The 115,343-nt window shown below is 53.8% G+C and carries 102 protein-coding genes, 2 tRNA genes and 1 riboswitch (2 of these 105 only partly in view); of the genes, 27 read left to right on the top strand and 77 right to left on the bottom strand.

Features of this window, described 5'->3' with window-relative positions; genetic code table 11:
- On the bottom strand, window positions 1–925 hold the beginning of the coding sequence (locus NYE69_RS12240) for an OmpL47-type beta-barrel domain-containing protein (RefSeq protein WP_328270516.1). Its footprint begins 1,709 nt before the window's first position; the window shows 925 of its 2,634 coding nt (coding positions 1–925); the start codon lies at window positions 923–925; its stop codon lies beyond the left edge, outside the window.
- A 522-nt stretch (window positions 926–1,447) separates the two neighbouring features.
- Complete coding sequence (locus NYE69_RS12235) at window positions 1,448–3,343, bottom strand: PrkA family serine protein kinase (protein ID WP_328270515.1); 1,896 nt, start codon at window positions 3,341–3,343, stop codon at window positions 1,448–1,450.
- A gap of 284 nt (window positions 3,344–3,627) precedes the next feature.
- Here NYE69_RS12235 and NYE69_RS12230 point away from each other — a divergent pair, with 284 nt between their 5' ends.
- On the top strand, window positions 3,628–4,383 hold the full coding sequence (locus tag NYE69_RS12230) for a DUF2161 family putative PD-(D/E)XK-type phosphodiesterase (RefSeq protein WP_155621575.1): 756 nt from the start codon (window positions 3,628–3,630) through the stop codon (window positions 4,381–4,383).
- A 202-nt stretch (window positions 4,384–4,585) separates the two neighbouring features.
- Here the strand turns inward: NYE69_RS12230 and NYE69_RS12225 are convergent, their stop codons facing one another.
- Window positions 4,586–6,232: a hypothetical protein gene (locus tag NYE69_RS12225; protein ID WP_340926397.1), complete on the bottom strand. Its 1,647-nt coding sequence runs from the start codon at window positions 6,230–6,232 to the stop codon at window positions 4,586–4,588.
- 165 nt (window positions 6,233–6,397) lie between these two features.
- Here NYE69_RS12225 and NYE69_RS12220 point away from each other — a divergent pair, with 165 nt between their 5' ends.
- On the top strand, window positions 6,398–6,808 hold the full coding sequence (locus tag NYE69_RS12220) for a hypothetical protein (RefSeq protein WP_240752512.1): 411 nt from the start codon (window positions 6,398–6,400) through the stop codon (window positions 6,806–6,808).
- Window positions 6,805–7,872 carry a phosphodiester glycosidase family protein gene (locus NYE69_RS12215; protein ID WP_240752510.1) on the top strand — a complete coding sequence of 356 codons (1,068 nt, stop codon included), beginning with the start codon at window positions 6,805–6,807 and terminating at the stop codon, window positions 7,870–7,872. Before NYE69_RS12220 ends, NYE69_RS12215 begins: the two co-directional genes overlap by 4 nt.
- A gap of 448 nt (window positions 7,873–8,320) precedes the next feature.
- On the opposite strand, the gene NYE69_RS12210 is transcribed toward NYE69_RS12215, so the two are convergent.
- The 10 genes from NYE69_RS12210 to NYE69_RS12165 all read right to left on the bottom strand — a co-directional run bounded on the left by NYE69_RS12210 (window position 8,321) and on the right by NYE69_RS12165 (window position 18,645).
- A complete protein-coding gene (locus NYE69_RS12210; RefSeq protein WP_340926396.1) occupies window positions 8,321–8,566 on the bottom strand; it encodes an AbrB/MazE/SpoVT family DNA-binding domain-containing protein in 246 nt (81 codons plus the stop codon).
- 88 nt (window positions 8,567–8,654) lie between these two features.
- Window positions 8,655–9,215: a maltose acetyltransferase domain-containing protein gene (locus tag NYE69_RS12205; protein WP_240752509.1), complete on the bottom strand. Its 561-nt coding sequence runs from the start codon at window positions 9,213–9,215 to the stop codon at window positions 8,655–8,657.
- Between the two features lie 5 nt (window positions 9,216–9,220).
- Window positions 9,221–9,685 (bottom strand): tRNA (uridine(34)/cytosine(34)/5-carboxymethylaminomethyluridine(34)-2'-O)-methyltransferase TrmL, encoded by a 465-nt coding sequence (gene trmL, locus NYE69_RS12200; protein ID WP_124331685.1) that lies wholly within the window; start codon window positions 9,683–9,685, stop codon window positions 9,221–9,223.
- 196 nt (window positions 9,686–9,881) lie between these two features.
- On the bottom strand, window positions 9,882–10,970 hold the full coding sequence (serC, locus tag NYE69_RS12195; RefSeq protein WP_340926394.1) for a 3-phosphoserine/phosphohydroxythreonine transaminase: 1,089 nt from the start codon (window positions 10,968–10,970) through the stop codon (window positions 9,882–9,884).
- A gap of 448 nt (window positions 10,971–11,418) precedes the next feature.
- Complete coding sequence (locus NYE69_RS12190) at window positions 11,419–11,580, bottom strand: hypothetical protein (protein WP_340926392.1); 162 nt, start codon at window positions 11,578–11,580, stop codon at window positions 11,419–11,421.
- Window positions 11,581–11,653: 73 nt separating this feature from the next.
- Window positions 11,654–12,535: a hypothetical protein gene (locus NYE69_RS12185; RefSeq protein ID WP_340926390.1), complete on the bottom strand. Its 882-nt coding sequence runs from the start codon at window positions 12,533–12,535 to the stop codon at window positions 11,654–11,656.
- Window positions 12,536–12,664: 129 nt separating this feature from the next.
- The gene (locus NYE69_RS12180; RefSeq protein ID WP_340926389.1) at window positions 12,665–15,400 is read right to left on the bottom strand and encodes a GH36-type glycosyl hydrolase domain-containing protein; all 2,736 of its coding nucleotides are present in this window, start codon (window positions 15,398–15,400) and stop codon (window positions 12,665–12,667) included.
- Window positions 15,401–15,433: 33 nt separating this feature from the next.
- Window positions 15,434–16,270, bottom strand: a complete 837-nt coding sequence (locus NYE69_RS12175) for a carbohydrate ABC transporter permease (protein WP_213509813.1) — start codon at window positions 16,268–16,270, stop codon at window positions 15,434–15,436.
- A 1-nt stretch (window position 16,271) separates the two neighbouring features.
- Window positions 16,272–17,165, bottom strand: coding sequence for a carbohydrate ABC transporter permease (locus NYE69_RS12170; RefSeq protein ID WP_036624860.1), 894 nt, complete (start codon window positions 17,163–17,165; stop codon window positions 16,272–16,274).
- A 115-nt stretch (window positions 17,166–17,280) separates the two neighbouring features.
- Entirely contained in the window at window positions 17,281–18,645 is a 1,365-nt protein-coding gene (locus NYE69_RS12165; RefSeq protein WP_036624861.1) for an ABC transporter substrate-binding protein, read from the bottom strand.
- A 418-nt stretch (window positions 18,646–19,063) separates the two neighbouring features.
- On the opposite strand from NYE69_RS12165, the gene NYE69_RS12160 reads away from it, so the two are divergent.
- Entirely contained in the window at window positions 19,064–20,122 is a 1,059-nt protein-coding gene (locus tag NYE69_RS12160) for a LacI family DNA-binding transcriptional regulator (RefSeq protein WP_445744768.1), read from the top strand.
- Between the two features lie 445 nt (window positions 20,123–20,567).
- Here NYE69_RS12160 and NYE69_RS12155 read toward each other — a convergent pair whose 3' ends face one another.
- The 20 genes from NYE69_RS12155 to metA form a co-directional block, all read right to left on the bottom strand.
- A complete protein-coding gene (locus tag NYE69_RS12155) occupies window positions 20,568–21,482 on the bottom strand; it encodes an IS1595 family transposase (RefSeq protein WP_340926387.1) in 915 nt (304 codons plus the stop codon).
- Between the two features lie 601 nt (window positions 21,483–22,083).
- Window positions 22,084–23,508, bottom strand: coding sequence for a type I glutamate--ammonia ligase (gene glnA / locus NYE69_RS12150; protein WP_036624862.1), 1,425 nt, complete (start codon window positions 23,506–23,508; stop codon window positions 22,084–22,086).
- Window positions 23,509–23,759: 251 nt separating this feature from the next.
- Entirely contained in the window at window positions 23,760–24,803 is a 1,044-nt protein-coding gene (gene aroF, locus NYE69_RS12145; protein ID WP_036624863.1) for a 3-deoxy-7-phosphoheptulonate synthase, read from the bottom strand.
- Between the two features lie 415 nt (window positions 24,804–25,218).
- Complete coding sequence (locus NYE69_RS12140) at window positions 25,219–25,995, bottom strand: CAP domain-containing protein (RefSeq protein WP_340926385.1); 777 nt, start codon at window positions 25,993–25,995, stop codon at window positions 25,219–25,221.
- A gap of 109 nt (window positions 25,996–26,104) precedes the next feature.
- Complete coding sequence (locus NYE69_RS12135; protein ID WP_155621216.1) at window positions 26,105–27,061, bottom strand: 4-hydroxy-3-methylbut-2-enyl diphosphate reductase; 957 nt, start codon at window positions 27,059–27,061, stop codon at window positions 26,105–26,107.
- Between the two features lie 168 nt (window positions 27,062–27,229).
- Window positions 27,230–28,687, bottom strand: a complete 1,458-nt coding sequence (locus NYE69_RS12130; protein ID WP_340926384.1) for a sensor histidine kinase — start codon at window positions 28,685–28,687, stop codon at window positions 27,230–27,232.
- Window position 28,688: 1 nt separating this feature from the next.
- Entirely contained in the window at window positions 28,689–29,378 is a 690-nt protein-coding gene (locus NYE69_RS12125) for a response regulator transcription factor (RefSeq protein WP_213509803.1), read from the bottom strand.
- Between the two features lie 110 nt (window positions 29,379–29,488).
- The gene (locus NYE69_RS12120; protein ID WP_340926382.1) at window positions 29,489–31,102 is read right to left on the bottom strand and encodes a S1C family serine protease; all 1,614 of its coding nucleotides are present in this window, start codon (window positions 31,100–31,102) and stop codon (window positions 29,489–29,491) included.
- 190 nt (window positions 31,103–31,292) lie between these two features.
- Window positions 31,293–31,565: a hypothetical protein gene (locus NYE69_RS12115; RefSeq protein ID WP_340926380.1), complete on the bottom strand. Its 273-nt coding sequence runs from the start codon at window positions 31,563–31,565 to the stop codon at window positions 31,293–31,295.
- 34 nt (window positions 31,566–31,599) lie between these two features.
- Window positions 31,600–32,259 (bottom strand): response regulator, encoded by a 660-nt coding sequence (locus NYE69_RS12110; protein ID WP_213510452.1) that lies wholly within the window; start codon window positions 32,257–32,259, stop codon window positions 31,600–31,602.
- On the bottom strand, window positions 32,256–33,299 hold the full coding sequence (locus tag NYE69_RS12105) for a sensor histidine kinase (RefSeq protein WP_340926377.1): 1,044 nt from the start codon (window positions 33,297–33,299) through the stop codon (window positions 32,256–32,258). Before NYE69_RS12105 ends, NYE69_RS12110 begins: the two co-directional genes overlap by 4 nt.
- Before the next feature lie 4 nt (window positions 33,300–33,303).
- Window positions 33,304–34,284, bottom strand: a complete 981-nt coding sequence (gene liaF, locus NYE69_RS12100; RefSeq protein WP_340930383.1) for a cell wall-active antibiotics response protein LiaF — start codon at window positions 34,282–34,284, stop codon at window positions 33,304–33,306.
- Window positions 34,285–34,460: 176 nt separating this feature from the next.
- The gene (locus NYE69_RS12095; protein WP_164815208.1) at window positions 34,461–34,628 is read right to left on the bottom strand and encodes a hypothetical protein; all 168 of its coding nucleotides are present in this window, start codon (window positions 34,626–34,628) and stop codon (window positions 34,461–34,463) included.
- 138 nt (window positions 34,629–34,766) lie between these two features.
- A complete protein-coding gene (locus NYE69_RS12090) occupies window positions 34,767–35,453 on the bottom strand; it encodes a 3D domain-containing protein (protein WP_340926374.1) in 687 nt (228 codons plus the stop codon).
- Window positions 35,454–35,700: 247 nt separating this feature from the next.
- Entirely contained in the window at window positions 35,701–37,641 is a 1,941-nt protein-coding gene (gene thrS, locus NYE69_RS12085; protein WP_213510454.1) for a threonine--tRNA ligase, read from the bottom strand.
- A 510-nt stretch (window positions 37,642–38,151) separates the two neighbouring features.
- Window positions 38,152–39,060: a putative sporulation protein YtxC gene (locus NYE69_RS12080; RefSeq protein ID WP_155621211.1), complete on the bottom strand. Its 909-nt coding sequence runs from the start codon at window positions 39,058–39,060 to the stop codon at window positions 38,152–38,154.
- Window positions 39,061–39,176: 116 nt separating this feature from the next.
- The gene (gene mqnC, locus NYE69_RS12075; protein ID WP_340926371.1) at window positions 39,177–40,313 is read right to left on the bottom strand and encodes a cyclic dehypoxanthinyl futalosine synthase; all 1,137 of its coding nucleotides are present in this window, start codon (window positions 40,311–40,313) and stop codon (window positions 39,177–39,179) included.
- A gap of 520 nt (window positions 40,314–40,833) precedes the next feature.
- Window positions 40,834–42,024: a trans-sulfuration enzyme family protein gene (locus NYE69_RS12070; protein ID WP_340926369.1), complete on the bottom strand. Its 1,191-nt coding sequence runs from the start codon at window positions 42,022–42,024 to the stop codon at window positions 40,834–40,836.
- On the bottom strand, window positions 42,017–43,213 hold the full coding sequence (locus NYE69_RS12065) for an aminotransferase class I/II-fold pyridoxal phosphate-dependent enzyme (RefSeq protein WP_240752498.1): 1,197 nt from the start codon (window positions 43,211–43,213) through the stop codon (window positions 42,017–42,019). Before NYE69_RS12065 ends, NYE69_RS12070 begins: the two co-directional genes overlap by 8 nt.
- Before the next feature lie 16 nt (window positions 43,214–43,229).
- Window positions 43,230–44,165: a homoserine O-acetyltransferase MetA gene (gene metA, locus NYE69_RS12060; protein ID WP_240752496.1), complete on the bottom strand. Its 936-nt coding sequence runs from the start codon at window positions 44,163–44,165 to the stop codon at window positions 43,230–43,232.
- Between the two features lie 113 nt (window positions 44,166–44,278).
- Window positions 44,279–44,406: riboswitch (SAM riboswitch) on the bottom strand.
- Window positions 44,407–44,888: 482 nt separating this feature from the next.
- On the opposite strand from metA, the gene corA reads away from it, so the two are divergent.
- A complete protein-coding gene (gene corA / locus NYE69_RS12055; protein ID WP_036624882.1) occupies window positions 44,889–45,824 on the top strand; it encodes a magnesium/cobalt transporter CorA in 936 nt (311 codons plus the stop codon).
- A gap of 485 nt (window positions 45,825–46,309) precedes the next feature.
- Here corA and NYE69_RS12050 read toward each other — a convergent pair whose 3' ends face one another.
- On the bottom strand, window positions 46,310–47,314 hold the full coding sequence (locus NYE69_RS12050; RefSeq protein ID WP_340926364.1) for an HRDC domain-containing protein: 1,005 nt from the start codon (window positions 47,312–47,314) through the stop codon (window positions 46,310–46,312).
- A gap of 261 nt (window positions 47,315–47,575) precedes the next feature.
- Between NYE69_RS12050 and NYE69_RS12045 the strand changes: the two genes are divergently transcribed.
- Complete coding sequence (locus tag NYE69_RS12045) at window positions 47,576–47,884, top strand: DUF3055 domain-containing protein (RefSeq protein ID WP_155621206.1); 309 nt, start codon at window positions 47,576–47,578, stop codon at window positions 47,882–47,884.
- A 166-nt stretch (window positions 47,885–48,050) separates the two neighbouring features.
- Here NYE69_RS12045 and NYE69_RS12040 read toward each other — a convergent pair whose 3' ends face one another.
- Entirely contained in the window at window positions 48,051–48,344 is a 294-nt protein-coding gene (locus NYE69_RS12040; protein ID WP_155621205.1) for a DUF6809 family protein, read from the bottom strand.
- A gap of 410 nt (window positions 48,345–48,754) precedes the next feature.
- On the opposite strand from NYE69_RS12040, the gene NYE69_RS12035 reads away from it, so the two are divergent.
- Complete coding sequence (locus NYE69_RS12035; protein ID WP_082208085.1) at window positions 48,755–48,961, top strand: helix-turn-helix domain-containing protein; 207 nt, start codon at window positions 48,755–48,757, stop codon at window positions 48,959–48,961.
- A 720-nt stretch (window positions 48,962–49,681) separates the two neighbouring features.
- Here the strand turns inward: NYE69_RS12035 and NYE69_RS12030 are convergent.
- From NYE69_RS12030 to NYE69_RS11995, 8 genes are all read right to left on the bottom strand, one after another.
- Window positions 49,682–50,542, bottom strand: coding sequence for a 5'-3' exonuclease (locus NYE69_RS12030; protein ID WP_155621204.1), 861 nt, complete (start codon window positions 50,540–50,542; stop codon window positions 49,682–49,684).
- A 35-nt stretch (window positions 50,543–50,577) separates the two neighbouring features.
- Entirely contained in the window at window positions 50,578–50,940 is a 363-nt protein-coding gene (locus NYE69_RS12025; protein WP_155621203.1) for an arsenate reductase family protein, read from the bottom strand.
- Window positions 50,937–51,908, bottom strand: a complete 972-nt coding sequence (locus NYE69_RS12020) for an RluA family pseudouridine synthase (RefSeq protein WP_155621202.1) — start codon at window positions 51,906–51,908, stop codon at window positions 50,937–50,939. Before NYE69_RS12020 ends, NYE69_RS12025 begins: the two co-directional genes overlap by 4 nt.
- Window positions 51,905–52,474 carry a cob(I)yrinic acid a,c-diamide adenosyltransferase gene (locus tag NYE69_RS12015; RefSeq protein ID WP_155621201.1) on the bottom strand — a complete coding sequence of 190 codons (570 nt, stop codon included), beginning with the start codon at window positions 52,472–52,474 and terminating at the stop codon, window positions 51,905–51,907. The genes NYE69_RS12020 and NYE69_RS12015 overlap by 4 nt, the downstream gene beginning before the upstream one ends.
- A gap of 594 nt (window positions 52,475–53,068) precedes the next feature.
- Window positions 53,069–53,266 carry an aspartyl-phosphate phosphatase Spo0E family protein gene (locus NYE69_RS12010; RefSeq protein WP_196427588.1) on the bottom strand — a complete coding sequence of 66 codons (198 nt, stop codon included), beginning with the start codon at window positions 53,264–53,266 and terminating at the stop codon, window positions 53,069–53,071.
- Between the two features lie 197 nt (window positions 53,267–53,463).
- Window positions 53,464–54,672: an aminotransferase class I/II-fold pyridoxal phosphate-dependent enzyme gene (locus NYE69_RS12005; protein ID WP_155621200.1), complete on the bottom strand. Its 1,209-nt coding sequence runs from the start codon at window positions 54,670–54,672 to the stop codon at window positions 53,464–53,466.
- A gap of 13 nt (window positions 54,673–54,685) precedes the next feature.
- A complete protein-coding gene (locus NYE69_RS12000) occupies window positions 54,686–55,186 on the bottom strand; it encodes an Lrp/AsnC family transcriptional regulator (RefSeq protein WP_340926358.1) in 501 nt (166 codons plus the stop codon).
- A 179-nt stretch (window positions 55,187–55,365) separates the two neighbouring features.
- On the bottom strand, window positions 55,366–56,622 hold the full coding sequence (locus tag NYE69_RS11995) for an MFS transporter (protein WP_278739389.1): 1,257 nt from the start codon (window positions 56,620–56,622) through the stop codon (window positions 55,366–55,368).
- Between the two features lie 617 nt (window positions 56,623–57,239).
- Between NYE69_RS11995 and NYE69_RS11990 the strand changes: the two genes are divergently transcribed.
- Window positions 57,240–57,590, top strand: a complete 351-nt coding sequence (locus tag NYE69_RS11990; protein ID WP_340926356.1) for a hypothetical protein — start codon at window positions 57,240–57,242, stop codon at window positions 57,588–57,590.
- A 374-nt stretch (window positions 57,591–57,964) separates the two neighbouring features.
- Here the strand turns inward: NYE69_RS11990 and NYE69_RS11985 are convergent, their stop codons facing one another.
- From NYE69_RS11985 to NYE69_RS11975, 3 genes are all read right to left on the bottom strand, one after another.
- Window positions 57,965–58,654: a hypothetical protein gene (locus NYE69_RS11985; RefSeq protein ID WP_340926355.1), complete on the bottom strand. Its 690-nt coding sequence runs from the start codon at window positions 58,652–58,654 to the stop codon at window positions 57,965–57,967.
- A 126-nt stretch (window positions 58,655–58,780) separates the two neighbouring features.
- A complete protein-coding gene (locus tag NYE69_RS11980; protein WP_036624898.1) occupies window positions 58,781–59,197 on the bottom strand; it encodes a DUF350 domain-containing protein in 417 nt (138 codons plus the stop codon).
- A gap of 20 nt (window positions 59,198–59,217) precedes the next feature.
- The gene (locus NYE69_RS11975; RefSeq protein WP_340930379.1) at window positions 59,218–61,584 is read right to left on the bottom strand and encodes an endonuclease MutS2; all 2,367 of its coding nucleotides are present in this window, start codon (window positions 61,582–61,584) and stop codon (window positions 59,218–59,220) included.
- 158 nt (window positions 61,585–61,742) lie between these two features.
- Here NYE69_RS11975 and NYE69_RS11970 point away from each other — a divergent pair, with 158 nt between their 5' ends.
- Window positions 61,743–62,111 (top strand): phage holin family protein, encoded by a 369-nt coding sequence (locus NYE69_RS11970; RefSeq protein ID WP_155621196.1) that lies wholly within the window; start codon window positions 61,743–61,745, stop codon window positions 62,109–62,111.
- A 179-nt stretch (window positions 62,112–62,290) separates the two neighbouring features.
- Window positions 62,291–62,674: a cytochrome C oxidase subunit II gene (locus NYE69_RS11965; protein ID WP_155621195.1), complete on the top strand. Its 384-nt coding sequence runs from the start codon at window positions 62,291–62,293 to the stop codon at window positions 62,672–62,674.
- Between the two features lie 67 nt (window positions 62,675–62,741).
- Here NYE69_RS11965 and NYE69_RS11960 read toward each other — a convergent pair whose 3' ends face one another.
- From NYE69_RS11960 to pheS, 3 genes are all read right to left on the bottom strand, one after another.
- Window positions 62,742–64,607, bottom strand: coding sequence for a hypothetical protein (locus NYE69_RS11960; protein ID WP_340926352.1), 1,866 nt, complete (start codon window positions 64,605–64,607; stop codon window positions 62,742–62,744).
- A gap of 118 nt (window positions 64,608–64,725) precedes the next feature.
- Window positions 64,726–67,176 (bottom strand): phenylalanine--tRNA ligase subunit beta, encoded by a 2,451-nt coding sequence (gene pheT / locus NYE69_RS11955; RefSeq protein WP_340926351.1) that lies wholly within the window; start codon window positions 67,174–67,176, stop codon window positions 64,726–64,728.
- Between the two features lie 26 nt (window positions 67,177–67,202).
- The gene (gene pheS, locus NYE69_RS11950) at window positions 67,203–68,237 is read right to left on the bottom strand and encodes a phenylalanine--tRNA ligase subunit alpha (RefSeq protein ID WP_328270914.1); all 1,035 of its coding nucleotides are present in this window, start codon (window positions 68,235–68,237) and stop codon (window positions 67,203–67,205) included.
- 530 nt (window positions 68,238–68,767) lie between these two features.
- Here pheS and NYE69_RS11945 point away from each other — a divergent pair.
- On the top strand, window positions 68,768–68,974 hold the full coding sequence (locus NYE69_RS11945) for a YwbE family protein (protein WP_036624906.1): 207 nt from the start codon (window positions 68,768–68,770) through the stop codon (window positions 68,972–68,974).
- A gap of 46 nt (window positions 68,975–69,020) precedes the next feature.
- On the opposite strand, the gene NYE69_RS11940 is transcribed toward NYE69_RS11945, so the two are convergent.
- The 8 genes from NYE69_RS11940 to NYE69_RS11905 all read right to left on the bottom strand — a co-directional run bounded on the left by NYE69_RS11940 (window position 69,021) and on the right by NYE69_RS11905 (window position 76,200).
- Complete coding sequence (locus tag NYE69_RS11940) at window positions 69,021–69,647, bottom strand: GyrI-like domain-containing protein (RefSeq protein ID WP_445744767.1); 627 nt, start codon at window positions 69,645–69,647, stop codon at window positions 69,021–69,023.
- A 27-nt stretch (window positions 69,648–69,674) separates the two neighbouring features.
- Window positions 69,675–70,418: a zinc ribbon domain-containing protein gene (locus tag NYE69_RS11935; protein ID WP_155621190.1), complete on the bottom strand. Its 744-nt coding sequence runs from the start codon at window positions 70,416–70,418 to the stop codon at window positions 69,675–69,677.
- A 36-nt stretch (window positions 70,419–70,454) separates the two neighbouring features.
- Window positions 70,455–71,399, bottom strand: coding sequence for a helix-turn-helix transcriptional regulator (locus NYE69_RS11930; protein ID WP_155621189.1), 945 nt, complete (start codon window positions 71,397–71,399; stop codon window positions 70,455–70,457).
- Window positions 71,400–71,822: 423 nt separating this feature from the next.
- Entirely contained in the window at window positions 71,823–72,362 is a 540-nt protein-coding gene (locus NYE69_RS11925) for a DoxX family protein (protein WP_328270918.1), read from the bottom strand.
- Window positions 72,363–72,688: 326 nt separating this feature from the next.
- Window positions 72,689–72,759: transfer RNA gene (locus tag NYE69_RS11920), tRNA-Gly, on the bottom strand.
- Between the two features lie 23 nt (window positions 72,760–72,782).
- Window positions 72,783–72,859, bottom strand: a tRNA-Pro gene (locus NYE69_RS11915).
- Between the two features lie 114 nt (window positions 72,860–72,973).
- A complete protein-coding gene (locus tag NYE69_RS11910; RefSeq protein WP_340926349.1) occupies window positions 72,974–75,091 on the bottom strand; it encodes a putative bifunctional diguanylate cyclase/phosphodiesterase in 2,118 nt (705 codons plus the stop codon).
- A gap of 143 nt (window positions 75,092–75,234) precedes the next feature.
- The gene (locus NYE69_RS11905; RefSeq protein WP_328270921.1) at window positions 75,235–76,200 is read right to left on the bottom strand and encodes an aldolase catalytic domain-containing protein; all 966 of its coding nucleotides are present in this window, start codon (window positions 76,198–76,200) and stop codon (window positions 75,235–75,237) included.
- A 242-nt stretch (window positions 76,201–76,442) separates the two neighbouring features.
- Between NYE69_RS11905 and NYE69_RS11900 the strand changes: the two genes are divergently transcribed.
- The 3 genes from NYE69_RS11900 to NYE69_RS11890 are packed head-to-tail and all read left to right on the top strand — an operon-like array spanning window position 76,443 to window position 78,941.
- Complete coding sequence (locus tag NYE69_RS11900) at window positions 76,443–76,685, top strand: FeoA family protein (RefSeq protein WP_328270922.1); 243 nt, start codon at window positions 76,443–76,445, stop codon at window positions 76,683–76,685.
- Entirely contained in the window at window positions 76,682–78,706 is a 2,025-nt protein-coding gene (gene feoB, locus NYE69_RS11895; RefSeq protein WP_328270923.1) for a ferrous iron transport protein B, read from the top strand. Before NYE69_RS11900 ends, feoB begins: the two co-directional genes overlap by 4 nt.
- 43 nt (window positions 78,707–78,749) lie before the next feature.
- Window positions 78,750–78,941, top strand: coding sequence for a FeoB-associated Cys-rich membrane protein (locus NYE69_RS11890; RefSeq protein ID WP_326043668.1), 192 nt, complete (start codon window positions 78,750–78,752; stop codon window positions 78,939–78,941).
- A 14-nt stretch (window positions 78,942–78,955) separates the two neighbouring features.
- Here the strand turns inward: NYE69_RS11890 and NYE69_RS11885 are convergent, their stop codons facing one another.
- The 4 genes from NYE69_RS11885 to leuB all read right to left on the bottom strand — a co-directional run bounded on the left by NYE69_RS11885 (window position 78,956) and on the right by leuB (window position 83,258).
- Complete coding sequence (locus NYE69_RS11885; RefSeq protein WP_036624917.1) at window positions 78,956–80,062, bottom strand: ATP-binding protein; 1,107 nt, start codon at window positions 80,060–80,062, stop codon at window positions 78,956–78,958.
- A gap of 336 nt (window positions 80,063–80,398) precedes the next feature.
- On the bottom strand, window positions 80,399–80,803 hold the full coding sequence (locus NYE69_RS11880; RefSeq protein ID WP_036624918.1) for a hypothetical protein: 405 nt from the start codon (window positions 80,801–80,803) through the stop codon (window positions 80,399–80,401).
- Between the two features lie 270 nt (window positions 80,804–81,073).
- Window positions 81,074–81,619, bottom strand: a complete 546-nt coding sequence (locus NYE69_RS11875; protein WP_036624920.1) for a peroxiredoxin — start codon at window positions 81,617–81,619, stop codon at window positions 81,074–81,076.
- A 559-nt stretch (window positions 81,620–82,178) separates the two neighbouring features.
- Window positions 82,179–83,258, bottom strand: coding sequence for a 3-isopropylmalate dehydrogenase (leuB, locus tag NYE69_RS11870; protein WP_036624921.1), 1,080 nt, complete (start codon window positions 83,256–83,258; stop codon window positions 82,179–82,181).
- 291 nt (window positions 83,259–83,549) lie between these two features.
- On the opposite strand from leuB, the gene NYE69_RS11865 reads away from it, so the two are divergent.
- Window positions 83,550–84,491, top strand: coding sequence for a hypothetical protein (locus NYE69_RS11865; RefSeq protein ID WP_340926348.1), 942 nt, complete (start codon window positions 83,550–83,552; stop codon window positions 84,489–84,491).
- A 376-nt stretch (window positions 84,492–84,867) separates the two neighbouring features.
- Here the strand turns inward: NYE69_RS11865 and ilvC are convergent, their stop codons facing one another.
- The 3 genes from ilvC to ilvB all read right to left on the bottom strand — a co-directional run bounded on the left by ilvC (window position 84,868) and on the right by ilvB (window position 88,303).
- Window positions 84,868–85,860 (bottom strand): ketol-acid reductoisomerase, encoded by a 993-nt coding sequence (ilvC, locus tag NYE69_RS11860; RefSeq protein WP_036624922.1) that lies wholly within the window; start codon window positions 85,858–85,860, stop codon window positions 84,868–84,870.
- 212 nt (window positions 85,861–86,072) lie between these two features.
- The gene (ilvN, locus tag NYE69_RS11855; protein WP_328272476.1) at window positions 86,073–86,555 is read right to left on the bottom strand and encodes an acetolactate synthase small subunit; all 483 of its coding nucleotides are present in this window, start codon (window positions 86,553–86,555) and stop codon (window positions 86,073–86,075) included.
- Window positions 86,552–88,303, bottom strand: coding sequence for a biosynthetic-type acetolactate synthase large subunit (gene ilvB / locus NYE69_RS11850; RefSeq protein WP_328272478.1), 1,752 nt, complete (start codon window positions 88,301–88,303; stop codon window positions 86,552–86,554). The genes ilvN and ilvB overlap by 4 nt, the downstream gene beginning before the upstream one ends.
- A gap of 568 nt (window positions 88,304–88,871) precedes the next feature.
- Here ilvB and NYE69_RS11845 point away from each other — a divergent pair.
- The gene (locus NYE69_RS11845) at window positions 88,872–89,327 is read left to right on the top strand and encodes a GNAT family N-acetyltransferase (protein ID WP_328272480.1); all 456 of its coding nucleotides are present in this window, start codon (window positions 88,872–88,874) and stop codon (window positions 89,325–89,327) included.
- Between the two features lie 6 nt (window positions 89,328–89,333).
- Here NYE69_RS11845 and NYE69_RS11840 read toward each other — a convergent pair whose 3' ends face one another.
- The 9 genes from NYE69_RS11840 to NYE69_RS11800 all read right to left on the bottom strand — a co-directional run bounded on the left by NYE69_RS11840 (window position 89,334) and on the right by NYE69_RS11800 (window position 98,328).
- On the bottom strand, window positions 89,334–89,621 hold the full coding sequence (locus tag NYE69_RS11840) for a hypothetical protein (protein WP_036624927.1): 288 nt from the start codon (window positions 89,619–89,621) through the stop codon (window positions 89,334–89,336).
- Window positions 89,622–89,857: 236 nt separating this feature from the next.
- Window positions 89,858–90,817, bottom strand: coding sequence for an ABC transporter permease (locus NYE69_RS11835; RefSeq protein WP_328272481.1), 960 nt, complete (start codon window positions 90,815–90,817; stop codon window positions 89,858–89,860).
- Window position 90,818: 1 nt separating this feature from the next.
- Window positions 90,819–91,892, bottom strand: coding sequence for an ABC transporter permease (locus NYE69_RS11830; protein ID WP_036624930.1), 1,074 nt, complete (start codon window positions 91,890–91,892; stop codon window positions 90,819–90,821).
- Window positions 91,885–93,423 (bottom strand): ABC transporter ATP-binding protein, encoded by a 1,539-nt coding sequence (locus NYE69_RS11825; RefSeq protein WP_328272483.1) that lies wholly within the window; start codon window positions 93,421–93,423, stop codon window positions 91,885–91,887. The genes NYE69_RS11830 and NYE69_RS11825 overlap by 8 nt, the downstream gene beginning before the upstream one ends.
- 137 nt (window positions 93,424–93,560) lie before the next feature.
- On the bottom strand, window positions 93,561–94,637 hold the full coding sequence (locus NYE69_RS11820) for a BMP family lipoprotein (RefSeq protein ID WP_213510466.1): 1,077 nt from the start codon (window positions 94,635–94,637) through the stop codon (window positions 93,561–93,563).
- A 387-nt stretch (window positions 94,638–95,024) separates the two neighbouring features.
- Complete coding sequence (gene rplT, locus NYE69_RS11815; RefSeq protein ID WP_036624933.1) at window positions 95,025–95,384, bottom strand: 50S ribosomal protein L20; 360 nt, start codon at window positions 95,382–95,384, stop codon at window positions 95,025–95,027.
- A gap of 212 nt (window positions 95,385–95,596) precedes the next feature.
- Window positions 95,597–95,797, bottom strand: a complete 201-nt coding sequence (gene rpmI / locus NYE69_RS11810) for a 50S ribosomal protein L35 (protein ID WP_036624934.1) — start codon at window positions 95,795–95,797, stop codon at window positions 95,597–95,599.
- An 87-nt stretch (window positions 95,798–95,884) separates the two neighbouring features.
- Complete coding sequence (gene infC / locus NYE69_RS11805; protein ID WP_213510467.1) at window positions 95,885–96,379, bottom strand: translation initiation factor IF-3; 495 nt, start codon at window positions 96,377–96,379, stop codon at window positions 95,885–95,887.
- A 710-nt stretch (window positions 96,380–97,089) separates the two neighbouring features.
- Window positions 97,090–98,328: a glycosyltransferase family 2 protein gene (locus NYE69_RS11800; protein WP_124331709.1), complete on the bottom strand. Its 1,239-nt coding sequence runs from the start codon at window positions 98,326–98,328 to the stop codon at window positions 97,090–97,092.
- Window positions 98,329–98,952: 624 nt separating this feature from the next.
- Here NYE69_RS11800 and NYE69_RS11795 point away from each other — a divergent pair.
- Both NYE69_RS11795 and NYE69_RS11790 read left to right on the top strand, forming a co-directional pair.
- Window positions 98,953–99,480 (top strand): phosphatase PAP2 family protein, encoded by a 528-nt coding sequence (locus tag NYE69_RS11795; RefSeq protein ID WP_340926343.1) that lies wholly within the window; start codon window positions 98,953–98,955, stop codon window positions 99,478–99,480.
- Between the two features lie 52 nt (window positions 99,481–99,532).
- Complete coding sequence (locus NYE69_RS11790) at window positions 99,533–100,672, top strand: MGDG synthase family glycosyltransferase (protein WP_328272485.1); 1,140 nt, start codon at window positions 99,533–99,535, stop codon at window positions 100,670–100,672.
- 54 nt (window positions 100,673–100,726) lie between these two features.
- Here the strand turns inward: NYE69_RS11790 and trmB are convergent, their stop codons facing one another.
- Complete coding sequence (trmB, locus tag NYE69_RS11785; protein ID WP_340926342.1) at window positions 100,727–101,434, bottom strand: tRNA (guanosine(46)-N7)-methyltransferase TrmB; 708 nt, start codon at window positions 101,432–101,434, stop codon at window positions 100,727–100,729.
- A gap of 334 nt (window positions 101,435–101,768) precedes the next feature.
- On the opposite strand from trmB, the gene NYE69_RS11780 reads away from it, so the two are divergent.
- The 4 genes from NYE69_RS11780 (at window position 101,769) to NYE69_RS11765 (ending at window position 105,311) form a co-directional block, all read left to right on the top strand.
- Window positions 101,769–102,746 (top strand): TIGR01212 family radical SAM protein, encoded by a 978-nt coding sequence (locus tag NYE69_RS11780; protein ID WP_328272487.1) that lies wholly within the window; start codon window positions 101,769–101,771, stop codon window positions 102,744–102,746.
- Entirely contained in the window at window positions 102,725–103,306 is a 582-nt protein-coding gene (locus NYE69_RS11775) for a tRNA (mnm(5)s(2)U34)-methyltransferase (protein ID WP_340926341.1), read from the top strand. Before NYE69_RS11780 ends, NYE69_RS11775 begins: the two co-directional genes overlap by 22 nt.
- A 170-nt stretch (window positions 103,307–103,476) precedes the next feature.
- Window positions 103,477–103,875 (top strand): VOC family protein, encoded by a 399-nt coding sequence (locus NYE69_RS11770; protein WP_328273706.1) that lies wholly within the window; start codon window positions 103,477–103,479, stop codon window positions 103,873–103,875.
- Between the two features lie 476 nt (window positions 103,876–104,351).
- Window positions 104,352–105,311, top strand: coding sequence for an alpha/beta hydrolase (locus tag NYE69_RS11765; protein WP_340926340.1), 960 nt, complete (start codon window positions 104,352–104,354; stop codon window positions 105,309–105,311).
- A 25-nt stretch (window positions 105,312–105,336) separates the two neighbouring features.
- Here NYE69_RS11765 and NYE69_RS11760 read toward each other — a convergent pair whose 3' ends face one another.
- From NYE69_RS11760 to recQ, 3 genes are all read right to left on the bottom strand, one after another.
- Window positions 105,337–105,570, bottom strand: a complete 234-nt coding sequence (locus tag NYE69_RS11760; protein ID WP_340926339.1) for a hypothetical protein — start codon at window positions 105,568–105,570, stop codon at window positions 105,337–105,339.
- A 446-nt stretch (window positions 105,571–106,016) separates the two neighbouring features.
- Window positions 106,017–108,101 carry a B12-binding domain-containing radical SAM protein gene (locus NYE69_RS11755; RefSeq protein ID WP_340926338.1) on the bottom strand — a complete coding sequence of 695 codons (2,085 nt, stop codon included), beginning with the start codon at window positions 108,099–108,101 and terminating at the stop codon, window positions 106,017–106,019.
- A gap of 11 nt (window positions 108,102–108,112) precedes the next feature.
- The gene (gene recQ, locus NYE69_RS11750) at window positions 108,113–109,951 is read right to left on the bottom strand and encodes a DNA helicase RecQ (RefSeq protein ID WP_340926337.1); all 1,839 of its coding nucleotides are present in this window, start codon (window positions 109,949–109,951) and stop codon (window positions 108,113–108,115) included.
- Between the two features lie 464 nt (window positions 109,952–110,415).
- Here recQ and NYE69_RS11745 point away from each other — a divergent pair, with 464 nt between their 5' ends.
- From NYE69_RS11745 to rlmD, 5 genes are all read left to right on the top strand, one after another.
- Window positions 110,416–112,095 (top strand): spore germination protein, encoded by a 1,680-nt coding sequence (locus tag NYE69_RS11745; protein ID WP_340926336.1) that lies wholly within the window; start codon window positions 110,416–110,418, stop codon window positions 112,093–112,095.
- On the top strand, window positions 112,043–113,137 hold the full coding sequence (locus NYE69_RS11740; protein ID WP_340926335.1) for a GerAB/ArcD/ProY family transporter: 1,095 nt from the start codon (window positions 112,043–112,045) through the stop codon (window positions 113,135–113,137). The genes NYE69_RS11745 and NYE69_RS11740 overlap by 53 nt, the downstream gene beginning before the upstream one ends.
- Window positions 113,134–114,363 (top strand): Ger(x)C family spore germination protein, encoded by a 1,230-nt coding sequence (locus NYE69_RS11735; RefSeq protein WP_340926334.1) that lies wholly within the window; start codon window positions 113,134–113,136, stop codon window positions 114,361–114,363. Before NYE69_RS11740 ends, NYE69_RS11735 begins: the two co-directional genes overlap by 4 nt.
- Before the next feature lie 12 nt (window positions 114,364–114,375).
- Complete coding sequence (locus NYE69_RS11730; RefSeq protein ID WP_328273581.1) at window positions 114,376–114,564, top strand: CLC_0170 family protein; 189 nt, start codon at window positions 114,376–114,378, stop codon at window positions 114,562–114,564.
- A 163-nt stretch (window positions 114,565–114,727) separates the two neighbouring features.
- On the top strand, window positions 114,728–115,343 hold the 5' end (the start) of the coding sequence (gene rlmD, locus NYE69_RS11725; protein ID WP_340926333.1) for a 23S rRNA (uracil(1939)-C(5))-methyltransferase RlmD. 860 nt of this gene lie beyond the right edge of the window; only the first 616 of its 1,476 coding nucleotides appear in the window; its start codon is at window positions 114,728–114,730; the stop codon falls past the right edge of the window.

Below are 115,343 nucleotides of genomic sequence, written 5' to 3'. Positions count from 1 at the left end.
TGAACGTCCCCGTATAGGTTTGCCATCCTATATTAGTTGCTCCTGTCACGGCGATTTCACTTCTCGATACGCCGGACTGGCTGTCCGCCCCGTGGCTGCTGATGCCTACCATGACGTCCGTATTACTCCAATCCGATCGGCTAATGTATACGGCTGGTTCAGTTGGGCCTGTTTGGTCTATGTACGCACTGGAAGTGCTCACCCCGCTGACATTGCCCGCTGCATCTACCGCCCTGGCACTAATCGTGGTCTGTCCGGGGTTGGTAATCGTTATCGGGTTGTTATATACCGTCCACCCCGAATTATGAGCTCCTTGAAGGCTGTACTCATAACTGGCAACTCCCGTGTTGTCCGTACTCCCACCGATCGAAACAGAGACGTTGCCTTGGGTATATCCCGGTGGGTTAACAGATATTGTAGGATTAGTAGGAGGGCTTACATCTCTATAGTAGATAACCATAGTGATGGTATCTATAAGATTAGGTTCATAGGTGCTAAAGTGAGTTAGAATGTTTTCTGTGACAGAAAAGTCATTGTTATTGGAGAACAAAAAGGAAGCAGAACCGCCCCTATTATCCCCATATACAATATTTTTTCTCCTCATAATATTAGTGTCACCAGACTTTACTGCTCTAACATCAATAGTACCAATATCTGTTTTATTGTAGTGATATATAAGATATGTGGTATAAGTCCAAGAGAGATCTATTCTGTAATTCCCCAGTTCACTTCTGGGGATATTTGTTGGATAATGCAAGTACACATTATCTTCGTAGTACATTAGTCTTTGAGTTTTGCTATAAATCGGTTTCCACTCACCTGCTGCCTCTGCTTTATTGCTTGTAATATATAATGAAACTGATAATATCCAAAATACTGCGATGAGCATAAGGCAAACTTGTCTGTTTATTCTTTTGCTAGTCATACTGCTCCCCTTTCTAATCAAGACTCTATAAAGTTGTAATCTTGTTCCATCTCCTACATGCATGCTTCCAATGTAATATCCAAAGACCTGCTTCTTTAGATTCACTTATGATTCACTCCCGCCCTCCCATCCTCCTAATTTCACAAAATCCAAATAGTATTATCATTCCATTTTTGGCTTTTGCATATAGCGAAACATGTCGACACCTGGTTTGGATACATGATGTTACTAATTTTGTCGTTTTTTATGCTAGAAAGATTTGTGTGAAGACGATTCGCCGATCCGTATAAAATAATTACAACTAAAAAATGGACAGAGCTCAGACGACCTTGTCCGAAATCTCTATCCATCAGTTATTTTGCGCTAAGCCGCCTAACCTCGGGAGTTATAATTGAAAATTAGTACTCTATGAAGTTTCAGGGCTTCAGAACTAAGTAAAAAAATCCCTGCCTCGATATTCTTCAGAAATATCAAAGCAGGGAGTTCATCTTACCATGGATGTTACCGGCAGAGCATGTTCATTTAACGGTTCAACAAGCTTCCCACATAGCGCAGCAGCTCGTTGGCGCACACCGGGCAATACCCGTGCTCGTCGATCAGCCGTTTGCTGACCTCGTTGATCCGCTTTAACTGATTTTCGTCCGGCGTTTTGGTCGACGTCGTAATTTTCACGATATCCTTGAGATCGGCGAACAGCTTCTTTTCGATCGCCTCGCGCAGCCGGTCGTGATGGTTGTATTCGAATTTTTTCCCTTTGCGCGAGTAGGCGGAAATGCGGATCAGGATTTCTTCCCGGAACGCTTTTTTGGCGTTTTCCGAGATGCCGATCTGCTCTTCGATGGAACGCATCAAGCGCTCATCGGGGTCCAGCTCCTCATCCGTCAGCGGATCGCGGATTTTGGTCCAGTTGCAGAACGCTTCGATGTTGTCGAGGTAGTTCTCAAACAGCGTGCGCGCCGATTCTTCGAACGAATACACAAACGCTTTTTGCACTTCCTTTTTGGCCAGTTCGTCGTATTCCTTCCGGGCGATGCCAATAAAGTTCAAATAGCGTTCGCGCTCCTCCTTCGTGATGGAAGCATGCTGGTCGAGGCCGTCCTTGATCGCCCGCAAAATATCGAGCGCCCCCATGCAGTGCAGGTCCTGCTTGATCAGCGCGCTGGAAATCCGGTTGATCACGTAGCGCGGATCGACGCCGGACATCCCTTCCTCCAAGTATTCGTTTTGCAGCTCCTTCAAATCGGCGTCCTTGTAGCCTTCCACTTCCTCGCCGTCGTACAGGCGCATTTTTTTCACCAGATCGACGCCCTGCTTTTTCGTCTCCTTGAGCCGGGTCAAGATGGAAAAAATCGCCGCCGACCTTAGCGCGTGCGGGGCAATGTGAATGTGGCTCATATCGCTTTGGCCGATCAGCTTCGCGTAAATTTTCTCCTCCTGGGACACCTTGAGATTGTACGGAATCGGCATCACGATCATCCGCGACTGCAGCGCCTCGTTTTTCTTATTGGCGATAAACGATTTGTATTCCGCTTCGTTCGTATGGGCGATAATCAGCTCATCCGCGCTGATCAGCGCAAACCGGCCGGCCTTAAAGTTGCCCTCCTGGGTCAATGACAGCAGGTTCCACAGAAACTTTTCGTCGCACTTCAGCATTTCCTGAAATTCCATCAGCCCGCGGTTGGCTTTGTTCAACTCGCCGTCAAACCGGTATGCCCGGGGATCGGACTCCGATCCGTATTCGGTAATCGTCGAGAAGTCGATGCTTCCCGTCAAATCGGCGATGTCCTGCGACTTTGGGTCGGAAGGGCTGAACGTGCCGATGCCGATCCGCTCGTCCTCGGAGAGCAGCACCCGCTCTACCCTGACGTTTTCAATGTCGCCGCCGTACTCCGTTTTGAGCTTCAACTGGCAGACCGGGCATAAGTTGCCTTCGATCCGGACGCCCAGTGCCTTCTCTACCTCGGGCCTTAGCTCATGCGGAACAAGATGGAGCGGGTCCTCATGCATCGGGCAGCCGGCAATGGCGTATACGGCCCCTTTTTCCGTCCGTGAAAATTTCTCCAGCCCCCGTTTCAGCAGCGTCACCAGCGTCGATTTGCCGCCGCTGACCGGGCCCATCAGAAGCAGAATCCGCTTCCGGACGTCCAGCCGGCGGGCGGCGGAGTGAAAATATTCCTCGACCAGCTTTTCAATCGCCCGGTCCAGCCCAAAGATTTCCTGCTCGAAAAATTTATACCTTTTCCGGCCGTCAACTTCCTCTATCCCATAAGACTTGATCATCTCATAAACTCGGGCATGGGCGGTCATCGCCGGCGAAGAGTCCTTGGCCAAAAGTTCGATATATTGTTTAAATGTGCCGCTCCACGACAAAGAGTCGCTTTCCGCCCGGTAAGCCGCTATACGTTCAAAAATGTCCATGTTAGGTACCTCCTGTATCCCGCTTGGGGGTTCTCCCGCGTCCCCGGCCTTGGCCTTTGTATCTGAAGCTGAGTTTAAATGGAGCTTCCACGTTAAAAAGTGTATTACATTCCTATGCGGCTTTTCCCGAGATGTTGACCGTTTTCGGGCTAAAAATATTCACATCGAAAAAGTAGGGATTGAGGTTTGTGCTATAATTTGTACTGATCATGGATACATAAAATGTGAGTTCAAAAAGTTAGGTTTGCAGGACAAAGAAGGACTTTTTGGTAAAGGAGATCGTCATGGCCGTACAGCATGAGACGGAATTATACGCCCCGTTGAAGGCTTTTTTTGAGGAGCGCGGATACATCGTGCGCAGCGAAGTCCGCCATTGCGACCTGGTCGGCTATCGGCCGGGCAGCGATGAGCCGCTGATCGTCGAAATGAAAAAGACATTTAACCTGCCGCTGCTGCTGCAGGGACTCGAACGGCAGAAGCTAAGCGGCGAGGTTTATTTGGCCGTGGAGAAAAACCGCGCGAAAAAAGGGGCCCACAACCAGCGCTGGAGCGAAATCACCATATTGTGCCGCAGGCTCGGGTTGGGCCTGATCGCGGTCACCCGGTACAAAACGAAACCCGCGTTTGTGGAGATTTTATGCGCGCCCGGAGACACCGTGTACACCCCGGGACCCAAGGTCGTCAAAAGGCGGGCGGAGCGGCTGATGCACGAGTTTCATGAGCGCAGCGGCGATTACAATGTCGGCGGCAGCCACGGCGCCAAGCTGGTGACGGCGTACCGCGAAAAGGCGCTGCGCGTCGCGCTCGCCCTGCAGGAAGGAGGCGGGGAGATGGCTCCCAAGGACGCGCGCGACCGCAGCGGCGTCGGCAGCGCCGCGGCGATTCTGCAGCGCGACTACTACGGCTGGTTCCGCCGCGTCGCCCGCGGCCGCTATTGTCTGACGCCCGCGGGGACGGAAGGGCTGCGGCAGTACGCCCACGTCGTGGACACGTGGCGGCGCGCCGCGGCGGCCTTGGAGCGGAGCGAGGGGGCGGAGTAGGCCGGGCGCCGGCTTTGGGCGAGGGACGTGGCCCGGCGAGGGCCCGATCTAAGTGAACGCGCGGGACCGGCAGCGGCTGGCCGCTTTGTGTGAACGCACGATAACCGAGGGGCAGGCGGCCCAGTGCGAGCCAGCCGTGGCCGGTAGCCATGCGATGGCTTTGCCTGAGCCCAGCCGGTAGGCGCTGGGCGCAGGCGGCGCGTCAGCCCCCGGAACGCGCCGTAAAGCCGGCGAGGGCGGCGGCGATGCGCGCCAGCCCCTCGCGCAGCCGCGCATCTTCGAGCGCGGCCACGGTGAGCCGGATGCAGCCGTCATCCGGCTCAGCGGCGCAGCACAGCGTCCCCGGCAGGAACGCTGTGCCCTCCAGCAGCGAAGCGCGCAGCAGCGCTTCGCTGGAGATCCCGGCGGGCAGGCTGACCCACAGGTACAGCCCGCCGCCGGGATCGGCCGCGCGGGCGCCCCGCCAGGCGGGCGCCTGCAGCAGCTCCAGCGCGAGCGTGCGCCGCGCTGTGTACGCCGCCGCGGCTGCGGCGGCATGCCGCGCGGCCGCGGGCGACGCGAGCCAGGCGCGGAGCCGCCTGGCCCTTGCGGCCACGGCCCGCTCGGCCGCAGCCCTTCCGCCCACAGCCCGATCGCCCCCGGCCCGACCGCCCGCGGCCCGACCGCCTGCGGCCCGCACGACCGCGCTCCATTGGCTCGCCGGGCCCGCCGCCGGCAGACCGCTTCCGCCGCCGCTCCCGCGCCCCGCTTCCCGCCGCAGCTTTTCCATCGCCTCCGCCTCGCCGCGCAGCCAGGCCAAAGGCAGCTGCGGCAGAAGCGTCCGCTCAAACGAGCCGACGCCGATCACCTTGGCCCCGGGAATCCCCGCCGTCTCCCGCAAGCGGAACAGAGACTCGGGGACGTCAGGCACCACCGCTTTCGGCATTTTATCCCTCGACACCGCCGCTTTCAACATTTCATCTTCCGGTACCATCGCTTTTGGCATTTCGTCCCCCAGCACCGCTGCGCTCGGCGTTTCACCTCCCGGCCCCGCCGCCAACTTCTTCTCCGCAGCAGCCCCCGTTTCCGGGACTTCCGGAGCTTCAGGAACCTGCGGATTTTTGAATAACAGCGCAAACGGCAGCGCTCCTGCCGTGTCGTCCTCCACGATCGGCAGCGCCAGCTCCGCGCTCAGCGCAAGCAGCTCCAGCTTGCGCTGCCGGCTCCACACCCGGCCGGACGGATTCGAGAAGTGCGGCGTAACATACGCCAGGGCAGGCTCGCCCCCGGCCAACCGCGCCTTCCACCGCACATCGTCAGGCAGCATGCCGTCCCCGTCGCACTCCACCGGGACGGCCCGCAGTCCGAGGCGGCGCATCAGCTCGAGCGCCTCCGGCGCGGCGGGCGTCTCGACCAGCACGGCCCCGCCGCCGGGAACCAGCGCCCGCAGCGCCAACTCAAGCGCCCCGTCGGCGCTTTCCGCAAGCAGCCACTGCCACGGCTGGAGCGCCTCTCCGCCTTCGCATTTGGCGTAAGCGGCAGCGAGCCAATCCACCAGCATACGCTCCGCCGCTTCCTCTGCCTGCACGCCAGGCGCGCTTTCATCCTGTGGAATGTTTTCTTCATTAAATATATCTTTATCATGTGCCGACTGTTCGTCCGCCCGATGCTCCCAAGGTTCTTCTTCGCAGAGCGGTCCTAATTTCTCATCACGGCTGCCGCTTCCCCCGTCCCCGTGCGACCCGGCCAACCCGATCAACGTTCCGTTTTCCAGCCGCTCTTCGGCTTCAAGTACAAAAGCAGGCGGCAATCTTCTCCTTAACATCTCCAGCCAGAGGTTCAGGTGAACTCCCCCTTTCCGCTGCTTCATTTACGGCGATTGTACCCCAGGACAAAGTTTCCAGACAACCGGCGCCGGCAAACAAAAAAAGATGCTTAAATTGGCATATTTTCTCTAAATCTATCCTTTTTGCGATAAAAATGTCGCCGTGTTAGAATGGGTACTGCGAATAATAGTTTTTGAGGTGATCATGTGATGTCTTATTCTACGGAGCCTGCAACCGTCACCGAACCGATCCGCCCCCGAAAAAAGCAGGGTCCTTCCGTAGCTTTGATTTTGCTCGTCTGGGTACTGTTGATCGGCGCCGGGGCCGCCGCCGCCTATTTTTACAGCAATCATTTAAAGCAATCGATGGTCGCGCAGCTGGACGCCAAATGGCAAAGCCAAACGGAAATGATGAAAGCCGACTACACCTCGCAATTGACGGCTTTATCGAAAGAAGTCGAAGAACTGCAGAGCAAAGTCGATACGTTTAATGAACTGCTTGAATTTACGAAGGACAACACCAGCGAAAAAACGGACAACAGCAACAAGCTGTATACTCAACTGAACGAGGTCAAACAGCAGCTGGCCAAGCTTCAAAAACAGATGGGTCTGCTCAAATGATTACGCCGGTAAAACGAGTCAACCGTTTTTTTCTGCTGGCAACCGGTCCTTTGTTTGGCCTTCTGATCGCCCTGCTGATCAGCGGCCCCCGTATCGAATGGAACAGCCCACCCGGCGATATTACGCCGGAGGCGGATATTTTCCAGACGACCGGGGCGATTTCCCGCGGACTTACGCAGGCGCAAGCGAACGCCAAAACCACGATTTCGTCCATTCAAAAAACCGCCGAGCTGTACCGCAAAACGACCTCGGCGATGAGCACCATCGTGAAAACGGCCAAAACGTCCGCCGGAATGCCCGCGACGATTTATAACCGAAGAATCACGGCCAAGCTCGGAACGCCGTACGAAACGGTCCAAAGCGACCGGATTCGCATCGAGTTATACAAAGTCAACCCGGGAACCTACCGGGGCTACGCGATGAAGGTTAAGCTGAAATCTCCGGACGCGATGACAATGACGCTGGGCAAAGACATGCTGGGCGGTTCGGAAACGACCAAACAAGCCGTCCAGCGCTACGGCGCCGTGGCCGGGATCAACGCCGGCGGATTCGCCGATTCCCGGGGCAAACGTTACCCGTTAAGCACGACGATCGTGGGCGGCAAATATGTAAACGGGTTCGAAGCCACCTATAAGGATTTGTTTTTCGTCGGTTTGAGCAAATCCGGCAAGCTCATCGGCGGCAAGTTTGAGCGCAAGGAAGATTTGGACAGGCTGGAGCCGAAATTCGGCGCTTCCTTTGTCCCCATCCTGCTTCAGGACGGCAGGAAAACGGCGATCCCGGAAAAATGGCGGTCCTCGCCTTTACGTGCGCCGCGTACCGTGATCGGCAACTACAAGGATGACCAGCTGGTCATTTTGGTCATCGACGGCCGGGACGAAAACGGAAGTTCCGGGGCAACGCTGGAGGAGCTTCAGGCAAAATTGCAAAAGATGGGCGTTCAGGACGCCTATAACCTGGATGGCGGCGGTTCTTCGTCGCTCGTCGTCAACGGCCGGGTGGTGAACAGCCCGTCGGACGGTGCCCTGCGCCCCGTGCCAACCCACTTCCTGTTCTTCAAATAGCACAAGCAAACCACAATCATCTTCGTCTATGAAATACATCACATTTTAGCATTTATTTTTAAAGTATAGGCGGGTATAATAAGAGCAGAAGTTCAACGTGGAGGTGTTCGGGTTTGTCTTTCTCTTTGACGTTCTGGATTATTACCCTGGTTATGGCTATGTTTGTGTGCGGGATTTTGACTGCGTCTTATAACGACGATAAAACAAAAGGTCTTTAATGAAGACAAGCGCCCATCGGCGCACATTCCAAGAAGAAAGACCGCGGCAAGCGGTCTATTTTCTTATGGCCAGGCAGGCGCGTTTGATCACCGCTTGTCCAAGCCCACCGCATGTTTGCTACCAAAATAAATAAGCCCCCTTACGGGAAGCTCATTTATTTTGCGATCCGCCGCGGGCCGCCTCCCCTTATGGAAGGAAAGGACTTCCCGCGGCTATCAGGTCTTTGGTTTTAGGACAGCTGGTTCATTTCGACCAAACACTGATTGCAAATGGAACGATCTTTAAAATCGCTCACGTTTTCCATCGATCCGCAGAACACGCATTTCGGACGGTATCTTTCCAAAATAATGTGATCTCCCTGTACCAAAATCTCGACGGGATCGCCCTCGTTCATTTGATATCTTTGGCGCAACGACTTGGGTAAGACGATTCTTCCCAGCTGATCCACTTTACGGACTACACCAGCAGGTTTCATAAAGGCACACCTCTCCTGAAAAAAATTATGTAAAAATAGAACCAAATACCTAATCTATTTTATTTCGCTATCATTTTCAGGATTCCTGCTAAATTTCAATTGTTTTAATTATTTTGGCAGGATTTCCTCCAACCACCGCGCCGGCCGGCACATCTTTCGTAACGACCGCGCCGGCGGCAATGACCGCGTTATCGCCGATCGTCACCCCGGGAACGATCACCGCCCGGCCGCCGATCCATACATTGTTGCCGATTTTGACCGGCTTCCCGAATTCCGCCCCGGAGTTGCGTTCGGCCGGATTCAGCGGATGGGCCGCCGTATAAATATGAACCCCCGGCGCCATAAAGCAGTACTCGCCGATATGCACCTCGCATACGTCCAGAATAACGCAGTCGAAATTGGCATAAAAATGATTGCCGACATAAATATTCGTGCCGTAATCGCAGCGGAAGGTCGGTTCGATGTAAATATCGTCGCCGCAGCTTCCGAAGAGCTGCTTCAAAATACCGGTTCTCCGCTCCCGTTCATCCTCCCTGGTGGCATTAAACTCTCTGGTCAACCCCCGAGCCCGCAGCCGTTCGGCAACGAGCCCGGGATCGCTGGCATCATACCAATCGCCGGCCAGCATCTTCTCTTTTTCCGTTTTCATCACATCTACTCCATTCCCGGAAAATCAAGCTGCCGCAGCGCCTCATACACGATAATCGCCGCGGAATTGGATAAATTCAGCGAACGGACCTTATCCGTCATCGGCATCCGCATCACGGTATCGGGGTGCGCCGCCAATATTTCCGGAGACAGTCCTTTCGTCTCTTTCCCGAACACCAGAAAATCCCCGTCCTGAAACGAGAAATCCGTATACCGTTTGTCCGCCTTGGTGGTCGCGAAGAAAAACCGGCTGCCCCGGTATTTTTCCTCCACTTCCTGAAAGGAATCGTGGTATTCAATGTGGACCGCGTACCAATAATCCAGCCCGGCCCGTTTTAAAGTTTTGTCATCGGTACGAAACCCCAGCGGACGCACCAGATGCAGATGGGTCCCCGTCGCCGCGCAGGTTCTGGCGATATTCCCCGTATTTGCCGGAATTTCCGGCTCCACCAGCACAATATGCAATGCCATGAAACTAACACCTCGTCCAATTTGTGAGTCTGTCCATCCTCGGGCAGCGCTTGTTCCATTATAGCAAATCGGCCGCCTTCTTTCAGGTGCGGGAACCGAAAGTAAAAGCTCCACCACCGTCAAACCATGCGATGATGGAGCCGTATTTTAGCTATAGCCCTAAACAGCGGCCAGGTCCACCAGACCCGAGACCCGCTTAGCCATGCGATTTTTGAAAATGGTCCATAAATTCGACCAATGCCTTGATGCTGTCATACGGCACGGCATTGTAGATCGAAGCGCGCAGACCGCCGACGCTGCGATGGCCTTTGAGCCCGACAAAACCAGCCTGCTCCGACTCTTTGACAAACAGCTTTTCCAGCTCTTCGGAAGCGAGGCGGAACGTTACGTTCATCGTCGAACGGCTGCCTTGCTCCACACAGCCCCGGTAAAACCCGCCGCTTGCGTCGATCGCTTGATAGAGGAGGCCGGCTTTTTGCTCATTTTTTTGCTCGATGCCTTGCAAACCGCCTTGTTCCTCAATCCACTTCAATACTTCGTTCACCATGTAGACGGAAAAGGATGACGGAGTGTTGTAAAGTGAGTTGTTTTCCGCATGGGTATCGTACCGGAACATCGTCGGCAGATGCTTCGGCGACTCGCGGAGCAGTTCCTCGCGGGCGATTACGACCGTCACGCCGGACGGGCCGAGGTTTTTCTGGGCTCCGGCATAAACCATGCCGAATTGCTTGAGATCAAACGGGCGGCACAAAATGTCACTCGACATATCGGCAATCAGCGGCACACTGCCGGTATCCGGGAACTGCCGGAACTGCGTGCCTTCAATCGTCTCGTTGGACGTGATATGCACGTACGCCGCGTTATCCGGAAGATTCAAGCTGCTGACATCCGGAACGGACATATATTTGCTTTCCTCCGAGGAGGCCGCGATAAACGTCTCGCCGATGAGCTTGGCTTCCTTAATCGCCTTGTTGGCCCAGCTTCCCGATTTCACGTAACCGGCCGTCTTGCCTTCGCTCAGAAAGTTCATCGGAATCATTGCAAACTGCGTGGAAGCCCCGCCCTGCAGGAACAGCACCTGATAGCCTGACGGGCTGCCCAGCAGCTTCAAAAGGCGGCTGGCCGCCTCGTTATGAACCGCTTCGTACACGGCTCCGCGGTGGGACATTTCCATAATCGACATGCCTGTTCCGCGAAAATCGACAAATTCAGCCTGGGCGCGTTCCAGCACTTCCAGCGGCAGTGCGGCCGGTCCGGCGTTAAAGTTATAAGCTCTGTTACTCATTGCTCCCCATCCCTTTCCCTTCCATGGCTTGTATGGTTCGAAGTTTTAGATAAGGATTATCATATCAACTAAACCGCCGCCCAGCAAGCTGATATTTCGCAAAAATTCGCCAGTTTACAGAAATGACACATTAATGCTTCATTTTAATAAAGACATAGGCTGTGTTCGTGTATGGATGTTCGGGTATGAATGTTCGTGTATGGGTGTCCCTGCATGCCGCTTTGCACGATTATCCCCTTCGTTCAGGGGGGCAGGGGGCTTAGTGTACGGAATAAACAAAAAAGAGATCAGGAAAAAATGAGGCGGTTGCCCCATTCCTCACGTCAGGTCTCTTCACTTCTTCTAAACCTCTTTCTTCTAAACCCGTCTAATGATCTCGAACATGTCTACTTCTCCCTAATCCGTCTAATAATCTCTAACAAATATGCTTACCCTAAATATATCCGCTTCACTCAAATATATCTTCTTCTTTTGAATTTATCTTCTTCTTCTCTGAATTTATCTTCTTCTTCTCTGAATTTATCTTCTTCTCTGCTTCCTGATCAAATGGGATAATCGTGCAAAGAGTCCGGACAGTGGATGTTGATCCGCCGACCACCCCGCCAACCAACCCACCGGCCTTCCCTGTCAAGCGTTGATTATTAGGTTAAGTTTAAAAAATGCCCTTTTTTTGCCTGAACCACCTACATCGTCTCAAAAAACTCGTAAACCCGAGTCCAGGTTTGCCGCTCCCCCGGAGCGAGCTTCACTTCCACGAACATCTCCGGTGAAACAACGTGCCCCTTGCCCCATACCGCTGCTGCGGCCACGCGAAGCTTGCTGCGCTCGCGAACTCCCAGGCCGCTGGGCCGATGAACCAGTTCCCAGAGCCACGGCTGCTCCGCTCCGTCGACCCCCGGCAGGCGAAAATAAAAATCTTTCTCCGGCTGCCGCTCCCAGGTAACTTCGTTGCCGCTGAACGCAAGCCCGTTCAGCGTACCGGGGTCATCGCTCCAGGGTGAAGGCGCAAACGGAAAGCGCAGCACGTAGTCCGGGCCAATCGGCTCACCGTCAATCCCGAAGAAATTGTGGCAGTATTCATCGGTATGAACTGGTCGGGTGCCCACGTTATCCATCTCAACGCTCACGATAAGCCGATCATGATCGATCGAGACGGTTTTTACGAGTTGTACGGCGTAGCCGTTGCATTCTTTAGGCAACACAGTAAACGTAACGCTTTGCGTCCCCTGCTGCTCAGTCATGATGGAAAACGGTTCGGCCTCATAATCGCGGAAAAATTGATAAGGCGCCTCGTCCGGGCGTGTCAGCAACCCGACGCCAAGTTTAGGAAACTTCCCGCCGCTCTCCGCCTCGTCATAGCCAATGGTTTGCGCGATCCCGAATTCGCTGCAAAGCCCTATGCCTCCGGTTCCTTGACCGGGAACCAGGCTTTCCGGAACGCAAAACGTATGGCTCGCGAACCGGACGCCCGTAATAAAGCCGCTCCAGTCGAACCGCGTTCCCCGGTATTCCCCGGGGTCCGCGATATCGACCGCAAGCAGCTCGTTTTTCAGTTGATAAGCCATGCAATCATTACCTTTCTTGAGCAATATAAGTTGAACTGTTGATTGGTACGCGATAGGGCAGCCGTGTGAAATGTTATTACTTCTTCAGAATCATTTCCCGCTCTTGCCTAACTCGCTCCTTTCTTTAGTTCAACTTATATTGCCGCCAAGCGTAACGATCAGTTCGTGAACACCGTCGGCGGGCAAAGCTTCGATCAGCGAACGGCCGATCAGACAGCCGGTCCCATCGTTTTGGCAATCCACGCTTTGACCGTTCAGGCTGACGGAATCCACCCGGTACTGGCCGTGTTCGGCCGCCTGCGGATTGCGGTAAACGACGCGCAGCATGCGCCCCGCGAACAAGGTTTCAACCGCCGCTTCGCCGGAACCGTCAAACTGCGCCTGCACGAGCTTCGGCTCTAAACGCAGGTCGCCGAAGCGGCCTTTGACCCCGTAAACCTCGGTAAGCTGCGTCAGCAGCAGCCAGCTCGCCGATCCGGTCAAATAGGTGTACATCCCCCGGCCGCGTTCGTTGATATACTCGGGAACCCCCGGATAAATCCGGCTGTTCTCGAAATCGGCGGAAAGCCGGTAGATGGAGTCGAGCACCTCGAACCCTTCCTGCACGAACCCGCGTTTATACAGCGCGTTGGCGTACATGACGGTCATGTGGCTGAACATCGCGCCGTTCTCTTTGTGGCCGAAAGCGAAGCCAAAGGCCCGGCCGAGGTTTTGCTGGATTCCGCCGAAGCGGGAATTCAGCCGGTAGCCGATCCGCTCGTCCTTCAAGTAGCGGTTTACCGCTTGCGAGATTTTCTCCGTCTGTTCGTCCGTGGCGAAACCGCCCATAATCGCGAACACCTGCCCGGTTAACGTCATCCGCACGCCGTCCGGATGATCCCCCTCGACGCGTTCGCCATCGTTGTTGTAATACCCGTTGAACCAGGCGTACCCTTCCTTGCTTTGGATCCATTCGTTTTGGCGCAGATGCGCTACGGCCCAATCCGCTTTCCGCTTCAAATCCTCGGCCACCTTGCGGATATCAAGCGCCAGCTTTCTGCCGCTTACGCACGGAGTGACGGCGTCGTAATAGCGGTCAAGCAAGCTCCGTTTTTCCTGAATGCTGTTATAGGAAATCGGCTTCCCGAGTGTATCGAGCAGCAGGGCCATTTCTTCGGCGATGTCCAGCGAATCCTTTCCGGTGCGCTTCTGCAGCTCAAGCAGCAGCTCCGACAGTTCCATCAGATTGCTGGCGTAAAACGCCGTAAACGCCACGCTTTCGCCGCGTTCCGGGGCCAAATCGAGCCCGTCGTTCCAGTCCGCGCCCTCCAGCTTAATGTTGCCGTGTTCGCCGACATTAAAGAACGGAACGATATTTTGCAGCAAAATATGCTCCAAAATCGTGCCCTCATAAATTTGTCCGTCCGCGGTCAGCAGCTTGTTCCCCTGCTCCGGCGTCCAGGAGGCGTCGCGCTCGCGGCACCGCTTGACGAATACGTCGCGGAAATAGCTCTGCGGCTGGAACAACAGGTCCAGGTCCCCGCTTTGATGGAGGTACAGCAGCGTCGTCATCAGCGGCCAGGCGCCATGATCCATCCATACCCGCGGGATGTTGTTGCGGTCGGCGACGAATTCCCCCGGCCCCGCACCGATAATCGTAGCGTTGCTGCCGTCCATCCGCACGCCGGCGTAGTTGTTGAGCAGCAGATGGCGCACTTCCGCCGGCTCCATCACCATCAGCGCCAGGCAGTCCTGCCACAGGTCGCGCCAGCCTCTGCCCCCGCGTCCGTAATCGTGATACGGCAGGAACGAATTGCCGTAAAGCCGGCGCAAAATCGGCTGCAGCGTCACCCATTTCATCCATAAATCCTGCTCCCCGTCCCCGGAGCTGAACCGGACCGTATCCAATTTGTCCCGCCAGTAGGCCCGGTTTTGCTCCAGCAGGGCATCAAACCGGCCGGCCGCCAAATAATCCGCCGCATACCGCCCGACATCGATCCGGTCCCCCGAAATGACCATGGCCACGACATAGGAGACGGACTTACCCGGCGCTAATTCCACCGGAGCGAAGCGCAGCGCGCCGACGGCTTCGTAGCCTTCCACGGCGGTCCCCGCCTGCGCATCCGGTTCGCGGTTTGCGACGACGGCCTCCGGCCAGTCCAGCGCCCCGCCTTCGCCGATAAAATCCTCAGTCACCGGGAAAAATCCGGCGGGCGCCATTCCGCCAGCTTCAGCGCCAAACACGCCGTAAGTGACCTTGTTGACGCGGTGGCCCCGCTCGTCAAAGGAAAGCGCCGGCTGCACTTCAATGCCGTACTCCGACGTAAATATCCGATGCAGCAGCGATGTGACGTGGCGGTGATCCCGCAGATCGTCGGCCGAACGCCCGTACAGCGGAATCGCCGCCGTCGGCGTCAGCCTAAGCGGAGCGTTCCCCGTATTGGTCAGGGTCACCCGCATCAGCTCGATTTTATCGTCCGTTACCGGAACAAAGCTGACCGTCCTGGCCTTTAGCCCGGCTTTTTCGTTCTCGCGCGTCACGGCATGCCATAGGAACCCCGCCTCCACCGCGGAGCGCTCTTCTTCGCCCGTAAACCGCGCCGCGTTTTGTCTCGCGGAGTTGCCGCTGACGGACCATGCCCCGTATCCTTCGATAAACACCCAAAAGTTCCGCGATGCCTTGGAATTATGCAAACTTTCCGCCGATACGGGCTCCATCAGAAACGTGTTGTGTCCCGAAGTGATTTCTCCGTGCAAATTCGGGGTCACGGCCGACATCATCCCCGCCTCGTTGACGAGGGGAAAATACAAATAGCTGTTATGTTCTGGCTGCTCCAGTCTGAACTCGCCTTGCTCCCCTTGAAACTTCCAACCTTTTTGTCCCATTTGCGCTTCTTCCTCTCTCTCTTTAGTCCGCATTTAAGATTTCACGGCCCCGGCAAGCGCGCCGTCCACCAGGTATTTCTGAATGAAGGTATAGAGCAAAATGAGCGGAGCCGCCACGATCGTAATCCCGCACGCCAACAGCGGCCAGTTGTTGCCGTATTGGCCCTTGAACTCTTTTAGGCCAAACGTAATCGGATAGTTCACTTTGCTCGGCAAATACATGATCGGACCGACGAAATCGTTCCAGATCCCGATTGCCGTAAGGATGACGCCTGTCGCAATAACCGGCTTCATCAGCGGCAAAATCATCTGGAACAGGTATCTTGTATAGCCCGATCCGTCCATGCCCGCGGCTTCGTCCAGCTCGCGGCTGATCGATTTGATGTAGCCGACGAACATCATGAACACGACGCCCGTACCGCTCGTTTTCAAAATGATATAACCCAGCTTCGTATCGTAACCGAAGAAATCCAGGCTTTCTTTAAAAGAAAGCATCAGCTTATACTGGGCGACCATCGGATTCGGGAGAAATTGCGACAGCAGGAAGAACAGGTAGATAAACCCGCTCCATTTGACGTACCCCCGGGCCACCGGAAACGCGCCGAGAATGGATACGATGATCGTGAGCACCGTAGCCGCCCCGGTATAAAGCACGCTGTTCAGAAAATAGCTGGCAAAATTACCCTCGGTCCAGGCGCTGACATAGTTGCTCCATTGGGCGTCCTTCACCATTCCGATCGGATTCATCAAATATTCGGGATACGATTTCAGCGAAACGTTAAGCACCAAAATTAACGGCACCACGTAAAGGATAAGCAGCACGGCGATGACGGCGTAAGACAGAATCGTAAATGAATTGGATTTTTTCATTTTAATATTCCACCTCTCTCTTACGCGTCTGTCTGACGGCCACGATAACAAACACCAAAATGATCAGGAACTGGACCACGGACAGCGCCGAAGGCAAGCCCATTTCCAGACTGCCGCGGAACGTTTCCTTATATACGTCGTAAGCCATCGTTCTGGTGTTGAACTTGCCGTCCGTCGTGGCGAGGATAATATCGAACGTGGACATCGCCCCGATGATCGAAAGCAGCATATTGACCGTAAAAGACGGGGCGATCAGCGGGAACGTAATATTCTTGAACGATTGCCAGCGGTTCGTACCGTCGATGTACCCCGCTTCGTACAGATCTTTTGGCACGGATTGCAGGCCGGCGAGAAAAATCAGCATTGAATAGCCCATGTACATCCAGATTTGCACGAAAATAATGTAGCCGAACGCATGCGTAAAGCTGGAGAAAAACATGTCTTTATATCCGAACAGCGATTGATACAGCATGTTAACCGGCCCGCTCATCGGATCGAACATCATGCCCCAAACGAGCGCAACAACGGCCACCCCAAGCACGACCGGAAGAAAAAATACGGCCCGGTAAAAATAATCGCCGCGCAGCCGTTGGTTGATCAGCACAGCCACAAACAACGCCACTCCGTTCTGCACGATGGTGACGATAAACATGAAAATTAACGTGTTTTTGATGGAAACCCAGCGTTCCCCGGAATTTCCGGCAAAAAACAAGTCTTTATAATTATCGAGCCCGACGAAGTTCATGGAGCTGCCGGGGATGTTTTTCACATCCGTAAACGAATAAATCACGGTCAACACCGATGGTCCGAAATAAAAAACGACGTATAACGCCAGCGGAATCAACAGCAGCAGAAAAGGAACGTAACGGGCAAAGCCTTTTCCAAATGGGTACATCTCTCTCACCTCTTCAGATCCAAATCAAATAAAGGATCGGGGCCTGACGAGCAGACCCCGAGGGCAGTACAGTATGGTTGTTTTCTTTCTATAGATTCAGGCAGAAACCTTATGCTTACTTAGGCGCTGCGGCTTCCCATTCTTTTTGCTGGACGTCGGCCAGTTCCTTCGCGGTTTTAAATGCTCCGCCCGGAGCCAGGTATTCCGTATGCACGCCTTCGGCCGCAAGATGTTCGCCGACGTTTTCGCGGTTGATCATCATAATCTCGTAAGCCAGCTCAAAATCACCAAGGTATGGAGTCAGCTCCTGGTCGATAAATTCGCTTTCCGTCGAGATGTTGTCCTGCGTCGGAATAAAGCCGGCGGCTTTGACGAATTTGGTGTAATTTTCAGGCTGGGAGAAAAATTCCATCCATTTGAGGGCCCCTTCTTTGTTCGGTCCCTTTTCCGCAACGTACCAGGTTACATCGTACTTCCCTACGAAAGAAGCGTTTTTCGCGGCGTCTTCCGTGGCCGGAAGCGGGAAATATCCATATTTCAAATCGGGATTCGCGGTTGCGATCGTCGGCGCGTCCCAAGATCCGTCCGCCAGCATCGCGGTTTTGCCTGCGGCGAAAATCGACGGTACGGAAGCATAGTCAATGCCCATAAAGCCATCGATCATGTAATTGTCTTGAATCGTTTTCGCTTTTTCCAGCACTTCCACGGCTTCGGCGTCATTAAACGCCGTTTCGCCCTTCCAAACGCCTTCGATCCATTTTTGCTGATCGCCGCCGCCCAAAATTTTCGACTGCAGGGCGAACACCGGCAGCTTCAGCGGCCATACGTCTTTACCGGCGACGGCGATCGGCGTGATGCCTTTCGCTTTCAGGTCATCGCAAAGCTTGATGAATTCCGACCAGGTTTTCGGTACGGAAAGGCCGTTTTCTTCAAAGATTTGTTTGTTGTAAAACAGGCCGGACATCGCCACTTTGCCGGTTGGAATCGCATACACCTTGCCGTTGTAAGTTCCGGCTTTCTCAATGTCGTTTGCATTCCAGTTCTTGACGAACGCCTGGTCCGACAGATCGGCGATCAGACCGGAATCGATCCATTGCTGCCAATCCGGCGTTTTCGCTCCGGGCGTCCATTCTTGCGGGGAAAGTCTCATCCCGGACAAGTCGGCCAAAATATCAACATCATTCGCTGTGATTCGCGCTCTTTGCGCCTGCTTGTACTCGTCGTCAGGGCCGGTCGTCGTATATTCAATCTTATATTCCGGATATTTTTCCTCGAACGCCTTATTGATCTCTTCCATCGCTTTGTTAATGTTTTCTTGCTTCCAGTGAAGAATTTTAATGACTTTCTTCTCCCCGGACGCTTTGCCGCCTTCGCCTCCGTTTGCCGGAGCCGTGCTGCCGCCATTGCCTCCTCCGCCGCAAGCAGCCAGACTAAGCGTCAGCGCACCGGCCAGGATCAAGGCTGAAATTCTCTTTACCATGCTGTTACCCCCTATTAAGGTAATGATTTTGGACTATCGATTCGGTTTACCTTCCCGATTTACGCTGTGCACTGAAGTTTTTCATAATTTTCGTAAAACTAGGCCATTTTAGAGAACGTCGGGACAAATTTACCGAAAGCGGTTTCGTCAAAACACATTATTGCATCAAAAATTTGCTTTGTAAAGGTTTTTTTTCGCGATTCGCAAAAACCTCGTTCCGACGCGGATCAGACGCTGTATTCATCGTCAAACAGTCCGTTTCCGGCCTTAGTATGCTTCGTTTTTCCCATTTATTTCGAGTTGTCTTGACTCCGTTTCGCAATTCCTTTAAACTAATCACGAAACCAGTTTCGTAAATGTTTCGCCATCGATTTCTTTAATAGTCTTGAGTATCTCATTAAGATATACTAATTCCAAAATGTTCTTTTATTGTAGGGAGGGCTGCTTTTTGGCGGTCAATATTAAAACAATCGCGGAAATGGCCGGAGTATCGGTATCGACCGTTTCCAAAATTATTAATAACTATAGCGACATCTCCGAGGAGACAAGAACGAAAGTTCTCGAAATTATGAAGCAGACGGGGTATGTACCTTCGAATTCAGCGAAAACGCTGGCTACCAAGAAGTCGAACCTGATCGGCGTTATTTTCGCGGGCAAACTCAATATCGATTTTACCCACCCCTTCTTTATTGAAGTGCTGAACGCGTTCAAGAAGCAGATGGGTTTTCTGGGCTATGACCTTCTGTTTTTCTCCAACGAGAAATTCCACTCCGTCGACGGCGATTATTTGGCGCGCTGCCGGCATTTCCAAGTGGACGGATGCATCATCGTCACCGGTCAGGAGGTCGAGCCGTCCATCAACGAGCTGGATCACAGCGAAATCCCCTGCATCGGCGTCGATATTCAACTAAACGGCAAAAGCTCAGGGTACATCATGTCCGATAACTACAAAATGTCCTATAAAGTAGTGGAGCATTTTTATTTGCTCGGATACAGAGATCTCGGCTATATCGGCAGCACGCTGGAATCGGACATTTCCAATATGCGCGAACAAGGGTATAAGGACGCGATCGAAAGCTTCGGTCTCCCTGTCACGGAGCAATGGTTTGTCAACGGGGACAATTTCTTCGAGTCCAGCGGCTATGAAGCCATGACCCGGATAATCCAATCCGGGTCCTTGCCGCGGGCCGTATTTGCGGCCTCGGACCTGCTGGCGATCGGGGCGATGCGCGCTTTGAAGGAACATGGGTTTCACGTCCCCCAGGACATCGCCATCATCGGCTGCGACGACATCGAAGCGTGCAAATACACGACGCCAACCCTGTCGACCATCCGGCAAAACAAAGACAAAATCGGCAGGCTGGCCGCTTCGCTGCTCTACGACCTGATCAACAGTCAATCCGAGACGAGCAATGTTGTCGTAGAGCCCGAGCTCGTGATTCGCGAGTCCTGCGGAGGTAAATCCGCCGCGCTTTAAGGCGAACAGGTTGGAATCTCAACTTTCGCAGAGCAAAAATCAGCTTGAGTCCCTGAGCTGAAGGTGTTCAAAGAATTAAGAGGTGTTCAAAGAATTAAGAGGTGTTCAAAGAATTAAGAGCGGTAAGAAACACGAAAGGGCGTTGAACGCTTCAGGATAGGGAGTGGGGGGCGGCAGATCAACACTCCCTATCCGGAGCCTTTGCACAATTATTCCGTTTGATCAGGTAGCTAGAGAGAAAGGCAAGCTCGGAAAATATTTGGTGAAGAAGCAGATAGGTTCGAGATAATTTAGTAGGTTCGAGATAATTTAGACGGGCTTAGGGGAAGGAATCATATCATATTTAGGTGAGGTGAAGCAGACCGGATAGGAGATCAAGATAGGAGATCAAGGACCCCTTAAGTTAATCTGCATCAAACTCCCCCCATCTTTTCAAGCGTCACGATCAGGCCGCAGCCGCAAGGGGCTGGTTCGGTTGGCGCGCGATCAGCCGGCGGTAAGGGATCGCCGGAATCGCCACACACATGCGCAGCAACTTCTGCCGCATCGTTTCTTCCGCTCCGGACAGTCCTCCTTGCAGGTGCAGCCAGCGGCGTACGGTGTATTCGTTCAGGTACGCCTGCAGATGCTTCAGCCCCAAGGCTCCATACGTACCCTTCAGTGATTCCCACGCCTCTCTCACCACTCTCCGCAAGGGCAAATACAGCCGAAAGGCCAGTGGGAACAACTGTACCGCCGATGTACGGTCATCTACATGCCCGCTAATAAACGCGGTTAGATCGTGACGGTCTGCCCTTTTTTCGCCTCCCCGCTTATGCGGCACCAGGCGGATTTTGACCTGCTCCGGCTCGCCCGACTCCGTGACCGTGCATCCCGCTACGACCGCCGAGGCGTACGGATGCGAAAGCTGACACCGGGACGGATTACGACCATACTGATCGCTGTTTACCTTCACGTCTCCGGAGAGCAGCTCCCGGGCATCGAACTCCCCCACGGCATGGCGTATTTTGTGCAGCAGTGCCCAGGCGGTTTTGTAGGTGACCCGGATCACCTGGCGCAGCCGCAGCGCCGAGATGCCGCCCTCCAGCAGGAACAAATCCAGGGCCTCGAACCACTTGAGCAAGGGCAGATGCGTTCCTTCAAAAATCGTACCGACCAAAGGCGATGTTTGATGCTTGCACTTTCCGCACTCAAACAAGGGGATATGCCGGGAGGTCAGACGGCTGCACCGGGTGTGAGCGCACCGCGGGCAGACGAAGCCGTTTGGCCACTTCATCGCGATCAGCGCCTCCATGCAGTCTTGCTCGCTGTTATAACGGCTGCTGAATGGTTGAAGTTCCGTTCCCGCATTGGCTTCCATATCCGCTCGCCCCCCGAATCAAGAATATACGAACATAGGTTCCATTTATTTCATTATACCAAACGTACGTTCTCTTATCAAGCCGAAAATCTCACCTGAACCGCCTCATTTTCCCCCTCTCTCTTTTCTTCTCTCTTTTTTTGGAACCCTTGCTCTAGCCCCCAACCTTCCCCCTTAGCGAAAGGGATAATCGTGCAAAGGCAATCAGCAGGCAGGGACACCAAAGACACGAACCCTTTAAACAGTCCCTTTAGACAGCCCCCTCACCTGGCGTTGATTTGTGACACAGCTTGAAACGGCCACGGTGCAAAAGGTAGATATACTAACCCCGCCGGATCGTGACGCCTCTATATCGTTAACGCTTCCTCAACGAAGCAGCCAAAATAACGGGAAGACATTGTCCGCCTCTGATTCAGCGTCAACTCCGGCAATGGATTGCTGCTTTACCCAGCTACATCAAAGCTTGTCTACGCCGATTTTTTGCTGCAAAAGTTGAGTTATAAATGTCATAAATATTTAAAAGACCATCCGGCGAAGGTGACTGATAACCTTCAAGGGATGGCCTTTGGATTATTTTCTATTTAAATAGTAGCAATACTTCTTACAGATCGTAATAAAGTCCAAATTCGTAAGGATGTACTCTTACGGCTACCGCTCTCGCTTCAGCGCGTTTCAATTCGATGAAGTTCTCGATGAAGGCTTTCGTGAATACGCCGCCTGCCGTCAGGAACTCGTTATCGGCCGCCAGTGCGTCCAGCGCTTCGTCCAGGGAGCCCGGTACGCTGCGGATGCCGGCTTTTTCTTCGTCGGACAATTCATAGATGTTCTTGTCGAACGGTCCGTAGCCCAGTTTCACCGGATCGATTTTGTTCTTGATGCCGTCCAGACCGGCCATCAGCATCGCGGAGAAAGCCAGGTAAGGGTTGGCCGTGGAGTCCGGCGTACGGAACTCGATCCGGCATCCTTTCGGCGTTACGGCCGCTACCGGAATACGCACGGCCGCCGAACGGTTGCCCTTGGAGAATACGAGGTTAACCGGCGCTTCAAAGCCAGGCACCAGACGTTTAAACGAGTTCGTGCTCGGGTTCGTGAACGCGATGATCGCAGGAGCGTGGTACAAGATGCCGCCGATGTAGTGCAGCGCCGTTTCGCTCAGGTTCGCGTACGCCCCTTTATCGTAGAACAGCGGAGTGTCGCCGTTGAAGATCGATTGGTGCACGTGCATGCCGCTTCCGTTGTCGCCGAACAGCGGTTTCGGCATAAACGTTGCGGTTTTGCCGAATTGAGCGGCCGTGTTGTGCACGATGTACTTATAAACCATCAGGTTGTCGGCCGTTTTCAGCAGCGTGTCGAAACGGAAGTTGATTTCCGCTTGGCCGGAAGTGGCCACTTCATGGTGGTGGCGTTCTACGCGAAGGCCGGCTTCCTCAAGCAGGCGGCACATTTCACTGCGGATGTCCTGCTGCTTATCGGTCGGAGCCACCGGCACGTAACCGCCTTTAACAGGCACTTTGTAGCCGAGGTTTCCGCCCTCTTCGGCGCGTCCCGTATTCCAGATCGCTTCCTCGGAATCTACCGAGTAGAACGTTTTATTCATACCGCTCTCGAAGCGGACATCGTCAAAAATGAAAAACTCGGATTCCGGCGCAAAGAAGGCTGCGGTTCCGACGCCGCTTTGCTTCAGGTATTCCTCGGCGCGTACGGCCACGCTGCGCGGATCTCGTTCGTAACGCTCGCCGTCCGGCGTATAGATATCGCAAAACACGTTCAACGTCGGATGCGCTGTAAACGGATCTACGAATACGGAGCCATGGTCCGGCATCATAACCATATCGGATTCTTCGATACCGCGGAAGCCGGGGATCGAAGATCCGTCGAAAGCAACGCCGTTTTTGAAAGTATCTTCATCCACTTCTTTGGCAGGAAGTGTGATATGATGCGCGCGTCCCGACAAATCAACAAAACGAAAGTCCACCCATTCGATTTGCTTTTCTTTGATTGTTTTTAAAACGAACTCTGCTGACATTACGCTTTCCTCCCCAAATCACGAACATTAAATCTCGTTAATGCGATTAACGTTCATCCTTTTGTTTTATTCTGTGGTTCATTATAGGTCTATTGGGGCCGCTCGTCAATACTTATGTAAGGTATTTTTATATCTCATGTAAGGTATTATTACAACAAGTACAAATTATCCGACAAAAAGTATAAAAGCCCCTTCGCTGGCGTGGCGAAAGGGCTGCCCATTATTGGCAAATACTCCAAAACATTTATAACTTACAGCTGAAGCGCAGCCTTCGGGGTATCAAACCGTTTGCCGACAAGCGGAGCCAATTTCTCCAAATCTTGCAGCAGAGCCGCAAACTGGTCAGGGAACAACGACTGAACGCCGTCGCCCGTCATCGAATTGTCGGGATCGGTGTGCATCTCGATAATCAGGCCGTCCGCTCCGGCCGCCACGGACGCTTTGGTCATCGGCTCGACCAGCTCGCGCCGCCCCGTCCCATGGCTCGGATCGGAGATGACCGGCAGGTGGCTAAGGCTTTGCAGCACCGGAATCGCCGACAAATCGAGCGTATTGCGCGTATACGTTTCAAATGTACGGATGCCGCGCTCGCACAGCATGACGTTCGGATTGCCGCCGGCAAGGATGTACTCGGCCGCGTTCAGGAACTCGTCGTAGGTCGCGCTGAACCCGCGCTTCAGCAGCACCGGCTTGTTGCATGTGCCGAGCTTGCGCAGCAGGTCAAAGTTTTGCATATTGCGCGTCCCCACCTGCAAAATATCGGCGTATTCCGCGCAGACGTCGACGTATTCCGGCGTCATGACCTCCGTGATCGTCAGCAGGCCGTGTTTTTTGCCCGCCTCGGCCATCATGACGAGGCCTTCCACGCCGATGCCCTGGAAGCTGTACGGGCCCGTACGCGGCTTAAACGCGCCCCCGCGCAGCACCTGGCCACCGGCCGCTTTGACGAGCCGGGCGATTTCGTCGATCTGCTCGGGAGATTCCACCGCGCAAGGGCCGCCCATCACGACCAGCTCCCCGCCGCCGATGGTTACGTCGCCGATGCGGATGACCGTGTTTTCCGGATGGAAATCGCGGCTCGCCAATTTGTATGATTTTGAAATTTTAATGACATTTTCAACATCCTTCATCTGACGGAGATGCTCGGCCAGCTTGGGTTCAATCGTCCCGATCAGGCCGATCACCGTATGGTCCTTTCCGCGCGACACATGAGCCTGCAGCCCTTCCTTTTCAATCACGGCGACAATTTCCTGGATGCGCTCTTCCGGCGTCTGTTTCGAGGTAATTACGATCATCTTCATACATCCTTTCATGATTAAGGGGGTAGTTCAAAACGTCATCTTTTGATCACGCCCTATAATGGCAGGGGCCTGGCGTGAGTACGACAATGATAATTAAGAAGAATAAATTCACTCTTTCACTTAAACGCTTGTTCGCTTTTAAGCTTTTATCCATTAAAGCAACTATAGCCGATTATCTCTCATCCGTCAAGCCTAAAGGTAACTTATAGATTTACCCGCGAAATGTTAAAAGTGCAGCATATTTCCGACTCTCCTGCCGAATAACCCCAAAACAGATGTACTTTCGGCTTTTGCATTTCAATCGCTCTACCGTCCATATTCCTACTATATTAAACCAATCCTTGGCGCAAAAAAATAGAAGGCTCGGAGATTCTCTCTCCAGCCTTCTATCATACACCGCTAGATTAACTTATCTGCCCACAAATTCCTGTGCCCAGTAGCCGTTGTAGTATCCGACCCCGATCAGGTTGTAGTTGGCGTTCAAAATGTTGGCGCGGTGGCCTTCGCTGTTCATCCAGGCGTTGACGACCTCTTGCGGCGTTTTTTGCCCCATGGCGATGTTCTCGCCGGCATAGCTATACTTGATGCCAAACTTCGTCATCATGTCAAACGGCGAGCCGTAAGTTGGCGAGGTGTGGCTGAAGTAGTTGTTTTGGCTCATATCCTTCGCCTTGGCCAAAGCCATGTTGTTCAGCGCGGAGTCGCCGGTGAGCGCCTTAAGGCCCTGTTTCGCCCGCTCCTGGTTTACCAATTTGATAACCTGGGCAGCAAACTGCGATTTGTCCGTTGTCGTTCCTGCGCCCTGCTGAGCCGAAGAACCGGAGTTGCCGGTAGTTCCTTTTTGACCGGTTCCGCTTTGTGTATTTCCGGGTTGCTTATTTCCGGACTGCGTATTGCCCTGGGGAGTTCCGGTTTGCGTTTTTCCTGCGTTCGATCCGCTGTTTGAATAACCTGTTACCGGCTGGGAACCAAAAAATAAATACCAAGGAATCGTATAATAGCTTGTCCAAGAATTATCGGAGGAATTATCCACATTCACTGTATAAGTTTTATAAGTCGTATAAGTCCGGTAAGTCGTCGTATCCGATGCCGATGCCGCCGATGCTGTGGCCGGGACGATCAGAGCTGCAGCTACGAGCGCCGTAATGCCGCCGGATACCAACCGCTTCATTCTATTCGATTTCATGCTGTCATCTCCTTAGTAGTTTTTCAGTTACAATTTTGTAACCAATCTACTAGGAGTATAACATGAGATTTGCGGGGTTGTGACCCCGCAAATGTTGGAAATCGAAACGCTATTCCTCCCTGCTGCGGGCGGCTTTTACCGGAGGCAGCAGCTTTTTCATGTTCACCGTACGGACGATGTCCCAGGTAGCCGGATTTTCCGGATCATATTGCTCCAAATAATGAATGACTTCCTTCGTAATCGGTGTAGGCGTCGAAGCGCCCGCCGTGACCGCTACCTTCCGGACACCTTGCAGCCACTCCCGCTTGATCTCCGTGACATCGGCGATCCGGTACGCCTTCACCCCGGCGATCTCCTCGGACACTTGCGCGAGCCGGTTGGAGTTGTTGCTGCGCGGATCGCCGACGACGATGACCAGATCCGCCTGCCCCGCCTGTTCGGCGACAGCTTCCTGGCGCACCTGCGTCGCCAGGCAGATCTCGTTGTGCACTTCCGCTCCCGGGAACTTCTCCAGCAGCTTTTTCATGATATGCTTGATATCCCACTGGCTCATCGTCGTCTGATTCGTAATGACGATCTTGTCCGCAGCAACCTGCAAACCTTCGATCTCTTCCTCTTTCTCAATCAGATGAACATGCTCCGGAGCTACGCCGACCGCGCCTTCCGGCTCGGGATGGCCTTTTTTGCCGATGTAGATAACCTCGTATCCGTCCGCTACTTTTTCCTCGATCAGGACGTGGGTTTTCGTCACATCCGGACAGGTGGCGTCAACGGTCGTAAGCCCTTTGTCCCGGGCTAATTTCCGGACCTCCGGGGACACCCCGTGGGCGGTAAAAATAACCGTCCCGCTCTCCACTTGCTCGAGAATCTCCATCCGATTAGGCCCATCCAGCGTAATGATGCCTTCGTCTTCAAACGACTGCGTGACATGACTGTTGTGCACAATCATGCCCAATATATAAATCGGCCGCGGCAGATCGAGGTTTTTGGCCGACTGTCTGGCCAGCACCATCGCATCGACAACGCCGTAACAGTATCCGCGCGGCGAAATTTTGATCACTTCCATGACTTTATCCCTGCTTTCTGGCACCCATATTTCCTGACGGAGGGAAGCAACTCTATTAGTGTGTGTTCAAAAATAGTACGTGTTCAAAAGTCCGGTTTTCAGCACTGAGTTTCTTCTTGATTCACTTCGTGATCAAAAGCGGACTTTCTGAACTACCTCTATTATAGCTTATTCCGGCAGACCGTTAAAGCTGGCGGGGAGCCAGATGACGAACGTCGTGCCTTGTCCGAGCTTGGTCATGACCTCCACCGAGCCGCCGTGCTCGTCGATGATCCACTTGGCGATGGACAGGCCAAGACCCGTGCCCTGGATCACGCCGCGGGAAGGGTCGGCGCGGTAGAAGCGCTCGAAAATATGCGGGACCTCGCTGCGGTCCATGCCGATTCCCGTATCGGCAATGCGGATGCCGATTTGCTCCCCGGAGCGCAAAGCATCGATGGTGACGCTGCCCTTTTCGGTATATTTGAAGGCATTTTCAATGAAAATAAACAGCATCTGCTGCAAATAATCTTTGCTTCCCATCACGACGGCGCCAGCCAGCGCATCCAGATTACCGGTGATCCATTCGGCCTTGCGCGGCAGAAATTGGGCGCGGCGAACGACCTCCTCCACCACCGGCTGCAGCATGAGCGGTTCCTTGGCCACCGTTTGCCCGGCGTCGGCGCGGGCCAGCGACAGCATATCGTTGACCAGCCGGCTCATCCGTTCCGATTCGGCGGAAATGTCGCTGACCGCCTCCACGGAATAGGAACGTATCCTTTCTTCTTCGGCGGGATCGTGTTTTTCCGCTTCCTGGCTCCACATCTTTTTCAGCAAATCGACATTGCCGCGAATCGTGGTCAGCGGGGTCCGCAGCTCATGGGAGGCGTCCGAAACGAAGCGCCGCTGCGCCGAATATGCTTCCTCCAGCTCCTTGTAAAATCCCTCGGTACGTTCAAGCATGCGGTTTACGGTGCCGATCAGGCGGCCGATTTCGTCGTTCGGTCCGTCGTAGTCGATCCGTACGCTCAAATCGTTCCCCGTCTGAATCCCGTTTGCGGCTTCGATCACCTTCCCGATCGGCGCCATCGACTTGCGGGCCAGGAACAGGCCTAGCGAACTGGCGATCACAATCGTAAACAGCGAGCCGAATAAGATGACGGTCCGCATCTGCTTCATCAGCCGGTCTTCAGCGTTCGTATCCGCGGCCAGCTGAAGCAGCCCAACGATGGTATGATCGTTAAGCCCAAGCGCTCTTTCGTACAGCATATAGGAGTTTCCGTTTATGGTAATCGGTTGAAATTTACCGTTTTGGATATCTTTCATCTCGGGGATGGGAAAAGAAATCTTTCGTTCCCTCAAGCCGGGAGAGGTGCGGTATGTTCCAATGACATAATTGTTAAGCTGCCAAAATATACGGGCATCCTCCAGCCGGATGATTTGATCGGGGTCGAGCTGCATATCCCATCCCTGCGTGACCGTAATGTTTTGTGTTTTAAGTATCTGGTCCGCCTGCTCGATGACCCTATTTTTTACTTCCTGATACGTATTATAATAAACCAGCCCGTATATCGAAGCGCTAAACAAAATAAGCGTCACGGCCAATATGCCGGTATACCATGCGGTCAGCCGCAGCCGGATCGACATATTAAGCGTCTCCTCTCAAAATGTAGCCGGCGCCGCGGATCGTTTGGATAAGCCGCTTGCCGCCATGTTCCTCCGTTTTTTGGCGCAGCATGGCGATATATACCTCCAGCACATTGGATTCCCCGCTGTAATCGTATCCCCAGATTTTATCCATAATTAAGTCCCGGGTCAGCAGCCGTTTCGGATTTTGCATGAACAGGTGAAGCAGTTCGAACTCTTTGGCCGTTAACTCCAACCGATTCCCAGCCCGCACCACTTCGCGGGAATCGAGATCCATGACGATATCCTCAAAAATCAGCCGCTGACCGCCAGCCTCCCCGGCGCTTTCCTTGCGCCTAAGCAGCGCCCGCACCCGGGCCAGCAGCTCCTCCAGGGCAAACGGCTTGACCAGGTAATCGTCCGCGCCGATATCGAGCCCCTTCACCCGATTCTCGACCTCATCCTTGGCGGTCAACATCAGCACGGGGACCGTACTGCCTCCTTCGCGCAGCCTGCGGCATACTTCAAAGCCGTCGACCTTCGGCATCATCACATCCAGGATGATCAGATCCGGATCGGCCGTCATGACCATGGACAGCCCCTCCGCCCCGTTATGCGCCGTATATACGTCGTATCCCTCAAACGCCAGGCCGCGCCGCAGCATGGACGTGATTTTTTCGTCATCATCAATAACCAATATTCCCGATCGCACTTATGATCTCTCCTTATCTATACAACTCGCCTTACCTTATTGTACCAAAAGAGGCGGCAGGCTTTAAACCTGCCGCCTCGCAAGCGCTTGGGCCGCAAATGGCCGATCGATTACTCTACGTTCGGGTAATTGTTTTTGTCGCCGATCGTGACTTGAAGATCGACATTTTTTCCGTCGCGTACGACGTTCATGGTCACTTTGGCGCCAACCTTCTGCTTCTGGATAAATTCGATCAGTTTTTCCTTCGTGGCGAATTTAGTTCCATTTGCCCCGACGATGATATCATAAGGGCGCAGGTCGGCCGTGTAAGCAGGCGATTTGAAAACGACATCGGTCACGATCGAGCCTTCCTTTACATCGGTGCCCATCTGTTTTGCAACTTCATCGGTCATTGTCATCAGCGTGGCTCCGATGAACGGTTCCGGTTTAGCCGGAATTTCCTCGTTGTTTTTCAATTTGTCCAGCACTTCTTTGATCGTGCTGCTCGGAATCGCAAAGCCGATACCTTGGGAATCGGTGCTGACGGCGACGTTAATGCCGATCACTTCCCCGTTCAGGTTGAGCAGCGGACCGCCGGAGTTCCCCGGATTAATCGAGGCGTCGGTTTGCAGCAAATGCTCGTACTCCCGGTCCTTTTCGCCGTTTTCGCCAGGGATCGTGATGGGCCCGCGTTCCTTCGCGCTCAGAACCCCTGCCGTAACGGTATGGTCAAAGCCCTGCGGGTTGCCGATGGCCACCAGCCATTCGCCGACCTGCGTACTGTTGGAATCGCCCAGCGGAATCGACGGAAAATTGCTGCTTCCATCGATTTTCAGCACGGCCAAATCAAGGTCGTAGCTGGAGCCGAGCACTTTCGCTTCATACGGTTTGTCCGTGCCCTGCACAGTGACTTGGACCACATCCGCACCGTGAATGACATGCTCGTTTGTCAGAATGTAGCCCGTTTTATCGAAAATAAACCCGGAACCAATTCCGGTCGGTACCAGTTGGCCGGCCCCGGAAGAAGAGCCTCCATTACTGCTGTTCCCCCTGCCCGAACCGAAGGAATCGCCGAAGAAGTAGCGGTAAAACGGATCATTGCTGTAAGGATTCGAATTGCTGCTTTGCTTGCTCGAATCCGTCAGCGTTTCAATTTTGACCACAGCCGGGCCAGCTTGATTAACAACGCTGGTTACGTCTCCCGAACTCGTGACCGGATACACTACGTTCGCCGCCTTGCCCGCTGAACCGTTGCCGCTTCCTTCCGTCGTTGTGCCGGACGCAGGCGCGGTCGTTGTCGTCGCCGCTTGGTTCGATGTAAACAGGTTTTCGCGATCGGCGAACACCATGGCTCCGGTCACGATCAGCATCCCGGCCAGAACGCCGGCGATCACGGAACGGAACGATTGTTTCTTCGGCGGCTTGCTGTACTGCCAGTTGCCCGCGCTTTTAAGGGTCGGCACGCCGCGGCCGCCGTCCCCGTTCGAACCGCCGGACGCCTGCCCCGAAGAGCGGTAGTCATACATCGGAAGCGGCTTTACCGGCTCCGGCCGGGTGATTTCCACTTCCTCCGGCTGACGGCGCTCATAGAAGCGGTCCTCTCCGGATCCTTCGTTGTTTTTTCCATAGGATTGAAAAGGTCCGTAAGAGTAATAATATGAAGAGCCCGACTCCGGAGATTCTTGTCGCTTATCGCCATGGTTGTCTCCAAAATTTTGGCCTGGTTTGTTTTTTTGATCGTCCATCTATGTTTACCTCCTTCCCCTGCTTCCAGGGGGTGTTGTTTTCATATTTTTATTTTGTACCAGGAACCTTAAGGGTACCTTAAAAACAATTAAAAAGGAGATAAAAGCTATAAGTCCGTATAAGTTGAACGAATTTGAAATATTGCTGGGGATCGCAAAACTAAAGGCAAAAAATGCCCTTATACCTGGACTACCCGTCCATTTGAGAGAAATAGAGGCAATTGATGCCGCTATTGTCTCGCATCGCCGGGAAATGCCCGCGTTCTGGACCATTCATAGGAAAATAAGTACAAAAAATGCCGCTAATGGGGATGGGCATGATCATATCCGAATAATAAGTACATAAAGTGCCACTATTTTCAAAGCCCAGCCGGCGGTTCGCCGCTCCAGTAGAGCTTAGAGCAATTTCCCGCTGCCAAACGGCGATTTTCAACGGCGATTTTCGGGTCGTTTCCATAGCCATAACCATATCCATATCCGGGGAAGATAAAACAACCTTACTGACGGGACGCCCAGCCCTGCCGGTGGGCATAAATGGCTAGCTGTGTGCGGTCGTCCAGCTCGCATTTCATCAGCAGGTTGCTGACGTGCGTTTTGACGGTTTTGATGCTGATATGCAGCTCTTCGGCGATATCCTTGTTGGTTTTGCCTTCGGCAATGAGCAGCAGCACTTCCTTCTCGCGCTCGGTGAGCCCGGAATCGTCCCCCTGCACGGTACGCTGGCGCAGCCCGCGCGTCAGCGCCTGGGCCACGTCTCCGGTCATGACCGGCATCCCGCGGTAAGCTCCTTGCAACGCATAGATGAGTTCTTCGGCCGAGACCGTTTTTAAAACATAGCTGACCGCTCCGGCTTCGACCGCCTGAACGACAAGCTCATCCTCCAAAAAGCTGGTCAGGATGACGATCTTGATCTGCGGGTAGCGGCTGAGCACCGCTTTGGTCGCCTCCGCGCCGTTCATGACCGGCATCATTAAATCCATCAAAATGATGTCCGGCAAACCGCCGGGAACGCCTTGCTCCAGCAGTTCGACGGCCGCTTCGCCGTCCCCGGCTTCGGCCACCACCTCAAAGCCCGGGTCCAGCATCAAATAGGTTTTCAGTCCCATTCGCACCATATCATGATCATCGACGATCATAACCCTGATTTTGCTGCTCATTCGCGGCTTCCTCCCTTACCTTCCTCAAATTTCGGGATATGCACCCGAATGGTCGTGCCCGCTCCCGGCTTGCTGATCACCTCAACATGACCGCCAAGCTTCTCGGCGCGCTCCTTCATCGTCGTGAGCCCGTAAGAGCCCTGCTTCTGCGAGGTGCCGCTGAAGCCCTGTCCGTCATCGCTAATGCCGAGCACCACCTGGCGCGGCCCTTCGCGAAGCGACAGGCTGACCAAATGGGCCCCGGCATGTTTGACAATGTTGGCCATGGCTTCCTGAATGATCAGAAACAGCTGATGCTCTTTCGCTTCCGACAGCTCCCCCTGAAGATCCAGGTCTTTGATTCCTTTCAAACCGTTTTGCCTGCAGTAATCCGGAAACCACTGATCCAGCGCCTCCGCCAGCGATTTGCCGACCAGCTCCATCGGCCGAAGCTGGGCAATCAGCGCCCGCATTTGCTTTTGCGCCGTATTCGACATCTGGATGAGCTGTTCCAGCACCGTATGGGCCCCGGGCGCATTGCTTTCCAGAACTTTGGGCAGCGAGGAAGCGGCCATGTGAATCGCGAACAGCTGCTGGCTCACCGTATCGTGCAAGTCTCTGGCCATACGCCTTCTTTCTTCCAACACCGCTTTTTCGGCCGCCTGCTCCTTTTCCATGACTTCCTGCTCCCCAAGCTGCTGCAGCAGTTGCATTTTCGTTTCCATGGAATCGACCATTTCGTTGAATTCCTGATAAACACCGGCAAACGTCTGATCCGCCGTTTCGGGCATCCGAATCGACAAATTGCCTTTGGCCACCTGCAGCATGTTTAAATGAAGCAGATCGATTTTGCCCTGAATCCGCCGGCCGGCGATATAGCCGATGATCAGCGTAAACACCACAATGCCGGCAATGTCGTAAATCCACACGTGGGGGTCGTCCACATGAATCACTCCGGTCTTGGAGCCAATGTAAAGAGCCGCCGCCGTCAATCCTCCCGTAAGCAGAAAATAACACAGCAGCTCCCATTTCGTATTTTTTAAAATACGCTGTACGATCATCCGCCTAACCCACCATATTCACTTTAACGTCGCCGATAAACACGCTGACGACCAGCTTGATTTTTTTGCTCGCTTCCCGGTAATACGGGGATTCGGCGGAAACGCTGCTCATAAATCCGCCCTGCTTCTGCTTCAGCACCTTCAAATCGCCGATAAAGGCGCTGGAAGTGGCCATGATGCCGATATCCATATCCTCCGGAATGAATATCTTGACGTCGCCGATAAACGACGAAACGTTGATTTTCGTCTCCCCGTACGGAATTTGCGCCTTTGTCAAATCGATAACCGTATCCCCGATAAAATGCGAGATGTTCGTTGGCCGCAGCTGAAAATAATCCTGCCCCAAATGCACGTCTCCGATAAATCCCGATTTATTGACCACTTCACCCTTGTCGCTGTCCATGCCATAGTAATGCTCGTATTTCGGACGTTCCTGCTTCGGACGCTCCTTCTCCTGCGTTGCTTCCTTCTTGGCCTCTTCCTTCTCCAGCGAACCGAAAATCGAATCCAGCGGCGACTCCATTTCCGGATGAAATGCCGGGGGCGGGGGCGGATTCAGCGGCGACGGCGGCGGAGGCGGAAATTCCTCATGGCGGCGGCGGTGCGGATGCGGCGGAAATCCCTCGCGGGGGCGGCGGTGTGAATGCCGCGGTCTGAAAATGAGGCAAATCCCGCCGATAATCAGCGCAAGCGGGAAGAAATACTTAAAGAAGTCCCCCGGATCGAGCGATATATATCCCAAATTACTGCCAAGAAAATAACCGCCGATCAGCAGCAAAATCAGGCTGCCCGCCAGTCCGCCGCCGTGCCGGTTGCCCGAGGCCAGGCTCGTCAATCCGGCAAAAATCAGAAACACCGGCCAAAACGTAGAGAACAGATAGCCGATGCTAACGTCGGTTATTCCCATTTGGTTGAGCAAAAACAAGGCCCCGATACCAATGAGCAGCAACCCGCCGATCAGCCTGCCGAACCAATTGTGTCTCATCATGTTTCCCTCCATATCTCAAACAAACTCTGTTAATGCTAGTGTACAACAAGCTGCTGAAGGAGGACAGCGGCGGGAGAAGTAAGCTTCTCTCGGTCTCCGGACCGAGGAAAACACTAAATATTTACATATAAAAAGAGCACCCGATTTAGGGCGCTCTTCGCTTAGTTGCTTAACTATTGTTGTTGTTGTTGAGTACCGCTTACAGGCGTAGTTGCATTGCGGGAAGCTTTAGCCTTTTGGGCAACGGTTGCAGTGCTTTCCTCAGCAAATTCTTCGTTAAACTTCTCGTTTGGTGTTTTGTAACCAGGAGAAGCCGCACGTTTTTGATTTTGATTTGGCATGAATTTCACCTCCCTCTCCATAACAGAGCGGTTTGTCACCGCCGGGTGCGATGCGGTCCTCGCGAAGGATGACCACATCGGTTATTATGCGACCGGCGAGGTAAAATATGCGGCCTGGAGCAAATTGTTAATCCGCTGTTAAATGGCCTTGTTCCACAAATCTTCCGGGATTTCCTTGCTCACTTCCATCGCTTTGCCAAGCTCTTTCAGCATCGCTTCCGTCAGTTTCCCGTTGCCTTTCCGGACGATCTGCACTTCGACTTCCTTCTTGCCCCATTCTTTATATACTTGCTTCGTTGTATCGAAATACAAATCGATTTTTTTTCCTTTGATGGCGGAGCCTTTATCCGCAACGACCCCGTATCCGTATCCCGGAATATATAAAATGGTGCCGATCGGGAACACCTTCAGGTCGGCCGCAATGGTCGATACCGTATCCTTGTCCCGCCGTACCTTGACTCCCGAATACGTTATGCCGTACTGCGGATGGTTGGGCTTTTTACCCGTGGATTCATAGCCCGCGGTATATCCGGTAGCCAGAACCCTGACCGTCTTGACGGTCTTTTTTTTCGGTTCGGGCTTCGTCTCGGTTTTTTGCACGTTTAACATCAACTTGTGCCGGTAATGAACGGCCCGGTTTTGCCAACCGGCGGGTGTCCGGGAAATTCCGTCTTCCAGCCACGGCGCATGACTCCGGTATTGATATACCGCCTGATTCGCCCCGGCAATCCCGTGCGGCGGAACATCCGCGGCGAGCGTAACGGTCAGCAGCACTCCTAGCATTAAGCACTTGCCGATATGTTTCCAGATATAAATTTGGCGCATGAGAAAACCTCCCCCTTATCCGAAGGTTTTCCACATGCGCCTCAATTTATACGTGGTCAGCTTTTAATCACGAAGCAATTTCATGAAGTTTATTCGGCATCGAATCTTGAATTCAGCCGGGCCAAGCGGATGCTTCCGAAGTATGCTTCCTACGGAAGCATTTCAGTTGCTCACGTAGGCTACACCTACGCTCCGCTACTCAGTCCCTGGCTTCATCCAACCTTCTCGGTGCTTAAAAGCTGACCAATTAAATCGTATGGTTGCGGATTTCGTTCTGCAATTCGGCGATTACTTCATCGAGCGCTTTGGCGCCCAGGTCGCCTTCGCCGCGTTTACGCACCGATACGGTGCCGCCGCTTTGCTCGTTTTCGCCGACGATAAACATGTACGGCAGCTTCTCGAGCTGGGCCTCGCGGATTTTGTACCCGAGCTTCTCGTTGCGCAGGTCGCTTTCCGCCCGAATGCCGGCGGCCCGCAGCTTGTCTTCGACTTGGCGGGCATACGCGTCGAAGTTCCCGGATACCGGGATGACCTTCGCTTGCACCGGCGCCAGCCAAAGCGGCAGATTGCCGGCAAAGTTCTCAAGCAGGAAGGCGGTAAACCGTTCCATCGTACTGATAATACCGCGGTGAATAACGACCGGGCGGTGTTTTTGCCCGTCATCGCCGACATACTCGAGCTCAAAACGCTGCGGCAGCAGGAAGTCAAGCTGACAAGTCGACAGCGTTTCTTCCTTGCCGAGCGCGGTCTTGATCTGCACATCCAGCTTCGGTCCATAGAACGCCGCTTCGCCTTCGGCTTCAAAAAAAGGAAGCCCCAGCGATTCCACAACTTCGCGCAGCATACGTTGGGACATTTCCCACATCTCGTCGTCCGGGAAGTATTTCTCGGTGTCGGCCGGATCCCGATAAGATAGCCGGAAACGGTATTCCTTGATTCCAAAATCTTCGTAGACTTGTTGGATCAAATGAATGACTCGTGCAAATTCGTCTTTGATCTGGTCAGGACGACAGAAGATATGCGAATCGTTCAGCGTCATGGCACGAACGCGGTGCAACCCGGTCAGTGCGCCCGACATTTCATAGCGGTGCATCAGGCCCAGCTCGGCGATCCGAATCGGCAAGTCGCGGTAGCTGTGCATTTCGCTTTTATAAACCATCATATGGTGAGGACAGTTCATCGGACGAAGTACGAACTCCTCCGTATCCAGTACCATTTTCGGGAACATGTCTTCCTGGTAATGCTCCCAGTGCCCGGAGGTTTTGTACAATTCGACATTACCCATGACCGGAGTATATACGTGCTGGTATCCGAGACGTTCTTCAAGATCGACAATATACCGCTCCAGCGTCCGGCGCAAAGTGGCCCCTTTCGGCAGCCAAATCGGCAACCCCTGGCCAACCAGATTGTTGAACGTAAAGATATTCAGCTCTTTGCCCAGCTTGCGGTGATCTCTTTTTTTGGCTTCTTCCAGGAAATGCAGATGCTCTTCGAGCTCCGCTTTTTTCATAAACGCGGTGCCGTAAATGCGCTGCAGCATTTTGTTGTCGCTGTTGCCGCGCCAGTAGGCTCCCGCGACGCTTAACAGCTTGAACACTTTGATTTTGCCCGTCGAAGGTACGTGCGGCCCCCGGCACAAGTCGAAAAACTCGCCTTGATCGTAAATCGAGATGACGCTGTCTTCCGGCAAATCGCGAATAAGCTCCAGCTTGTACGGATCGCCCAATTCGGTGTAAATCGCCAATGCTTCTTCGCGGCTGACTTCGCGCCGGGAAATCGGGAGATTTTCGCCGATGATGCGCTCCATCTCTTTTTCGATTTTCTGCAGATCCTCCGGATTCAGCGGATGCTCCAGATCCATGTCGTAATAAAAACCGTCCTCGATGACCGGACCCACCCCAAGTTTGACCTCCTTGCTGCCAAACAGCCGTTTCACCGCTTGCGCCATCAAATGCGCGGTGCTGTGGCGCATAATCTCCAGGCCTTCTTTGGAGTCCCCCGTAATGATTTCCACCTTGGCCCCGTCAATCAGCTTGGCGCTCAAATCGACCGCCACGCCGTTTAATTTCCCGGCCAGCGCGTTTTTGCGCAGCCCGCTGCTGATCGAAGCGGCCACATCCTCCAAACTGCTTCCTTCCGCGTACTCCCGGACCGACCCGTCCGGTAAAGAAATGGATACTGCTCCCATCGTCGTTTCCTCCCTGTTTTCGTAAATAGTTTTAAGGTCTTCCGGAAACGGACAAATCAAAAAACGCCCGTCCCGGCAAAGGGACGAGCGTTATACCCGTGGTTCCACCCTCATTCGGCTTATCCGCAGCATCCGCCAGCGGCGATAAACCCTTAATTCGGCATTGTGTAACGGCAATGAACCGGCATTCCTTAGTACCGTTAATCATCATAAACGAAAAACGGCGGACATGAATCCGCGCACTTGGGGTTCGGGAACGCAGCTACAAAGGGGTAAACCAAAACCGAAACCCGGAGGGAATTCCAGCCCATGTTCCCTCTCTCTGCACCGTCAGGCATTTTGGTTCATGTCTTTGTCATCGCTTTTAGCTTGAACATCATTATAATGCTATCCCCGCCGGCTCGTCAAGATTTTGCCGGATAACCCTTAAGTGCGAGTTCAAAAAGCCGGATTTTCAGCACCAAAGCGTATGCTTCCGATGTGCTTTTTTCCAAACGCTTTACCTCTTTATTATGTGCCCTGATCCAGGCGGCGGACTTCACGGTGAAACAGCTTGCACTGCGGACAGAGAAGGCAAATTTCCACGCGCTCGCCAAAAATTTTCGCCAAGGTTTCAATGACCTGTGCCCCCGGGTCCTGTGTATGGATCAAAATGCGGTCCGGGGAAAGCGAAATCAGCGTGCTGACGATAACGTCCTCCATTTCCATTTCCTGATCGGCGATTCGGGCCACCACTCCGCCCGAGGACGGAAGTTGGATCGGTGAAAATTGCTCGTTTAAAATCGCGAATTCATGTCCTTGCTTATGCATCAAATGGACAAGCGGCGTCAGCGGTTCCTGAAAATAAACAAAATACTGCAGCAAACTAATAAACTCCTCATACTGCTTATCCAGCAAATACTCGTCCACCGCGAAATCGGCGGCTTCCCGCAGACTGGCCTCGTACTCCTTCAGCCGGAAGGCGGCAAAACCGTCAAGATGCAGATGCTTTTCGCTGTGCAGATATTCCCGCAGCGCAGCGCAAACCATTTGAACCCGCCTATCCGCCGGACAGGTCTTGACTCCGTCTCTGGGCTGCTCCAAAAGCTCGCGGCAGATGTTCTTCACGATTTCCATTTCCTCGCGCGAAGTCCACTCATATTCCCGGTTCAAAATCCGTCCGAGCAGCTCATCCTCTTTCACATGCACGACATACTTGGCTAATCCCAGCGATAAAAGGTCGATCAGTCGTTCCGGTTTGTTTTCTCCCGCCGCCCCCGGCAGGTTGACCACAGCCTCCATCGTTCCGCCCGAAACCTCGCTCAGCGTGAGCACGGCCCGCGGAGAGTGCAGACTGCTTACGGCATCATGCAAGTAACCGGCAAACCGGTTTTGCGCTTCGGCCTCAGCGGCTTTGACCCGTATCGTAAAAAAATCCATGAACCTGTCCCCCTTCCGCTTCCTTCTCCAAGTATATGGCGGGAAGGAAACGGATATACGGAATAGGTTCATGGAATGAAAGGCAGTTTTGCCAATAGCCTGCCAGCTTATGCGGATTAATTTTGCATAATAAAATCGCGTTCGACCGTGGCTTCTTCGTCAAACACCCGCAAAATTTCGTATTTCGTATTGCGCTGCGCAGGAGTTTTTCCGGCCTCGCGGATGATTTGCAACGTCGTTCCGATGTTGACTTTGTAAGTTGCGCCTGCGGACGAGACGACATTCTCTTCGATCATCGTGCTGCCGAAATCGTTGCAGCCGTATTGCAGCGACAGCTTCCCGACTTCGGGGCCCATCGTCACCCAGGAAGACTGCAGATTTTTGATGTTGTCGAGCACGATCCGGCTGATCGCCACCGTTTTCAGGTACGATTCCGGCGTCTGTCTCTCGGCTTTCAAGTTCGTGTTGTCCGGTTGGAACGTCCATGGAATGAACGCCAGGAAACCTTCCGACGGGTAGCCGTTTTGAATGCACTCGTCCTGCGCATCGCGTACGCGCAGCAGGTGCAGCGCCCGCTCCTCCATCGATTCGCCGAACCCGATCACCATCGTCGCGGTCGTGTTCATACCGATTTTATGCGCCGTCTGCATCACGTCCATCCAGTCTCTCCAGGAGCCTTTCAGCCGGCTGATTTTGCGGCGGGTGCGGTCGTCCAAAATTTCCGCGCCGCCGCCGGGCAGCGAATCGAGGCCCGCGGCATGAATTTCGCGGATCACCTGTTCGAGCGACAAGCCGTCCGACACTTCTTTCATTTTCATGATCTCCGCCGGGGAGAAGGAGTGCATCGTGATATCCGGGAACCGCTGCTTGATCGCTTTGAGCAGGTCCGTATAATAGCTGAACGGCAGATTCGGGTTCGTTCCGCCCTGCATCAGGATTTCTGTGCCGCCGACATCGATCGTTTCCTGGATTTTTTGAAAAATCACCTCATCCGGCAGGACATACCCTTCCTCCGAGCCCGGACGGCGGTAAAACGCGCAGAAACGGCAGTACACGTCGCAAATATTCGTGTAGTTGACGTTCCGCCCGATGACGAACGTGGTCACCGGTTCGGGATGTTTCCGCTCCATCAGAATGTTGGCCGTGTGCCCCATTTTTTCCACTTCATCGGATTCGAACAGACGGATCGTGTCCTCCAAATCCAGCCGTCCGCCCTGCAGCGCCTTGTTTAATATATCGTCGATCGCAGCCATATCACTGCCTCCCTGCAACTAAAAATGAGATAAATAAAATCGTGAAAAATTAAACATTATGGTTTAATCGTAACATAATCATGGGCAGAAAAACAGCACCCGTTGTTGAGCGAAGGCCGGATCGGAAGAACGATTGGAGGAACGGTTGGAAGAACGGTTGGAAGAAGGACGGCCTTATGGGACCAACTGGTCGCTCCAAAAGTGCAGTTGAAATGGCTAAAACCTGGTTGCCTGAGCCTGAGAGAGGAGTCCAGCAAAAATATAAGGGCAAAAAAAGGCGTTATTCCGGCGGCATCCGTCCATTTGAGAGAAGTAGGTACAATTTATGTCGCTATTTTTTCGAATGACAAGGAAATGACCGCGTTCTGGACCTTTCATAGGAAAATAAGTACCAAAAATGCCGCTAATGGGAATAAACATGCCTGAGTCCGGATAATAAGTACATAAAATGCCGCTAACTTCCTTATCAAAAAGCAAGCACCCGGCCAGGATGACCGGGTACTATGGGGTAAAACAAATATCAGCTTCGCTGCAGGGAGCGATCCAAGTCGGCGATCAGGTCGCCGATATCTTCAAGACCGACGGAATACCGCAGCAGGCCGTCGGTAATCCCGCGCTCGCTGCGCACTTCCTGCGGCATCGAGGCGTGGGACATCATCGCCGGATACGATAGAATGCTCTCGACGGCGCCGAGGCTGACGGCGACGATCGGCAGCTTTACTTCGCTCAGCAGCCGTTTCGCCCGCTCGCCGGAGCCGACGTCAAACGAGACGACCGCGCCGTAACCGGCCGACTGCTTCTCCTGGATCTCCCGGCCGGGGTGATCCGGCAAGCCGGGATAAAAGACGGCGTCGATGTCTCCGCGCTTGCTCAGCCAATCGGCCAGCTTCCGGGCGCTGATTTCGCTGTGGGCCATGCGGGCGCCAAGCGTTTTCATGCCCCGCATGAGCAGCCAGGAATCCGACGCGCCAAGCACGGTGCCCATGCCGTTTTGCAGGAATTTAAGCCGCTTCGCCAATTCCTCGGTGCGGGCCACCGCCAAACCGGCCAGCACGTCGCTGTGGCCGCCCAGGAACTTGGTCGCGCTGTGCAGCACGATATCGGTTCCCAGTTCAATCGGCCGCTGGTAATACGGGGTCATGAACGTGTTGTCGACGATGCTGATCAAATCATGCTCGCGGGCCCAGACGGAAATTTCGGCGATATCGGTGATTTTCAGCGTCGGATTCGACGGCGTTTCCATATATACCGCTTTGGTGTTGGGCTTGAGAGCCGCTTTCACCTCGTCCGGCCGGGTCATGTCGACGAAGGTCGTTTCGATGTTCATCCGGCTTAAAATGTTCGACAGCAGCCGGTATGTACCGCCGTACACATCCTCCGTCACAATGATATGATCGCCGGCGGACAGCAGCATAAACGTCGTGGAGATCGCCGCCATTCCGCTGGAGAAGGCGAAGCCTTGCACGCCGCCCTCCAGCAGCGCGATATAATCCTCCAGCGCCTGCCGCGTCGGGTTGCCCGAGCGGCTGTAATCATGCTGCGGAGGATTAAAAATATCATGATGATGAAACGTCGAAGCCTGATAAATCGGCACGCTGGATGCGCCCGTCGCGCTGTCGACCTCGCTGCCGAAATGGATCAGCTTCGTGTCGAATTTTTTTTCCAAATTCCCGGGTTGAGCCGCCGCTTCGTTATGCTCCTGTTTACTCATGTTTTTGTCCCCCTTCGACTTCGATCCGCGCCGCCTCCAAAGCCTGTCCCAAATCGGCGATCAAATCGTCCTCATGTTCAATGCCTACCGAAAAGCGCAGCAGACGGTCGTCGACGCCCACAGCCTCGCGGATTTCGGCGGGAATGTCGGCATGGGTCTGCACGGCGGGATAGGTCATTAGCGATTCGACACCGCCGAGGCTTTCCGCAAACGCGATCAGCCGCAGGTTGCGAAGCACCGGCTCCACGTAGCGGGCGTCCGTCACTTTAAAGGAGAATATCCCTGTATTTCCGCTGGATTGCTTGTTCTGAATTTCGTATCCCGGATGATCCTCGAGCCCCGGATAAAACACTTCGGCCACCTGCGGATGACTCTGCAGGTATTTGGCGACCGCCAGGGCGTTGCTTTGATGGCGCTCCATGCGCAGGGCCAGCGTCTTCATGCCGCGCATCAGCTGATAGGAATCGGACGGGCTCAGCACCGCGCCGATGGAATTGTGCAGGAACGCCACCTCCTCGGACAGCTCTTTGCCCTTGGTGACGATCAGTCCGGCCAGCACGTCGTTGTGCCCGCCCAAATATTTGGTCGCGCTGTGCACCACGATGTCCGCTCCAAGCTCCAGCGGCCGCTGAAAATACGGCGTAAGCAGCGTATTGTCCACGATCGTCAGCAGGCCGTGCGTACGCGCCCATTTGCCGACGGCCGCGATGTCGGTCACCATCATCAGCGGGTTGGTCGGCGTTTCGATAAACACCGCTTTGGTGTTCGGCTTGCGCACGCTTTCCAGCGCGTCCAGATCGTTCGTGTCCACATACGAAGCCGTCACGCCGTATTTGGACATGATCCGTTCCAACAGACGGTAAGTTCCGCCGTACAGGTCGAGCGATACGATCAGATGATCGCCCTGGGCAAACAGGGTGAATATCGTTTGCAGCGCCGCCATGCCGGAGCTACAGGCAAACCCCGCATCCCCGGCTTCCAAAACGGCCGCCGCGTCTTCCAGCACTTTGCGGGTCGGGCTTTTGGTCCGGGCGTAATCGAAGCCTGTGCTTTGACCGAGCCGCGGATGCCGGAACGCCGTCGCCTGATAAATCGGGTAATTCACCGCCCCGGTCACCGGTTCCTCCACGGAACCGATTTGCGCCAGGACGCTTTCGATACGCCACTCTTGCTTGTTGTTCTCTCCCATCTGTTATCCCTCCACTTCAGATCTCATACATAATTTCCGCCGCTTGATCGATATCATACGGCGTTTCTTGATACACATAGTAGTTCAGCCAATTGGAAAATAATAAGTTTGCATGGGCGCGCCAGGACGAAACCGGCGGACGGGACGGATCGTCTTTCGGGAAATAGTTGACCGGCGGATCGACTTCCATTCCTTTGGCTATGTCCCGTTCATACTCCCACTTGAGCGAATCGGGATCGTATTCCGAATGTCCGGTCACGAAAATCTGTTTGCCGTCCCGGCTGGCCACCAGGTAAATTCCGGCTTCTTCGGATTCGGCCAAAATCTGCAGTTCGGGCACCCGCTCGATGTCGGCGCGTTCCACATCCGTATGACGGGAATGCGGCACCAGGAACATTTCGTCGAAGCCGCGCAGCAGTTTGACGCGCGGATCGTTGACCGTATGGGAGAACACGCCGAAGCATTTTTTCGGCAGCGGGATTTTCCGCACGCCGTAATGATAGTAAAGACCGGCCTGGGAAGCCCAACAAATATGCATGGTGGAAGTGACGTGGGTTTTGCTCCACTCAAAAATTTCTTTGAGCTCTTCCCAGTAATTCACATCTTCAAATTCCAGCTGCTCCACCGGAGCGCCCGTAACGATCATGCCGTCGAACCGGCGGTATCTGATTTCGTCGAACGTCTTGTAAAACATCTCCAAATGCTCGGCCGAAGTATTTTTGGAGGTATGGGAGCTCGGGTGGAGCAGGACGATTTCAACCTGCAGCGGCGTGTTGCCGAGCAGACGCAAAATTTGCGTTTCGGTCGTTTCTTTGGTCGGCATCAGGTTCAGGATCGCGATCCTTAATGGGCGGATGTCTTGATGGTAGGCCCGGCTTTCGTCCATCACGAAAATATTTTCGTGGGTCAGCACTTCTTTGGCCGGCAGATGGTCCGGTACTTTAATCGGCATAGGGGGTTCACTCCTTTAGAAGTTAGTCGGAAATCATATCGATTCGAAAGTCGGCGATAACAAGAAAGACCTCTCTCCGCGGGAGAAAGGTCATTACGTTCCAGTATGCGCCTCTCTCATCTCTCAGAATCCGCCAAGCATCGCTTGAAATCGGTTCTGCAAGAATTAGCACCGCTGCGATCAAAGATCGCCGGTTGCCGGGTTTCATCGGGCTAGTCCCTCCACCTGCTCTTGATAAGATTTCGCTGTATTTAATTGGTGTTCGGAGCTTCGTTCATGAAGCGTTGCTCCTTGAAATCACTTTAATGTAAATGCTGCCTTCCGTCAAGAACTTAGGAGAAAAATCACACCGTTTTTTCATGTACGGCTTTCGTCCCGGTGCATAATATACTTTTGGGTTGAAACATTTCCGATCCCGGCGTTATACTAAACAAGTGCTTAGAGGCTGTTCGGCCTTGAAGCGGACTAAATGTTTCAATTTTGAAAAGTTGCGAGGTGAAACCGAGAATGGAAGGCGACCCGAGTTCGCAGAGGACAACCCGGAAATTACAATCGCATAGGAAATTGATCAGCTGGGTGCTCAAGGACCAAGATGGGCACTTCCGTTTCCCGGTGTTTGGCTAAACGCCTCTTTCGGTGCGGCCGAATGCAGCGGTCTCTTTCCTATGCTCCAACCAAGAGCAAACCCTGGATTCATCCCCAGGGGAAAGGGAGTGAAAGCATATGAAAATCCGTCATGTTAAAGAAGGCGTATTTACCGCTGTAGAGGACGTTGAACTGACAACAACCCCGCCGGAGGAAGGCTTCTATTGGATCGATGCCGACGTGGACGATCTGGCGCTGCTGCAGCCGCTGTTTTCGCTGCATGATTTGGCTGTGGAGGACTGCCTGACCGAGGAAGAGCAACGTCCGAAAATCGAGACCTACGACAACCATTATTTTATTGTTGTGAACAGCATCCGTTATGATGACGAAGAGATTTTTCTGCGGGCGCTGAACATCTTTTTGGGACGGCATTACATCATTACCGTGACCAAGCAGAAAATCAACGAGCTGCGGGCGGTCAAGCCGATTTTATGGGAACAGGAAGTAAGCGAACCCGACCGTTTTCTGTATCTGCTGATCGACCTCGTGGTGGACAATTATTTCATTGTCGGCGACCGGATCGAAGTCAAGATCGAAAAGCTTGAGGAAGACATCCTGATGCATACGAAACGTTCGCACCTGAACGAAATCATCGGGCTGCGAAGCGAAATTTTGTGGCTCAAAAAGGTGCTTGGCCCGCAAAAAGAAGTCATCAATATTTTAAATAAAAAAGATCTGCGGCTGATCGACGACCAACTGCAGAAATATTTCAGCGACATTTATGAAAACGCCGTGAAGATCTCGGAAAACTTCGATACGTTCCGCGAGCTGGTCGGCAACTTGCGCGAGGCCTACCAGTCCGCCATCGCCAACCGGGCCAACGAAATCATGCGCGTGTTTACGGCGATTACGACGATTTTCATTCCGCTGACGCTGATCACCGGCATCTACGGGATGAACTTCGACAACATGCCGGAGATCCATTCGCAATACGGCTATTTTATCGTTTTGGGCATTATGCTCGTGCTTGGTTTGGGCATGTTTTATATTTTCCGGAAGCGGGATTGGATTTAGGGGCAGAGCGGTGAAGAACGGGATTACGAGAAATATTTGGGCCTACGAACGCTGTTGCCGCTAGGATTCTATATAAGTTGAATTAATGATTGCACAGATGGGGCAGACGGGTGAAATGTTCTTACGATCGCTGTTGTTCCCGGATTTCTATGATTGTATAAATTCAAATATTGTAGAAATCCGCTCACAAAGGCGACCAAGCGTATGCTTCCGAAGCAGCTTTCTTCCAGAAAGCTTTGAGTTTCTTCAGAATCATTTCACCTAGGTTCAATATTCTAAAATGTGTACTCCTTAGAATATTGAACCCTCTTGCCTATTCTGTACGCTTCTTTAATTCAACTTATATAGACAATACTGAAGCGGCAAGGCAAGCGCTACCCGCTTCAAATTTTCTCTCCATCCCGTTACACCGCTCTTTTGGTATGAAGGTCAAAGCGCCCACATGGAAGTTAAACCATGTTCGGCGCTTTTTTATATGGAGACAATCACCCCGCGTGGCGGGCGCTTTCGTGGTGGCGGCGGTAACGGAGGCGGATCAGGCGCAGCCGTTCGTAGAGCAAATCGAGATTTGCTCCTTCCGGTGTTTCGGCGCCGTAAACCTTCTGGAGCACCGGCTTAAGAAAAGCGTCCCCCAGTTCCTCGTAAGCCTGCCAAACCGCGATTTGCTCCTCTTCGGGCATCTCCTGCAGCTCGGCATCCACCAGCGAATCGGTATCATACCCTTCCTTTTCCAACAATTCAAGCAGCTCCAGCGCCTCCCTCCGCTCGATGCCGGCCCGGGAACACATGTCGCTTAAGCTTGAACCTGCGGCCAGGGATTCAAGCAACGAACGGCGAACGCTGAATTTTTCCATCTCCGCGCGGAATTTGACCTCCTTTTGCTTATACAGCCAGGACCGGAACGTCTCATCATCGATCTCCCGCTCCACCCAATCCAGCGGAAAATCGCGGGTTCGTTCCGCCTTCTGCGTAATATCCAGCACCTCGGCGCCGAACTCGGCGGCTTTATTCTCGCCTACGCCCGGAAGCTGCAGCAGTTCCTCGGCCGTATGCGGCAAAAATGTGCTGATCATGCGCAGCAGCCGATTGCTCGCGATGAGATAGGGCGCTTTCCGGTCGGCGGCGGCCTTCTTTCTCCGCCATGCGCAAAGCTCGTTGTACATAGGCTCGTTTGCATTCAACTCGCTGTAACAAATCAATTTCTGAGCCGCCATTCCCCGCCCTCTCAGCTGCTCTTTCTCATCCCAGATTCCCTCCATGACGGGGCGAAATCCCTCCCCCAGCTTGACCGCCAGACGATGGCGGTAAACGTGAAGCATTTCCGACCAGGAAGCCCCCTCGTACCATAAATGCTCCTTCTCCCCGTCCGCGGTCAATTCGTTCCAGCCCATCCGCCATTGCCCTTCCTCTTCGCCGATCCAGACCTGGGCCTCGGTCATCAACGCACCGTTTCTTTTCTTCTCCAAACTGTTCAAAAACACGATCCGCATAAGCTTTCTCCTCCTTTAACTTCAGCTACGCAGAGGAATCCGCCTGTTTATGGCAGAACGCAAAAAAGCACCCCTCCTGCGGTCATCGCAAGAGAGGTGCTTCCTCCAGACGTATACTGTTATTCCTAATCATACCATGTTTGGCGAGAGTGTCAATAGATAACGCTGTCAATATAAAATTAATCCTTTTTCCAACAGTCCGGCTTTTCCTGTATAATTAACCAAAAAGAGATGTAACTACACCCATAGGAGGCATAAATGATGAGCCAACCGAACCCGCATAAAGATTTGGACTTTCTCTCCGACAGCACTGAGGATACCTCGACCCGTTTCGTCACATTTATCGGAGGCTCGCTGCGGCGGTTCGATCTCGCCGTCACAACGACGAACCGCTTTTACGGCAAAAAGCTGGTCACGGATTTGCAATCCGGCAAAACCGCCATCTTAGGTACGGATGATTTGGAAGAGGAAGGCTACCTTGAACACGTCTACGGCCTGGACGAAGAAGAAGCCGAAGAAATGCGCACGTTTCTGTATCAGGTGGTTGGCGACGCTTATTTCACGGACTGATGCCACAAAGGTTTCGTCTTTACAAAAGCCAAACGATTCTTAACTCAAACGAATGAACCAATTTCCGGTCAGAACCGCAGCTTCCTGCCGCTTTATAGTCTGGTCCGACCGGAAATGTCCGTTGGAAGTAAATTGCATAAAATTTCAAATTTATGTTACCGAAAATTCACTTTAAACCAAAAAGAAATTCTTCCTTAGCCGCGTATATTTCCATCATCATTAATGCCCCAAGCTGAAACCCGTTTACGAAAGAAGATGTAGCCTGCATCGACTCGGTCTGTCTGTGCAAATCGAGCAGCGCTTCAAGTTGGTTGAAATTATCGGTAGACAGTTTCCCTTTCCACATTCCTTTGGCTTCGGATATCTCTCTTCTTATTCTACGGAACTCGGGATCTCTCGGGACGATCTTCTCTTCCGGGCGAAATTCACCACAATACAATGCTTCCAGCATGCTTTTCATTTTCATCTTCCTTTCGTATGGATGGCAACGCCTTGAAAGAAAGACTTACACATGATAGATTAAATGTGCAGTCTGCCTTTCAGGCAGTTGCGGGGAGGAAGTGGCGATTTCTTTTGGGAGGAGGCGCCGCTTCCTTTTTACTCATGATCATCCAACTTCTCAATCTTACGCTTTACAGTCTCATTTTTCGTAAGCCGTACTTGTAAGGCGGATTTCTTTCGGATTTTCCGAAAAAGGGCGCTCAAGTTTTTTTGCGATATCTCACCTCCATATTTAACTTGAATTTTGTATCGCCTAATGGATACAATTTTATTGTATATCGATTAGGCGATACAGTCAATCATGTTTTCATAACGGACAAGAACGCGTATAATTTATGTGATAAACTCTACTCGGAAGTTGGTGGCATTTTGCCAGTTGTCGTAAAACTCAAAGAGATTCTAGCTGAACGCAATATGTCTCAGCGTGAATTAGCAAGACTAACAGGACTAAGACCAAATACCATAAGCCATCTTTGTTCCAAAGAAGTTGACAGGGTACATCTCAGCACCTTTGATGTGATTTGTAAGACTTTAAACATCAGCTTGAGCGAACTTCTTGTATTGGAAGATGGCTAATCTTAATGGATAGGGATGACTCAGCACTAGCGCCTGCATTAAATCCGACAAGATACAATTTCTCGCCACCACATTCTAACGGTTGCCACAGCCGCTATTTGCTCCAATATCGCCGTTTTCAAATTCTAACGGTTGCCATGGCGCTTATTTAGCTAAAACCCGGCGATTGGGGCTCAGATTAGAGCAGATAACAACGCTCACAACCTTTAAAATTTAGAAAGGGGCTTTTTTGGCAAAATAGCGCCTGATACAACCGTTAGATTTCTGGCGTGAGCTCAAATGCCAGTGATGACTCAGGGGAGCATTATCGCTTCCTACCATTAGTGCGGTATTTAAGCCCACTTTCCCCTACTATCAACCTGCCTTCGTTGAAGTGAGAATAATGAACTCACTGAAGATGCCCAGTATACGTCTGTGATATTTTCATTTATCGAATGTTAGAAAAACCTCGCCTCTGGCGAGGTCCTTTGCCCGCGCAATCCCATACCTTGGACGCGTAGGAGGGTCTAACGTTTCGCTCTAAACCAGTTCATCCAAGACGATTTGAGATAAATAAATTCATCTGTTTACATTTTGCATACCCTTCGATTTCCTCAGATAACGGCTCTGGTGTCCCTTAGCGCCCTGCTTCCTCTTCTCCTCCCTCGGAATTATACTTTCTGATATGTCAAAGAAGCCATCCCGTATGCCGGAATGGCTTACAAGCGTTTCTCTTCGATTCTAACCAATCATTTTCAACAAAGAAGTAAACCGGTATTTTTCAAACAAGTCCGCCGCATCGTCCGGGTTCACCGTCCACAAGCATTCTTCCAGCGAGCATTCGATCGGCACCTCGACATTAATCCGGGCGAGCGTTCTGGACAAGTGGAGGTTGTCCAAATCCGCCTCGATTTTGGCTTTAACGCTCTTCGGCAAATGCTCCAAATTGTCCAAAATCCCATCGATGGATTCGTATTCGGCCAGCAGCTTTAACGCCGTCTTTTCGCCGATCCCCTTCACTCCGGGATAGTTGTCGCTGGTGTCGCCGGTAAGGCCTTTCATCTCGACCACCTGGAACGGCTGAATTCCCTTGTCCTCTTTTAAGAAATCCAAGTCGTACACCGCATAATTGGATCTGCCCTTTTTCATGATTACGACATGAATGCGTTCCGACACCAGCTGAAGCATATCCTGATCGCCGGTAAGAACATAAACATGACCGAACCCGCTTAACCGGTTGGAAACCGTGCCGATGCAGTCATCCGCTTCGTATCCTTCGAGTCCGATATTGGGGATGCCGAGCGCCGCTACAATGTCTTTGACCAAAGAAAACTGCGGCACCAGGTCTTCCGGAGCCTCGGGACGATTCGCTTTATAATCCGCGTGAAGCTCATTTCGGAACGTTTTGCTGCCCATATCCCAACAGCATAGGACGTGCGTAGGGCTAAACGTATTGACCGCGTCGAACAAATATTGCAGGAATCCGTAAATCGCATTGGTCGGGGTACCGTCCGCCAGACGTCTGGCACTGTAGGACTGAGCAAAGTAGGCTCTAAAAAGCAAGGCCATACCGTCAACCACAAGAATTTTATGTTCGCTCATGAAAAATATAAACCGCCTTCCTCAAAAGCATGGAGCTATTTGCCCCATACCTGCTCGTATTGTTCTTCCTTGTACCCGACCGTGACCGTTTTTCCGTCCGTGACGATCGGCCGCTTTATCAGCATGCCGTTCGAAGACAGCAGCGTTATCTGCTCTTCCCTGGACATGCCGGACAGCTTGTCCTTAAGCCCCAATTCTTTATAAACCTCGCCGCTCGTATTAAAAAACTTCTTCAATTCCAAACCGCTCTGTTCCACCAACGCGGACAGCTCGGCCTCGTTTGGCGGACTCTCCTTGATGTGCCGCAAGTCAAGCTCGTGGCCTTTGGACTCCAGCCATTTAATCGCTTTGCGGCATGTGCCGCATGGCGGATATTGATAAACCAATAATTTGCTCATATTGAACTTCCCCTTCCGTTTCGCAAAAGATCGTACAGCGCCTGCATATCCGCAGGCAGCGGCAGCGTGAAATGGAGCGGCTCGCCCGTAAGCGGATGAACAAAGCCCAGTTCCGAGGCGTGCAGCGCCTGCCGGCCGATGGCTTCGTCCCACCAAAGCACGGCCTCCCGCTCCTCTGGTCCGAGCAAGCCCAACCCCGGCATCCGATAAAATTTGTCGCCGATCAGCGGATGGCCGATCGAGGTCATGTGGACGCGGATTTGATGCGTCCGCCCCGTCCCGAGCCGGAGCTCCACCAATGAGCCCGCCTTCCGGCCATCAAGCACCTTGTAATAGGTTTGCGCCGGATAACCGCTCTCCGTGACGATCCGCCGGTGCGGCTCGGCCGGATCGCGGTCGATCGGCCCGTCGATCATCCCCTCCGGCTCCGCCGGCCATCCGTGCACAAGCGCAGTGTATTTCTTCGTCACCTGCCCGGCGATCAACTGCTCGGAGATATGCTGGTGCACGTAGGCATTTTTGGCAATCGCCAGCAGTCCGCTTGTTTCCTGATCCAGCCGGTGCACCGGGCGGAACCGGAATTTTTCGCCTTTTTCCCGCCAGTAATGCACAACACCGTTAGCCAGCGTACCGGTATAATGGCCATGCGTCGGGTGCACGATCACGCCGGCCGCCTTGTTCACCACAAGCAATGCCTTATCTTCATAAACGATGTCAAGAGGCAGCGGCTCCGGCAAAATATCCTCTGACGTTTCTTTTTCCAGTGTGATTGAAACCGTATCGCCGGCTTTGACCGGCACGCTGATGTAAACTCTTTCGCCGTTAAGCTGCACCCCGCGCTCGGTCAGCTTGATTTTGGACAGCAGTTTGCGGGATACGCCCAGCCGGCGCTGCAGCACGCTTTTGATCTGCCAGCCGTCCTCGCGTTCGGTGACATGATAGGTGATCGGATCGTAATATTCGGTCATGACTTGTTGCCGAACACCTTCCTGCCGCGCGCGTATTCGATGTCGGAAACGTGCTGCCGGGCATTGGCGGTGCGGGCCGCCGCGAAGAAATAATCGGACAGCCGGTTTAAGTAGGTTAACACATGCGGATTCACTTCCGTGTGGCGGCTTAAGGTGACCGCGCGTCGTTCCGCCCGGCGGCAGACGGTACGGCAAACATGCAAGGCCGAAGCCAATTCGGTTCCGCCCGGAAGGATGAACCTTTCCAGCGGCGGATTTTCCGCTTCGTACCGGTCGATCCACGTTTCCAGCCGTTCCGCCAGCTGCGCCCCCACTTTATAGCGGCTTTCGGACAGCTTGACATAAGCCAGATCCGAACCGCAGTCGAACAGTTCCTGCTGAATCTCCACCAGTTGTTCCCGCAAATCGGAAAACAGCTCCGGTCCAGCCAAACTCGCCGCTACCCCGACAAAGCTGTTCAGTTCATCGATCGTTCCGTAAGCTTCAATCCGGTCGTCATCTTTGTCCACTCTGCCCCCGATGACCGAGGTTTGCCCTTGGTCTCCGGTACGCGTGTAAATTGGCATTGGTACTCCTCCCACTCGCTTCGAGCCGCATATAGATCTCGAATATAGGTCTCACATATAGATATCGCATATAAGTCTCGCATATAGGTCAGCCGTTCTATCGGAACTTGCCATCTTCCATGATACCACAACAAAAACCGCCAGAGAACGGAGGTTATGCAGAGGCCCATCCATTAAGTGTGGGAACCCTGTCGCCTAAAGCAGCGGCAATTTATGGCTCAATCTAGAATTCGGCGCTAGACAGCCGGCTGCTGGAACGACGAAGACAAGCCGGATGGCCTCCAAAATAGCGCCAATTTGTGTTCTTATGATCCGGAGCCAGCCATGTTCGTCACCCTTAGCGGCATTTTATGTTTTTATTTTTCCATAAATGGTTCAGATTCCCGGTATTTACTGGCGATTCGAGAAAATAAAGACATAAATGTCCTCTATTTCCCTCAGATGGACGCATATCGCCGAAATAACGACATTTCCTGCCCTTATGTCTTTCGCAACAGTTTCCAAGGGCAGCCTGGTTTCCTTCAACGTACATTCTAGGATACCAAACAGCAAAAGAAGGAGATCCCCCGGGATCCCCTTCGAAGCCGCAAGCGGCTAACCATTTTTTACTTTTTTATGGGTTTTCATAAACTCATTGATTTTCAAATCAAGCAAACTGCTGATTTCGATCACGACATCCGAAGTAAAGGACTTCTCCTGTAAAAAGATCTTCTCCATTTTACTGCGCAGCAGATGAATTTCATCTTCTAACGTTACAGCTTGTGGTGAATTCGCCCGATCTTCTTCGTCCATCCACTGATTCGTATCATTGCCTTCGGCGATTATCATGTTATCGAATGGCAGGTTGTATCCACCACTGCGCAAAAGAAATCCCTCCCTGAGAAACTAAAACCTTCTTCCAAAATCGAATTATACCATGTCCTTATGACAATAATCAATTAAAAAATGAAAGAAATGTTAATTAACACCATTTCTGCAGGGATTTTTTTCTAGCCTTGCTTCAGTTTGTGGACAAACTCTCCCATCCGATGCAATGCCTCATTGATTTGGCTGACTCCCGTTGCATAGGAACAGCGAAGAAAACCTTCGCCTCCAGCCCCAAACACATTCCCGGGCACCGCCGCAACCTTGGCTTCGATCAGCAGGCGCTGCGCGAATTCGTCCGACGTCAGCCCCGTCGATTCGATGCTCGGGAAGGCATAAAACGCGCCCTGCGGTTCATGACAACTCAAACCGATGTCCCGCAGCCCTTGAACGATCAATCTGCGCCGCTGGTTGTAGGATTCGATCATCTGGTCTTTTTCCTCAAGTCCGTTTCGGAGGGCTTCCAGGGCCGCGACTTGCCCCATGACAGGAGCGCACATCACTGTGTACTGGTGAATTTTGAGCATGGCGTATATTAAATCCGGATGGCCGCAGGCATATCCCATCCGCCAGCCGGTCATGGCAAACGCCTTGGAAAAACCGTTGACGAGGATCGTCCGGTCCTTCATGCCCGGAATCGATGCGAAGCTGACGTGTTTTTGACCGTACGTCAGTTCCGAGTAGATCTCATCCGAAATAACGATCAGATCGTGCTCCTCCACCACTTTGGCGATCGGAAGCCAATCCTCGTACGTCATAATCCCGCCCGTCGGATTGCTCGGATAGTTCAAAATCAGCACTTTCGACTTCGGCGTGATTTTAGCCTTTAGGTGCTCGGCCTTCAATTTGAAATTGTCGCCCGCGTAGGTTTCGATTTCTACCGGAATCCCTCCCCCGATCGTAACGATCGGCGAATAGGAGATGTAACAAGGAACCGGAACGAGGATCTCGTCCCCCGGTTCGATCAGCGCCCGGAGGGCGAGGTCGATCGCTTCGCTTGCGCCCACCGTAACGATAATTTCATCCTTCGGGTTATACTTGACGTCATAACTGGAATATAAATACTCCGCGATCGCTTCCCTGAGCTCGGGCGTGCCGGCGTTGGACGTATAGCTCGTGTACCCGCGCTCCAGCGAATACACGCAAGCTTCCCGCACATGCCACGGCGTGATAAAATCCGGCTCACCTACGCCTAAAGTAATGATATCCTTGCTCCCGCTGGCCAGGTCGAAAAAACGGCGGATGCCGGAAGGCTGAATCTCCCGGACCCGGGGAGCCAAATATGAAGTCATCGTTGGTCCTGCCTGCTCTGCTTGCTGTGAATTAACGCTCATAACATTACTTCCTTTACGGAGAAATCATCAAACGGCGGTCTTCTTCCGGATCTTCGAAGATGACGCCGTCTTGTTTGTATTTTTTGAGAATAAAATGGGTTTTGGTCGATAACACGGACTCCAGCGTCGACAACTTTTCCGACACGAAGCTGGCCACCTCTTTCAGGTTGCGGCCCTCCACCTCGACCAGCAAATCGTACGCGCCGGACATCAAATAGACGGATTTGACCTGAGGGAACAAATAAACCCGCTCCGCGATCGCTTCAAACCCGCGTCCCCGTTCGGGCGTGATTTGAACTTCAATCAAAGCCGTTACCTTTTCGTCGTCCAGCTTGCTGGAATTGATCACCGTCGCGTATTTGACGATCACATGGTCATCTTCCAGCTCCCTGATCGCTTCCGCCACTTCCTTTACCGGAACCCCGATCAGGGTCGCCAGCAGATTCGCATCACGGCGGGCGTCCTCTTTCAGGAGGTCCAGCACCTTCAGCTTCAATTCGCTTAGTTGTTTCATCCCTCATCCTCCAGCGATGCTTCCGCTTCACCGCATCAATCCAGTGATTCGGAATCTAAATTTAATACTTATATTACATGAAATTTAGGCTCCTGCATAGAAAAACCGTCCATTCTAGGTAAGCTTCCCGGAACTGGACGGTTGCGCATGGAATGGATGTCTTCGTTCCTTTTTCGGCATTAGGCTCTAACGGGCTTGATTGCTTTTTTGCGGCGGCCGCCGGGCTCCGAAGGCGTAGGTGCCTTTTTCAGCTGTTTGCGCAGCGCCAGCCAGCTAAGGATCGGCGTCGCCCCCAAACCGAACATCAACCACGTAATCGTGCTCATACGCGGATATAGCGAATAAATAACGATAAACAATAGCGTTCCGGCCAGGCGCCCCACCGTGATGCTCAGCTCCCGCAGGACGACGAGCTCGACGCGCTGCTCCACGTTTTCCGGGCTATTGCCGATCAAATCGAATACCGAAGAAACGACGGGGATGAGGTACAGGGGCAAAAACAGGGCGGTGCCGATGCCCATAAACATCAACGCGCCATAATTCACCTTCCACAGCAACGGACCGATGACGAGCGTAATCAATACAGCGCCAATCAGCATCCCGTAATAGCGGAATTTCAGCTTCAACCATTTCCCGACCGCCCAATAGCTGACGAGCGATACCAGCGAAGTAACCAACGAAAACTGCCCGATCCGCCATTCGGCCGACGTGCTGATAAAGACGAGCAAATTAGTAATGAAAGTGAACACGCCTTCGCGCAAACCATGGGCCGCCGACGCGGGAGCGGCTTGACGCCATGGGCTGCCGTGCTGCCATTTACGTACCGGAGCGAGCCAGTCGTAAGGACCTCCCCGTTTTCTTTTTTTAAGCCAAAAGCTAAGCAATATGCCAATGCCGTATACAACAAGGGAAATTGTAAAAATAAGCCGATACCCCGCTACGCCGTGCTTGACCGTAATCAGCCAGCCGGAGATCCAGGGTCCAAAAATGCCGATCACCGATCCCAACACTCCAACCCAGCCGTTAAACAAATCCCGTGTCTTCACATCGGTCACTTCGAAATATACGACGTTGAAGGCCAGCCAGAACAAGCCTGATCCGGTGCCGTACAGTAAACCTAACGGCCAGATGTAATCGACCGCGTGTTTCCCCGCCCAGAGCACCAGCAAATAAAACAAGCCGGATACGATGATGCCAAGCCGCAGAAAAATCATTTTGTCGCGCTCCTTGACCCATTTGCCGGCAATCCAAAACGTAAGGCCAAGCGCCAGTTGCTGGGAAAACGTAAACCAACCGATTAGGGGGAGATCCTGCTTCATCTTCCAAATGTACACATTGAGAAATGTCCCCGATAAGGCTCCGGCCAGCACAAACAGTCCGTTGACCGCCAGCAGCAGGATTGATTGGCCGTTCAGGCTTTTGCGGTGTTTACTCATGATTCGTTCCTCCAGCCGTCAAAAAAGTTACTCTTGCAGAGGTTGTCCAAAAAGTCCGTTGCTCTAAACCCGCCTTTTTGAATACGCACTTTGTAAGATGCCCAAAACTGGAGGAAGCATGAGATTTTTTTTATGGGCAGGCCGGGGTTGTGTTAAATCGGGATTATGCGATAACTCCGAATGGCCGCGCCGTAAGAATAGCGAAGAAATGGAATACCGTTAAACAGCGATAGCAGCTTTCATTGAATACATCGATGCACGGTAATGAGAATTTCGCAGAAGAAATTAAGGCTCAACCTAATAATCAGCGTTTGACAGGGAGGCCGATAACCGATCGTGGCAAGAAATATCGGCAGATCAACATCCGCTGTCCGGACGCTTTGCACGATTATCCCATTTGATCCGGAAGCAGAGTGGAAGATAAATCCAGGACAAGAAAATAGGTTTGATTAGCCCCGACCCTCTACCCTCTGAACAAAAGGGATAATCGTGCAAAGCAGCATGCAGGGATACCAGGACACGAACGCAGACAGCCACCTCAGAGCCAAAGTCATAATTCATTTTGTCAAGCACTGATCTCGGTTTTGAGCCGAAATTAATAGCGTTTTTGATGTACCTTGTCCAACTTTGCTATTAGCGAAGTATTGAAAAATGAAACCGACAGCGCATTGAACAATAGTGATACGATGATTGTTCAAGAGAATGCCGCAACCGGCAAGGATATGATTTACAGCACAATGGGTTACCAGTTAATGAATAACGATGAAGAATACTTATTATTTTTACGGCCGAGTAAGACGGAACCGGGAGTTAATGTGATTCAAGGGGTTTACTTTGGAAAGGTGCCAACAGCAAAAGTGAACGGACTGGTCGACAGCATACCTGATGTCCAGTTTCAAGGAAGCGAAGAGACTCAAGAAAAACTCCAAATCATTTTTGAAGAGGCACGGGCCGCGTATTTAAAGTAATCGATTATGTTCTGTAAAATCCAAAAAAGACGCCCAAGCGGTACTAGCGTTGCATTAACTCTGGGGAAATGATCATGTTTTCAAGCCGATAAAGCGCCCGCCGGAAATCTAACGGTTGTAACAGCGGCTAATTTGCGAAAAAAGCCTTTTTCAAAACTCTAAAGGTTGTGATCGCCGTTATTTGCCTGAATCTAAGCAAACTAAGCCGGTTTTCAGTGAAATAAACGCTATGGCAACCGTTAGAATTTGAAATCAACGTTTTTGAAACAAATAACGCTTGTGGCAACCGTTAGAATATTGGTGTGGCTAGAAAATGTATCTTGTCAGATTTAATGCAACGCTAGTGACCAAGCGGCGTCTTTTTTACAGATGAATCATTTGTTGGATGTCTCATCTTCCCCGCTCACCGTGCGGATAAAAGAAATCCGGTCGTCCTCGGATAAGAAGCGGCTGACATGGAAGCAGGCGGAGCAGATGTACACGTTCAGCTTGACCGGCGCCTGCAGCAAAGGCCGTTTCAGGCCGGTCGGAATCGGAGCGTCCAGACTGCCGGGCGCAAGCTCCTGCTGGCCGGCATAAATCATGTACTCCCGGCAATGAGGACACTCCGGAACCTCGTCCTGATGGTCGAGCAGCTTCTCCACGCCGGTCTCGTACGCCAGCAAATCCCCGCCGGAGGCGGTAAAGGCCTCCAGCCGGCGCACCGCGCTAAGATGCCCGCCGTGTTCGTCGTCCCAGTAGTCGTCCTCATCCCCGTGATCATGCCCTTGATGATGGCCATGGTCACGGTCGTGCGCATAATCATGGTCATGGTCATCTTTATGGTTACGATCGTGATCGTGTTCATCATGGTCATAATCGTGATCCTGATGATGCCCGGGTTTACGGTCGCCAAAAGGATGGTCCTCGTATTCGTCCTCAAACTCGTCTTCACCGCCGAGGGTAATGCTGAGCGTCCGGTAGCCCTTTAGTTCATTATGGCAATAGGGGCATTCTTCCTCCGGCCCCAGTTCTTCGTCCCATACGATTTCGGTTTGACACCATGGGCAAATCGTCGTTTCCATCGATGTTCGTCCTTTCAACGTGTATTAAGCGTTCCATAAATAAATAATACCTGCTGCCAAAAACAGGATCGACGCAACAAACAAGATCCGGACCAAATTTTTCACTTCCGCTCTACTCCCCCTAAACTAGCCTATACAAGCTCCGATCAAAAAGGACACCGAAACGGAAACGGCCATGGAAATAAAACCAACGCTCGTGTTTCCTTCGGCGATTTCCCGGTCGAGCCGGAACACCGGCGTCCAGAACTGAAATAACAGGTAAGCTGCAAAAAGCAGCAGCGAGCCGACCGACGACCAGATCATAAAGTCGTAAATGGACGGCTGCTTGGCGGCAAACCGGATCACGTTGCACAGCCCGAAAATTTTTCCGCCGGTCGCCAGCGAAGCAGCCATATTCCCGCGCTTGATTTCCTGCCAGCAGCGGTATTTGGTCAACGATTCAAAGCAGGAAAGAAAAACGATCAACTCCACAACCGCCACGGAAAAATAACCGATTATAAGCCCCAGCGGCTGCTCCAGCAGCGGATCGATGTTCTCCTTCACGTTTTCCCTCTCCTCTTACGTTATTTCAGCTCCGCAACCGTCACTCCCGCACCGCCTTCGCCGTAATTGCCGAGCCGGTAGCTTTTGATATGCTTATGTTTACGCAAATAGTCGGAGATTCCCGTGCGCAGAACCCCAGTGCCTTTGCCGTGGATGATATAGATTTGACCCAAATTCGCCAGATACGCCTCGTCGATAAACCGGTCGACCTCGATCAGCGCCTCCTCCAGGTTGGCCCCGCGCAAATCAAGCTCGCTGCGGACCTGATCGTCCCGCGACCGCTTGACATTCGTCACCGTGCGCTGCGCCGGCTTGCTGGCCGGAGCCTGAGCGATCAGCTCCATGTCGTCCAGGCTCACCTTCATCTTCATAATGCCAAGCTGAACCACGGCCTCCCTGCTGCCGGCAAGCTCAACGACATGGCCCTTTTGGTTCAGACTGTACACCATCACTTCATCGCCGGGTTCGATTTGCCGGGGCGGCTTGGCCGCCTTGCGTCCGGCCGCGGTTTTTTTCCGCTGCTGCGGCTCGGCCTCATCCAGCTGTTTGCGGGCCGCGATCAGCTTGTGCTCCTTGACGGCGGCTCCTTCCTCCTGGGCCAATTTGCGCAAATCGGCGATGATCCGCTCGGCTTCCTCGCGCGCTTTGGCAACGATCGCCGCGGCATCCGCCTCCGCTCTCTCGAGATGTTTGTCCCTTTGCTGTTCCAGCTTCTCCAGCTCCGCCGCATGGCGGGTGCGCAAAGCCTCGAGCTCGCGCCGCAGCTTCTCCGCGGACTCCCGCTCCTGCTCGGCGCCAAGCCGGTTTTCCTCCAGGGAAGCGATCATGTTTTCGACCCGCAGGTCTTCTTCCTTCACTTCACCGCGGGCATACTCCAGGATCTTCTCCGGCAGCCCCAGCCGCTCGGCGATGGCAAACGCGTTGCTGCGTCCGGGCACGCCGACCAGCAAACGGTAAGTCGGGCTCAGCGTATTGACGTCGAATTCCATGCTGGCGTTAATAACGCCTTTTCGTTCATATGCGTAAGCCTTCAGCTCGCTGTAATGCGTCGTCGCCACCATGCGGCAGCCCAAACCGTGGATATGCTCCAAAATCGCCACGGCCAGCGCCGATCCTTCCGCCGGGTCGGTGCCCGCTCCAAGTTCGTCCAGCAGCACAAGGCTTTTGGGTGTCATTTTCCTCAAAATGGAAATGATATTCGTCATGTGGCTGGAGAACGTACTGAGACTTTGCTCGATGCTCTGCTCATCCCCGATATCGGCGTAAATCGCGTCGAAAACGCAAAGCTGGCTGCCGTCCTCCGCCGGGACGAACAAGCCGGACATCGCCATCAGGCTGAGCAGGCCGATCGTCTTCAAGGTGACGGTCTTCCCGCCGGTATTGGGTCCGGTCACGATGATGGTCGTATATTGGTTGCCGAGCTCCACATCGGTCGGTACGACTTTATCCGCAGCAATAAGCGGGTGACGCCCTTTCTTGAGCTTCAGGAAGCCGCGGTCGTTCATTCGCGGCAGCGTCGCCTTCATCTCCCGCGCCAACCGGGCTTTGGCAAAAATAAAATCAAGCTGCCCCAGCACATCTGAGTCATACAGCAGCAACTCTGCTTGATCACCGACGGCGGCCGTCAGCTTCTGCAGAATCACTTCGATTTCCCGCTCTTCCTTCAGCCGGGTTTCCCGCAGCTTGTTGTTCATGGCCACGATCGACTCGGGCTCGATAAACAGCGTGGCCCCCGACCCCGACTGATCGTGCACGATGCCGCCGAAGTGGGACCGGTACTCGGCTTTTACCGGAATGACGAAGCGGTCGCCCCGGATCGTGATGAGCTGATCCTGCAGCATTTTGGCCACGGAAGAGGAGCGGATCATTGCGTCCAGCTTCTCCCGGATGCGCACCTCGCCTCCGCGCAGCTCGCGGCGGATTTGCGCCAGCTCCGGGCTGGCGGAATCCAGCACCTCGCCGCTTTCGTCGATGCAGCGCTTGATCGCATCCTCAAGCGGCTTCTGGTCGCTCAAGGCATCGCTCAGCACAAACAGCAGCTCCACCTCGTGCTCCTCATGCACGGCCGCAATGTATTTTTTGACTCTGCGGGAACCCTCCAGCGTCGTCGCCACGCCAAACAGCTCGTGCGGATTCAGCGTTCCGCCGATGCGCGCCCGCTTTACCGCCGGCGTTATATCGACGATGCCGCCAAACCCGGGCGCCCCCTTTAGCCGGTCCACGTTAAACGCTTCGTCCGTCGCCTGCAGCAGCCGTTTGACGTCCTCCAGGTCGCTGACGGGAGCAAGCGACTCCGCCGCTTGTTTTCCCATCGGCGTTTGCGCAAAATGGATCAGCTGATCTATGATTTTTCGATATTCCATCGTTTTAAAAATTTTTTCGTCCAAGAACATTCACAACTCCCCTCGGGCTATGATCCCATTATAACCGAAACCGCTCATTTTTCGCTATTTTACGAAGCCGCACACATAAGATGCCGTATTGCGGAACATGATAATTACGTATAGCCAAACGTACTTACCAATTAAAAGGAGGCTATGTGCCAATGCAATTTCTGGGACACGTCGTGCGATTCATCGTCTCCGCCATTGTATTGCTCGTGGTGGGATGGCTTGTACCGCAATTCAGTATCGGCGGATTCGGCAGCGCTTTGCTGCTGGCTCTCGTAATCGCCCTTCTCGGATGGGCCATTGAAGGCATTTTCGGGAAGCGGGTTACCCCGTTCGGGCGCGGAATCGTCGGTTTTCTAACGAGTGCGCTTGTGATCTGGCTTGCTCAGTTCATTATTTCCGGCGTTTCCGTCTCCATCATCGGGGCGCTGCTTGCCGCCCTCGTGATCGGGATTATCGACCTGTTCATCCCGGTGTCTACGCCATTTGAAGCAGGCAGAAACAAAGACAGAGCAACCCGTTGATGCCCTAAACCCGTTCATGGCGGAGCAGAAAATGCGGTCGTCCTTATGCAGCATCCAGCTGCTCAGGGCGGCCGCTTTTCATTTGTTCAATAATTATTCAAACCTGTCCCCGTTGTACTCCCGCAAAATACGATATGATATTCTTAAAATTGTCACAAAAATATTTGAAATGCGGGGGGATGACTGTGAAGAAAGGCATTGCTTTATTTGCATCCGCTATTATGCTTTTGGTTTTATCCGCCTGCGGCGGCGGAAGCTCCGCCGGAAACGGTAGCGCGGCCGAAAGCAATATTCAGCCCGAAGCCGAACTCGTGATCGAAGCGTCCAATTATCAGTTTGACCAAGCCGAATACCATCTAAAAAAAGACGTACCGGTCAAAATCGTGTTCAAAAACGCCTCCGGCAATCACGGCGTACTCGTCCCCGGTTTGAAGCTGCAGCTTGACCGCAAAAACGATTCCGCCGTCATCATCCCGAAGGAAGCCGGGGAATATGAAATGTCCTGCTCCGTTATGTGCGGCTCCGGACATAGCTCGATGATTTCCAAAATCATCGTCGAATAACCGAAAAACAGCAGGAGCCCGCGGCCGTATGCCGGGGCTCTTGCTGTTGGCGGTACGTTTAAAAATATCAGGACTGGTCCTGCTCGATCAGTTCGATCCATTCGTTGAATTCCGTTTGCAGCTTCGCATAATCCTCCTGCAGCCGGCGGTGTTCCTCTTCCCGCCGCTCAAACGTCTCGCGTTCGGCTTCGCGTTCTACCTTAAGCAGCCGGTATTCATGCGAAATGATTTCGTAATGCTCGGAAATTTGCCGGAGTTCTTCGGCAAGCCGCTGCTTTTCTTCCTCCAACTGCTGGTAATCGCCCGACAACTGGATCACGCGCTCGCTGCCGGCCGCGCTCTCCTGCTGCCACTCGTCCAGCTGGCGCAGCAGCTCGGCTTCCTTCCCGCGCAACGCCTCAAGCTCGCCCTCGGCGGAGGCCCACTGCTCCATGAGTTCCTGTTCCCGCTTTTCCGCAGCTTCCCGGAGCTGCGCAAGCCGCTCTGCCCGTTCGGCATGCTCCTGCAGCTCCGCGTTCATATCCTGCAGCCGGTCGTGCAGGCGGCTGAGCTCCGCCGCCATCCGCTGTTTCTCTTCCTCGGCCGAGCTTGCCGTCAGGAGCGCCGTCTCCCGTTCGCGGGAAGCCTCCTCAAGCTGCCGGCGCAGCAAATCCAATTCGTCCGCCAACACGCGCGCATTTTCCTCTTCCGCTTGCAGCCGCTCGCGGACGCTCGCCAGATCCGCGGCCGAAGAACGGAGCTGTTCTTCCAGCTGTTCCCCGCGGCCTTCCGCTTCCAGCAAGCTGATTTCCAGACGGCTAAGCTCGTCGCCGCGTTTATCGGCCAGCTTCTGCCACGACTTTTCGTTCTGCACGGCGGCGGCGATTTCCGCACGCAGCTTGTCCTGCTGTGCGCGCGCCTCCTGCAGCTGCTGCTGTAGCTTCTGGGCTTTGGCCTCGCTTGCTTGACGCGCTTCCTGCAGCTCCCGCGCTTTCGCTTCGCCCGCCTGACGCGCTTCCTGCAGCTCCCGCGCTTTCGCTTCGCTTGCCTGACGCGCTTCCTGCAGCTCCCGGGCTTTCGCTTCGCCCGCTTGACGCGCTTCCTGCAGCTCCCGCGCTTTCGCTTCGCTTGCCTGACGCGCTTCCTGCAGCTCCCGGGCCTTCGCTTCGCTTGCCTCACGCGCTTCCTGCAGCTCCCGCTCCAGCTCTTGCGCTTTCGCTTCGCCCGCCTGGCGCGCTTCCTGCAGCTCCTGCTGCAGCTTTTGCGCCTTTCCTTCGGCGATCTGGAGCATATCCTTCAGCCGTTTCACCTGTTCCTCCAGCTTGGCCCCGTTCTGCGCGGCCCGCTGTTCGGCCGCTTTGGCGGACTGCTCCCGCTGCAGCGTTTCGCTTAGCTGCTTCTGCAGCTTCTCGCGCTCTTCCTTCTCCTTTACCGTCAGCTGTTCGGTCTGGCGCAATTTGGCCTGAAGCTGCGAGTTGCTGCCCCGCTGCTCGTTTAATTGCCGCTCCAGCTCCTGGATCCGGCCCTTGTGCTTGCGCGCTTCGCCATCGTGCGCCTGCAGCGCCGCCTCCAGCTTCTCCGCCTGGTCGGCCAGCTGCTGCTTCTCCTCCTTCAGCCTGCGATGTTCCTCCTGCAGCGCCTTGTACATATCCTCCTGCTTGGCATGAAGTCCCTGCAGCGCGGAGTTCTCCTGCGCGATCACGGCTTTCTCCTGCTTGGCATTCTGCAGCTCGTTTTGCAACTGCTCCGTTTTGACCGCCTCTTCAGCCATCCGAACCGCCGCGAGCACCGCCAAACGCGATATATCGAGATGAGGATAGGCCTGGGCAATGCTGTGCATCAGCTCGTCTACGCGGCGGGCCACCTGCTTCATGTACTCCGTGCTGCTGCCTACGATTTTATAAGAAGTGCCGTATATTTCCACACTCACGCTAATTCGGCTTTGGTTACTCAAAACTATGTGCCTCCTTCGGTCCTGGGCTTAGATCTAAGATGTCTTTTATAAATTAAACGAAAGTCACATCGAATCGGTTATCTAACAATGGATTCGATGTGACTTTGCCCAATTCCTGCTATTTTCTCAGTTCGGCGGCAAAAGTTTGCGCAAGTCCGGCCACGACCCGATCATGGACCGCCGTCACCTCTTCGTCGGTCAACGTCCGCTCCTTGTGACGGTACACCAGGGACAACGCCACGCTCTTTTTGCCTTCGCCCAGTTTGGAACCGGTAAATACGTCAAACACCTGCACGTCTTCCAGCAGCTCGCCTGCGGTTTGCCGGATTTCGGCGATCAGCGCGCCGGCTTCGACATCGGCCGCGACGACGACGGCGATATCCCGTTGCATCGCCGGGAAGCGTGGCAATTCGCGGTATACGACCGGTTCACCGGCATATTCGTAAATCGGCTTCAGCAGCAGTTCGGCCACATACGTATCGTCCAGATCCAGTTCCCGCTGGAGCTCCGGATGAACCTGTCCCAGCGAGCCGATCCAGCGTTTTCCGCCCTCTGTCTGCAAATAAACGGAAGCCGAACGCCCCGGATGGAAGCCTTGCGGCCGATCCGCCGCATAGCTCACGCGGCCGCCCAGCCCTAGGTAATCGAACAGACTTTCCAGCGCGCCTTTGAGATCGAAGAAATCAACCTGCTCGGCCGGCGCGTTCCAGCGCTTCGGCTCGCGCTCGCCGGCCAGCAGCAGACCGAGCGCAGGCACTTCGTCCGGCTGCTTCGTCAGCTTCGCTTCCTCGGTCACGAATACGCCGCCGATTTCGAACAGCGCCAGATTTTCCTGCTTGCGGTTGCGGTTATATACGGCGATATCGATCATTCCCGGCAACAGGCTGCTCCGCAAGGTGCTGCGGTCCTCGCTCATCGGCATCGCCAGCTTAACCTCGTGGCCGCCCCCGCCAAGCTGCGGAAACTTCCGGGCCGCCCCCGCCCGGATAAAGGAGTAGCCGAGCACTTCCTGCCAGCCGCCATGGACCAGCAGGCCGCGGATCGCCCGCCGCAGCGCCTGCGGCTTCGTGTAGCCCCCGGCCGTGGTCGGCCCCTCGATCAGCGTGGTCGGAATGTTGTCGTAGCCGTAAAGCCGCGCCACCTCTTCGATTAAATCCACATCCCGGGTGATGTCGCCCCGCCGGGTCGGAATCCGCACTTCCAGAGCGTTTTCGGTCAAGTCGGCGCTGGCGAAGCCAAGCCGGGTCAGAATCGTTTTCGTCTCCAGTGTGGAGATGTCCGTTCCCAGGTAATCGTTCAGCTTGCCAAGCGACAAAGTAATCACCTGTTCCTGCGGCTCACGGTTCACGACCTCTACGATCCCTTTGCAAACGTTGCCTTCGGCGTATTTGGCCATCAGCTCGGCGGCGCGGTTCAACGCGGGAATGACGGCGGAGGGGTCGACCTCTTTCTCGAAGCGTTGCGAAGCTTCCGAGCGGAGCCCCAGCGCGCGGGACGTCTTCCGCACCGCCCCGCCGTCGAATTTCGCCGACTCCAGCACAATGTTGACCGTCCGGTCCGTGACCTCCGAGTCGAGGCCTCCCATTACGCCGGCGAGACCTGCCGGCTTATCGTCGCCGTCCACGATAAGCAGCGCTCCGGGTTCCAGTTCGCGTTCCTGGCCGTCCAGGGTCACCAGCTTTTCGCCCTCCCGCGACTGGCGGACGCCGATTTGCCCGCCGGCGATTTTGTCGGCGTCAAAAGCGTGCAGCGGTTGTCCGTACTCCAGCATGACGTAGTTGGTAATGTCCACGACGTTGCTGATCGGACGGATGCCGGCAGCCATCAGCCGGTTTTGCATCCACAGCGGGGACGGGCCGATTTTAACGCCGGAAATGTAGCGGACGGCATAGCGGCTGCACAGCTCGGAAGCCTCGACTTTGACGGCGATCCGCTCCTCGGCCGGCTGGGCGAACTCAATCAGCTCCTTTTCCGGCTTCGGCAGCTTCACGTCGCGGCCCAGAATCGCACCGACTTCATAAGCGGCGCCCAGCATGCTCAGGCAGTCGGAACGGTTCGGGGTGAGATCGAAATCGAGCACTTGATCGTTCAGGCCCAGCAGCCCCGCGATCGGCGTACCGATCTTGGCGTCCTCCGGAAGCACGAGGATGCCTTCCTGCTGCTCCTTCGGCAGCAGCTTGTCGTTCAGGCCCAGCTCTTTCGCGGAGCAGATCATCCCCTGCGAAGGGACGCCGCGCAGCTTCGCCTTTTTGATCTCAATCCCGCCCGGCAGCTTGGCGCCGACGAGCGCTACCGGCACCTTCTGGCCGGCGGCGACGTTTTTCGCCCCGCAGACGATCTGCAGTTCCTCGTCCTGCCCGGCATCAACGATGCAGACGTTCAGCTTGTCGGCATCCGGATGCTTTTCCTTGCTTTTGACATAACCGACAACTACGTTCGATACGCCTTTGTTGCGGTTTTCAACGGAATCGATCTCAATACCCGAGCGCGTGATTTGCTCCGCCAATTCCTCGATGTCGACTCCGTCCAGCGATATATAATCGGACAACCATTCGGTTGATACTTTCATCGTAATTCCCTTCCCTCTTCCAAAAATTAAACTCTGGCAAACTGCTGCAGGAAACGCCCGTCGTTGTTATAGAAATAACGGATGTCGTCCACCCCGTATTTCAGCATCGCGATCCGTTCCATACCCATCCCGAACGCAAAACCGCTGTACTGCTCGGGATCGTACCCGCTCATCTCCAGCACGCGCGGGTGCACCATGCCGCTGCCAAGAATCTCCAGCCATCCGGTGTGCTTGCACACCCGGCAGCCGCTGCCGCCGCATTTCATGCACGTTACGTCCACCTCGACGCTGGGCTCCGTGAACGGGAAGAAGCTCGGACGCAGGCGGATTTGCGTGTTCGGCCCGAACATTTTGCGCGTGAATTCCAACAGCGTGCCCTTGAGGTCGCTCATGCGGATGTTTTTGCCGACGACAAGTCCTTCAATTTGATGGAACTGGAACGAGTGGGTCGCATCGTCGTCATCGCGCCGGAACACCCGGCCCGGACAGATGATTTTGACCGGCACTTCGCCCTTCATCGCCTCCATCGTGCGTGCCTGCACCGGCGACGTATGCGTCCGCATCAGCAGATCGTCGGTAAGGTAAAAGGAATCCTGCATGTCGCGGGCGGGATGGTTTTTCGGCAGATTGAGCGCTTCGAAGTTATAATAGTCGGTTTCCACTTCCGGCCCTTCCGCGATGCGGTAACCCATGCCGATAAAAATATCCTCAATCTGCTGAATGATCTGGTTCAGCGGATGAACCGCTCCCTGCTTCAGCGGGCGGCCCGGCAGCGTCACGTCGACCTTCTCGGCGGACAGCCGCTGCTCCGTCTCAAGACGCTCAAAATACGCCTGCTTCTCTTCGATCAGCGCCTCGATTGCCGACCGCACCTCGTTGCCAATCTGCCCGATGACCGGGCGCTCCTCCGCGCTTAACGATCCCATGCCGCGCAGGATTTCCGTCAGCGCCCCCTTTTTGCCCAAATATTTGACCCGCAGCTCACCCAGCTGCCCGGCGTCCGCCACTTTGCTAAGCTGTTCCAACGCTTCGTGTTTGAGTGCTTCCAAACGTTCTTTCATGAATTTTTCCTCCTCAGGCAAAATAAAAAAGGCCCTTTCTCCCAAAAGGGACGAAAAGACCGTGGTACCACCCTTGTTAGAGCCCGTCAGGCCCGGCATTCCGTATAACCTCCGTATAATTGGCGCTGTTTGCCGCGCCAACTTCGGCCAGGCTGTACGGTGTCCGATGCTTCCTGCAGCTCTCACTTTAACGATATAACGGATCGTAACCGGTGTCCTCTACTGCGCCGGCCCCTCGCCCATTGAACAGGCGAAAAGCGCACGGGGTTCAAGGAACTGCTCCGGAGCGAACTTCGGCAGCCTGTTTCCGTGGGGACGCTCTCAATCTCCGGCGTTCCCTCCCTGTAAGGAGGCCTCTGCTTACTCTTCTCCATCATCGCATTTCGTCGTTAGTGTTTGCAACCGCGCCTGTGACGGCGCGTTTTCGACTTTAACTGCTATTATATGCAAACTTGCCGCCATTGGCAAGCCGCCGCATAAATATGGTATGTTTATCTCAGCAAACTATACCATACAAGGAGTACAACCCCATGAACGGCAACGAACGCAAAAACATCTATCCCGGCCTTACCGTCGACATCGTGCTGAAAAAAGACCAGCCCAGCGGCCGTCTGACCCGCGGTGTGGTAAAAGACATTCTGACGAATTCGCCCGCCCATCCTCACGGCATCAAAGTACGGCTTCAGGACGGCCAGGTGGGCCGGGTGAAGGCCATCCATCCCGCCAAAGCGGACTAATGGGCGCCGCCAGGCTCCATCCGCGCGCATCCGCGCGGGCAGCCGGTCATTTCCGCGCGACAGGATGGCGCAGGACGGTTTTCATTTTTTCCGGCGCGGTTTTGCGCAGGTCCGACAAATAGATTTCATGATGGCTCCGCTTGGGCCCCAGGTCTTCGCTCAGGCCATGTTCGGCCATATATGCGCGCATTTTATCGACGGAGTCCGGCTCTGAACTGAATGGACCGACATGCAGCATTTGCACGCACAGCCCTTCCTCGTAAATGTTCAACCTCGCCCGGCGGAAGTCCAAGTCCGGCTTCTTCTTTGCCGCTTGCTCGGCGGCGCGTCCAAAAACCGCTTCAGTCACGAAATCGGGCTGGCGGATCATCACGGTCCATGTCCATTGGTTCCGGTCCGGATCGTAACCTCCCCCGCGGGAGTCCCACAAGCCTTCAAGCGGAGGCACCACATATTCGAAATAACCTTCCGGAGGAGCCGCGCTTAACTTGCTCATTTTAATGGTGTAAGTTAAAGAGTACAGTATCTCCAGAGCCTCTTGGTACAGCGTTCCCTCGGGCGCTCCCTCACCGTCCACCATAATGAAGCGGATCGGCGGAACTTCGATCAGCATCGGCTCCGGTTTCGGCAAATACAGCTCCTTGTATTTCTTTTTATAATCGAGTTTTTCCATCATCGTCCATCCCGTTCCTTATTCCCGCTAGTCCCGCTTCCAGCGCTTCAGCGCCGGAAACCACGCCTGCATCCGCGCTCTAGCCTGTTCGCGATCCGCAAAAAATTCCGCTCCAGACTCGGCCCCGTATTTCAGGCACTGCTCGATCATCTCCTCCATCGACAAATCGCTCGTAAACGCCCCGTCCCGGTAACAGTAACCGCAATACTCATAGTTGGCCCCGCCGCCTTGTTCCGAGCCGAGCTCCTCGTCGTTCGTCAGCGGCATGCCGCAGCTTTGGCAGAACAGATGGCCCTTTGCCACCGGAAAATACAGTTCCACATGCGCCGGATTGCCCGGTTCCGGATAATGCTCGTGCACGGCTCCGGTCAACTGCAGCCCATGCTTGGGCAAATCATGTTCAATCGTTTGCTGAAACACCTCGCCGTAAGCCGTTCCGCGGCAATCCCCCACCAGATACGTGTGCGCCGGCACCGTCCATTTTGTCCATCCTTCCGGAACTTCGGCGTCCGCTCTCACTTCACAGCCGGCCAGATAGAGACCACGATCGTCCCACCGTCCCAAATAGACGTCAGGGTGCCCCATCACCCCCCACATTCCCTTGGGCGCCCCGCTTTCGTTCTTGAGGGCGATGTCTTGAATCTGGGAATACGCTCCGTTCGCTTGCTCCCAAAGAGGAACAATCCACTGGGGTCCCTCGTCCGCTTTTCCCTGGCCCAGCTTTCCGGCCACCGTAAACTCTTCCGCATACTTCAACTTCAATTCCGCCATTTCTTGTCCACTCCCTTCTTTGATGGAGCCATTGTATCAATCATAATATGACGACTGTATGTCATATTCAGAAGGGTTTTGATATATTTTTGCGATTTTTTCCGCTTTGTCCCTCAGGATCTGCCGGATATGCGGCGGAGAAATCACCCGGACGTCCTCGCCAAAAGACAGCAGGTACCCGTATACCCACCCGTTTTCCGGATAGCTGACCGTAACCCGAAAGCTGCCGTCCTCGTTTTTATGTACGGAAGTCCGGTCAAATTCATCATGGATGCGGAAGGCCAAACGCGGCGAAAACCACAGCTCCAGCCGAACAAGCGGCGCCAATTCCCGTGAGGACGACACAAGTTCGGGAACTTCGCCCTCCCTCCGCTCAAAATGTTCCCCGGTATACGCTACCGCTTCCATCCGGCTGATTTTAAATGTGCGGAACGTCTGCTTTTGCATGCAATATCCCTGCAAATACCAGGACTTGTTCTTGAAATGCAGCTTCAGCGGGTCGGCCTGCCTTTGCGTTTGTTCCCCGTTCGAATTGTAATAGGTAAAAGAAATCCTCCGCCGCTCCAGGATCGCCGTCTTCAGCATGCCGAATTTCCGCCGTTCCGCTTCCCCGCTTTCCCAATGCGAGAAATCCACGTCGATCCAATTGACTTCTTCCCGCCGGAACAAGCGGCTCAGCTTGGCCAGCACCTGTCCGGTTTGCTCGGCGTTCGTGGCCGCAAGACTTTGCAGTCCAAACAGGATCTCGTTTTGCTCCGTTTCCGATAACAGCGATTTATTGAGCACAAAATCCGGCAGCAAACCGATGCCCCCGCCCTTGCCTTTGCTGCAAAACACCGGGATACCCGCAGCGCTAAGCGTATCGATATCCCGGTAAATCGTCCGCGCCGACACCTCAAAACGTTCGGCAAGTTCGGCCGCCGTCACGGTTTTGCGTTCCATCAACAAATAGACGATCCCAAACAACCGATTTATTTGCATGCAGTTCCCCCCTGCTACAAGTTCCTGCTTTGAGTATACCGGCAGCAAGATGACAATGCCATGTATTTAAAGCGAACGACCCTGTCATTAGAGCGAAAGACCGTATTACAAAGCGAAAGACCGTGTTCGGACAAAACGATTCGGAATATTGCAGGTGGGCTAACGGACTGAAATAACCTTAAAGGCTAAAAATGCCGTTAATCCCGCGATATGTGTCGCTATTTATGTGCCGCTATTTTAAACGCTGACGGTTGGGGTTCCATTTGGTTGGCTGTCAAGCGCCGATCACTAGGTTGAGCCCCGCATTTGCCGTCATTCCCCAACACTCCGCAAAACGCAGAAAAAAAAAAAGACCCTTCACAAAAGGAAGAGTCTTGGAAAGTGGCTTCCGATCTCAGGTTCTTACCAGTCCAGTCGGCCGCTTTACGCCGTATGTTTCACATTCACCGGTGGCTGCGGCGCTCCCAGCTTCGTTCCTGTATCCCCCTTTTTGCCGAACAATTTGCGCAGGTAAGGGAGCACGTAGTAGTCGAGGCCGATTTTGCCGGCATTGGCGGCGGCGACAACGACCAGCACTTCAAGCAGCAGCATTTGCGCGTTCGTGCTTACCGTTCCGCTGAAGAGGAACGCCGCGTTCATTACCAGGCCCATCAGGGCGGCGAAGGTGGTGAAGGTGCCGAGGATCAGCCCCAGGCCGACCAGGAACTCGCCGTAAGGAACAAGGACGTTGAAGAGGCCTACGTTAGGCAGGGCGAAATGTTCCAGGAAAGTGGCCCACCAGCCTTGGACGGCGGGATGATCGCCCGTGCTGTTCGCGATCGCGCCGGTGAGGAAGCCCGCGGCGTCGAAGCCGCCGGTAATTTTATGATACCCGGCTTCAATCCATTGGTACCCGAGGTAAACCCGGATGACGGTCAGCAGCCACATGGCGATTTTATTGGTTCTCAGGAAGTTGTTAAACATATTTACCACTCCTTAAGTTGGTTTGTTCGGTTATTTTTGTTTTTTAAGGATGATCATCTTTGATGTCTTTATTATAAGTGATATTTTTCACAATATATGTGATTTAAATCACATATATTAAAAATTTAATAAATTAATTTTAATATACACGAGCAAACTTCATTCACGTTCCGTCAATAAAAAAACTAATGGTTATCAGCGCCGGCTACAGCTTGAATTTGTCCCTTAAACTGCCCCCTAGAGCAGAACGCAGCCCGTACTGGCAGAGTTAAAGACAAAAGAAAAAACCCCTGCGCCGCAAGGGTTTTTACAGAAATTTCACAGTAAGCGGGTGATGGGAATCGAACCCACGCTACCAGCTTGGAAGGCTGGAGTTCTACCATTGAACTACACCCGCACATTACCCGCAAAGGTATAATATGGTCGGGACGACACGATTCGAACATGCGACCCCCTGGTCCCAAACCAGGTGCTCTACCAAGCTGAGCTACGTCCCGGAAGCTTCGCGATCAGTCCGAAACGCGAAGACAAAATATAATATACCATTTTTGCGGGCCCGGTGCAAGAGGATATTATTTCCTTTAGGAAATAGCCGGGAGAAGGAAAATCCCCTAGCCGGCAAGCCGGCTAAGGAATTCATGCTCCAGCACGCCGGCGGATACCGGTCTGCTGAACAAATACCCCTGGCCTTCATGGCATTTTTGCAGCCTCAGAAACTGCAGCTGCTCCTCGTTCTCAACGCCTTCGGCCGTCACCTTGAGCTTCAGATGGTGCGCCATCGTCGTGATCGTCGAGACGATCGCCGCGTCGTTGCCGTCGTACATGACCTCTTTGACGAAAGCGCGGTCGATCTTCAGCCGGTCGATCGGCAAGCTTTTCAAATAGTACAGCGAACTATAGCCAGTGCCGAAATCGTCGATGCTGATCTGGATGCCAAGGCTCTTCAAACGATGGAGCTGGTCCAAAGCCGTATCGATATCGTAGGTCATGCTTTCGGTCACTTCCAGCTCCAGGTAACGGGGGTCCAGATCGACCTCGCACAAAATCGCGCCGATCCGCTCCGCCAGATTGTATTGGCGGAATTGACGCATCGACAAATTGACCGATACGTTTACCGGTTCATATCCCGCAAGCTGCCACTGCTTATTGTACTGGCAGGCCGTTTTGAGCACCCATTCCCCCAACGGAACGATCAGGCCGCTCTCCTCGGCCAGCGGGATAAACTCGCCGGGCGGCAGCAGCCCGCGTTTCGGGTGGTTCCAGCGGACGAGCGCCTCCATCCCCACCATTTTTCCGGTGTCCAGACTCATTTGCGGCTGAAACTCCAGAAAAAACTCCTCGCGGTCCAGCGCTTTTCGCATATCGTTCTCCAGCTCTACCCGGGACTGGGTATGCATCTTCATCGCCGGAGTATACCGCATAAAATGAACCCCGTGCTCCTTGGCGTGATGAACCGCCATATCCGCGTATTGAATCATTTGATCGACCGACTCGCCGTCAACCGGGAACACCGACAGGCCCATGCTGAGCGAGATATGGTATTCCGTATCGTCGATCAGCACCGCGGGGTTGACCGCACCGAGCAGCTGCTCGGCCCGCTCTTCGGCAATCTCGGCGCTGTCCGTCCTAGGCAAAATCAAGGCGAACTCGTCCTCCCCCATGCGGTACACCTGCTCATCGGCGTAACACAGCTCCCGCAGCCTGCCGCCAAATTCAGTGAGCAGCTTGTCCCCCGCGCTGTACCCCAGCGAATCGTTAATCGCTTTGAAACGGTCGATATTGATGACGGCAACCCCGGTGTACGCCCCCGAAACGCTCAACCATTGGCCGAGCTGCTCCTTCATCAGCCTAAGATTCGGCAGGCCCGTCAAATCGTCATGATAAGCCATATGCTTCATCCGCGCTTCGGCCTGGCGCCGGCCGCGGATCGGCTCTTCGATCGTCAGCCGGTAAACGCCTTTCAGCACAAAATAATAGGATAAGCACATATACCACTGGCCCACCGCTTGTACGGCGCCTTGGGGGTCTTTGAAAGGAAACGTCAGCATCACATGGCCCATAACCATAAACAGCAGGGCCCGCGTTACCGTCATGATGGCCGGCGGCTGTTCCGCCCGGTGGCTGTGCATAATCGCGGCGATCGCTACAATATACAGCATGGAAACGCCGAATACGAGCGTAAACCTGCCCGCCGGCGAGTTCAGAAAGCCCGCCGCCAAACCGGAAGCGAGCTTGGCTTCGTGCCGGTTCATCCATGCCAGGCCGGCGGCGGCGATCAGCGCCGTCACGGAAAACAGCGTAATTTTATGAACATCGGACACCTGCTTCTCGGAGGAAGCGAAAACAGCCAGCATGCCAAGCGCTCCCACCGTATGGGACAACGTCAAAAACCAATCCGCCAGCCCCGGTCCGGGCTCGAAGCCCAAAATCGGAATGCCTCCGTAAGCGGCGGAATATAGCATGTCAAGGATACCTACCACCGAAAACAAGGCGGCGGAATACAGCCGCTGCCTGGACAACTTGTCGGTAAACATGATCCATCCCTGCGCAAAGATGGAATAAGACACGGCCAGGCACATCAAGCCCGCAAGCAAATGCAGCGCTTGCATCGTTTTGCCGGTTCCGCCCGGCAAGACGGCTGTCGCCGACAACCAGACGACGCCGATCATCGCGGCCAGCCCGACTACCCCTGGGACGATTGTCGATTTTGCTTCTGCCCTGATTCTCAATGCCCTCAACCTCCGGAGGTAAGTATCTGTCTATGGTCCTAAAAATTAATAATTCAACATTTTCCGTGTTTTTCCTTCCTTTTGTTCCAAAAATGTCGGAGCAAAAGAAAAGCCCGGCCAAAGCGGCCGAACTTTTCGCAGCATTACTTTTTCTTCTTGTCAAAGCTGATTTCCGGCGTCGTTAATTTATCGTAGAAATCCACAACGCCGTCCTTGTCGTCCGAAGCGCGCAGCGCCATCGCCGAGCGGGGGTGCTCGTCCAGCGTCCCGGTGATCATGTAAGGGATCAAATAACCCCATTCCTCTTTTTCGCGCAAAGGGATAAGCAGTTCTTCCAGCACCTCGAGCACCGGACGCAGACGGTAGTTCGTATTTTTCAGATGCGTGACGAGCAGTTCGGTCGGGCAGTTGCCCGCGGCGCGCCCCATTCCGTACACCGACGCGTCGAGCAGTTCGACGCCGTTTTCGGCGGCTACGAGCGTATTGGAAAACGCCAGCTGCATATTGTTGTGGGTATGCACCCCAAGCCGTTTGTTCGGCAGATGCGTTTTGAACTTGTTGACCAGATACTCCATATCCTTATAATCCAGGCTGCCGTAGGAATCGACGATATAAACGACGTCCACGACGCTCTCCCGGATCATTTCGAAAGCTTCCAGCAGCTCATTTTCCATAACGTTGGACAATGCCATAATGTTCAAGGTCGTTTCGTAGCCGCGGTCATGGAACAGCTGCACCAATTGAAGCGCCTTGTCCACATCTTTGATGTAGCAGGCGACGCGAATCAGATCGAGCAGGCTTTCGCTGCGCGGCAGGATGTCGTTTTCATCGACGCGTCCGATGTCGACCAGAGCCGACAGCTTCGTACGGCCTTTTTCGGGAATGACTTTCCGGAGAAAATCATCGTCAAGAAAACGCCACGGTCCCGCCTGATCGGCGCCTTTAAGCAGCTTGGGCGAATTTTTATAGCCGATCTCCATATAATCGATCCCCGCCTCGTTCAGGCCGGCGTACAATTTTTGGACAAATTCAACGCTGAAGTCCCAGTTGTTGACCAAACCTCCGTCACGTATTGTACAATCCACGATTTTGCACGGGTTACCCTTCATACCAGCATGTTCCTCTCCATCGATAGTATTAATACCCATCTTACTTGAAGCGAAATCAAAAAGTAAAGAAGCAATTAATAATTGATATGAGGTTAGTCACAGTATGGTACGAACTAGCATGATATATTACTTTTGAATCTAATTGAGATTGATTCTCAATGAAAAAAACATCCATTTCATCTATCGCAGGCATCCAGTAGACATACATTATTATCTTCCTAATTGACGAGGAGTGATTCGTAATGGAAACTTGCCGCTTTTGTTTGCTCAGATTAAAGCCGGGCGCGTCGGCCCGGGTTGCCGATTTCGGCAAAATGGACCCGATCTTGAAGCGCAGGCTGGCCGATCTCGGGATCCGGGAGGGATCGCGTATAACGGTTAAACGGTACTGCCTGCTGGGCGGTCCGGTGACTTTGGAATGCGGCGGGCAATTGCTCGGCATCCGGCAAAAGGAAGCCGCTAATATCGAGGTTATGGTGTCATGAGCGTCGCAGCGTTGATCGGCAACCCCAACACCGGAAAAACCTCGCTGTTCAACAGCCTGACGAAATCATACGAATACGTGGGCAACTGGTCCGGCGTGACCGTGGAGAAAAAAGTCGGACAGCTCCGCAACAAGTCCGGGCAGCTGACCGATCTGCCGGGCATCTATACGCTGCGCCCCCTGTCGCGCGACGAAGGGGTGGCCGCCGAATTTCTCGCCGCGGAACGCCCCGCGCTGCTCGTCAATATCGTCGATGCGTCCAATTTGGAACGCAACCTCTATCTGACGCTGCAGCTGCTGGAATACGGCCAGCCCGTCATCATCGGGCTTAATATGATGGACGTCGCCAAAGCAAACGGAATCGACGTCAACATAGAGCGGCTGGCCGGCTTGCTGGACGCCCCGGTCATGCCGCTTGTTGCCCGCACAGGCAAGGGCAGCAAGGAAATGCTAGCGGCGATGGGCAAGCTATTAGCCTCGTCCGCAGCCGCGCCGGCGTTTAAGATTCATTACGGAGACATCCTTGAAGCGGCCATTCAGGACATTTCCCGTGAATTAAACGGCTCGCTGACGGACCCTCATCCTTCCCTGCGCTGGATCGCTCTGCAATATCTGGAGGGCAATCCCGCCGTCAGTTCGGCGCTGCCTCCGCAAACCGATCTGAGCAAACTGGCCGCCTTACGGACAGCGGCGGAAAACCGGCTTGCCGCGGCAGGCGTCGCCGCCGGCGCAGAGGATCATATCCGCGCGATCCGCATGCAGGAAATCGGCAAACTATGCCGTGAAGTCGTCGGCACGACCGGCAAGAAGCCAAACGACTTCACGGAAAAAATCGATCGAATCGTCACCCATCCTATCTGGGGAATTCCGCTGTTCATCGCCTTTATGTTTCTGACCTTTCAGCTGACGTTTGACTGGATCGGCAATCCGTTATCCGATTGGCTCGACGCTCTGATCACCGGCCCCGTAACCCAAGGCGCGGCGTGGCTGCTGGCGGCGGCGGGAGCTTCCGGTTTCACGCAGGCGCTGATTCTGGACGGGATTATCGGCGGGGTCGGCGGCGTGCTGGTGTTTGTTCCGCAAATCTTCATCATGTTTCTGATCATCTCGTTTATCGAAGACTCCGGCTACATGGCGCGGATCACCGTGATGATGGACAAATTGATGGAGCTCGTCGGACTGAACGGCAAGGCGCTGATCCCGTTTATTCTCGGGTTCGGCTGCAATGTGCCGGCGGTCATGGCTTCGCGGAATATCGAACAGCCCAAGGAACGCTTGCTTACGATGCTGCTCATCCCCCTGATGTCGTGCTCGGCCCGGCTCCCGGTTTACGCCCTGTTTGCAGGCATCCTGTTCGCCAAGTCGCAGGCCTTGATCGTGCTGTCGCTGTACGTGCTGGGCATCGTTCTGGCGCTGGTAATGGCCAAACTGTTCTCCGCTACCCTGTTTAAAAAGGAGCACTCCTTTTTTATGGTCGAGCTGCCGCCCTACCGTATGCCGCAAAGCATAACTTTACTCCGCAGCACTTGGGAAAAGGGCAAAGGTTTTCTGCGGAAGGCCGGTACGTTCATCCTGGGCGGTTCGGTACTGATCTGGCTGCTAACTTACCTCGGACCGGGCGGTATCGCCGAAAACATGGACGACAGCTTCCTGGCCCTGATCGGCGGCCTGTTTGCCGCTGTGCTGGCCCCGGTCGGGTTCGGTACCTGGCAGTCCGGAGCGGCGCTGATTACCGGTTTTATGGCCAAAGAGGTCGTCGTTTCAACGATGAACATTATTTACCACGTTCCCGATCTGGCCGGTCTGCAGGGGCAAATCGCCCGTTTTTTTACGCCGCTGCAAGCCTACAGCTTCATGGCCTTCGTCCTGCTCTATACGCCTTGCATGGCTACGGTCGGCGTGCTCCGCAAAGAGACCGCCTCATGGAAATGGACGCTGTTTACGATCGGATACTCGTTGTCTCTCGCCTATGTCGTTTCGCTGATCATTTACCGGGGCGGAATATGGTTGGGACTTGCCTAAGTCAGCTCCCAACCCAAGCCAAAGAACGGAAAGGAGAAAAACTATGCTGTTCGATATTGTGATCGTAACCGCCGTCTTCGCCTTCGCCGGATACTCGCTGTACCGCGGCTTCAAAAAAAGCAAGAAAGGCGCCTGCGCGTCGTGCTCACAGCAGAAAACCTGTTCTGCGGCGTGCAGCGGACGTCAGGCGCCCCCCGCCTCTTCCTGTTCGCCGGCCAAGCCCAAACGCGACTAAGTGCAGCATCGTTTTTAAGATACGAGCGGCAGTTTGATGACGAAAATCGTTCCTGCGCCTTTGAGGCTGTCCACGGAAATATTCCCCCGATGGTTGCGGATAATCCGATAGCTTACGGACAGCCCCAAACCGGTGCCTTTCTCTTTTGTCGTAAAAAAAGGATCGAACAGGCGGCCCAGCATGCTTTTGTCCATGCCGTTTCCGTTGTCCTGGATGGAAATGTTGACCGCTTTGCCTTCCATCTCCGCCCGAATATCGATGACTCCCTTATGATCCCCCTCCACCTCGGCGATGGCGTCCATCGCATTTTTGATGATGTTGAGCAGGACCTGCTTGATCTGCTTCACATCGATCGATACGAGAAGCTCCTCCTCCGGAGCGTGCAGCATCATCTGGCAGCCTTTCATCACCGCCTCGCTTTCCGTCAGCAGGACAACCTCTTTCAGCAGCGATGACACGCTGACGGTCGATTTCTGCGGGGCGGAAGGCTTGGACGAATTCAAAAATTCATGAATGATGTCGTTGGCCCTGTCGATCTCGGTTAAAATTATCCGGGCGTACTCATCCTTGCCCAGCTCCACCAAATGCGGGCGGAGCAATTGAATGAACCCGCGGATCGCGGTTAATGGGTTGCGGATTTCATGGGCGATTGCCGCCGATATTTTCCCGAGCATCGCCAGCTTGTCGTTCTGGTACGCCGTTTGCTCGATTCGTTTGAAATCCGACACGTCTTTGACGCTTAGCAAAAAGTCCCCGTCCATCTGATCTCCGTATGTAACCGTAATGAGCCAATGCCTTCCGTACTCATCGATAAACTCGTGGTATTTTTTCCGGTGAAAAATGGTTTCCCGATAAATCCGCAGAATCTTCCGCTTCTTGAATCGGTTCAGATGCGGGTGGCGCAGCATTTGCAGCAAATTGCAACCGATGAGTGATTGGCGCGGCATCTCGAGCAACCTGGCCATTTGAACATTGATGAAGGTTAATATTCCTTCGCAGTCAAACAGCATAATTCCGCTGTCTAGGTGCTGGAGCACGTTTTCATATTTGTTTTTGACGAGTTGGGTTGATTGGAATGCTTTGACGGATTGGAGCAGCGTCTCCTGGAATTCACTCAACAAGTTGGTTCCCCCTTTTCCCATAAATGATGTACTTGCCTTACTGACAACATACGATCACTACCTGAGAAGAACTTACCCGAAATCGGCTCGCGCGTAACGCTTATTTTCATTCCATTAGCCGCTCCGATCCGTTTCGACGACGGTAATATTTCATGAACGAAAAGCCTGTCCGAAAATCAGTCCGAAACTGCCTATTTCAATCATAGTAAAGTCTTCCAAATACCGTCAATCAGAGATACTGTCGAAAAACATGGAATCACCGCAAATGGACGACCATAGTCCTAAAAATAAAACGGCCTCCCTGCCGGGAGGCTGTTTATGGCCTGTATTCAGCCGCTATTTATGTTGCAGCCGGGCTCTGCGCCTGCTCATAACGGCCAATCTTTTCTTCAGTTCTTCCTCCCATTTATCATCGCCGATTTGCTTCGCAACGGACAGGAGATCAAGCGAAATATCGATTTGGCTTTGAACGATCAAGAGCGGGTCCTCATCCTCCCGGTTGACGCAATTTCCGAAAATCGATTCATCGTCCTCCATGACAAAATCCTGAAAATCGATTTCCGAAACCCCGTCGCCGTGGGCGTATTCCGCCAATATTTCGTATTCGTTCTCCACCTTATAATGAACCTCAACCCGATGGCATACCGGGCAAAATAACAGGGGAACATTATGAACCTGCGTACGATAATGCTTTAAAGTCCCCTTTGTTCCCAGCATGCTTGCTCCGCAGCAAAAACTCATTCCCCTTCACCCTTTCGCGTGTTCGGTACATCCATGGATCCCAGGCTAATCGCATTGCAGGATTTTCATATAATTTATTCGTGAAGCAGGATTGAAATTCCTGCGCCTCATTTGAAAATTCACCCATTTTGTTACAAAACGGGACTATGGTCCGATCCTCCAAGCGGGTAAGCGCCGGCGGACCAAGCTTGGCATAAGGCGCTTTTGATGGGCAAAAAACCCCCTGTTTGGCAGTGGCCAAACAGGGGGTTTATCGCTATTCACCCGAAATTAAGCGTTCAGGTTTTTATCGCCCGGTTTCCAGTTCATAGCGCAAAGGCCGCCGGATTGCAGGGCTTGCAGCACGCGAAGCGTTTCGTCTACGCTGCGGCCGATGTCGTTATGGTTAACGACTTGATATTTCAATTCGCCTTCCGGATCGATGATAAACAGTCCGCGGAGGGCTACGCCTTCTTCTTCGATCAGCACGCCGTAATCGCGGGCAACTTTCTTCGTGATATCGGAAGCGAGCGGGAAGTTCAACTGGCCGAGGCCGTTGCTATCCTTAGGCGTGTTGATCCACGCTTTGTGGCTGTGCTCGGAGTCCGTGCTCACGCCGAGAATTTCGCAATCGAGGTCGCGGAATTGAGCGTAAGCGTCGCTCAGCGCCGTAATTTCCGTCGGGCACACAAACGTGAAATCAAGCGGATAGAAGAAAAATACCAGCCATTTGCCGCGGTAGTCGGCCAGCTTCTTGCGTCCAAATTCCTTTCCGTCTCCCGTTACGATCGCCATGTCAAAATCCGGAGCGGGTCTTCCAACCAAACGTTCTGCCATTTTTAAAACTCCTCCTTTGAAAATATGTAAGAAACACATGAGTGTTTCTAATCCCTTTGTTGGTAAGTTTCAACCTTTTTCAAACTTACAGTTCTCATGGTATCAAAGGCATATTTCAAAGTCAATATTATAACAGTTACTTTTTTATAATTATTATAAAAAAGGATTTTTCTTGAACTTTTTTAGGCTCAAAACCGAGATCAGCGCTTGAAAAATAAGTGTCTTGGTATCCCTGCAAACTGCTTTGCACGATTATCCCTTTAGTTCAGGGGGTAGAGGGTGGGGGGCTAATCACGGTCCTTTCATTTTCCCGGTGTCTTGCCCCGTTCCTCCCATCGGGTCTGCTTCACTTCTCCTAAACCTCATTCTCACAAACCTGTCTAACGATCTCGAACAGGTCTGCTTCTCCTGAATTTAACTTCCTCTCTGCTTCCGGATCAAACGGGATAATCATGCAAAGCGTCCGGACAGCGGATGTTGAGCTGCCGATATTTCCTGCCACGATCGCTTACCGGCCCTCCCTGTCAAGCGCTGATTATTAGGTTGAGCCCTTTTGTGCTTACTTTTTCATCGCCGCGACGATCAGGTCGCCCATCGCTTTCGTGCCGATCGCCTTGCTTTTGTCAACCGCGATGTCGCCGGTCCGGTGGCCGGCGTCCAACACTTCCGCCACGGCGTTTTCGATCGCGTCCGCCGCGTCGGCGTAACCAAACGTCATGCGGAACATCAGCGCCACCGACAGAATCGTGGCGATCGGGTTGGCCAGGTTTTGGCCGGCGATATCGGGCGCCGAACCGTGCACCGGCTCGTAAAGACCAAAGCTTCCTTCGCCGAGGGAAGCCGATGACAGCATGCCGATCGAGCCGGTCAGCATCGCCGCTTCATCGCTGAGAATGTCGCCGAACATGTTTTCCGTGACGATGACGTCAAAGCTGGCCGGACGGCGCAGCAGCTGCATCGCGCAGTTATCCACGAGCACATGCTCAAGCTCTACGTCCGGATACTCCGGCGCGATCCGGTTTACAACTTCGCGCCATAAACGCGACGTCTCCAGCACGTTCGCCTTATCGACGGAAGCAAGCTTCTTGCGCCGCTTTTGCGCGATTTCAAACGCTTGGCGGACGATCCGCTCCACCTCGCTGACGTTGTACGCGCAGGTATCCACGGCTTCCTGGCCTTGATCCGTATCCCGGCGGAATTTTTCGCCGAAGTAAATGCCGCCCGTCAGCTCCCGCACGACGATCAGGTCGGTGCCCTCAAGCACCTCCGGCTTCAAGGTGGACGCGTCCTTCAGGCAGTCGAATACGACCGCCGGGCGCAAATTCGAGAACAAGCCCAGCGCTTTGCGGATGCCGAGCAGGCCGGTTTCGGGACGCAGCTCCTTCGGATTGTTGTCCCATTTCGGGCCGCCGACCGCACCGAGCAGCACGGCGTCGGCGTTTTTGCACACTTCCAGCGTCTCTTCCGGAAGCGGCGTTCCTTTCTCGTCGATCGCAATGCCGCCAAACAGGGCATGCTCCGTTTCAAAACGGTATCCGAACAGCTCCTCCGTCCGTTTCAGCACCTTCTCCGCTTCGGCCACCACTTCCGGTCCGATGCCGTCTCCCGCGATAACCGCGATTTTTTTCACTTCTGCCATTGCTTCCAGCTCCCTTTCGTGAACATACTCTTCTTCTGTTGTATCATAGCCGGTTAGGATAAACAAAGATATAGAATCTATTAAGGCAATAGGTATTGGCTATAAGTTGATTCCGTTTTCGGTCCTTATAATATAAAATTCCCCTTTACATGAATTACTTAATTTTGTGATAATTTTCTTAATCATTTTTTGTGGAAAGGAACCCATTTCATGACTGTCATCCTATGGATTTTGGCGATTGTTTTATCCTCTACCGTTATCCTCGTTAGTGTCTCTAAGAAAGCTCGGAGCATGCGTAAAGCGGCAAAGTTTTCCTTCCACGACGCCCCGCCGCCCCCGCCTATTGTCGAACGCGGCAGCCTTGCATACCGTTTGGCCGAGAGGCTGCGGCAATCGATCCCTGACGCCTACAGGCAGGCCGTTAAACAACGGGTCATGGAAGCCCACCCCGGCATGACGGAACGCGAATACGAATGGCGTTGGCTGGAACTGCAGCGATTTTTCGTAATGTGCGCCATTTTGGACCGCGTCCCTATGTTCAGCAGAGCCGTCGATGAGGTGTGGCACGAGATGCTGATGTATACCCGGGAGTACCAGACCTTTTCGGAAAAATATATCAGGCGCATGCTGCATCATGCGCCGAACCCGGCAAAGGCCGTCCCGATGCCGGAAGAACGCGCCTGGTTCGATTGGCTTTACCTTGAATTGTTCGGCTGGAACCGTTACAGTGAACTGCTTTGGGGCGCGTTTCTGCGCCACCCGCTGCCAAAACGGGAGCTCGAAGCATTCCGTAGCCCCCCGTCCGCCGAAACCGGGGACGGCAGGTTTAATGCTTGGGCCTGCGAGCATGTTCCGGAGGCCCGAAGCGCCATTAGTAACGTGAAGGATAAACTGCGGTCGAGAATCGGCGCGGCGGGACAACCGGGCAGTGAGGGGCTGCGCCAACGCGCCGATTTTACCCAGCCCGAAATGCTGCTATATTCGTTCATTTTCTTCTCCTGGAGCGATCCGAAGCATTACAATGAGTTTTTGCGGCCTCCCGCCATGGGGGTTAACCGCGCCGGCTCCTCCTGCAGCGGGGCCGCCTGCGCTTCCGGCCGCGACGAGCGGGGCGATGCCGGCGTAGACCATTCCGGCTGCGACGGAGGCGGCTCGGGAGCAGGCTCGGACGGCGGCTCCTCCTGCAGCGGCGGATCTTCCTGCAGCAGCTGCGGGGGCGGATGCAGCAGCTAAAAAAACGTCGGTCGAGGTACATTCGGGGACTTGAACGTGCTAAAGCCTTTCCGTGGAAGGAACTATATGCCACTCCCGCTATGTTGCGATATAAGGAAGAAGGGGAAACCCACGAAATGCAAAAGTGCAGGCGATTTTCGTCGGAATCCCTCGAAATGGGCTGCCCAAATGCAAAAGCGCAGTTCATTTCCGGCCAAAAGCAACTTTTCAATCTGATAGCCTCAAATGAGATGTACTTTTGCATTTCAATCGCTCTAAAATGGTGATTTACGGAAAATAGAATGCACTTTTGCAGTTGATCCCAGCGGGCTGTCCTTCTTTCCATGAAAAACGAAAAAACGGAGCATCTTCCGCTCCGTTTTTTCGTTTATTTTTATTACTTTTTGATCCAGTGCATCAATCCGCGCAGCTCGCCGCCGACCACTTCGATCGGATGGCTGGCTTCGTTGCGGCGGGTAGCCGTCAGGAAAGCACGGTTCGATTGGTTTTCCAAAATGAAGTCGCGGGCGAATTTGCCTTGTTGAATATCGGCAAGCACTTCTTTCATCGCTTTTTTCGTTTCTTCCGTCACGATGCGCGGGCCTGTTACATAATCGCCGTATTCCGCCGTGTTGGAGATGGAATCGCGCATCGTAGCCAGACCGCCTTCATAGATCAGGTCGACGATCAGCTTCATTTCGTGCAAGCATTCGAAGTACGCCATTTCCGGAGCATAGCCCGCTTCCACCAGCGTTTCGAAGCCGGCTTTGATCAGCGCGGATACGCCGCCGCAAAGCACAGCTTGTTCGCCGAACAAGTCGGTTTCCGTCTCTTCGCGGAACGAAGTTTCAATGACCCCTGCACGCGTACAGCCGATGCCCTTCGCATAAGCCAAACCGATTTCTTTAGCTTTGCCCGTAGCATCCTGATGGATCGCGATCAGGCCGGGAACGCCGAAGCCTTCCACATAAGTACGGCGAACCATGTGGCCCGGAGACTTCGGAGCAACGAGCAGCACGTCGTTGTCTTTGGAAGGCACGATTTGGCCGAAATGTACGTTAAAGCCGTGAGCGAACATCAGGGCCGCGCCTTTTTTCAGGTTTGGCGCAATTTCGCTGTTGTAAACCGCAGCCTGCGTTTCGTCCGGCATCAGGATTTGCACCACATCGGCGCGTTTCGTCGCTTCGGCGACGGACAATACTTCAAACCCGTCCTCTTTGGCTTTATCGAACGATTTGCCTTCGCGAAGACCAACGATAACGTTCACTCCGCTTTCGCGCAGGTTTTGCGCATGGGCATGGCCTTGGCTGCCGTAACCGATAATTGCGATCGTTTTTCCTTTCAAAACGCCGAGATCTGCATCTTGTTCATAGTACAAAGTAACTGCCATTTTAATTTGCCCTCCTAAAATTTGCGGGATAGCCGTTTGGCTTCCCTTGATATTTAACCCTCCGCCTGATGAGCGGGCGTTTCAACGGACCGACGCCATAACGAGGTAAAGCGCTGCTGTCCATCCGCTCAAACCCCCGCTCTCCGGCGGAAGCCGAAGCCGTAAACGGCTTAGTTAAACCTGATTGTTTACTTGGACTTAAGCCTTTCGTTTTAAGCGTTGCCGCGGATCATCGCGGTCACGCCGGTGCGGCTCAGCTCCCGGATGCCGTAAGGCCGGAGCAGTTCGATCATCGCGTCGATTTTTTCGGTATCGCCCACTACCTGCACCATCAAGCTGGACGAACCGATATCGACGACCGCCGCACGGAACGTCTCGACGACGCCCATGATTTCGGGACGTTCGGCCGGCTCGGCTTTGACCTTGATCAAAGCCAGCTCCCGGGAAACCATCGGTCTGGAGCTCAAATTGACAACTTTGATGACATCGATTAATTTATAAAGCTGTTTTTCGATTTGCTCCAGCGTCTTGTCGTCCCCTTCGGTCACAATAACCATCCGGGACAAGCCTTCCTCTTCGGACTGGCCTACCGTGATGCTCTCGATATTGAAGCCGCGCCGGCCGAACAGGCCGGACACGCGCTGAAGAACACCCGGTTGATCGTTTACCAATACGGAAATGGCGTGCTTCATCATTCTTGTTCACCGTCCCCCATCAGCATCTGATCGATGGTAGAACCTTGCGGAACCATCGGATACACGTTCTCCTCTTTGCGGACCATGAATTCCACCAACACCGGTCCCGGCGTATCGAGCGCTTCCTGCCATACCCGTTTGGCCTCTTCCTTGCTTGCGGCCCGCAAACCTTTGACGCCGTACGCTTCGGCGAGCTTCACGAAATCCGGGCTGCCCTCGAGGTTGATATGGCTATAACGGTTGTCGTAAATCAGCTCCTGCCATTGGCGAACCATCCCGAGCACCTGGTTGTTGATGACGACGATCTTCACCGGAATGTTGTTGATGGCGCAAATGGCCAGCTCCTGGGAGCACATTTGCATGCCGCCGTCGCCGTTGATCGAGATGACCAGCCGGTCCGGGAACGCCATCTGCGCGCCGATCGCCGAAGGAAACCCGAAGCCCATCGTTCCGAGGCCGCCCGAAGTGATCCAGGACCGCGGCTGATTGAATTTGTAAAATTGCGCCGCCCACATTTGATGCTGTCCGACGTCCGTGGTGACGATCGCTTCGCCGCCGGTGGTTTCGTTCAGCATTTCGATGACCCACTGCGGCTTCAGCTCGGTGTCCGAGTCTTTGTACTTCAGCGGTTTATCGATCTTGGACTGCCGGATTTGCTCTCTCCAGGCATCCGCCTTGTCCGCCCGGGATACGAGCGGGTTCAACATTTCCAACACCGTCTTCACATCGCCGACGATCGGAATGTCGGCATGCACGTTTTTGCCGATTTCGGCCGGATCGATATCGATGTGCACGATTTTCGCGCGAGGCGCAAAACCGTCCAGCTTGCCCGTCACCCGGTCATCGAACCGGGCCCCGATATTGATCAGCAAGTCCGCCTGCTGGATCGATTGGTTCGCCGTGTAGGTGCCGTGCATTCCCGGCATGCCCATCCACAGCTCATGCCCGCTCGGGAAAGCGCCCAAGCCGAGCAGCGTCGTCGTAATCGGAATTTGCGTCTTGTTCACGAATTCGAACAGCTGCTCATGGCCGCCGGAGTAGACGACCCCGCCGCCGGCGATGATCACCGGACGCTCCGCTTCCCCGATCGCCGCCGCCAGTTTGTCGAGCTGCAGCCGGTTCGGTACAACCGTCGGATTGTAGCCGCGCAGATTGACCGTTTGCACCGGTTCGAACAGCGTCTTGGCCGCCGACACGTCCTTCGGAATATCGATCAGCACCGGCCCTTTACGTCCCGTGTTGGCTAAATGGAACGCCTCGTGAATAATCCGCGGCAGATCCTCCACGTTTCTTACGAGATAGCTATGTTTCGTAATCGGCATCGTAATGCCGGTAATGTCCGCTTCCTGGAAAGCGTCGGTGCCGATCAGGCTGGTCGCGACGTTGCCGGTAATGACAACCAGCGGTACGGAATCCATAAATGCGGTGGCGATGCCTGTTACCAGGTTGGTCGCCCCCGGACCGGAGGTGGCGATGCACACGCCGACTTTGCCGGTGGCCCGGGCGTAACCGTCCGCCGCATGAATGGCGCCCTGCTCATGTCTGGTCAGCAGGTGATGGAAGTCGGTAAAACCGTACATCGCGTCGTAAATATACAGCACCGCGCCGCCCGGATAACCGAAGACGCACTCGACACCTTCCAAAAGCAAACTGCGAAGCAGTATTTCCGAGCCCGTAATGACTTCCGGTTTCATCCATTTCTCACGTAATTGTTCTGTAGACCGCACTTCTGGAGTTTGCGCGCTCATCAGTCATCCTCCTTTTCAAGGGTTGTTCAAAAAGCCGACTTTTTGAACTCTTATTGAATTGCATTGCAAATAAAAAAACCTTCCGTCCGCCGGAAGCAGTCTCCTGTTCCGAGGGACGAAAGGTTTGCATCCTTTCGTGGTACCACCCATTTTCACCCGGCACCTCACGGTGCCAAGCCTTATCGAGTACGGTGCTTGTTACCCTTACCCGAAGTCCCTAACGCGGACCTGACGATTTTCCCTAATAGGCCTTGTTCGCAAGCGGCACCGCGGAATGGCTTGCAGCTTTTCAGGAAAACAGCTCCGAGGTGAGCTCGCATTTAAGGGATTTTGGTGGTGGTCTCAGCAAATCCATCCACTCTCTGAGCAAAGAGCCCTTAAACCTTCGTCCTCATCATCGCCGATTCAGTATGTTCATAAAATGTTTAGGAACATTATATGATTACTTTACACATAGAGTCAATACCCAATCGCATGAAAACTTTTGACCGGAACACCTCTCCCCCTGCTCTCATAAGATAAATGGCGGCGCCCAAACAGGATGCGCGGCAAGGAGGAGAATCATCGCATGATCCGCTACAGAAGACCAAAGCAGGACGATCCCGTCATTTTCGATCTCGTTCAAAAGCAGCTCGTCCCCCATTCGAGTTTGCCTTCCCACGAAATCGAAACGATCCTGAAGGAACTGCCGAAGCGGCTTTCGCGCGGCGTTACGCTGGTAGCCTCGCCTTATTATGAAGCCGATCCGGTGGCGTTTATTCATTTTCTCGTGTACGGCGATTTGCTGTATATCGATATGATGGCGGTTGCTCCCGCTTATCAGCGCAAGCGTTACGGCCAGGCGCTGATGCTGCACGCGGAGCATTTTGCCGCTTCGCGCGAATGCATACGCGCAAAAGTGATGGTGGACCGGGACAACACCCGAGCCCACCTGTTTTACCGCAAAATGGGGTACAGTAGGAAGCGTTTCATTGAGGCGACAAAGTGCTACGAAATGGAAAAAATACTTAATTTCTACATTTAGGCCGGTTTACCAAATGAATGGGCCACCAAACCCAAAGGGGCCGAAGCCGCCAAACCCAAAGGGACCAAAGCCACCGAAAGCAAAGGGCGATGTGCCGATAGCCAGCAGATCAAACAAAACGAGCGGAGCAATCGCTTTGGTATGCACTTTTTTACCGGATTTCTGGCGGACGTACAGGCGGTTGCCGCTGATTTTCACCAGTTTGCCCGTTACAATACTACCGTCCTTTTTATAAGCTACAATGTCTTTGCCCAGCAATTTTTCGGCGTCTCTCTTCGTCACCGTTCTGCCCATCTTAACTCCTCCTGTTAGGTTATTTCATAGCCGTCAAAACCGTTCGAGTGAACCGTTTTATTCGGCTATTGTGTGTTCAAACCTAACATATTCGCCTGTAATCATCGGTGCCTGCACCATCGCCTTGCTCCCTAAAAAAACAGGCCGGTGTCTACGGATTTAGGCAAAAAAAAGATGCTTGCGCGTTAACGCAGCATCCCTTTTATATAGCTTTCCGTCATGCTTCTCACGGTTGTTTACCGTTTACCCGGATCGTAAGGCGTTCCCAGCGCGGACGGAGCCGAAGAGCGGCCAACCGCACCGACAAGCACGATGATCGTCAGAACATACGGGATCATGAAAATGAACTCCTGCGGTATGTTTCTTGACCATTCAAACAGCTGCACATAGTTGCGGATCGCCTGGGAAAAGCCGAAAAACATCGCCGCTCCGAACGCGCCCAGCGGGTTCCATTTGCCGAAAATCATCGCCGCGATCGCAATGTACCCTTGCCCGGAAATCGTATTGTGGGCAAACGTGCTTGTTGTCGTCAGCGTAATCGTAGCCCCGCCGATGCCCGCCAAGGCGCCGCTGAGCAGCACGCCGATGTATCGCATACGGGTTACGTTGACGCCCAGCGTATCGGCCGCGCTCGGATGTTCGCCCACGGCGCGAAGACGCAGACCAAACGGCGTCTTGAACAGCACGAAATAAACGACCGCGACGAGGATCAACGCCAGATACGTCGTCGGATAGGAGTTGAAGACGCCCGGACCGATGATCGGGATATCCCGGAGCACCGGAACGGCGTATTTCTGGAATACGTCGACCAGCGGCGTTTCCGCCGCCCCTTCAAACAGCAGCTTGACGATGTAAACGGTCAGGCCCGCCGCCAAAAAGTTGATGACGATCCCGCTGATCGTCTGATCCGCCTTGAACGTGATGGTGGCAACCGCGTGAATAAGCGCCCCCAAAGCCCCGACAACGACAGCCGCCAGCACCCCGATCCACGGGGCCAGTCCTCCCATTCCGGCCTCCTGGGCATAATAGGTGCCCACGCCCGCCGCAAACGCGCCGAAGATCATCAGGCCTTCCAAACCGATATTCACCACGCCGGAACGTTCCGAAAAAATGCCGCCCAGCGCCGTGAAAATCAACGCGGTCGAAAATACAAGGGTTGAATTGAGCAGTTGACCAAGCAGCGTTAGTACGTCCATATCACAACACCTTCTCTTTCTTTCGCTTCAGGAAGAAAGGCTTCAGTACCAAGCGTACGATGCCCTGAGCGGCAATGAAGAATATGATCGAACCGAGCACGATCTTGATCAGCTCCGGCGGAACTTTGGCGGCAAAGCTCATCCCGGCGGAGCCGTAAGTCAGCACGCCGTAAAGAATGGCCCCCAGCACCACGCCGAAAGGATGGTTCATCCCAAGCAGCGCTACGGCGATACCGTCGAAGCCGTACCCCGGCGATGCGGCGTATACCGACTGATAGTGAAAAACGCCCAACACTTCAAACGTGCCAGCCAGGCCGGCAAACACGCCGCTGATGAACATCGCCTTCACCACATTCCGGCCAACGTTCATCCCCGCGTATTCGGCCGCGTTCGGGTTCAGGCCGACCGAACGCATTTCGTACCCTTGTTTCGTTTTCCACAGGTATACAAAGAAAAATACCGCCGCCAAAAGGGCGATCACCGTTCCCCAATGAATCCGGGCGTTGTTGAACATCCCGAACAGGAACGTCATCGAGGCCGAAGCTTCGATATCCTCGGAACGGTTTTGGCCTTTCAGCAAAAAGAAGTTCCGGATCACGTAATTGGATAAGTACAAGGCCGTCCAGTTGAGCATGATCGTCGTAATAACCTCGTTAATGCCCCGCTTGGCCTTAAGATACCCGGCGATGGCGGCCCATAGACCTCCGGCGATCCCGCCGGCGATGACCGCGAGCGGCACAAGGATGGCGGACGGCAAACCCGACAAGGACAACGAGACAGCCGTGGCGGTCGTCATGCCGATGAGCACCTGCCCGTCCGCACCGATGTTGAACATCCCCGAACGGAACGCAAAGGCAACGGCCAGACCGGTGAAAATAAGCGGCGTAATTTGCCGGATCGTTTCGCCGAAATCGTACGGATTGCCGACGACCCGCTTAATTAACGCGCCGTAAGCCACCAGCGGATTATAGCCGCCGATCAGCATGACCACCGCCCCGACCAGCAGGCCGAGCAAAATCGCCACCAGCGGGACGATCAGGCTGTCCATCGTAAATATTTTGCGCAGTTTATCCAATCGACTGACCTCCCCGTTCCAGGCTTCCCGCCATCATCAGGCCGAGTTCCTGATCGTTTGTTTCCTGCGGAAGCACTTCGCCGACGATTTTCCCCTCGTATATGACGGCAATCCTGTCGGATACGTTCATGATTTCATCCAGCTCGAAGGAAATAAGCAGCACCGCTTTCCCCTCATCGCGCTGCTCCACCAGCTGTTTGTGCACGAATTCGATCGCGCCGACATCAAGCCCGCGCGTCGGCTGGGCCGCGATCAGCAGGTCCGGATTTTTGTCTATTTCCCGAGCAATAATTGCCTTTTGCTGATTGCCGCCGGACAAGGAGCGGGCTTTGGTCTCAATGCTTGGCGTACGCACGTCGAATTGCTCGACCAAAATCTTGGCATGCTCGTCGATTGCACGCTGGTTAAGCATCACGCCTTTGCTGTAAGGCGCTTTATAATACGTTTCCAGCACCATATTTTCGCTGATGGAAAAGTCGAGAACGAGGCCGTGCTTATGCCGGTCTTCCGGAATATGCGACACGCCGCTTTCAATGATCTTGCGGGTCGGCAGGTTCGCGAGTTCCTTCCCCAGCAGCCTGATCGATCCGGATTCGATCTTGCGCAATCCCGTAATCGCTTCGATCAGTTCCGTTTGACCGTTGCCGTCAACCCCGGCGATTCCGACGATTTCCCCTGCCCGCACTTCGAGATTCAAGCCGTCCAGCACCGGAATACCGTGTTTGTCCTTTGCCCTGATTTCACTTAGCTGCAATACAGGCTGCCCAATTTTCGGCTCATTTTTATCGATTTTGAACGATACCCCGCGGCCCACCATCTTTTCGGCCAGTTCGCTCGGATTCGTTTTGTTCGTCTCGACGGTATCGATCACTTTGCCGCGCCGGATAATCGTTACCCGGTCGGAAATTTGCATAATTTCCTTCAGCTTATGGGTAATCAGAATGATCGATTTTCCTTCGGCGACGAGCCGGCGCATGATCGCCATCAGCTCTTCGATTTCCTGCGGCGTAAGCACCGCCGTGGGCTCGTCAAATATAAGAATATCCGCGCCCCGGTACAAAATTTTCATGATTTCCACCCGCTGCTGCATCCCGACGGAAATATCGTGGATTTTCGAGTTCGGGTTGACATGAAGACCATATTGTTCCGACAATTTCGCCACTTGGGCGGACGCCGATTTATAATCGATGTTAACGCCTTTTTTCGGCTCCAAGCCGAGAATGATGTTCTCGGTCACCGTAAAAGGCTGGACAAGCTTAAAATGCTGGTGAACCATGCCTATTCCCAATTTGATCGCTTTATTGGGACTGTCGATCGTTACCGGTTGGCCGTTCATCTCGATCGTACCCTCATCAGGTTGATAGAGCCCGAACAAAATGTTCATTAGCGTCGATTTGCCCGCACCATTCTCGCCGAGAAGCGCGTGAATTTCCCCTTTTTTCAGGGTCAGGCTGATGGAATCGTTGGCCACTATGCCGGGAAAACGCTTTGTGATTTGCTTCAACTCGACTACGGGAGCCTCGGCATTCATGAAATCACCCTCACCATTTTGGGATTTACGCAAGCAACAAGGCCAGTTCATCCACTGGCCTTGCCTGCTTGATTGCTATGTTTACTGCTGCTTGACCGCATCCGGCTGAAACCCGGCCGATCTTTTAAGCCGCTTGGTTATTCGGATGGAACCGTGATTTCGCCGCTTACGATTTTTTGTTTGTACTCTTCCACTTTGTCGAGAATTTCCTTGCTCAGGTTCGGATTTTCTTCCGGCAAACCAACGCCGTCTTCCTTCAGCGTCAGGTTGGTAACCTGTCCGCCTTTAAACGTGCCGTCGATAACTTGCTGAGAAACGTTCTTCACCGCAACGTCGACGCGTTTAATCATCGAGGTTAAAGTAACTTCATGCCCAAACTCAATCGATTGGTCTTTGTCGACGCCGATAACCCACAATTTGTTTGCCCCGCCGGCGTTGTTGCGCGCGGTCGCTTCGTTGAACACGCCGTTGCCGGTTTGGCCGGCAGCCGGGAAAATAATGTCCGCGCCGTAATCAAACAATTGGCCGGCAAGAGATTTGCCGATATCCGGTTTGTCATACGCGCCGGCATAAGTAATTTTGACTTCCGCATCCGGATTAACCGCCTTAACGCCTGCTTGGAAACCAACCTCAAAGCGTTTGATAACCGGGCTATCGGCACCGCCGATAAAACCGATTTTGTTTGTTTTCGTCGTCAAGCCGGCTACGACACCGACCAGATAAGCCCCTTCATTTTCCGCAAATGTTACGGATTCCACGTTTGGAGCGTCAACCACGTTGTCGATAATGGCCATTTTGGCGTTCGGATTCGCGTCAGCCACTTGTTTCGTAGCGTCGCCGAGGTCAAAGCCGATCGACCAGGTCAGATCAAAGCCGTTTTGCACGAATTGGTTCAAGTTTGGAACGTAGTCCGAGCTGCTTGCGCTTTGCAAATACTGGTTTTGAATGCCTTTTTCTTTGTTCAAAGCTTGCAGCGCTTCCCATGCCGATTGGTTAAACGATTTGTCGTTAACGCCGCCGACGTCCGTGACAAGACCGATTTTCACATTGGAAGCGGAAGCCGTATCCCCGCCGTTGCCCGCTTTGGCATTTCCGGTTTTAGCCGCGTTGCCCCCGTTGGCAGCGCCATTGTTCGCCGCTTTCTGACCGCAGCCGGCCAAAACCAACACGAAGGCGAGCATCATGACTAGAGAAAGTTTGAAGGCTTTGTTCATTGAAAAATAATCCCCCTTATAATTTATGACCTTATCCAAGGTTTCGATATAGTCAGATTATAACTGCAAAATAAGCTAAAATCCATACTTTTAACGACCTTGGGTCAAATAATTTTCGTGTTTATTCCAGGTAAAGCGCTTGCTTTTGACAAGTTTCCCACGCAATGTTCGTTTGATGTGAACTTAAGCTGGGAAGAACTGTCTATTTCCGAACTTTTCCCAGCAACCCGAAGCACAATATAAGCTTTTTTCTCTCGGCCCGCTTCGCCCCGCTGTATCTATATACTTCCTCATTTTCTAATTTCCATGCCTGTCTTGCTTATGCATCTTCTAAAAAAGGCGCCGCCCCGGTGTTCTAATACCGGAAACAGCGCCTTGTCAACCTAATTAAGCGTTGATTTTTTCTTTGGCTACGGCGGCCAAAGAATTAAATGCGTTCAGGTCGTTGACGGCGAGATCCGCCAGCATTTTGCGGTTGATGTTCACTTCGGCCAATTTCAAGCCATGCATCAATTTGCTGTAGGACAAACCGTTCATGCGAGCTGCCGCATTGATCCGAACGATCCAAAGCTTGCGGAAGTCGCGTTTTTTCGTGCGACGGTCGCGGTATGCGTACAGCAGGGATTTCATAACCTGCTCGTTCGCGGTTTTGAAAATGCGGTGCTTCGAACCGAAATAACCTTTAGCCAGTTTCAATACTTTTTTATGACGACGACGAACGACGAATCCGCCTTTTACTCTTGCCATATTAAAAACCTCCCAAAAAGTTGTGTTAAGTATGAGCGTTCAAAAAGTCAGGTTTTCAGCAGGCATCATGATCAGAAAACCTCGATCGATGCATCTGCACGGAAGCCAGACCGCCTTAAGCGGTGGTTATTCTTGCGATATAAGGAAGCTGGTGCCGAGAGGCTTTACTTTCTTATATCCTCAAAAGATGACTTTTTGAACTACCTCTTTGATTACTTCAAGTTTGCCAGTTGTTGTTTCATACGGCTAACGTCACCTGCGTAAGCAACAGGGCTGTTGGCCAAAACACGTTTTCTGCGATTGGACTTATGGGACAGCAAGTGATTGCGGTTCGCTTTGTAACGTCTAACTTTACCGGATCCGGTAATTTTGAAGCGGCCTTTCAGGCTGCTGTGAGTTTTCATTTTAGGCATTATACTTCCCCCTCAAAGTTTGTGAGGCGATTGTTCCCAATCCAAGGCATTCCGCAGGCGAAACGCACATATATAGAAAACAAACGCTTAGTTTTTCGGTGCCAGAATCATGATCATGCTGCGTCCTTCCAGCTTCGGAAGGCGCTCAATGGTTGAGATTTCCGCAACCTCATCTTTGACGCGGTCGAGAATTTTTTTCCCGATGTCGGCATGGGCAATTTCGCGTCCGCGGAAGCGGACCGAACATTTCACCTTGTCGCCATCCTTCAAAAATTTGATCACATTGCGAAGCTTCGTTTGGAAATCGTGCTCCTCGATGTTGCTCCGGAACCAGACTTCTTTGATGTCCACAATTTTCTGATTTTTGCGGGCTTCCTTCTCTTTCTTCTGTTGCTCGTAACGGAACTTGCCATAGTCCATAATCCGGCAAACCGGCGGCTTGGCAGTCGGCGCAACGTTCACCAGATCCAGATTCAGGTCGATCGCCATCTGCAGCGCTTCGCGCAGCGGCTTGATGCCAATTTGTTCTCCAGCAGCGCCAACCAGACGGACCTCTTTCGCACGAATCTCATCATTGATCAAATGTTCCTTACTGATAATTCTCCACCTCCAAAAGGTCTTAAGCTCTTTGACCGAAACTTGGGCACATAAAAAGGATGCAGGTCTTACGCCCGCATCCCAAATTGATCGTCAATTCTTCATGAACATATCATTCACAAATCATTGGATCAAAACCAGCCAACGTTAAAGTCGGTCAGGTGAGAAGCCGGGGCCTCTGCTTGCAATCCAAAAACTTCTTGCAACCTCAAATACTATAGCATGCGGACAAACGCCAAGTCAAGCGGTTTGGATAAAAAATGCTTGCTTCATTTCCGGCAGCCAAAAATAACGACCATTTATGTCGCTATTTTGGTGACTTTGCTCCGCTCACCCGAAATAGAGGAAATATATGTCCCTATCTCGCAAGACAGCTCGTAAAAAGGAGCGATTCACCGCCTTCACCCAAAAATAAGGGAATAAAATTCCCCTACTCGATTCACAATTCCCCAGTCAGATAAAATAAGATCATTTTTTACCGCTATTCATCCGGCGCCCCCCGGCTACCGTTTCAATAAAAGTTTAAAAACCGGCTTTTCAGTACCGAGAAGGTTGGATGAAGCCGGGACCGAGTAGCGCAGCGTAGGTGAGCCTACGTGAGCACACGCAGGGCCCGGCTGAATCCAAGATTCGACGCCGAACAGCCCCCTGAAATTACTTCGTGATCAAAAGACGGCCTTTTGAGTTTCCTTAAATCAGCCTTGTTTGCTTTGCACTTCTTCGAGGCGCACTACACGCGTATGCTGCGTATGGCTCCATTGCTTGTTGTTTTGCGTAAAGAACGCGTAGAACGTGATCGGCCACCAGGAGATCAGATAGATCGGGAATAGGATCAGGTATGCGTACACCTTCTTGGACTTCACCTTCTCCAGGATCATGGCCGCCAGGAAAATAAACACGTTCGCGGCGATCGCCAAATAGGAAACCCACATCGGCAAGTATTGATAAAGCGTATCGAAATGCGGCCCTTGCAGCAGCGACTGGTCCACCCAGATCAATGCCGTCAGCAGGAACGTCAGCAACACGATGTATACGTTGACCCCATAAAGCGCCATATCCAGCTTGACCAAATTGCGTTCCTTGATGCTCTTCCAGAGCAGCGGGAAGAAGTAACGGCGGGCGACCGTAAAGTGCCCCTGCATCCACCGCAACCGCTGGCGCGCCGAAGCTTTGAACGTCAGCGGCTTCTCGTCGAACAGCTTGGCGTCGTAGTTAAACACCGGATACACGCCCCGCTCCACGCAGCGCATCGTAAATTCCAGGTCTTCGACCAAGCTTGTCGCGCCCCAGCCCATCTCTTTGAGCAGGTTCGTTTCAAAGCACATCCCCGTGCCGCCCAGGAAGTTCGCCATGTTCAAATTATGCCGGGACAACTGCCAAAGCCGGTTGCAGTACCAGTACGAGATCCCGTAAGAAGCCGTAATCCAGGAATCCTCCGGGTTCTTCGTGTCGATGTACCCTTGGATCACTCGGGCCCCGGAGCACAGATCGTTGTTCATTTCCCGCAGGAAATCCGGATGCGCCAGGTTGTCGGCGTCAAACATCACGATCGCGTCGTACTGGCGCGGCATTTTCCACAGCTGCTTCAGCATCCATTCGATCGCGTAGCCCTTGCCGCGCAAATTCGGATTGCTGCGGACGCAGGCGTTCATGCCGTGGCTGCGGACGATGTCCGCCGTACCGTCCGTGCAGTTATCGCAAATGACAAATACGTCGAACAATTCTTTCGGATAGTTCAGGAGCTTGAGATTTTCCATCAAAGCCCCGACCACTTTTTCTTCGTTGTGCGCCGCGACAAGCACGGCAAAAGATTTGGTTGGCTCGAATTGCCTTTTCGTTTTTTTCTTGTACATGCCGAATAAAGCTAAACCGAACTGATACACCCCAATCACCGCAAGCACCACCTGCAGCGAGACCAAGATGATGTCCAACATGATTTCTTGCCCCCTTTTTAATGCTCCGTTTTCTATCTCTCATGTCCGGAGCGTTTGGTAATAATTGACCCTTTTTTTTGTCACTGTCCCTTTTTTTGTCTTTCGAATGGCATTTTTTTCTAATCAAATTAACGTAACGCATTCGATTTTCCACGAATTTGCCGCTTTTGTCAAAGCCACTATAACCCCGCCGTAGCGCAAATATATCCGAAGTCGGTCTATTTTCGCGTACGGGACCGCCGCATCCTGCGTGCAGGTGCGGTTTGTTCTTATTTTCATCACTTTTGGCACTTTTTATTTCAGGTTCCAACTTTTTTTCATTCTCCACGTCAAAAAAAGGAACGTTCCATATTTAACAGACGTGACAAAGCGGCAAAAAGTTTACAGATTCCTGCACTTTTTTTTAAACTTTTTTGCTATTATTTGAATCATTGTAAAGGGACGCCGGGCAAAAAGTCAAAACCCGCCGATGAACCCCGAACAAAAAAAACAGTTCTTGAAAAGGCCATGGATTAAAAATATGATAAGTCTAACCTGAAAATGCCATCCTACTTTTTAACCAAAACGTAAAAACGGGCAGTTTTAGGCCGTAGAACGCGGCCAAACCAAACGCGGAGGGATTACATGAATCAGTTCATTCAAAAATTAAAAAACCTGGACCGCCGGATTTTCGTGGGGATCAACGGCCGCTGGCACCGCGAATTTCTCAATTCCTGGCTTTATCGATTAACTTTTTTGGGCGGAGCTACGTTTACGATCGCCTTTTCCTTGCTCATCTGGCTTGCCGCACCCCAGCCCTGGAGCAGGGTAGGCCTGCAATCATGCGTTGCTCTTGCGCTCAGCCATCTTCCCGTCGCGCTCGTCAAAAAAACATATCCGCGCGTTAGGCCGTATTTGACGCTGCCGGGCACGAACACCTTCAGGAATCCGCTGAAGGACCATTCTTTTCCTTCCGGGCATACGACGGCGATTTTTTCGGTAACGGTACCGTTCGTGGCCGCCGCCCCCGGGCTCGGATTTGTGCTTTTGCCCGTGGCGCTGGTGGTCGCCGTTTCGCGGATTTACCTGGGCCTGCATTATCCTTCGGACTGCCTTGCCGGCGCGGTGATCGGTTCTTGCGTGGCCCTCGGCACGGTTGCATTCTGGGCGTAAAGGGGATATTGTAGTTCAGTAGGAAAACCTTGCAGGAAAAGGTGAAACCAAAGTGCATAAACAAAGAGTCTTGCTTTTATCCGAAGGGTTTGGAGCGGGACATACCCAGGCGGCCTATGCGCTCTCCAGCAGTTTACGGAAGCTGGCGCCAAACGTGCAAACGAAAGTCCTGGAGCTCGGCAGTTTTTTGAACCCGAGAGTGGCTCCGCTGTTCATCACCGCGTACAAAAAAACAGTGTCCACCCAGCCCAGGCTCATCCGCATGATGTACCGCAGCAATTACAAAAAATCCATGAACCGATTGACGACGCTTGCTCTACATCGGATTTTTTATACCCGCACCATCCAGATCATACGCCAGCTGCATCCCGACGTGATCGTCTGCACCCACCCGATTCCCAGCGCGGTCATCTCGCGGATGAAGCGGCTGGGCATGCTTGACGTGCCGCTTTGCACCGTAATTACCGATTACGATGTGCACGGGGCGTGGGTAAGCCGGGAAGTGAACTGCTACCTCGTCTCCACCGACCAGGTGCAGCGCAAACTGATGGACCGCGGCGTGGACAAGAGTAAAATCCTGATCACGGGCATTCCCGTGCATCCGAATTTCTGGGAGCGCCACCGCAAAGAAGACATCCGCCAACAGTTCGGCTTGAAGGACATGCCGACCGTTCTGGTGATGGGCGGAGGCTGGGGGTTTATGAAGGATGAGGCGGTGAACTCGCTGCTGGCCTCATACCGGGAAAATATCCAAATCATTTTCTGCTTCGGCAGCAACGAAAAGTCGCTGGAAAAGATGAAAAAGGATCCTCGCTTCATCCATCCGAATATTCGGCTGCTCGGATTCACGAAGGAAATCGACAAGCTGATGGAAATATCCGACCTGCTGATTACGAAGCCCGGGGGAATGACCTGCTCCGAGGGACTGGCCAAAGGCATCCCGATGCTGTTCCACAAGCCGCTTCCCGGCCAGGAGGAAGAAAATTCCCACTATTTCGCGCAGCAAGGATGGGGAACTCCGATCGATTCCCTGGACGATATCACGAATTGGATCAAACGCCTGACCGACGATTACGAAGATGTCGTCCGCGCCAGGGAAGACGCGCTGAGCCATATCGCCCGCTTCCGTCCGATGCAGAGCGCCCAGGCCATCATCGATCTTCTTGGAAACACGAATTTCATTCGAAAATAAAACAAGGCGGCGCAAGGGTATCCCTTTGCGCCGCCTTGTTTTTTCAAGCCCGATCTAAAACCGCTCCAGCTTATGTTCATGATACCGCTGCAGCGCCGCTTCCCCCACGATCACCTCGCAGCGGTAAATCGGCAGGCCTTGACCGACGAACTTGCTCTCGTATTCCGTCATGACATGCTCCTCGTTAACGCCTCCCTCATGCAGGCTGAGTGAAATATCGCTCATCTGCAGCCCGCATGCGGCAAACGAATTCAACGAAAACTCGAACAGAATCCGGGAATCCGTCTTAAAGTGAATTTCCCCCCGCTCGTTCAGCAGGGCGCGATATTTGTCCAAAAATCTGGGGTGCGTCAACCTTCTGCGCCAATGCTTCTTCTTCGGCCAAGGATCGCTGAAATTCAAATAAATCCGCTCCACTTCCCCCGGAGCAAAAAACTCCTCCAGCGATTCGACGTTACCGAGCGCCAGCCTGACGTTTTCCGGCCGCTCCGCGCCCTGTTCCCGCCAAATCGCCCGCGCCTTCTCGCCCGCCCGGCGAATCAGCTCATCGTACATATCCATGCCGATAAAATTGACCTCCGGGTATTTTACGCTCATCCCGCTGATAAACTGTCCTTTTCCCATGCCAAGCTCGATGTGAATCGGCCGTCCGTTGCCGAACGCCTCCGCCCAGCGTCCTTTATATTCCCGGGGATCCAGCACAACCAGGTCGCGCTGCTGCTCCAAATCCTCCCGAATGCCTTTTCTGCCGCGTAAACGCATGTTATTCCTCGCTTTTCTGGTTATTCGTACTTGCAATATTTTGCCGAAGATCGTCATAAAAGTAAAGAGCGGAAAATGAAAAAGGAACCGAAACGAACGCCGGGGAGACGAACGAGTGATTCCTTTTTCGATATATTTTGGAATTGGGGTTCCAACAAATTTAATACATTCAAAATAGCATAATCCGTATTTCACTGCAAGGAAGCTACCAGGCTGTATTCCCCTTTTTTCGAAAAATTTGATACAATGAATCAGGTAGAATCGCCGAAACGACGGGCTTTTCCCAGTGAATAAATATACAAAAAATTTTTTTGACAAAATAAAGGAGCTTGTGATGAGTACACTAATGGCGGACACTCCTGCTTTGTGGGGAGACAAGCGATTTCATACCTGGAATATCGAGATGCGCCGCGAATTCGGGGAAAAAGTGTTCAAGGTGATGCTGGATGCCGGCTTTACCTGCCCCAACCGCGACGGTTCCATCGCCAAAGGCGGCTGCACCTTTTGCAGCGCCCGGGGCTCGGGAGATTTTGCCGGCAGCCGCCGGGACGACCTGGTGACCCAATTCAACCGGATCCGCGACCGGCAGCACCAGAAATGGCCGCAGGCCAAATACATCGGTTACTTCCAGGCCTATACGAACACGTATGCCCCGGTTGAGGTGCTCCGCGAGTATTACGAGGCGATCCTCGAACAGCCCGGCGTCGTCGGCTTGTCCATCGCCACCCGGCCGGACTGTCTCCCGGATGACGTCGTCGATTATTTGGCCGAGCTGAACGAGCGGACTTATTTATGGGTCGAGATGGGGCTGCAGAGCATCCATGAATCGACTTCCGAACTGATCAACCGGGCGCATGATACAAAGTGTTATCTTGACGCCGTCGAGAAGCTGCGCAAACGGAATATTCGCGTCTGCACGCATATCATTTACGGCCTTCCCCAGGAAACCCATGAAATGATGCTCGAAACGGGGCGGGCCGTCGCTGCCATGGATGTTCAGGGTATCAAAATCCACCTGCTTCACCTGATGCGCAAAACGCCGATGGTGAAGCAGTATGAAGCCGGACTGCTGCGGTTCCTGGAAATGGACGAATACATCAAGCTGATCGTCGATACGCTGGAGTTTCTGCCGCCGGAGATGATCGTCCACCGCCTAACGGGAGACGCGCCGCGCGACCTGCTGATCGGGCCGATGTGGAGCCTGAAAAAATGGGAAGTGCTGAACGCCATCGACGCCGAGCTGAAACGGCGCGATTCCTGGCAGGGCAAATACTGGAGGGGGCAAGGGGCATGGGTTTCCTCTCGGTGTTAAGCATGGCCCATAAGCTGGCGGGCGAACGGCTGCAGCCGGGCGATGCCGCGGTCGACGCCACCGCCGGCACGGGGGCGGACACGCTGTTTTTGGCCAAAGCCTGCGGACCGAAGGGGCGGGTGTTCGCCTTCGATATTCAACCGCAAGCCTTAAACCTGACCCGGGAGCGGCTTGACAAAGGGGCGCCCTCCTCCCTGGCCGGCGTCACCCTGATCGAACGCAGCCATGCCGAGATGGAGGCTGCTTTGCCCGCCGAGGTCCATGGCCGTTTGGGCGCCGTGATGTTCAATCTCGGCTACCTGCCGGCCGCAGGAGCGGACCCGGCGCTGATCACGCTCCCGGACAGCACGATCCCGGCGCTTGAGGCCGCCGTTCGCCTGCTGCGGCCGCGCGGGATTCTCACCGCCGTCCTCTACCCGGGGCACCCCGGCGGAGAGACCGAAGCCGCGGCCGTGGAAGCCTGGGCCGCGTCACTGTCCGCCGCAGATGGACAAGCGATTGTATACCGGCAGCTGCAAAGGCCAGCCGCGCCTTATCTGGTCGCCGTAGAGAAAAGATAAGCGATGAACGATGAACAGCGAACGATAAACAGGAACAGCGAACAGCGAACAATAAACGATAAAAAATGAACAATAAACAATGAACGGCGAACAGCGAACGATAAACGATAAAAATGAACAATGAACAGCGAACAATAGGCAAACGATAAAAGAAAGGCTGGGGTTTATTCATGGGTATTCGCAAAATCGAGCATGTCGGAATCCGCGTGTCCGCGCTGGAGGATTCGATCGAATTTTACGAGCGGGTTATCGGGCTGAAGCTGCTTCACACGATCGGGGAGGTCGGCGACCCGTTGCGGCTCGCTTTTCTATCTTTTCCGGGACAGGAGTCAGTAGAGGTAGAACTGGTTAGTTTGCAGGGCGGGGAAGATCTGCCGGGAGAAGGGCGCGTTCACCACATCGCCTTCACCGCCAGCGAGATCGAGGAAGAATACGCCCGTATCGCCGCTTTGGGCCTGTCGGGGCTTGACGGGGAAATCCGCTCGCTCCCGGGTGGCGGCCGCTTTTTCTTCTTTAACGGACCGGACGGCGAGCGGATTGAGTTTTTTCAGCCAGCGGTGACGGTGTGACGGCATTGCGGTGTGATGGAGTTGCAGTGTGATGGACTGACGGAGTGACCGTCTTCGGGTCGAACGCGGCTTTCCACTTTCGCAGCATAAAATTGGCAATCAAGCCTTGATCTAATGGGGAAATCCGTGATCTACCGGTGGAGCCGACGCTAAATCAGAGCGGAAAGCTTTTCCCGGTTTTGGCAACGGCTTCGCGAGGGCAGCTTCAGTAATAGTTGCAAAGCGATCGCCCCACTAGGCCGGATTTGGTTAAGGCCTGCAGCCGAGTTGATTTTTTCACGAAACCGATGTAATCAACTGCGAAAGCCGAAAGTACATCTCATTTAGGGCTATATGATAAAAAAGTAGACTTTGGCCCGCAATGAACTGCATTTTTACATTTGAACCATCGGATTGACCTGCTTTTAGGCTGATTTTCGTTCTGTGAAGTTGAAATGCGTTTTTCCTTAACAAATCTGAGAAAGCGAGTGCTGCGCATGGAAGAGCGAACGTTTACGTTCGAAAACGGCGCCGGCCATGACGTGTTCGTCTATCGCTGGAGCGCGGAAGGAGCCGCTCCCCCGCCGCGGGGTGTGCTGCAAATCGCTCACGGCATGGCGGAAACCGCGAAAAGATACGAGCGCCTCGCCCGGGTGTTGACCGCCCGCGGCTTTGTCGTTTACGCCAACGACCATCGCGGCCACGGCCGCACCGCCAGAGGCCCGGAGGAATTGGGCTGGCCCGGCGAAAACGGCTTTAACGGTATGGTGCAGGATCTCATCAACCTTGGCGCAATCATCCGCGGCGAGTACCCGGAGCTGCCGCTGTTTTTGCTCGGCCACAGCATGGGTTCTTTTTTAACGCAAAAAATAATGTATGCTGCACACGAGCCTTACCGCGGGTTCGTCCTTACGGGTACGAACGGGCCGCGCTCGCTGCTCGGCTTCGGCAAAAACCTGGCCCGCCTGCAGGCAAGGTTTCAAGGAGATGATCATCCCAGTTTCCTGATGAACGCGCTCACCTTCGGCGGCTTCAACCGGAAGTTTCTGCCCGCCAGAACTCCGTTTGACTGGTTGTCCCGTGACGAGCTTGAGGTCGACAAATACATAAACGACCCTTACTGTGGTTTTCTGTGCAGCGCCGGTTTTTTTCAGGATTTTTTCGATCTGCTGCAGGAAATCCATCAGCCGGAGCACATGCAGTATATCCCGAAACATAAGCCGGTCTATATTTTCGCCGGCGACCAGGACCCGGTCGGCTTGCACGGTGAAGGCATTCGGCGGCTGAACGCTTTGTATTCCTGGCTGGGGCTGCAGGAAGTCGAGGTGAAGCTGTACCCCGGCGGGCGCCACGAAATGCTGAACGAAATCAACCGTGACGAAGTGATGAACGATCTTGCCGATTGGCTGGAGCGCCATTTGCCTATCAGCGCAGAGGCTGAGGGCAGCTCCTCATAGCATAGCAATCAAGCCGCTGAATAAGTCAGCGGCTTGATTTTGGTGTTTTTCGCAGGCTGGTCAGCAGTTGGCTTCCCGTCGAACGTTCTACGATACTCAGTGGGTCGTCCGCCAGATACTCGGTGGAATTCCCGGAGGAATACCTGCCGGATGCCTGCCGATATTCGATGGGATGCACAATAGCGGTACTTTTTGTCCTTATTTTCGCCATTCGGCCACCTTTCGTAGGAATAACGACATTTTTTTCCTCTATTTCCACGGCGGGCTCCCGTTTCTCCCCCATTTAAGCCGGTCAGCGGAAAATAAGGCCCTCTTATGTCGCTAATTGCCTCATCCCTCGATTGGGAAGGAAATAACGGCCTTTTTTTCCTCTAATTCGAGCCAGTGATCACCAGCGTTGCATAAACTCTTGCACTAGACAAGTTGTAGCCCTGATACTTTCCAGATTTCCCGCAATTGCTCAGGTTTTCGAATCGAAACTATCGTCCGCCAGAAATCTAACGGTTGTAACTACGGCTATTTTACGAAAAAAGGCCTTTTGTAAATTCTAACGGTTGTGATCGCCACTATTTGCCTTAATCTAAGCAGAATTAGCCGAGTTTAAGTGAAATAAGCGCTATGGCAACCGTTAGAATTTGAAATCAACGTTTTTGGGACAAATAGCGATTGTGGCAACCGTTAGAATAGTTTGTGGTTAATGCAACGCTAGCGGCCGGTAATAGAAGGTGCCAAAGATAGCGGAATTGCCAGCGGCACATGAAAAAATACCGGGCGCTCGTCCTCGCTCTGCTGGTACAGCACGATCAGCAGGGTCGCCTCCGAAGTGGCGGAAAGCTGATCGGCAACTGCTCCTGCTCCGGTTGTGGCTATGGTTGTGGCTGTGATTGTATCTGTATCTGTGATTGCGTCTGCATCCGTGGCTGTTACTGTATCTGTGATTGCGTCTGCATCTGTGGCTGTTACTGTATCTGTGACTGTGACTGTGGTTGTAACAACGGTTGTGTCTGCGATTGAATCTTTATCTGTGGCAATGGTTTTGTCTGTAGCAGAGTCTGTATCTGCAACTGTAGCTGTATCTACGGCTATGGCTGTGACAGCGGCCCCGCTTTGCGCCGCAGGCTCTGCCGGGGCTTCCTTCCCGGCGAGCACGTCGCCCAGCCGGAACGGCAGCACCTCCAGGCAGGCGTATTTCTGCAGCTCGCGCTCGTCCAGACCGTAGGCCGCGAAGTCTGCGGACAACGCCGCCGGATGCTCCGCCAGCGCCTTGAAATAGCCGCTGCGGCGGTCCTTGTCCAGCCGGTCCTCCCACCAGATTTTGCGCGGCTTGTATTTATGCCCGAGCAAATAATCGAGCTTCATCAGGCCAAGGGCCACCTCCGGCCGCTTCAGGCCGCGATGGGCGAGAAATTCGTGCAAACGGGCGAACAAGTCCTCAAGCTGATGGCCGATCCGCTGCCAGCCCCGCTCTTCCCAGTAATCGCCGAACTCCTGGAAGAAATCGAACGGCGAGTCGAACTCGCGGCTCACCAGATATTCCAGCGTGTGGTCCATCCGATGCGCGTTCCAATATTTCTCCAGCACATCCTCGAGCCGTTTCAGGCGCACGACGTCCGAAAACGGCAGCACATCGTTGCCCAAAATCTCATAAGGAGCATGGTCCATATACACGTAATTGTATTTGGCCGCGTCATTCCGCAGCCCGGTTCCGCGCAGCATTTTCAGGAAGCCGAGCTGCAGCTCCTCGGGACGCAAAGCAAACACGTCGTTAAACGTCTTGCGGAACGTCGCGTAATCCTCCTCCGGCAGCCCGGCGATCAGATCGAGATGCTGGTCGATTTTGCCGCTGTCCTTGATTTTGGTCACCGTGCGGGTCAGCTTCGCGAAGTTCTGCCGCCGCTTGACGAGCTCGTTGGTCGGATCGTTCGTCGACTGCACGCCGATTTCGAAGCGGAAGATCCCCGGCGGCGCGTTTTCCGCCAGAAAATCCAGCACCTCGGGCCGCATGATGTCCGCCGTGATTTCGAATTGAAACACGCAGCCTTGATGGTTGTCGATCAGAAACTGGAACATTTCCATCGCATAGCTGCGGTTGATGTTAAACGTGCGGTCCAAAAACTTGATCGTTTTCGCCCCGTGCTCGATCAGGTACAGGATGTCGGATTTCACGCGTTCGATATCGTAATAGCGCACCCCCACCTCGATGCTGGACAGGCAAAACTGGCAGCTGAACGGGCAGCCCCGGCTCGTCTCAAAATAAATGATCCGCTTACCGAGGTTCGGAATGTCTTCGGGAAAACGGTGCGGCGAAGGCAGCGTGTTCAGGTCGGATTTTGGCCGCGGCGGGTTGATCACAACCTCCTCGCCTTTACGGTAAGCCGCGCCGAACACGAAGTGGAACTTCCGGTCGCCGGACAGCTCCTGCAGCAAATGATGGAACGTCTCCTCGCCGTCGCCCATCACGATGAAATCGACATCGCGAACGCGCTCCATCCAATGCTGCGTATCGTAAGACACCTCAGGGCCGCCCAGCACAATCGCCGTTTCCGGCAGCACCTTTTTCAGCAACCGGATCACTTTGATCGTCTCTTCGATGTTCCAGATGTAACAAGAGAAGCCGACCACGTCGGGCCGGCGCTGAAACAGGTCGGAAACGATGTTCATCACGGGATCCTTGATCGTATATTCGGCCAAATCGATATCGAACTCGTTCCCGCTGTAAGCTTTAAGCAGCCGAATGGCCAGCGAAGTGTGGATAAATTTTGCGTTTAAAGTCGCCAGTATGACCTTCATGTTTCACAACCCTATTCCATATTTTGAAAAAAATCCAAAAACGGTTTCCCATACTTCCGGTATTTGACTTCCCCCACGCCTTTAATCCTCAGCATATCCGCTTCGCTCGTCGGGCAGACGACGCTCATTTCGCGCAGTGTCGCATCGTTGAAAATGATATAAGAAGGAACATGCTCCTTCTCGGCCAGATCGCGCCGGATGAGGCGCAGCTGCTCGAAAATCGTCTCATTCACCGCGGACGGGCCGTCGTCATAGCCTCTGCGGCGCGATCCGCCGCCGGATCCGCTCTGTTTGCCGGCGGCCGGCTCCGGCGCGCGCAGCATCACTTGATGGCGGCTTTTCAGCACCTCCACGGCCAGCGGCTGCAGGCGTACGACCGGGTACTGCCCTTCGGACAGGGCCAAATAACCCTCGGCGATAAACACGTTGATCAGCTCGGAAATTTCCTTCTCCGTGCGCGTGCGCATCATTCCGTAGGTCGGCAGCGAGTCGAAGCCGTACTGCAGCACCTTTTTGTTCTGCGAGCCCTTAAGAACGGAGGAGACCAGCGACACGCCAAACCGCTCCCGCATCCGGTGGATGCAGGAGAAGACGATCTGCGCGTCGCGGGTCATGTCGACCAGCTCGCGTTCGTCCCGGCAGGAGCTGCAGATGCCGCACGGCGTGTGGTCATGCTCCTCGCCGAAGTAATCGAGCATCGCCCAGCGCAGGCACTTGGTCTGATAGCAGTATTCCACCATCTGCTGCAGCTTGCGGTATTCGTTGCGCTTGCGGTTTTCGTCCTGCGGATTTTGCTCGATCAGAAATTTTTGCGTCATGATGTCCTGCGGGCTGAACAGCAAAATGCATTCGCTCGGCTCGCCGTCGCGGCCGGCCCGGCCGGCTTCCTGGACATACGCTTCCATATTTTTCGGCATATTGAAGTGGATGACGTACCGCACGTTCGACTTGTCGATTCCCATGCCAAACGCATTGGTGGCAACCATCACGCGGATATCGTCATACAGGAACGCCTCCTGGTTTTCCTCCCGCTCCTTGTCGGACAAGCCGGCGTGGTAGCGGCCCGCCGGAATGCCGGAGCGGCGCAGCCGGTCGTACAGATCGTCGACCTCCTTGCGGGTCGCCGCATACACGATGCCGGGCTGGTGCGCGTGCGTGTTCGCATAGTTCATCACGAACTCGCGTTTATTTTCACCGCGCAGCACCGACATCGCCAGATTGTCCCGGCCGAGGCCGGTGACGAAGACGGCTGGCTCCGCGAGCCGCAGCAGCGACACCATGTCGTCCATGACCTCCGGCGTCGCCGTCGCGGTGAAGGCCGCGATGATCGGGCGCTGCGGCAGCCCCTGCACAAACGGCGACACCGCCAGGTAACTCGTCCGGAAGTCGTGCCCCCACTGCGAAACGCAGTGCGCTTCGTCCACGGCGACGCAGGAGATGGTTAGCCCGCTCATCTCTTCGCGGAACCAGTCCAGCTCCAGCCGCTCCGGGGCCACGTACAGCAGCTTCAGCTCGCCGCGCCGGGCGGCGCGGATGCGCTCGTTCACCTCTTTGCCGGTGAGCGTGCTGTTGATGTAAGCGGCGGAGATCCCCATCGCGGTCAGCGCGTCCACCTGATCCTTCATCAAAGAAATGAGCGGCGACACGACCAGCGTAAGCCCCGGCAGCAAAAGCGCCGGAACCTGGTAGCAGATCGATTTGCCGCCGCCGGTGGGCATAATGCCAAGCGTATCCGCGCCCGACAGCACGCTTTCCACGATTTTTCGCTGACCTTCGCGGAAATCGGGGTAGCCGTAATATTTTTGCAGCAATTGCCGCGCTTGTTCCATGTTTGCTGTTTGTGAAATCATTTGCTCCTCACTCTTCTCCCTAAATCCATATACTTAAAGTTTACCGGGCTTGGCCGCACCTTGGCAACCATGATCCGTCGATCCGCGAATCCATCGCTCCGCGATTCGCCGATCCACGATCCATTAAGCGCGCCGCCTCACGCCCTTTCGCGCCTAAATAAACCGCCTCTACATAAACATTTCCAAAATAACCAACACTCTAATTAGTTAGCGTGCTTGCTTCTACACAAGTTGAACTATGGATTGTACGGATCAGGCCAGCCGTGTGAAATGTTTTTACGGTCGCTGTTGTTCGCGGATTTCTGATGATTTTTTTAGATTCCAGCAAGGATGAAATCCGCTCACAAAGGCGACCACTGCCGTGCCTAACTTCCGCATTTGGTTAGTTCAACTATATATAACCCGTTTAGGCGGGCGAATAGCCGCACCCGAACGACCAAACACAGCTGCGGAGGGCTTAAGTGATGTTGGATTGGAAACGCAAATACGAAACTTTTGTGGAAAAGCAGCGCCAAGCCGGCTCCTCGTCTTCTTCCTCCAAAGATACCGGCGGACAGGACGGTAAGCGGGGAAACGCCAAGCAACTGGACAGCAGCCTGGAACGCAATTTGCGGGAAGTGCAGGTGCGGCTCGGCGACAATACCGATCTTACCGTTCGGAAACTGCATTACGGCCAGCGGGAAGCGGCATTGTTGTATTACTCCTCCCTAACCGACCAAAAGCAGATCCAGGAAGGGATCGTCAGAGCGCTGATGTCGGCGGAGGGCGGACGGGAATCCGGTTCGGGGGACGATGTGCTGACCGCCCTTTGCGAAGAAACGATCTACATTAATGTGGGGGCGCGCAGCTCCGATTGGAGCGCTCTGCTGGAATGGATGACCAAAGGGCATGCCGTGCTGCTGCTGGACGGATTCGCAGAGGGGCAAACCTTCGATTCGCGTAAAATCAAAAAACGCGGCATCGAGCAGCCGCAAACCGAGCAGGTCATCCGCGGCGCCCGGGAAGGATTTATCGAAGCATTGGAAACGAATCTGTCGCTGATCCGTTACCGGCTGCAGAGCCCAAGTCTGAAAATCGAAACCGGGGATATCGGGGCGCGGACCAAATCGAAAGTGGCGGTATGCTATATGGACGGCATCGCAAACCCGGAGCTGATCGGCGAAGTGATGCGGCGCTTGGGAAAAATCAACATCGACGGGATCATCGATGCCGGTTATATCGAACAGTTTATCGAAGACCAGCCGCTGTCCCCTTTTCCGCAAATCCAAAATACGGAACGGCCCGATAAAACCGTCGCCGCCTTGCTGGAAGGGAGGGTCGCGATTTTGGTCGACGGCTCCTCCTTTGCGCTGATCGTGCCGGCGCTGTTCGATCAGTTTTTTCAAACGATCGACGATTATTCCGAACGGTTTCTGATCGCAAGCCTGCTCCGGTTCGTCCGGTTAATGGCCTTGATGTTTTCCATCTTCTTTCCGTCGCTGTATGTGTCCGTCATCTCCTACAATCCCGAGCTGATGCCGACGGATTTTGCCGTGGCGATCGCCGGCGGCCGGGCGGGCGTTCCTTTTCCGGCCATGCTGGAAGTGCTCATCATGGAGGTTTCCATGGAAATTTTGCGCGAGGCGACGATCCGGCTGCCGCAGATGATCGGCGGCGCCTTATCGATCGTCGGCGTTCTCGTCGTCGGCCAGGCGGCCGTTTCCGCCGGTTTGTCGAGCCCGATTACGGTCGTCATCGTCGCCCTGACCACGATCGGATCGTTCGCGACGCCCGCTTATAATGTGGCGATCGCCTTGCGTATGCTCCGCTTCCCCCTGATCGTCCTGGCCGGCTTGTTCGGGCTGTACGGGGTGATGATCGGAAGTATTTTTATCATCAACCATTTGTTGTATCTCGAATCATTCGGAGTCCCCTATTTAAAATCGATTGTGGCCAAGAAACGCGCCGGAATCAAGGATACCTTCATGCGCGCTCCGCTCTGGTGGATGGGCAGACGCCCCAGCTATCTGCATGCGGTCGATGATACGCGGCGCGCCGAAGGCACGCTTGAGCGCCAACTCGAAAAAATCATTCTACCGGAGGGAAGCCACGATGAAAAACGCAAGGAAGATCAGCACGATACAGCTGGCGATCGTGATCAGTAGCACGATTTTCGGCTCCAACGTCTTAAGCCTTCCTAGAATTATGGCCGAAACCGCCGGCACCGCCGCTCCGCTATTCACGGTGACCGGCACGGTTTGCGCTGCAGTCACCCTGTTCATCTTTGCGCTCCTGAGCCAGAGATTCAACGGTCAAACGATTTACGGCTACAGCCGCACCTTAATCGGAAGATGGCCGGCCTTTATTACCCATGTTCTGGTGCTGGCCGTTTTTCTGATTACGACCGCCCTCGGGCTTCGGCAAATCGGAGATGTGCTCTCCACCGTCGTCTTTCGCAAAACGCCCATCGAGATGAGCATTCTGCTGATGCTGCTTCTGATCGCTTTCTCCAGCAGGAGGAACGTGCTTAAGTTTTGCTATATACATATTTTTTACTGGCCTTTCGTGATTACGCCATTTCTGTTTCTGGTTCTCATCTCCGCCAAATCGATCAATCCGTTGAATCTGATGCCGCTGCTGGGCAATGAGCCTCCGGACATCGTGCCGGCGCTGTTTTCATCGGCCTCCCTCTATTTGGGTTCTTTTATCATCGCCACCCTGCTCCCTATCACGGAAAAACCAAGGAAGGCCCTGAAAGCAAGCGTTATCGCCATTTCGGTTTCCGGAGGGATGTACCTCTTGATCACCCTATCGGCCCTGGGCATATATGGAGTGGAGGAAGCAAAGCTGCTGTTGTATCCAACCCTTGAAGTGGCCAGATCCATTGAACTGAGCGGCCAGGTCATCGAGCGCTTTGACGCGATCTTTATCATCATGTGGGTGATAAACATCTATTCGACGCTGTATTCCGGCTACTACATTTCGGCTTATTCGCTTAGCGAGCTGCTGCGGATGCAGGATCAGCGATCGACCTCTACCCTGCTGATTCCTGTTTTTTTCGCCATCGCCATGCTCCCGGAAAACCTGTTTCAACTATACGACATCTCTCGGATCGCCGATTGGTCCGGCTATATTTTTCTGACGGGATACGGTCTGCTGCTCTTGGTGGTTTCGCTCATTCGGCGCGGGAGGAGGACTTTCCCATGAATAAGAGGTTTCCCAAAAAGTTCCTGCTGTGCGTAATGGCCTTGATTCTGCCGCTCTGCTTGTCCGGGTGCTGGGATCAGGTTGAAATCGAGAACCGGGCGCTGGTGCTTGGTCTTGCCATCGACGAGGCGCCGCCGGAGAGCGCCAAGGAAGATCCGAAGGTCACCGTCCTTAAAAATCAGCCGATCAACGGCAAAATGATTAGAGTGACCGCGCAAATCGCCGTTCCCGGGCGCGTTCCTTTAGGGCCGGGCGGCGGCATGGGCGGCGGCGGCAGCACGGGGAACGCCAATCCGGTTTGGGTCGTGCAAGTCATCGGCCACACCCTGGACGAGGCGCTGAACAATTTGCAGCAGGAAATCGCCGATCCCCGCTACCTCGTCCATCTGCGGATAATCGTGATCAACGAAGAGATCGCCAAGCTGGGGCTTGATGAACTTAACGATTTCCTGCGCCGCAACCCGGAAGTCCGCCGCCGTATCTGGCTGCTCGTTTCCGATATTGAAGCGGCAAGGCTGATGAAGGTCGCCCCTCCGCTGGAACGGGTCCCGACGCTTTACCTGGATGCCATGGTGGAAAAAGCGATCGGCATGGGCAAGTTTCCGCCCAATTATCTCGGCGCTTTCTGGGATGAGGAATCGAAATGGGGGCAGGACGGCTTCTTGCCTTACATCACCATTAAGGGCAAAGAAAACGTGATGATCAAAGGAATCGCTTATTTCAGCGACGGCCGCCTCGCGGGAACCAGCGATCCGATCGAAATCGGGGCTTACATGGCGGCCAAAGGCCTGAATCCCGGCGGATATTCCACCCTGTACCATGTCCCCGGCATCGGTTACGTCATGACTAAAGTTACGGAACGGCACGCGAAGACCGATGTCAAAATCGTGGACGGCAAGCCCCATGTTTCCTTTAAGATCCATGTCGAATCCGTTCTCGACGAGCACTTTGGTTCCGAGCAAGCCGTCGACAGTTCGGCGGACATCCGAAAGATCGAGAGGGTGTTCGATCAAAACGCGGCGGCCCTGATCAAGTCGTTCATCCGCAAAACCCAGCGCGATCATTCGGATATTTTCGGGATCGGAGAATACGTAAGAGCCCACTACCGTTCCTTCTGGCGGGACAATATCCGCCAAAAACGCGATTGGGAGCTGATGTACGCGGATATCCCCGTGGACGTCGAAATCGAAAACACGATCCGCCGCGTCGGAATGAAAAGCAAATAGGAGGAAGCCCGAATGACCCGCATGCTCGCATTTACCTCCAGCCTGCTCCTGTTTTCGGGACTTATTTTGCTGCTGGTGGACAAGGAAATTTACAGGCTGGCCCATATGCAAAAAGAACAGCGCAGCGCCCGCGTTTTGGGCTGGGCCGAAATCGTTCTCTCGATCGCGGGGTTTCTTGCTTTTCTGCTGCTGCGTATTTAAGTAGGCGTTCAAAAAGCGAACAACCTCTCGTGCGCGGACGCAAGCCCTCCCGGCCGCTTGGAGCCTAGCGCAAGCCGCTTGAAGCCGGGCCGCCTGTGGTGCTCCCCGCTCCCCCGTGGTATAGTGAGACTGTACCTTTTTCGGAAATGGAGATTTTGGATCAATGAACGATCATAAACCACGTTACAATACATCGCGTCCCCCGGGGAAAACCCGGGATTCGCACCCGCGTTCGAAACCCGCTGCGAAGCCGTCCGCCGCCAGCCGCGAGCAGGCCGACCGGCTGAAGACGGGCGACAGGATCGTCGTCACGGTCAAGCGGCTTGGGATCAACGGCGAAGGGGTCGGCTATTACCGCCGCAAAGCGGTGTTTATCGAAGGCGCTATCCCGGGGGAAGTCATCAAGGCGGAGGTTACCGGCGTTTCGGACAAGTTCATTTCCGCCGTCATCAAGGAGATCGAAAAACGCTCACCCTACCGGGTGGATGCGCCCTGTCCGGTTTTCGGCATTTGCGGCGGCTGCCAAATCCAGCATCTGTCCTATGAGGGCCAGCTTGCCGGCAAAGAGGACATGGTGCGCGAGGCGTTCTCCCGTTATGCCGGGCTCCAGGACGTCCGGATCAAGCCGATGCTGGGCATGGAGCATCCCTGGAATTACCGCAACAAAGCGCAGCTGCAGCTCGGCATGGCCCAGGAAGGCGTGATCGCCGGACTATACGCGGCCGACTCGCACAAGCTGATCGACATCACCGGCTGCCCGATCCAGCATCCGAAGATCA

Source organism: Paenibacillus sp. FSL R5-0527 (assembly GCF_038008055.1).
Lineage (GTDB): Bacteria > Bacillota > Bacilli > Paenibacillales > Paenibacillaceae > Fontibacillus > Fontibacillus macerans.
This window is presented reverse-complemented; position numbering and strand designations above follow the sequence as displayed.

What these genes read in the sequence shown, in the direction of transcription:
- NYE69_RS12175 (WP_213509813.1), bottom strand. Translation starts at nt 16,270, where the DNA reads ATGAAAAAATCCAATTCATTTACGATTCTGTCTTACGCCGTCATCGCC.
- NYE69_RS12095 (WP_164815208.1), bottom strand. Translation starts at nt 34,628, where the DNA reads ATGCCAAATCAAAATCAAAAACGTGCGGCTTCTCCTGGTTACAAAACA.
- NYE69_RS12030 (WP_155621204.1), bottom strand. Translation starts at nt 50,542, where the DNA reads ATGAGCGAACATAAAATTCTTGTGGTTGACGGTATGGCCTTGCTTTTT.
- NYE69_RS11765 (WP_340926340.1), top strand. Translation starts at nt 104,352, where the DNA reads ATGGAAGAGCGAACGTTTACGTTCGAAAACGGCGCCGGCCATGACGTG.
- ilvN (WP_328272476.1), bottom strand. Translation starts at nt 86,555, where the DNA reads ATGATGAAGCACGCCATTTCCGTATTGGTAAACGATCAACCGGGTGTT.
- NYE69_RS11770 (WP_328273706.1), top strand. Translation starts at nt 103,477, where the DNA reads ATGGGTATTCGCAAAATCGAGCATGTCGGAATCCGCGTGTCCGCGCTG.
- NYE69_RS12015 (WP_155621201.1), bottom strand. Translation starts at nt 52,474, where the DNA reads ATGCCAATTTACACGCGTACCGGAGACCAAGGGCAAACCTCGGTCATC.
- NYE69_RS11940 (WP_445744767.1), bottom strand. Translation starts at nt 69,647, where the DNA reads ATGGAAAAACTCGATTATAAAAAGAAATACAAGGAGCTGTATTTGCCG.
- rpmI (WP_036624934.1), bottom strand. Translation starts at nt 95,797, where the DNA reads ATGCCTAAAATGAAAACTCACAGCAGCCTGAAAGGCCGCTTCAAAATT.
- ilvB (WP_328272478.1), bottom strand. Translation starts at nt 88,303, where the DNA reads ATGAGCGCGCAAACTCCAGAAGTGCGGTCTACAGAACAATTACGTGAG.
- NYE69_RS11835 (WP_328272481.1), bottom strand. Translation starts at nt 90,817, where the DNA reads ATGGACGTACTAACGCTGCTTGGTCAACTGCTCAATTCAACCCTTGTA.
- NYE69_RS12185 (WP_340926390.1), bottom strand. Translation starts at nt 12,535, where the DNA reads ATGGCTTATCAACTGAAAAACGAGCTGCTTGCGGTCGATATCGCGGAC.
- NYE69_RS12130 (WP_340926384.1), bottom strand. Translation starts at nt 28,687, where the DNA reads ATGTCGATCCGGCTGCGGCTGACCGCATGGTATACCGGCATATTGGCC.
- NYE69_RS11930 (WP_155621189.1), bottom strand. Translation starts at nt 71,399, where the DNA reads ATGCAAATAAATCGGTTGTTTGGGATCGTCTATTTGTTGATGGAACGC.
- NYE69_RS11735 (WP_340926334.1), top strand. Translation starts at nt 113,134, where the DNA reads ATGAATAAGAGGTTTCCCAAAAAGTTCCTGCTGTGCGTAATGGCCTTG.
- NYE69_RS12165 (WP_036624861.1), bottom strand. Translation starts at nt 18,645, where the DNA reads ATGGTAAAGAGAATTTCAGCCTTGATCCTGGCCGGTGCGCTGACGCTT.
- NYE69_RS11905 (WP_328270921.1), bottom strand. Translation starts at nt 76,200, where the DNA reads ATGAAGGGTAACCCGTGCAAAATCGTGGATTGTACAATACGTGACGGA.
- corA (WP_036624882.1), top strand. Translation starts at nt 44,889, where the DNA reads ATGAAAATCCGTCATGTTAAAGAAGGCGTATTTACCGCTGTAGAGGAC.
- glnA (WP_036624862.1), bottom strand. Translation starts at nt 23,508, where the DNA reads ATGTCAGCAGAGTTCGTTTTAAAAACAATCAAAGAAAAGCAAATCGAA.
- mqnC (WP_340926371.1), bottom strand. Translation starts at nt 40,313, where the DNA reads ATGGCTGCGATCGACGATATATTAAACAAGGCGCTGCAGGGCGGACGG.
- NYE69_RS12005 (WP_155621200.1), bottom strand. Translation starts at nt 54,672, where the DNA reads ATGAGCGTTAATTCACAGCAAGCAGAGCAGGCAGGACCAACGATGACT.
- NYE69_RS12010 (WP_196427588.1), bottom strand. Translation starts at nt 53,266, where the DNA reads ATGGACGAAGAAGATCGGGCGAATTCACCACAAGCTGTAACGTTAGAA.
- ilvC (WP_036624922.1), bottom strand. Translation starts at nt 85,860, where the DNA reads ATGGCAGTTACTTTGTACTATGAACAAGATGCAGATCTCGGCGTTTTG.
- NYE69_RS11875 (WP_036624920.1), bottom strand. Translation starts at nt 81,619, where the DNA reads ATGGCAGAACGTTTGGTTGGAAGACCCGCTCCGGATTTTGACATGGCG.
- NYE69_RS11755 (WP_340926338.1), bottom strand. Translation starts at nt 108,101, where the DNA reads ATGAAGGTCATACTGGCGACTTTAAACGCAAAATTTATCCACACTTCG.
- NYE69_RS12205 (WP_240752509.1), bottom strand. Translation starts at nt 9,215, where the DNA reads ATGAAAACGGAAAAAGAGAAGATGCTGGCCGGCGATTGGTATGATGCC.
- NYE69_RS12115 (WP_340926380.1), bottom strand. Translation starts at nt 31,565, where the DNA reads ATGGCTATGGAAACGACCCGAAAATCGCCGTTGAAAATCGCCGTTTGG.
- pheS (WP_328270914.1), bottom strand. Translation starts at nt 68,237, where the DNA reads ATGAAAGAACGTTTGGAAGCACTCAAACACGAAGCGTTGGAACAGCTT.
- NYE69_RS11795 (WP_340926343.1), top strand. Translation starts at nt 98,953, where the DNA reads ATGAATCAGTTCATTCAAAAATTAAAAAACCTGGACCGCCGGATTTTC.
- NYE69_RS11945 (WP_036624906.1), top strand. Translation starts at nt 68,768, where the DNA reads ATGAACGGCAACGAACGCAAAAACATCTATCCCGGCCTTACCGTCGAC.
- NYE69_RS12170 (WP_036624860.1), bottom strand. Translation starts at nt 17,165, where the DNA reads ATGTACCCATTTGGAAAAGGCTTTGCCCGTTACGTTCCTTTTCTGCTG.
- NYE69_RS12210 (WP_340926396.1), bottom strand. Translation starts at nt 8,566, where the DNA reads ATGAAACCTGCTGGTGTAGTCCGTAAAGTGGATCAGCTGGGAAGAATC.
- NYE69_RS12090 (WP_340926374.1), bottom strand. Translation starts at nt 35,453, where the DNA reads ATGCGCCAAATTTATATCTGGAAACATATCGGCAAGTGCTTAATGCTA.
- NYE69_RS12220 (WP_240752512.1), top strand. Translation starts at nt 6,398, where the DNA reads ATGTCTTATTCTACGGAGCCTGCAACCGTCACCGAACCGATCCGCCCC.
- trmL (WP_124331685.1), bottom strand. Translation starts at nt 9,685, where the DNA reads ATGGCATTGCATATTGTGCTGGTGGAGCCGGAAATTCCGGCAAATACG.
- serC (WP_340926394.1), bottom strand. Translation starts at nt 10,970, where the DNA reads ATGAGTAACAGAGCTTATAACTTTAACGCCGGACCGGCCGCACTGCCG.
- liaF (WP_340930383.1), bottom strand. Translation starts at nt 34,284, where the DNA reads ATGAGACACAATTGGTTCGGCAGGCTGATCGGCGGGTTGCTGCTCATT.
- NYE69_RS12180 (WP_340926389.1), bottom strand. Translation starts at nt 15,400, where the DNA reads ATGGGACAAAAAGGTTGGAAGTTTCAAGGGGAGCAAGGCGAGTTCAGA.
- NYE69_RS12040 (WP_155621205.1), bottom strand. Translation starts at nt 48,344, where the DNA reads ATGAAAAGCATGCTGGAAGCATTGTATTGTGGTGAATTTCGCCCGGAA.
- NYE69_RS11985 (WP_340926355.1), bottom strand. Translation starts at nt 58,654, where the DNA reads ATGGAAACGACGATTTGCCCATGGTGTCAAACCGAAATCGTATGGGAC.
- feoB (WP_328270923.1), top strand. Translation starts at nt 76,682, where the DNA reads ATGAGCGTCGCAGCGTTGATCGGCAACCCCAACACCGGAAAAACCTCG.
- NYE69_RS12080 (WP_155621211.1), bottom strand. Translation starts at nt 39,060, where the DNA reads ATGGATTTTTTTACGATACGGGTCAAAGCCGCTGAGGCCGAAGCGCAA.
- NYE69_RS12155 (WP_340926387.1), bottom strand. Translation starts at nt 21,482, where the DNA reads ATGGAAGCCAATGCGGGAACGGAACTTCAACCATTCAGCAGCCGTTAT.
- recQ (WP_340926337.1), bottom strand. Translation starts at nt 109,951, where the DNA reads ATGATTTCACAAACAGCAAACATGGAACAAGCGCGGCAATTGCTGCAA.
- trmB (WP_340926342.1), bottom strand. Translation starts at nt 101,434, where the DNA reads ATGCGTTTACGCGGCAGAAAAGGCATTCGGGAGGATTTGGAGCAGCAG.
- NYE69_RS12230 (WP_155621575.1), top strand. Translation starts at nt 3,628, where the DNA reads ATGGCCGTACAGCATGAGACGGAATTATACGCCCCGTTGAAGGCTTTT.
- NYE69_RS12140 (WP_340926385.1), bottom strand. Translation starts at nt 25,995, where the DNA reads ATGAAATCGAATAGAATGAAGCGGTTGGTATCCGGCGGCATTACGGCG.
- NYE69_RS11740 (WP_340926335.1), top strand. Translation starts at nt 112,043, where the DNA reads ATGAAAAACGCAAGGAAGATCAGCACGATACAGCTGGCGATCGTGATC.
- NYE69_RS11890 (WP_326043668.1), top strand. Translation starts at nt 78,750, where the DNA reads ATGCTGTTCGATATTGTGATCGTAACCGCCGTCTTCGCCTTCGCCGGA.
- NYE69_RS12045 (WP_155621206.1), top strand. Translation starts at nt 47,576, where the DNA reads ATGAGCCAACCGAACCCGCATAAAGATTTGGACTTTCTCTCCGACAGC.
- NYE69_RS12105 (WP_340926377.1), bottom strand. Translation starts at nt 33,299, where the DNA reads ATGATCGTACAGCGTATTTTAAAAAATACGAAATGGGAGCTGCTGTGT.
- NYE69_RS11970 (WP_155621196.1), top strand. Translation starts at nt 61,743, where the DNA reads ATGCAATTTCTGGGACACGTCGTGCGATTCATCGTCTCCGCCATTGTA.
- NYE69_RS11865 (WP_340926348.1), top strand. Translation starts at nt 83,550, where the DNA reads ATGCGTAAAGCGGCAAAGTTTTCCTTCCACGACGCCCCGCCGCCCCCG.
- NYE69_RS11880 (WP_036624918.1), bottom strand. Translation starts at nt 80,803, where the DNA reads ATGAGTTTTTGCTGCGGAGCAAGCATGCTGGGAACAAAGGGGACTTTA.
- thrS (WP_213510454.1), bottom strand. Translation starts at nt 37,641, where the DNA reads ATGGGAGCAGTATCCATTTCTTTACCGGACGGGTCGGTCCGGGAGTAC.
- aroF (WP_036624863.1), bottom strand. Translation starts at nt 24,803, where the DNA reads ATGATCGTAATTACCTCGAAACAGACGCCGGAAGAGCGCATCCAGGAA.
- NYE69_RS11900 (WP_328270922.1), top strand. Translation starts at nt 76,443, where the DNA reads ATGGAAACTTGCCGCTTTTGTTTGCTCAGATTAAAGCCGGGCGCGTCG.
- metA (WP_240752496.1), bottom strand. Translation starts at nt 44,165, where the DNA reads ATGCCGATTAAAGTACCGGACCATCTGCCGGCCAAAGAAGTGCTGACC.
- NYE69_RS11775 (WP_340926341.1), top strand. Translation starts at nt 102,725, where the DNA reads ATGGGTTTCCTCTCGGTGTTAAGCATGGCCCATAAGCTGGCGGGCGAA.
- leuB (WP_036624921.1), bottom strand. Translation starts at nt 83,258, where the DNA reads ATGGCAGAAGTGAAAAAAATCGCGGTTATCGCGGGAGACGGCATCGGA.
- NYE69_RS11925 (WP_328270918.1), bottom strand. Translation starts at nt 72,362, where the DNA reads ATGTTTAACAACTTCCTGAGAACCAATAAAATCGCCATGTGGCTGCTG.
- pheT (WP_340926351.1), bottom strand. Translation starts at nt 67,176, where the DNA reads ATGAAAGTATCAACCGAATGGTTGTCCGATTATATATCGCTGGACGGA.
- NYE69_RS11845 (WP_328272480.1), top strand. Translation starts at nt 88,872, where the DNA reads ATGATCCGCTACAGAAGACCAAAGCAGGACGATCCCGTCATTTTCGAT.
- NYE69_RS12235 (WP_328270515.1), bottom strand. Translation starts at nt 3,343, where the DNA reads ATGGACATTTTTGAACGTATAGCGGCTTACCGGGCGGAAAGCGACTCT.
- NYE69_RS12225 (WP_340926397.1), bottom strand. Translation starts at nt 6,232, where the DNA reads ATGAAGCAGCGGAAAGGGGGAGTTCACCTGAACCTCTGGCTGGAGATG.
- NYE69_RS12160 (WP_445744768.1), top strand. Translation starts at nt 19,064, where the DNA reads ATGTTCTTTTATTGTAGGGAGGGCTGCTTTTTGGCGGTCAATATTAAA.
- NYE69_RS11820 (WP_213510466.1), bottom strand. Translation starts at nt 94,637, where the DNA reads ATGAACAAAGCCTTCAAACTTTCTCTAGTCATGATGCTCGCCTTCGTG.
- NYE69_RS12120 (WP_340926382.1), bottom strand. Translation starts at nt 31,102, where the DNA reads ATGGACGATCAAAAAAACAAACCAGGCCAAAATTTTGGAGACAACCAT.
- NYE69_RS12135 (WP_155621216.1), bottom strand. Translation starts at nt 27,061, where the DNA reads ATGGAAGTGATCAAAATTTCGCCGCGCGGATACTGTTACGGCGTTGTC.
- NYE69_RS11745 (WP_340926336.1), top strand. Translation starts at nt 110,416, where the DNA reads ATGTTGGATTGGAAACGCAAATACGAAACTTTTGTGGAAAAGCAGCGC.
- NYE69_RS12215 (WP_240752510.1), top strand. Translation starts at nt 6,805, where the DNA reads ATGATTACGCCGGTAAAACGAGTCAACCGTTTTTTTCTGCTGGCAACC.
- NYE69_RS11965 (WP_155621195.1), top strand. Translation starts at nt 62,291, where the DNA reads ATGACTGTGAAGAAAGGCATTGCTTTATTTGCATCCGCTATTATGCTT.
- NYE69_RS11800 (WP_124331709.1), bottom strand. Translation starts at nt 98,328, where the DNA reads ATGTTGGACATCATCTTGGTCTCGCTGCAGGTGGTGCTTGCGGTGATT.
- NYE69_RS12020 (WP_155621202.1), bottom strand. Translation starts at nt 51,908, where the DNA reads ATGACCGAATATTACGATCCGATCACCTATCATGTCACCGAACGCGAG.
- NYE69_RS12065 (WP_240752498.1), bottom strand. Translation starts at nt 43,213, where the DNA reads ATGGGAGAGAACAACAAGCAAGAGTGGCGTATCGAAAGCGTCCTGGCG.
- NYE69_RS11995 (WP_278739389.1), bottom strand. Translation starts at nt 56,622, where the DNA reads ATGAGTAAACACCGCAAAAGCCTGAACGGCCAATCAATCCTGCTGCTG.
- NYE69_RS11730 (WP_328273581.1), top strand. Translation starts at nt 114,376, where the DNA reads ATGACCCGCATGCTCGCATTTACCTCCAGCCTGCTCCTGTTTTCGGGA.
- NYE69_RS11840 (WP_036624927.1), bottom strand. Translation starts at nt 89,621, where the DNA reads ATGGGCAGAACGGTGACGAAGAGAGACGCCGAAAAATTGCTGGGCAAA.
- NYE69_RS11825 (WP_328272483.1), bottom strand. Translation starts at nt 93,423, where the DNA reads ATGAATGCCGAGGCTCCCGTAGTCGAGTTGAAGCAAATCACAAAGCGT.
- NYE69_RS11780 (WP_328272487.1), top strand. Translation starts at nt 101,769, where the DNA reads ATGAGTACACTAATGGCGGACACTCCTGCTTTGTGGGGAGACAAGCGA.
- NYE69_RS12025 (WP_155621203.1), bottom strand. Translation starts at nt 50,940, where the DNA reads ATGAGCAAATTATTGGTTTATCAATATCCGCCATGCGGCACATGCCGC.
- rplT (WP_036624933.1), bottom strand. Translation starts at nt 95,384, where the DNA reads ATGGCAAGAGTAAAAGGCGGATTCGTCGTTCGTCGTCGTCATAAAAAA.
- NYE69_RS11935 (WP_155621190.1), bottom strand. Translation starts at nt 70,418, where the DNA reads ATGGCGGAATTGAAGTTGAAGTATGCGGAAGAGTTTACGGTGGCCGGA.
- NYE69_RS12110 (WP_213510452.1), bottom strand. Translation starts at nt 32,259, where the DNA reads ATGAGCAGCAAAATCAGGGTTATGATCGTCGATGATCATGATATGGTG.
- NYE69_RS12000 (WP_340926358.1), bottom strand. Translation starts at nt 55,186, where the DNA reads ATGAAACAACTAAGCGAATTGAAGCTGAAGGTGCTGGACCTCCTGAAA.
- NYE69_RS12050 (WP_340926364.1), bottom strand. Translation starts at nt 47,314, where the DNA reads ATGCGGATCGTGTTTTTGAACAGTTTGGAGAAGAAAAGAAACGGTGCG.
- NYE69_RS12070 (WP_340926369.1), bottom strand. Translation starts at nt 42,024, where the DNA reads ATGAGTAAACAGGAGCATAACGAAGCGGCGGCTCAACCCGGGAATTTG.